The following is an 88,886-nucleotide window of genomic DNA, read 5'->3' as shown; positions in this document are numbered from 1 at the left end:
GTGCGCCTCAGCGCCGCCGGTGAGGGGCCTTTTACGGATACCCCCCGGGGCCTGCAAGCGGATTTTTCCGAAGAGACGGAAGTTTTTGCGAGTGTCCTGAATAACTGAGAAATAACAATAAGATATGTTTCTATTTTTCTGTGCATCCCAACCCAACGGCGCGGCTTCCGCAGGGTCCGCGAAACGCCCCGAAACCCACATCTTGCGACGCCCACAGAGTTATCAACAAGCGTGTCCACACTCAGCCCCGGAGTCGGCCCGAGTCGCCCCCCCGAGTCACTCCCGAGTCACCTCGCACCCGCGGGCACCGATCCTGCACATCCGACGCACAGACCATGCAGCAGCCAAGGCGCATCCCCCGGAAACCAAAAAAGCGGCCGCTTCCGCGGCCGCCTGTGTTCCGTACCTGTAAGGCGAGCGCCGAGCTCAGCGCGCGCTACCCCCCTGCCCTGCCGGCTGCGGCGTTTTCCGCCTCGATCGCGGCAGAGATATCCTCCGCGAGGTTCGACAGGTGCTGGTCCAGCGCCGCGTCGACCGCCCCGGGGTCGCGGGCGCGCAGCCCCTCCATGATCGCGCCGTGGTGCGAGACCACCCGCTCCCGGTTGCGGCGCATGGTGGCCGAGAGGAAGCGCGCACGCCACAGCCGGGCGAGATAGGCGTGGTGGGTCTCGGCCAGCGCCTCGTTGTGGGCTGCCTCGGCGATCAGCCGGTGAAAGGCCATGTCCATCTCGAAGAGATCGAGCGCATCCACATGGTCATAGGCATCGGCGATCTTCTCGTTGAGCTCGGCGAGGCGTGACAGGTCTTCCTCCGTGGCGCGTTCGCAGGCGATCTGCGCCGAGAGCTTCTCCAGCGCCAGCAGCACCACCACCTGGTCATGCACTTCCTTGACCGTGGGGCGGGCGACGATCGGGCTGCGTGAGGGGCGCAGCACCACGAGGCCTTCCTGCGCGAGGATGCGGATGGCCTCACGCATGGGCGTGCGGCTCACCCCCAGTTCGGCGGCATTGTCGCGTTCCTTGATCGCGGTGTCCGGCGGCAGCTTGCCGCGCAGGATATCGCGCCGGAGCTGGTCGGCGATCTGCTCGGCCAAGGAAGTCTCGGCGGTGCTCTCGGACATGGGTGGCCTCTCAGTGTCAGCCCGTACGGCGCGTCGTCAGCCCGTACGGATCTTGTCATGCGCCCCGCGTCGCGGAGCGGTCCGGTCTATAGACCAAGGCCACCCCTGAGGGGAAGGCGGCCGCCTATTTCTCATTTGGTATACCAAAAATTGTTGATTGTCGATCCCACGTTGGGGTAGCCTCGATTCCAGATGGTATACCATCCGGCGCTGTGAGGGAGTGCCGCAACCGGGGGAAAACCCCAAGCTTCTGGGAGGAAGACATGAAAATCAAAACCCTGCTGAAGGCTGCGACCGCGGCCACGGTCCTTGCCGGCCCGGCGCTGGCACAGGACGTGACCCTGCGCATCCAGACGCATTACAACCCCGAGCAGACCTCGGGCAAACTGGCGGCGGAATTCGTCGAGGACGTCGAGACCATGTCCGGCGGTGCCATCGACATCGAGATGTTCTATGCCTCCTCCGTGGTGGCCACGGTGGAAACCTTCGACGCGGCGGCCAACGGCATTCTCGACTGCGACATGACCGGCGGTGCCTACCAGACCGGCAAGAACGCCGGCTTCCAGTTCGTCGGCGACATCATGGGTGGCTATGACACCCCCTACCAGCAGCTGTCGTGGCTCTATTACGGCGGCGGTCTCGAGCAGGCGCAGGAGCTCTACAACGAGTTCGGGATGCAGCTGATCGGCTGGTGGGTCTACGGTCAGGAATCGCTGGTCTCCTCGACCCCGATCGCCGGCCCCGACGACCTGAAGGACTGGAAATTCCGTTCGCCCCCGGGCATGGAAACCGAGATTTTCGCGAACCTCGGCGCCTCGCCGATCGTGATGGACTTCACCGAGGTCTTCACCGCGATGGAAACCGGCATCATCGAAGGCACCGACTACTCGGGACTGGCCAACGACGAATCCATTGGCCTGTTCGATCTTGCCAAGCACGCCTCCTACCCCGGCTTCCACTCGATGCCGTCGGACCACCTTGCCTGCAACAAGACCGTCTGGGACGGCCTGTCGGAGCAGAACCAGCGCATCATCGAGACCGCGATGGAAAAGCTGGCGCTGCGCTCGTCGCTCTACTTCGAGAAGGCCAACAGTGAGGCGGCTGCCCGCCTGACCGAAGCCGGCGTCACCCTGCACGACTGGTCGGCCGAGGATCGCGCCACCTTCCGCAAGGCGGCTCAGTCCGCTTGGGACGTCTGGGCCGAGAAGTCGCCGGAAGCCAAGGCGCTCGTCGAGAGCCACAAGGCCTATCTCGGCCAGCTCGGCCTGCTGTCGTCGGAATAAGGCGCGCCCGCGCCTGACCTGAAAAGGCCATGCGGCGGGCCCAGCTACGGGCCCGCCGTTCCTGTCTCACGAACCCTGTTACTCCTCCGAAAGGGTTACCCAATGTCCCATGAAAGCCTCTGGCTCGGCGCGCTGCGCGGACCGGTCCGCCTGCTGGCGATGGTCAGCACCGGGCTGGCGCTGGCCGTCTTCGCCTGGCTCGTGCTCGGCCAGTTCACCTCGGCAGAACCGATCGGCATGTACGAAATGCTCCGCCCCGAGGGCCGGCCGCTGGTGTCGGTGATGCTCTGGTCGCTCTTCGCCGCCCTGATCTTCAGCTCGCTCTACCTGTCCGACCGGCGCGGCTCGATCGAGATCGCGCCCACCGGGCCGCTCGACATCCTGTCGCTGGTGCTCTCGCGCCTGTCGATGATCGGCATCATCGCGGTGGTGCTGGTGATGTTCTACGAGGTCGTGGCTCGCTACGTCTTCGAAAAGCCCACGCTCTGGGCCAACGAGCTGTCGCTCTGGATCGCGTCCTTCCTGTTCCTGCTCGCCGGTCTCTACGCCATGCAGCAGCGCAGCCACATCCGTATCTACATCATCTACGACATGTTCCCGCGCTGGCTGCAGAAGCTGGCCGACGTGATCTCGGTCTCGCTGATCTGGGTCTTCTTCCTGTGCCTGTTCTGGGGTGGCTACAACGAGGCCATGCAAAAGCTCGGCCGCATGGAGACCTTCGGCACCGCCTGGGATCCGCCCCTGCCGGCAACGCTCAAGATCGGGCTCATCATCATCATCGGCCTCGTGGCCCTGCAGGCGCTGTCCAACCTCATCGCCGACTGGAACAAGGCCCCCGAACACCATTCGCCTGCGGACGAGATCGACGAAGTCGAGATCGAGAATATCCGCCGCACGCTGGAGGACTGACTTACATGGTGGATATCGGCACACTCAGCCTGATCCTGTTGCTGGGCATGTTTGCCCTGCTGGCGATCGGGATGCCGCTGGGCTTCGCCTCCGCCTTCCTGGCGGTCGCGACGCTCGTGATGAAATTCGGCCCCGACCTGCTGTTCGGGCGCTTCGGCATGGGGCCCTTCGCGGTGCTCGGCCAAGCAGTCTACCGCCAGATGGTGAACTACGTTCTCATATCGGTGCCACTGTTCATATTCATGGCCTCGCTACTCGAACGCTCGGGCATCGCGCGGGACATGTACAGCTCGCTCAACGTGTGGCTGTCGCGCACCCGCGGCGGTATCGCCTTCGTGACCTCGATCATGGCCGTCATCATGGCCGCCATGTCGGGGATCATCGGTGGCGAGGTCGTACTTCTGGGCCTCATCGCCCTGCCGCAGATGCTGCGGCTCGGCTACAACCAGAACCTCGCCATCGGCACGATCTGCGCGTCTGGCTCGCTCGGCACGATGATCCCGCCGTCGATCGTGCTGATCTTCTACGGGCTGGTCACCGAGACCTCGATCAAGGCGCTTTTCACCGCATCCTTCCTGCCGGGCTTCATGCTGGCCTCGTTCTTCATGATCTACATCTTCATCCGCACCCGGATGAATCCTGAAGAGGCCCCCCTGCCCCCGGCAGACCCCGACGCCCCGGCGGGCGGCGAGAAGGCCCTCATGTTCCTCGGCTTCCTGTCGCGCTTCGGCATGTGGATCGTGGCCGCGCTCACCCTGCGCGCGCTGTTCTTCACCGTGACCGGCGCCAACACGGTGACCGAGGGCGTGGACCCGATCCCGCTCGGCATGGTGTCGGACATCCCGTGGCTGGTCGGCGCGCTGGTGGTCTTCGCCATCGTGGTCTTCTTCATCGTCGGCCGCGAGCGCACCGCCATCGGCTGGCAGATGGGCAAGGGGCTGATTGCCCCCACCGTGGTGATCGGCGTCGTTCTCGGCTCGATCTACGGCGGCATCACCGGCATCACCGAGGCCGCGGGCATGGGCGTGGTGGCGGTCTTCGTCATCGGCCTCATTCGCCGCGAGATGAACTTCGAGGTGGTGTGGGATGCGGTCATGCGCACGCTCAAGTCGACCGGCACGATCATCTGGGTGACCATCGGCGCGGCAGCCCTCGCGGCGGCCTATACGCTGGCGGGCGGCCCGACCTATGTGGCCAACATGATCGTCGGCTCGGACCTGCCCACCATGGGCATCATCCTGGTGATGATGTTCATCTTCCTCATCATGGGGATGTTCATGGACTGGGTCGGCATCGTGCTGCTGATCATGCCGGTGTTCCTGCCCATCGTGATGCGCCTGCCCGCCGAAGAGATCGGCTGGCTCGGCCATGTCGACAGCAGCTATGTCGGCATCTGGTTCGGCGTGGTCTTCTGCATGAACATGCAGGTCAGCTTCCTGTCGCCGCCCTTCGGCCCCGCGGCCTTCTACCTGAAGTCCGTCGCCCCGGCGCATATCTCGCTGACCGACATCTTCCGCGGTTTCCTGCCCTTCATCGGTCTGCAGCTGCTGGCGCTGCTGGTGCTGCTGGCTTGGCCGCCGATCGTCACGCTGTTCCTGTAGCGTGATCCCGAGGGGGCGGCCCGCGCCGCCCCCTCGCCTTGACCCTCCCACGCGGAGGGCAGAGAGTTTCCCCACCGATCCCCGCCCGAGCGACGCTGGCCCTCTGCGCGCCGCGCCTCTGCCGGAGACCTCACCAGCCGCTCCATGGAGCTACAACCAATATGAAAACCGTCCGCCTCTCCGAACATGACAACGTCGTCACCGCAGTCGTCCCGCTGGAAGTGGGCGACGAGGGCGCAACCACGCTGATCCCGCGCGGCCACAAGATGGCGATCGGCGACATCCCCAAGGGCGCGGCCGTGCGCAAATACGCCCAGATCATCGGCTATGCCGCCGAGGACATCCCGGCAGGCGCGCATATCCACACCCACAACCTCGAGTTCCGCAACGTCGAGGCCGACTACGAGTTCGGCACCAACCTGCGCCCCGTGCCGCCTGCCGAGACGCAGGACAGCTTCATGGGCTACCGCCGCGCCACCGGCCGCGTCGGCACCCGCAACTACCTCGCGATCCTCACCTCGGTGAACTGCTCGGCCACCGCCGCGCGGATGATTGCCCAGCATTTCACCCCCGAGAAGCTCGCCGCCTATCCCAACGTCGACGGCGTTGTCGCCTTCGTGCATGGCACCGGCTGCGCCATGGGTGGCGACGGCACCGGCTTTGAATTCCTGCAGCGGGTGCTCTGGGGCTATGCGCGCAACCCCAATGTCGGCGGCGTGCTGATGGCGGGCCTTGGATGCGAGGTCATGCAGATCGACTGGCTCGTGCAAGCCTACGGGCTCGAGCCCGGTCCGCTGTTCCAGAAGATGAACATCCAGGACGAGGGCGGGCTGCGCAAGACCGTCGAGCATGGCATCGCGCAGGTGGAGAAGATGCTGCCCGAGGTCAACAAGGCCACCCGCACCCCCTGCCCCGTCTCCGAACTGATGGTCGCCCTGCAATGCGGCGGCTCGGACGCCTGGTCCGGCATCACCGCCAACCCGGCCGTCGGCTACGCCTGCGACCTTCTGGTCGCGCAGGGCGGCACCGGCGTGCTTGCCGAGACCCCCGAGATCTACGGCGCCGAGCACCTACTGACCGCCCGCGCCGCCACCCCCGAGGTGGGCCACAAGCTGATCGACCTGATCCACTGGTGGGAGGACTACACCGCGCGCAACCACGGCTCGATGGACAACAACCCCTCGCCCGGCAACAAGAAGGGCGGCCTGACGACAATCCTCGAGAAGTCCCTCGGCGCAGCGGCCAAGGGCGGCACCACGCCGCTGAACGGCGTCTACAAATATGCCGAGCAGGTCACCGCGAAGGGCTTCACCTTCATGGACAGCCCCGGCTACGACCCGGCGTCGGTCACCGGCCAGATCGCCTCGGGCTGCAACCTCGTGTGCTTCACCACCGGGCGCGGCTCGGCCTTCGGCGCAAAGCCCTCGCCCTCGATGAAGGTCGCCTCGAACAACGAGCTCTTCCAGCGCCAGACCGAGGACATGGACGTCAACGCCGGGCGCATCCTCACCGAGGGCGCGACGATCGAGGAAGTGGGCCGCGAAATCTACGAGATGTGGCTCCGAATGGCCTCTGGCGAGCAGAGCAAATCCGAGGCGCTGGGGCTGGGCGACTACGAGTTTGTCCCCTGGCAGGTCGGCGCGGTGATGTGATCCCTCGGCGCGCCCGCCCAGGCCCGGAAGAGCACGGCGTGAGCCATTGCTCTCCCCGGCGCGCGCCCCTCAGCCACGCATGGGGGCGCCCGCCGGGCGTGCGATCCCGCAGGCCCGGCTGTGCACACAAATCGGCGGCCGCTGCCTTGCGCTTCGGCACGCCCGCGCACAGGGTGCCGCGAATGACCTCCCCCACTGCACGCATCTGAAAGGCCCCGCTCATGTCCCTCTTTCCGGCGCGGACGCGCTGAGCCATGGCGATTGCCCCCCGCGAAGACCGGACGGGTTTCGGCCTGATGCTGATGGCGCTGGCCGTCATCGGGTTCACCTGCATCGACACATCGGCGAAATGGTTGCTGCAGCACGGCATCCCGGCGCTGCAGGTGGTCTGGTGCCGCTATGCCGGGCACCTGGTGCTGGTGCTGATGACCTTCCTGCCGCGCGAGGGGACCGCGCTGCTGCGCACCGCGCACCCCTGGAAGCAGACCTTCCGCGCCGCCGGTCTCTTCGGCAGCACGATGCTCAACTTCCTTGCACTTGCCTACCTGCCGATCACCGTGACCACGACGATCATGTTCGCCGGGCCGATCGTGGTCACCCTGCTGGCGATCCCCCTGCTGGGCGAAAAGGTCGGCCCGCATCGGATCGGCGCCGTCTGCGTGGGTTTCCTGGGGGTGCTGGTGGTGATGCAGCCCTGGGGGGCGGACTTCCACCCCGCCATGCTGCTGTCGATGGGCGCGCTGTGCTGCGCGGCGGTCTATTTCATCCTCACCCGGCAGCTCGCCGGCGTCGAAAGCAACGCCACCTCGCAGGTCTGGGGCGGCGCGCTGCCGACGCTGCTGCTGGCGCCCGTCGTGCTGCCGGACTGGCAGGCGCCCGAGAGCGCCGGCACCGGCGCGATGCTGGCGGTGATCGGCGTCTTCGGGGCGGTGGCGCACCTGCTGGCCACCGCGGCGCACCGCTATGCGGGTGCCTCGGTGCTGGCGCCCATGGTCTACCTGCAGCTGATGAGTGCGGCAGCGGCGGGGTTGCTGGTCTTCGGCACCTGGCCGACGGTCTGGACGCTGGTCGGCGCGATGATCATCATCGGCGCGGGGCTTTATATCTGGCACCGCGAACGCCAGCGCGGCGTGCCGCATTCGAAAATCCCGCCGCGGCTCTGAGCGCGGCGCAACGGGAGGCGCGGCTCCCGACTATCTGGCGCTCCTCAGGACAATTCTGCCTGAAGAAATGCCCGCCGATGCGGCTCAGACTCCGTAGTAGCCGCGGTACCACTCGACGAAGCGGCGCACGCCTTCGCCAACCGGCGTGTACTGCGACTCGCCCGCGAGCCGCGCCAGAAGCGTGGTTCCCGCCCAGGTCGCCGGCACGTCGCCGGGCTGCATCGGCAAGAGGTTGCGCTTGGCCGGAAGGCCGGTGGCCGCCTCGATCGCCTCGATGAACTCGCCGAGCTTCACCGGGCTGCCGTTGCCGATGTTCACCACCCGCCAGGGCGCGACCGGCGAGAGGCTGTCCTCCGGTCCGGCGGGCGCGCCGCGCTGCGGGGCAACCGGGGCGAGCCGGTGCAGTGCCGCGACCAGGTCGTCGACGAAGGTGAAGTCGCGCATCATGTCGCCGTGGTTGTAGACGTCGATCGGCGCGCGTTCGAGGATGGCCTTGGTGAACTTGAAAAGCGCCATGTCCGGCCGGCCCCAGGGGCCGTAGACGGTGAAGAAGCGGAACATGGTGGTCGGCAGATCGTAAAGATGCGCATAGCTGTGCGCCATGCTCTCCGTCGCCTTCTTCGTCGCCGCGTAGAAGGACATCTGGTGGTCGGTCTTCATCGTCTCGAGATAGGGCATCTCCGTGTTCGACCCGTAGGCCGAGGAGGTCGAGGCGATCAGCATGTGCCTCGGCGGATAGGCCCGCGCCGCCTCGAGCAGCTCGAAGGTGCCGGTGATGTTGCTGTCGAGATACTCGCGCGGCTTCTCGATCGAATGGCGCACCCCGGCCTGCGCCGCGAGGTGGTAGACGTAGTCGAAACGGTGATTTTCGAAGAGGCCCAGCAGCAGCCCGCCGGTTTCGACCCGCCCCTCCACAAAACTGAAACCCTCGCCCTCGAGCAACGCCACCCGCGCCCGTTTCAGCGCCGTGTCGTAGTAATCCGTCACGGCGTCGAGGCCGACGACCTCGTGGCCCTCGGCAAGCAGGCGTTTGCAAAGATGGAAACCGATGAAACCGGCTGCGCCGGTCACGAGCGTCTTGGGCATCAGGGGCCGCCTCATTCTGTCGTCGCGCCCCCGATAGGCCAGACCCCGCCGATTGTAAATCGCCGGGGTCCGCCGCGGCGCTCAGCCGCGGCCGATATAGGGCATTCCGGGCGCCATGACGGTGACGAACTGCACATTCGCCTCAAGCGGAAGCGTCGCCATGTGAAGGACCGTGCTGGCCACATGCGCCGCGTCCATCACCGGCTCCACGGCGATCGATCCGTCGGCCTGCGGCACGCCCTGGGTCATCGCCTGCGCCATGTCGGTCAACGCGTTGCCGATGTCGATCTGGCCGCAGGCGATGTTGAAGGCGCGCCCGTCCAGCGACAGCGACCGGGTGAGCCCCGTCACCGCGTGCTTGGAGGTCGTGTAGGGCGCCGAACCCCAGCGCGGCACATGCGCCGAGACCGAACCGTTGTTGATGATCCGGCCACCCTGCGGGTCCTGGCGGCGCATCCGGCCAAAGGCGGCACGGGCGCAGAGGAACATGCCCGTTATGTTGATCGAGCTGAGCTTGATCCACTCCTCGGCCGGGATCTCGTCGATCATCGCGCCCTTGAGGCCGACACCGGCGTTGTTGAAGAGCGCGTCGATCCGGCCCCACTCGGCCATCGCCTTGTCGAAACCGGCCTCGACAGCCTCGGGATCGGCGACGTCGAAGGGCAGGACCAGCGCATTGGGGTTGCCCCCCGCGGTCTCTTCCAGCGGCGCCTCGCGGCGGCCGACAAGCCCGACCTTCCAGCCCGCGTCTAGAAAGGCCTTCGCGGTCAGCCGGCCGATGCCGCTGCCCGCACCGGTGATGATGATGCTCTGCATGAAACTCCTCCCGGGAGATTTGCCAAGGAAACGGCGCGGGCGTGTGTCACGCCCGCGCCGGAACTCTGTGTCGTCAGTGGTTGTCGCGGGGCAGGCTGCGGGCGACCTTCTGGTAGGCCGTCGCCAGCTCGAGGCAGCCGCCGTCGGAAAGCTGGCCCACGTTCTTGCGGTAGATCTCCTGCCAGGGCGTCTGGTTGACGATCTCCGGCGGGGTCCAGTCGGCCTTGCGCTTCTCCCACTCGGCGTCCTCGACCAGCGCGTTCATCGTGCTGGCGTTGAGATCAAGACGGACCATGTCGCCGGTCTGCAGGTAGGCGAGCCCGCCGCCAACCACCGCCTCGGGCGAGGCGTTGAGGATCGAGGGGCTCTCCGAGGTGCCCGACTGGCGCCCGTCGCCGACCGTCGGCATGTGGTTGATGCCCTGCCGGATCAGCGCATCCGGCGGCTGCATGTTCACCACCTCGGCCGAGCCGGGATAGCCGACGCAGCCAACGTTGCGGATGAAGAGGATGCAATGCTCGTCGATCTTCAGATCGGGATCGTTGATCCGGTCGTGGTAATCCTCCGGCCCCTCGAAGACGATGGCGCGGGCCTCGAGGATGCCCTCCTTGCCCGGCTCCGACAGGAAGCGCTTCTGGAAGTCGGCGGAGATCACCGAAGTCTTCATCAGCGCCGAATCGAAGAGGTTGCCCGAGAGCACCTTGAAGCCGGCATTGGCCCGCATCGGCGCGTCGTAGGTCTTGATCACGTCGGTGTCCTGGCTGCCCAGTCCGGTGACGTTCTCACCCATGGTTTTGCCGGTGGCGGTCATCGCGCCCTCGTGGATGCGCCCTGCCTTGCGCAGCTCTTCCATCACCGCGGGCACGCCGCCGGCACGGAAGAAGCTCTCGCCGAGATATTCACCGGCCGGCTGCATGTTGACCAGCAGCGGCACGTCGAAGCCGATGGTCTCCCAGTCCTTGACGTTCAGATCGACCCCGGCGTGACGGGCGACGGCCTGCAGGTGCGGCGGGGCGTTGGTCGAGCCGCCGATGGCGCCGTTGACGACGATCGCGTTCTCGAAGGCCTCGCGGGTCAGGATGTCGGAGGGTTTGAGATCCTCGTAGACCATTTCCACGATGCGCTTGCCGGTCTGGTAGGCCATCGCCATGCGCTCGCGGAACGGCGCGGGAATGGCCGAGTTGCCGGTGAGCGACATGCCGAGCGCCTCGGCCATGGCGTTCATCGTCGAGGCGGTGCCCATGGTGTTGCAATGCCCCAGCGAAGGCGCCGAGGAGCAGACCCGCGACATGAACTCTTCGTAGTCGATCTTGCCCTCGGACAGCAGCCGGCGCGATTCCCAGACGATAGTGCCGGAGCCGGCGCGCTTGCCCTTCCACCAGCCGTCGAGCATCGGGCCGCCGTTAAGGGCAATCGCCGGGATGTCGACCGTCGCCGCGCCCATCAGCATGGCGGGGGTGGTCTTGTCGCAGCCGGTGGTCAGCACCACGCCGTCGATCGGGTAGCCGTGCAGCACCTCGACGAGGCCGAGATACGACAGGTTCCGGTCGAGCGCCGCGGTGGGCCGCTTGCCGGTCTCCTGGATCGGGTGGACAGGGAATTCCATTGGAATACCGCCCGCCTCGCGGATGCCCGCCTTGATCCGGTCCATCAGGAAGACGTGGATCTTGTTGCAGGGCGCGATGTCCGAGCCGCTGTTGGCGATGCCGATGACCGGCTTCTCGCCCTGCAGTTCTTCGCGGGTGTATTCCTGGTTCTGATAGCGCTCGACATAGAGCGCGGTCATGCCGGGATTGTTGGGGTTGTCGAACCACTCCTGCGAGCGGAATCGTTTGTTGGCGCGTGTGTCGGACACGGGTAGCTTCCTCTCCTTGACGCGCCTCCCCGCGCGCCTTGCCTAGGCGCGCCGCGTGACGCGCTCGTTCTTGCAGCAGCTTCCCAATTTGGTATACCAAATGCAAGAGCAATCATGGGAGGAGCGGTTGCCAATGCGTGCCGAGCCGCCGAGCAACGGAACATTACCCTTTATTCGCAGCACATTAAGGCGCGCAAAGACGTGCCGAACGAGCCGCACCGCATGACCCGCGCCGCCTTTTGGCAGGGCTATCGCGACTGCGCGCCCTTCGTCACCGTGGTCGTTCCCTTTTCGCTGCTCTTCGGAGTCGTCGCCCGCGACGCCGGGCTCGACATCCTGCAGGTCATGACCATGTCGGTACTGGTGATCGCCGGCGCCTCGCAGTTCACCGCTCTGGCGCTGCTGCAAGAGCATGCGCCGGTCTTCGTCGCGCTCACCGCCGCCTTGGCCGTCAACCTGCGCATGGCGCTCTACTCGGCGGCGCTGGTGCCGCACGTGGGCCACGCGCCGCTCGGGGTGCGGGCGTTGATGGCCTATCTGATGGTCGACCAGGCCTATGCCGTGGCGGTGAAAACCTACGAGGAAAAGCCTGGCATGAGCCGCGAGGAGCGGGTCGCCTACTACTTCGGCGTGATGGCCCTGATTTGCCCCTTCTGGTACGGTTGCACGCTGCTCGGCGCAGTGATCGGCACAGCGATTCCGGCTTCGCTGCACCTCGATTTCGCCGCTCCCGTCTGCTTCATCGCCATCACAGCGCCGCTGCTGCGGACGCTGCCGCACATGCTGGCCGCCGCGGTCTCGGTGGTCTGCGCGATTCTCTTTGCGGGCTTTCCGGCCGGGCTCGGGCTGATCGCGGCGGCGCTGGTGGCGATGCTGGTTGGCGCGCAAACAGAGCTGGCGCTGCGCCGCAGGGCCGCGCGGCGCGCCTCGGGAGGACGGGCATGATCGACGATGCAACCTTCTGGACGCTGACCATCCTGCTTGGCATCGGCACGTTCCTGATCCGCTTTTCCTTCCTCGGCTTCTTCGGACGCCGGCAGTTGCCGGACTGGTTCGTGCTGCACCTCAAGTACGTCGGCGTCGGGGTGCTGCCCGCCATGGTGACACCCCTGGTGCTCTGGCCTCAAGCCTCGGGCGGCGAGACCGAGCCGGCGCGGATCATCGCCGCGCTGGTCACCTTCCTCGTGGCGCTGCGCCTGTCGGTGACCGGCGCGCTGGTGGCCGGGATGGGCACGCTCTACCTGATGCAGGCGCTGCTTTGATCTGAACCCCGTGCGAAGACCTGCGGCGCAAAAGAGAGAGGGCCGGTCCCCTCCTCCGAGACCGACCCTCTGCGAAACACCACCGGCTGCGAGGGCGGCGGGCTTCGCGCTTTGCCGGGCGGAGACGATACGCGCCCCGGCAATATATCCTGACCTGCACCTGCTCAGGAATGACGCGCCGCGGTGATCCTGCCCGATTCACGAGCAGCCAGACCGGCACGCTCACGAAACTGCGATTCTCCGATACGGCTTCGCGTCTTCATGGTATCGATACCACCGGGTATGAGAGGCCGTCAACAGGGGCAGGCAGGCAGATCATGGCAGACGGCAGGAAATGGGTGAACATGGGCGACGTGGCCGCCCGCGCCGGAGTCGGCAAGATCACCGTGAGCCGCGCCCTGCGCACCCCTTCCAAGGTCAGCCCCGCCACGCTGCGCAAGGTGCAGGCGGCGGTCGACGAGCTTGGCTACGTGCTCGACGAGACGGCGGGCGCGCTCAGCTCGCAGCGCTCGCGGGTGGTGGGGGCGCTGGTCTCGACGCTGGAAGAGGCCGTGTTTGCCGCAACCGTGCGCGGCCTCACCGAGGGGCTGGCGAAGGGCGGGCTGCAGCTGATGCTCTCCACCACGCAATACGACCCCGAGGCCGAGGCGGCGCTGCTGCCGACGATGATGGGCCGACGCCCCGAGGCGCTGGTGCTCACCTCGGACGATCACACCGAGCCAGCGCATCGGATGCTGTCCCGGTCCGGCCTGCCGGTGCTCGAGCTCTGGGAATTGCCGAAGCAGCCGGTGCATGCGGCGGTGGGCTTTTCCAATCGCGCCGCCGGGGCCGCGCTGACCCGCCACATGGTCGAGACCGGGCGGCACCGCGTCGCCTTCCTCGGGCTGGACCGGCAGCACGACCGACGCGCCCGGCTGCGCATGGAGGGCTACCGCGACTGCGCCGGGCACCTGGCCGGAGAGCGCGTGGTCGCGGTGAAGGCCCGGCCCGGGGCTGTGGGCCCGGACTACGGCGCCGAGGGCCTGGCCGAGGTCCTGCGCCGCTGGCCCGACACCGAGGCGGTGGTCTGTGTCAGCGACATGGTGGCCATGGGCGCGCTCTGCGAGGCGCGGCGGCGCGGGCTCGACGTGCCCGGGCGGCTGGCGATCTCGGGCTTCGGTGATTTCGACATGGCGCAGGACTCGGCGCTGGCGCTGACCACGATCCACATCGACGGCGCCGCCATTGGCCGCCGTGCCGCCGAGCTGATCCTCGCCGGGGACATTCCCCGTGGCCTGCGCGAGGACATGGGGTTCAGCCTGGTCCGCCGCGCCACGACCTGACGCGGCAGACCGGTGGCGGGCTCTAGGCCTCGCCCTTCTTCACCTCCTCGGCCAGATCGATCCCGCCCATCTCGGCGATGCGGTCCGACAGGCTCGGCACGTAGTCCGCGCCATGCCCCGTCGCCTCGGCGGTGGCGAAATAGTGCCGCGTCGCGCTCGAGATCAGCGCAGGGGCGCCCACCTTGGCGGCCATGGCGCCCGCATAGCGCACGTCCTTGCCGCCGTTGAAGATGCTGAACTTATGCGCCTCCATGTCCCGGTCCACCGCATAGCGCATGAAGGTGTCGAAGAAGCCGTTGCCGAGCCGGCTCGAGCCGATCACCTGCCGCACGGTCTGCGGCGAGATGCCGGACTTGGCTGCCAGCACCGTCGCCTCGGCATAAAGCGCGGCATAGCTCATCGAGATGAGGTTCATCACCAGCTTCATCTTGTGGCCCGCCCCGACCCCGCCGACGCGGTTGATGTTGCCCGCCCAGCACTGGATCACCGGCTCCACCTTGGCGAAGCTCTCGTCATCGGCGCCGACCATGGCATCGAGCTGGCCCTCCTCGGCCTCCTTCGGCGTGCGCCCGAGCGGCGCGTCGACCATCGCCCCGCCCTTTTCGGCCAGCTCGGCGGCCAGCGCCTCGGTCGAGGCGGGATCGGCGGTAGAGCAGTCGACCACGATCAACCCCGGCCGCGCGCCGGCAAGGATGCCGTCCTCGCCGCGCATCACCGCCTCGACCTGCGGCGAGTTCGACAAACACAGGTGGATGATGTCGCAAGCCTCGGCCATGGCCTTGGGCGAGGCCGCCTCCTGCGCCCCCTGCCCCACCAGGTCCTCGACCGGCGCGCGGTCGCGGTTGCCCTTCACCCAGAGCGGGTAGCCGCCCTTGAGGATGTTCTTGGCCATGCCATGGCCCATGAGGCCCACGCCAATGAAGCCCACTACGGGTTTGTCACTCATGTTCTCTCCTCCCTAGGATGTCTTACAACGAGGCGGTGATGCCGCCGTCGACGAAGAGCGTGTGGCCGTTCACGAAGCTGGACGCCGGCGCGCAGAGGAAGACGCAGGCGCCGACCAGCTCGTCGACCTCGCCCCAGCGGCCTGCCGGGGTGCGCTTTTCCAGCCAGGAACTGAACTCGGGATCGGCAACCAGCGCGGCGTTGAGTGGCGTCTTGAAATAGCCCGGCGCGATGGCGTTGCAGTTGAGCCCGTGTTTCGCCCAGTCCGTCGCCATGCCCTTGGTCAGGTTGGTGATCGCCCCCTTCGAGGCGGTGTAGGGCGCGATGCCCGGTCGCGCCAGCGCGCTCTGTACCGAGGCGATGTTGACGATCCGCCCTTGCCCGCGCCCGATCATGTGCCGCGCGCAGGCCTGCCCGACGTAGAAGGCCGAGTAGACATTGGTGCGCATCAGCCGGTCAAAGGCCTCGGGCTCGAATTCCTCCAGCGGGCCTCGGTGCTGCATCCCGGCGTTGTTGATCAGGATGTCGATGGGGCCGTGCTCGGCCTCGTAGCCGTCGATGGCGGCGCGAACGCTGTCATGGTCGGTGACGTCGAAGCCGAGCGCATCGGCCTCCAGCCCCTCGGATCGCAGCGTCGCGACGGCCTCTTCCAGCCGCTGCGGATTGCGCCCGTTCAGTAGCACCTTGGCGCCGGCCTGCGCGAGACCGCGCGCCAGCGCGTGGCCGATACCCATGGTCGAGCCGGTCACCAGCGCGGTGCGGCCCGTCAGATCAAACAGGGACATGATGGCTCCTCTTCCCATGCGCCCACCGCGCGGCCTGGTCCTGCGGAGAACCGCAACAACCATTGACAAAACGGGGCGGGACCGTATTCAGGAAAATGGTATACCAAATGACCCCGGATGCAAGCGGGCGCGGTGCGAAACCGCAAACCCGGCGAGAGGCACGGCGAGGAGGACGAGACGAGGTGAGCAGACCCGGCGCAGCCCTGTTGGACCGAAAGCGCGGCCCATGCTGAGCTTTGCCGCCGCCGTGTTCCTGCTGTTCATCACCCCCGGACCGGGAGTGCTGTCGATCGCCGGGGTCGGCTCGGCCTACGGCTGGCGGGATGGTCTGCGCTACGGCACGGGGCTCTTCATCGGCACCAACCTCGTGATGACCCTCGTGCTCACCGGCTTCGCGGCGATCATCCTGTCGGCCCCCGCCGTGCGGGTGGTGCTGATGGCGTTGTCGGTGTGCTACCTGCTCTATCTTGCCGCACGCATCGCGCTCGCGGGCAGCCGCATCGCCTTCATCGAGGCCAAGTCCGCGCCGGGCATCCGCGCCGGTCTGCTACTGCAGGCGATCAACCCCAAGGCCTATGCGGTCAACACCGCCATGTTCACCGGGTTTTCCTTTGCGCCCGAGAGCCTCGGCTTCGAGACCGCCGCCAAGATCCTCATCATGAACGCGATCTGGATCCCGGTGCACCTCGGCTGGCTCAAGGCAGGGGTGACCCTGCACCGGCTCAACCTCAGCTACCGCACCCAGCGGTGGATCAATTACGGCATGGCGCTCGCCATGCTGGGCGTCGTCGCGCTGGCCCTCGTGTCGGCCTTCGGCGCGACCTGACACAGACACACAGACTTTTCGGGAGGACCTGACCCATGACGAAATACACCGGATGCTGGCCCGTGGTGCCGACGCCGTTCCACGAGGACGGCACGCTCGATCTCGAGGGCATGAAGCGCGTTCTCGACTGCACCATCGACATGGGTGTCGACGGCATCTGCATCCTCGCCAACTTCTCGGAACAGTTCCTGATCTCGGACGAGGAGCGCGCCATCCTCACCAAGCTCTGCCTCGAGCATGTGGCGGGCCGGGTGCCGGTGATCGTGACGATCTCGCACTACGCGACGCCGATCGTCGTGGAGCGGGCACAATACGCCAAGGACCTTGGCGCCGACATCGTGATGATGATGCCGCCCTACCACGGCGCGCTGCTGAAGGGCACCGCCGAGCAGACCTTCGAGCAGTTCCGTCAGGTGGGCGAGGTCGGCATTCCGATCATGCTGCAGGATGCGCCGCTCTCGGGTGTCGACCTGCCTGTGCCGCTGCTGGTCAAGATGGCCAACGAGATCGAGATGCTGAAGCTCTTCAAGATCGAGTGCCCGCAGGCCGCCGCCAAGCTGCGCAGCCTGATCGCCGAGGGCGGCGCGGCCATCGAGGCGCCTTTCGACGGTGAAGAGGCAATCACCCTGCTCGCGGACCTCGACGCCGGCGCCACGGGCTGCATGACCTCGGCGATGATCCCCGACCAGATCCGACCGGTCGTGGTGGATTTCCTTGCCGGCAATCGGCAGGCGGCCTTCGACGGCTACGCCCGCATCCTGCCGGCGGTGAACCACGAGAACCGGCAATGCGGCTTCCGCTCGGCCAAACACGCGATGCAGGTGGGCGGCGTGATCAAGTCCGCCTTCTGCCGGCACCCGATTGCCCCCTTGCATCCGGACACCGCTTCGATGTTGATCGAGCTGATCAAGCCGCTCGATCCGCTCGTGCTGAACTGGGGTAAGTAACCCCCCTCCCCGGCTCCCTCACGCCAAACGGCACAATGGGAGCCGGGCGAGCACCGGCCCGTGGGATGGCGCCGTGACGATAGAGGTCAGCACTTTATCCCGGCCGAGTCCGGGCGATCTCAGTCCGTTGCACGAGGATGACAGAGCGCCAGCCCGCCCGGACAGGGTCGTGCATCGGGCTCAGACCGACGGCGCCATGATGAACGACCGCTTGCCCGGCGGCTTTCGGCCTTGCTCCGAGCGCACCCGCGCCCGGCACCCAAACTTGGAGACCCAGGAAATGACCCTCTTCGCGCCCCTCGAACAGCTCCTCGGCGAGCGCCTGTCGACCAGCGACGCTATCCGCGAGCAGAACGCGCGCAACGAGGCGCATTTCCCCCTCGCCATGCCCGATGCCGTGGCCTTCCCCGAGACCACCGAGGAAGTCGCCGCCATCGTCCGCTTCTGCGCCGAAACCGGCACGCCGATCACCCCCTTCGGCACCGGCACCTCGCTCGAGGGCCAGCACCTTGCGGTGAAGGGCGGCATCAGCCTCGACTTCTCGCGCATGAAGAAGGTGCTGGAGATCAATGCCGAGGATCTGAACGTGGTGGTCCAGCCCGGCGTCACCCGCACCGAGCTGAACGAGGAGCTGCGCGCCACCGGTCTCTTCTTCCCGATCGATCCCGGCGCCGACGCCTCGCTCGGCGGCATGGCGGCGACCCGTGCGTCGGGCACCACGGCGGTGCGCTACGGCACGCTGCGCGAGAACGTGCTGGCGCTCGAGGCGGTGATGTCCGACGGCAGCATCATCCGCACCGGCACCAAGGCCCGCAAGAGCTCGGCCGGCTATGACCTGACGCACCTGCTGGTGGGCAGCGAGGGCACGCTCGGCATCATCACCGAGCTGACGCTCAAGCTGCACGGGTTGCCCGAGGGCATCGCCTCGGCCACCTGCCGCTTTCCCTCGGTCGAGGAGGCGGTGAACTGCGTGATCCTGACCATTCAGTCCGGCCTGCCGATGGCGCGGATCGAGCTGGTGGACGAGATGATGGTGCGCGGCTTCAACATCCACGCCGGATCGGACCTTCCGGAGCAGCCACATCTCTTCGTCGAGTTCCACGGCAGCCCCTCGGGCGTCGCCGAGCAGGCGCAGAGCTTCCGCGAGATCGCCGAGGATTTCGGCATGGAGGCCTGGGCCGAGGCCAATACCACCGAGGCCCGCAACGCGCTGTGGAAAATGCGTCACGGCGCGCATTTCGCCTCTGCCGCGCTGCGCCCCGGCGCTCAGTACGGCACGCTCGCGACCGATGTCTGCGTGCCGATCTCGCAACTGGCCGAGGCGGTGCTGCAGGCGCAGGCCGATGCCCGCGCGGCAGGTCTGGTCAGCACGATCGTCGGCCATGTCGGCGACGGCAACTTCCACTGTGCCGCGCGCTTCGACCCCAAGGACCCCGCCGAGGTCGAGGCCGTCCACGCCTTTGCCGGCAAGCTCAACGACACCGCGCTTCGGCTCGGCGGCACGGTGACCGGCGAGCACGGCATCGGCATCGGCAAGCAGAAATACATGAAGGCCGAGCACGGCCCGGCGCTGGACTGGATGCGGCGGATCAAGACCGCCTTCGATCCGCAGGGCATCCTGAACCCGGGCAAGCTGCTGCCGCCCGCGGACTGATCGTCCGCGCCCGAGCACCCATGAGAAAAGACTGAAGACGGAGGAGACCCCCATGCTGCCACAGAGCAACCCCACCCCCGATGCCCTTCTGGTTGGCCGCGTCTGGCGCCCCGGCGTCGGCCCCGCGCTGGTCGCCCTGCGCGGCGAGGTGCTGGTGGACATCACCAGCAAGACCGTTCCCACCATGCGCGACCTGCTGGAGAGCGAGAACCCCGCCGCCACCCTGCGCGCCGCCACCGGCGAAGAGATCGGCACGCTGGCCGACCTCGTGACGGGCTCGACCGAGGGCGCGGGCGATGAAGTGCTGCACCTGCTCGCCCCCTGCGATCTGCAGGCGGTGAAAGCCTCGGGCGTGACCTTCGCGCAGTCGATGGTCGAGCGGGTGATCGAGGAACAGGCCGCGGGCGATCCCGACGCCGCGGAGGCGATCCGCGCCAAGGTCAAATCCATCATCGGCGACTCGCTCTCGGGCATTGAGCCCGGCTCGGAGAAGGCGATGGAGGTGAAGCGCGTGCTGCAGCAGGAAGGCATGTGGTCGCAATACCTCGAGGTCGGCATCGGTCCGGACGCCGAGGTCTTCACCAAGTCGCAGCCCATGGCGGCGGTCGGCTGGGGCGCGACGGTGGGCCTGCATCCGATCAGCAAGTGGAACAACCCCGAGCCCGAGATCGTGCTGGCGATCAACTCGCGCGGCGACATCCTCGGCGCGACGCTGGGCAATGATGTCAACCTGCGCGACGTCGAAGGCCGCTCGGCGCTGCTGCTCGGCAAGGCCAAGGACAACAACGCCTCCTGCGCCATCGGCCCGTTCATCCGCCTCTTCGACGAGAGCTACACGCTCGACGACGTGCGCAAGGCGGAACTGACGATGACGGTCAAGGGCGAGGACGGATTCGTCCTCAATGGCGCGTCGTCGATGAGCCAGATCAGCCGCGATCCGGCCTCCATCGTGGCACAGACCATCGGGCGGCATCACCAGTACCCGGACGGCTTCCTGTTGTTCCTCGGCACGCTCTTTGCCCCCACCGAGGACCGCGACGCACCCGGTCAGGGGTTTACACATCACGTCGGAGACGTTGTAAGCATCTCCGAACCCGCGCTCGGCGCGCTGCAGAACACAGTCCGGCTCTCCACCGAGGCCCCGGAATGGACCTTCGGCACCGGGGCGCTGATGCGTAACCTTGCCCGGAGAAATCTTCTGTGACCGCTTTCCTCGCCCTCGGAGAATGCATGGTGGAACTGTCGCAGGCCGGAGACGGCCTCTACAAGCGCGGCTTTGCCGGCGACACGTTCAACACCGCATGGTATGCCCGCCGCCTGCTCCCGGAGGAGTGGACGGTGAGCTACGGCACCTGCGTGGGCGAGGATGCGGTGAGCAGCGAGATGCTCCAGTTCATCTCGGGCGAAGGCGTGGATGTCTCGACCATCCGGCGCATTCCCGACCGCACCGTCGGGCTCTACATGATCTCGCTCGAGAACGGCGAGCGCAGCTTTTCCTACTGGCGCGGTCAGTCGGCGGCAAAGCTGATGGCCGATGACCTCGGCTGGCTCGACGGCATCCTCAAGGGTCGCGACATGATCCACTTCTCGGGCATCACGCTGGCGATCCTGCCGCCGAAGCAGCGCGAGGCCTTCTGCGGCGCGCTGGCGCGCGCGCGCTCAAAGGGGGCGATCGTGTCGTTCGACACCAACCTGCGGCCGCGGCTGTGGGAAAGCCCTGAGGCGATGCGCGCCGGGCTGACCATGGGCGCGCGCACCGCCGACATCGTGCTGCCGAGCTTCGACGAGGAAGAAGAGCTCTTCGGCGACGCGAGCCCCTCCGAGACCATCGAGCGCTACCGCAAGGGCGGCGCGGACATGGTGGCGGTGAAACAGGGCGGCGCAGCGCTGCACCTGTGGCAGCGCGAGGCCGGGCGGCACGAGATCGCCGCCGAAACCGTGGCCGAGGTGGTCGACACCACCGCCGCGGGCGACAGCTTTGCCGCCGGCCTGCTGGCCGGGCTGGCACAGGGCATGGCACCGCAGGACGCCGCCGCCGAGGCCATGCGCCTTGCCGCCAAGGTGATCCAGGCCCGCGGTGCGCTGGTGCCCGCGATCTTCGGCTGAGCCCCGCCACGGGCGGGGACACCCGCCCTGCCGCGAAGCAAGGCGGAAGAGATGTCCCGGCGCGCGGGCTTCGGGTTGACCTCAACTGGGCTTGAGGAATTAGGCTCGTCCCAACTCACCTGAAGCTTCCCAAGGACACCGCGTGACCCCTTCCCCTCCCAGCCCCCTGCACCGTTTCATACTTGCCAGTGGCATGACCAATCTCGCCGATGGCGTCGCCGTGGTGGTCTGGGCCTGGCTGGCGACGCTGCTGACCCGCGATCCCTTGCTGGTCACGCTGATGCCGATCACCCTGCGGCTGCCGTGGTTCCTCTTCGCCCTTCCCGCCGGGGTGGTCACCGACCGGGTGGACCGGCGGCGGCTGATCCTTTGCATGGACGTGGTGCGCGCCTGCGCCTTTGCGCTGGCGGCGATCACGATCTGGCTTGCCCTGCCGCTCGCGCCGGCCCCGGACACGGGCACCGCCGACCCCGCGCTCTTCGCCGCCCTCCTCGGCTGCGCGCTGCTCGTGGGCACCGCAGAGGTGTTTCGCGACAGCGCCGCGCAGACCATGCTGCCGGCCATTGTGCCGCATGATAAGCTCGAACGCGCCAACGGCCGGCTCTGGAGCGTCGAGATGGTCGGCAATGCGCTGCTCGGCCCCGCGGTCGGGGCCTTCCTCATCGCCTCGGTGGTCTGGTTGCCCTTCGCGCTGAACGCCCTGTGCTTCCTGATTGCCGTGGGGCTGATGCACTCGCTCAAGGGTCGATTCACGCCCCGCCGGACCGGGACCCTCGACTGGAAGAAGGAGCTTGGTGACGGGCTCGCCTTCCTACGCGGCTCGGCGCTCCTGCGGCTGCTGGCGGTGATCACCGGCGTGTGGAACCTGCTGCACCAGATGGTGGTCATCGCGCTGGTTCTGCACGTGCAGGAGAACCTCGGTCTCGGAGCCTCGGGCTATGGTCTGGTGCTGGCGGCGGGGGCGCTTGGCGGCGTGTTGGGCGGGTTCTTCGCCGAGCGCATCGTGCGCAGGCTGGGCAGTGGCGCCTCGGCGCAGTGGATGACGCTCGCCTCGGCGCTGGCCTTCGCCGCGCTGCCGCTGGCGCCGAACGGCTGGGCGGTGGCGGCGGTGCTCGCGGCCTTCGAGTTCTGCGGGCTGGTGTGGAACACGGTCTCGGTCTCCTACCGCCAGCGACACCTGCCCGACGAGATCCTCGGGCGCGTCAATGCCACCTACCGGCTCTTCGCCTGGGGGATGATGCCGGTCGGCCTGTTGGCCTCCGGGCTTGTGGTCAGCGCCGCCGAAGCGGTGATGCCGCGCAGCCTGGCGCTGCAGATGCCGTTTTACGTGGCGGCTACGGGCGTGATCGTGCTGACCGCCTGGGCGTGGCGGCGCCTTGATGCGGGCTTTGCCGGGGTCGACACGACCGGCACCCGCGCGGCCTGAACGAAAAGGCCCCCGCGTCACGCAGGGGCCAAATCTCTTCAAAGAAAGTTTGCGCCTCAGTTGACCGGCGTCAGCAGTTCCTTGCCAGCGATAAAGGCCGCGATGTTGTCGCGCTGGAGTTGACCCATGGCGGTGCGCGTCTCGCGCGTGGCCGAGGCCTGATGCGGCTGCAGCACGGCGTTCTCGAGAGTCAGGAAGCGCGCGTCGGGGTTGGGCTCGTTGAGGAACACGTCGAGACCCGCGCCCTCGATGGTGCCCTTCTGCAGCGCCTCGATCAGGGCCTCCTCGTCCACGGTCGTGCCGCGCGAGATGTTGATCAGCACGCCGGTCGGTCCCAGCGCCTCGATCACCTCCTTCGACACGTACCCCTCGGTGGCCGGACCGCCGACGAGGGCGATCACCAGAAAGTCCACCTCGCGTGCCAGCGAGACGGGATCGGCGTGGTAGGTCCAGCCGGGCGTCTCCTTCTCGGAGCGCGAATGGTAGTGCATCTCCATCTTGAAGGCCGCGAGCCGGTCCGCGATCTCGCGTCCGATCCGCCCCATGCCGAGGATGCCCGCCTTCTGTCCGCTCATCTTGCGCTGCAGCGGATGCGCGCCGTCCTTGCCCCAGGCCCCCGAGCGCACCCGTGCCTCGGCGCCGCGCATGTCGCGGCAGAAATCGAGCAGCATGGCCACGGCGAGGTCCGCCACGTCGTCGTTCAGCACGTCGGGCGTGTTGGTCACCTTGATGCCGCGCGCCGAAGCGTCGGGAACATTGATCGCGTCATAGCCGACGCCGAAATTGGCGATGAGGCCGAGGTTCGGGAAGGCGTCCATCTGCGCGCCCGCAAACGGGCTGTGTCCGTAGAACGCGATTGCCTTCACGCCCTTGCGCGTGTCCTCGTCCAGCGCCTGCGCGGCGTCGAGGCTCTCCACATGGGTCCAGCCCAGTTCGGCCAGCGGCGCGCGGCTCATCTGGTCGGGTTTGCCGACTGCCAGTACATCCGTCATCTCTTCGATCCCTTTCAACTCAAGCCAGCGCCGCGCGCAGGGGGGCGAGCCAGCCGAGGCCCGCCTTGGTATCCCCGCCGCGCGGCTTGTATTCCGCGCCCACCGGCGCCTCCCACCCGGCCTCGGCGAAAGAGGCCAACAGGCGTTCGAAGCAAATCTCGCCGCCATCGGGCTCGCCGCGGTCCGGCACGGCGGCAATCTGCACGTGGCCGATCATCGGAAGGTGCGCGGCGAAGCGTTTCGTCAGGTCGCCCTGCATGATCTGCGTGTGGTAGCAGTCGAACATGATGCGCAGGTTGTCTCGCCCGAGCGCCTCGATGATCTCGGCGGCATGCTCGACACGGCTGAGGTGATATCCCGCCACGTCGCGATGGTTGATCGGCTCGATCAGCACCCCCATGCCCGCCGCGCCGGCGAGATCGCAGGCGAGGCTCAGAGTCTCGCGGAAGGCCGCCTCGGCCTCGGCCCCGCCATCGGTGCGCCCCGCCATCACATGGACGTTCCTTGCCCCGATCGCCGCACCATAGGCCACCGCCTGCCGCACTGCCGCCGCGGCGTCCTCGCGGCGGTCAGGCAGGGCGGCGAGGCCGAAATCACCCGCCGCCGGGTCGCCCGGAATGGTGTTGAGCCCGAGCATGTCGAAGCCCGTCTCGTCGAGCGCGGCCTTCACCTGCTCGGGCGGCACGTCATAGGGGAAATGGCACTCCACCGCGTCGAAGCCGTCGCGACCCGCCGCGCGGATGCGCTCGGGCAGCGGCAGCTCGGTGTAGAGAAAGCCGATATTGGCGGAAAACTTCATGTCTCAGTCCCAGTCCACGTCAAACTTGTCGACCACCTTCTGCACCTGCCCCGAGGTGAGCATGCGCGGTTGGTGGCCCTTCAGCAGCAAGGCGAGCTTGGCGGTCTCCTCGAGCTCTTCCATCGCGTAGACGGCGGCCTCGAGGTCCTTGCCCGCCACCACGGGGCCGTGATTCGCCAGCACCACCGCCGAGCGCTTGCCCGCGAGCCCACGCACCGCGTCGCCCATGGCCGGATCGCCGGGCACGAAGAAGGGCAGCAGACGTACCTTGCCGAGCCGCATGACCGCATAGGCGGTGAGCGGCGGCAGCAGGTTCTGCGGGTCAATATCGGGCATCATCGACCAAGCGACGGCGTGGGTCGAATGCAGATGCACCACCGCCCCGGTCTTGCCGCGCGTCTCGTAGAAGGCGCTGTGCAGCGGCATTTCCTTGGTCGGTTGGTCGCCGCCGATCAGCTGGCCCCTGTCGTCGAAACGCGAGAGCCGTGCCGGGTCGAGACTGCCGAAACTCGAGCCGGTGGGCGAGACCAGCAGACCGCCGTCCTCGGTGCGCGCCGAGATATTGCCCGAGGCGCCACCGGTCAGTCCGCGCGCGAACATCGAGGCGGCCATCTCGCAGATCTGCTCGCGCAGCTTGCTCTCGGTCATGCCCCCTGCTCCATCACTCGGGCGGCCTTGGCAAAAAAGTCCTCGGCGCCGAAGTTGCCGGATTTCAGCGCCAGCACCATGTCGCCGGCGCGCATGACCGGCACGCCGGGGTCGATCTCGGGGCCGATTTCCAGCGCCTCGGGGGCCAGCGCCTCGACCACCGCGCCCGAGGTCTCGCCCCCGGCGCTGATGATCCGCTTGACGCCCCTTGCGGCCAGCACGGCGGCGGTCCGGGCGAACAGCCCCTCGAGCGCGGTGGCGACCTTTTCGCGACCATGCTTTTCCTGCGCGGCGGCGACCGTGGCAGGCTCAGCCGAGGAGTAGATCAGCGGCAGCCCGTCCTGCGCCAGCGCCCAGTCGGCGAGAGTGTCAGCCTCGAGCCCGCCAAGCGCCTCCTCGGCGGTGATCTCGCGCTTCGGCCCGCCGTGGGCAGCCACCTGCGCCCGCGTGGCGTTGGAGCAGGAGCCCGACAACGCGACCACCTGACCGCCCTGCCCGGACCACGCGCCGGCCTTGCCGGACAGCGCGAAGTTGCCCGGCAGGCCGAGCGCGATGCCCGAGCCGCCGGTGAGCAGCTTGGTCCCCTCGAGCGCCTTGCCCCAGGTCAGGAGATCCTCGTCGCGGATAGCATCGGCGATGACGAAGCCGCGGCCTGCCTCCGTCTCGGACGTCAATTTCGCGCGGATCGCCTCGGCCCCCTGCCACACCGTACTGGCGGGCACATGGCCGACGCCCCGCGACACTTGCGCGGCGAGCACGCGGCGCAGGTCCGGGTCTTTCATCGGTGTGAGCGGGTGGTTTTCCATGCCGCTCTCCGACAGCAGGCGGTCCTGCACGAAGAGATGGCCCTGGTAGATCGTCCGCCCCGTCGCCGGGAAGGCGGGACAGAAGATCACGCTCTGGGTGCCCAGGGCATCGGCCAGCGCCTCGGCCACCGGACCGATGTTGCCCTCGGCCGTCGAGTCGAAGGTCGAGCAATACTTGAACAGGAACTGCTCGCAGCCCTGCGCCTTCAGCCACTCTAGCGCCTGCAGAGACAGTTTCACCGCCTCGGCGGCCGGAATGGAGCGCGACTTGAGTGCCACCACCCCGGCCTCGACATCCGGCGCGGCGTCGGTTTTCGGCACGCCGACGTATTGGACGGTGCGCATGCCCTGCTTGACCAGCGTGTTGCCAAGATCGCTCGAGCCGGTGAAATCGTCGCCGATACAGCCCAGCAGCATCACGCGTCTCCCGGCAGGGTGAGCCCTGCGGCGCGGGCGTAGACCTTGATCACTGCGGCATCGTCGATCAGCCCGTCGCCCGCCTCGGCAGCGGATTTGAACTGCGACAGAGCGGCCTCGGTCATCGGCACGGGAAGCTGCGCCTCGCCCGCGATGCCGCCGACGATGCCGAGATCCTTGGGCCAGATATTGACCGCCGAGCGCGGCGTGTAATCGCCCTCGACCACATGCGGGCCGCGATTCTCGAACATCCAGCTGGTGCCGGCGGAGGCCGAGATCACCTCGACGATGCGCGCCGGGTCGAGCCCCTGGCTGATGCCGAGCGCCATCGCCTCGCCCATGGCGGCGATATGCACGCCCGCGAGAAGCTGGTTCACCGCCTTCATCGCGCTGCCCGCGCCGGCCGCGTCGCCGAGCCGGTGCACGGTGGCGGCCATGGCGTCGAGCGCGGGCGCGGCGGCCTCAAAGGCCTCCGGCGTGCCCGAGGCCATGACCGAGAGCTGCCCCTGCGCCGCCTTGATCGCCCCGCCGGAGATCGGCGCGTCGAGGTAGTGCAAGCCTTTCGCCGAGGCCATTTCGGCCAATTCGCGCGCCTGGCTTGGCGCGATGGTGGCGCAGGAAATGATCGCCGCGCCCTCGGCCAGATGTTCCGCCGCGCCGCCCGGACCGAAGAGCACCTCGCGCGTTTGCGCCGCATTGAGCACCACGCAGACCAGCACCGAGCTCGCGCCCAGCGCCTCGGCGAGACTGCCCGGCGCGCCGCCCTCGGCCTCGAAGGCCGCCGTGCGTTCGGTTGAAATATCCAGCCCGTGCACAACGTGCCCGGCACGCAGCAGCGACTGCGCCATACCCATGCCCATCGAGCCGAGCCCGATCACCGTGATCTCTGCCAAAGCGCTCCCCCCGCAAAATGGTATACCAAATGAGGATGACGTCTGCGCGTGGGAGAGTCAATCGGTGTGGCCGCTCCCCGGCAACGGCGGGCGTCAGCCGCGCACCCTCGGGTTGGGGTTTCGGCAGGAGCGATGTTCCTCCGCGCGGCGGGCTCCGCCACACGCGCGACCTTCACTCTCGCAAACCTTTGCGTGACAGCAACGCCGGATATTAGCGCGTCTCCCTTACGGCTCGCGCGGGATATCTTGACAGCTGGAATATGGACCACGTAGCATTTTTTTATTTTTGTGTACCGGAGTGGCACATGCAGATTGAGACCATTGAATTGTCTCAAATTAATTTTCGAACATTGGACGTGCAAAAGGTCGTCAGGGCGCAATACGGTACACAGGATCATTCCCGCTGGGTCTTTTCGACCCGTCGCGGGGCCTCCGCGACCGGCAATCGGCTCTTCTACAAGGTGTGGAACCGCAATCACGTTCGCCGGGACAATCTGCTCGGCGCGCTTCAAAGCGGCTTTTACGACACCTCGACCGTGCCAGCGCTGCGGGCCCTGATCGTTTCGGACGGGCTCTGTCGGGGCTATGTCATGGACGAATGCGTCAAGCCCACGAAAAGGAACAATGATTTCTTCGACCTCGTGGCGCGGCGCACCGTCGAGACACAGTATTTCGCGGTTCAGTTCGGGCAGGCTCATACGCTGGAGTGGCAAGGGCAATCCTCGATGATCGACCTCGAGGGTGTCTACCCGGTGGCCGACCTTCATCTCGTCCGCAGGCATGTCAGCGCCTTTGCCAGCGCCGACTACGCGGCGCTGGTCGAGTCTCTCTACCATGAACGTTCGACGGGCATTTATTCAGCCTGGAGCGAACTGCCCTTGGAAAGACACCACTCCTGGTTGCGTCAACCTTTTAGCAAAGCGCTTCAAACCGCGCGCAAATACCAAGGCAAAGCCCTTTCGAGAGTTTTTCCGCGTCAGGGCCTGATAGAACCCTGATGCCGGATTCCAGTATTTATTGCCCGCAATTTCGCGCGGCACACCGGGTGGTGGAAAATTCCGGGGCCTAACGTCGCACGGGGCGGCAGACATGCAAAAGCCGCGCACGGCAACCGGCGCGGCTTTCAGGTGGCGCAGTGCGGCGCTCAGGCGCGGTGGGCCCCGTCGGCGAGGGACTTCACAAAGGCCAGCACCTCCGAGACGGGCTTGCCCTCGGCCATGGCCCCGACGATGGCCGAGCCGACGACGCAGCCGTCGGCGACGGAGGCGATGCTCTCGGCGGCTTCCGGTGTGCGGATGCCGAAGCCGACGATGATCGGCAGGTCGGTGCCGGCCTTGATCCGCGCGACCTCGGGGCCGACGTCGGTCGCCTGCGCCGCGGCGGCGCCGGTGATGCCGGTGATCGAGACGTAGTAGACGAAGCCCGAGGTGTTCTGCAGCACCTTGGGCAGGCGCTTGTCGTCGGTGGTGGGCGTCGCAAGGCGGATGAAATTGAGTCCTGCCTTTTGCGCCGGGATGCAGAGCTCCTCGTCCTCTTCGGGTGGCAGGTCGACGATGATCAGACCGTCGATGCCAGCCTCGCGCGCCTCGACAAGGAAGCGGTCGACGCCGTGGCTGTAGATCGGGTTGTAATACCCCATCAGCACGATCGGGGTGGTTTCGTCGCCAGTGCGGAAGTCGCGCACGAGCTGCAGCGTGCGGTTCAGCGTCATGCCCGCCTCGAGCGCGCGCTGGCCGGCGAGCTGGATGGTCTCGCCATCGGCCATGGGATCGGTGAAGGGCAAGCCCAGCTCGATCACGTCGACGCCGGCACCCGGCAGACCGCGCACAAGCTCGAGCGAGCTGTCGTAATCCGGGTCCCCGGCCATCACGTAGGCAACGAAGCCCTTCTTCCCCTCGGCCTTCAGCGCGGCGAACTTGGCGTCGATACGGGTCATGGCGGTCCTTCCCTTCAGAGGCGGGTCACTGGCGAAAGGCGCGGCGACCTCCGGAATGTCGCGAAACCTGTGCCGGATACGTCCGGGAAAATCAATGGGGTGAAAATCGACCGCCCCCCTCTGGACCTTCGCGGATTTGCTCGGGATGGTGTGGCCAGAGAAAGAGGGAGGACGACATGCGCATTCTGTTCACCGGCGGGAGCGGCAAGGCGGGGCGGCACGTGGTACGGCATCTTGCCGAAGAGGGTCACAGCATCCTCAACGCGGACCTCGCACCGCTGGGCCATCCGGGCGTGCACGACCTGATCACCGAGTTGACCGACCCCGGGCAGGTCTTCGGCGCGATGACCTCGCTTGCGGGCTTCGACGAGCTCGACACCACCGGCCCGCTCAAGTTCGATGCCGTGGTGCATTTCGGCGCCCTCGCCCGCATCCTCATCAAGCCCGATTGCGAGACCTACCGGGTCAACACGCTCTCGACCTACAACGTGCTGGAGGCGGCGGCGACGCTCGGCATTCCCAAGGTGGTCTTCGCCAGCTCGGAAACGGCCTATGGCGTCTGCTTCGCGCGGGGCGACCGCAAGCCCGAGTATCTGCCCATCGACGAGGAGCACCCGGTGATCCCCGAAGACGCCTACGCATTGTCGAAGGTCGCGGGCGAGGTCACCGCGCGCGGCATCCAGCGCCGCAGCGGGCAGGACATCTACGGGCTGCGCATCTCAAACGTCTGCGAGATCGAGGACTACCACCGCAATTTTCCAGCCTATGCCGACGACCCCGCCCCGCGGCTGCGCAACATCTTCGGGTACATCGACGTGCGCGACCTGGCCCAGATGGTCAGCCGCTGCCTCGAGGTGGATGGGCTCGGCTTCCAGATCTTCAACGTAGCCAACGACGATCTGGCGGTGCCGCAGGACAACGAAGAGATCCGCGCGCGGTTCTATGACGGGGTGCCGGTGAAGAGCCCGATGCAGCCGCGCCAGGCCTTCTACAGCAATGCCAAGGCCAAGCGCATGCTCGGGTTTTCGCCAAAGCACGACTGGCGCAGCGAGCTTGCAGGCTGATCGCCCCGCCGGGTTTGACAGGGCGCATGGCAGGGCGCAGGCTGACACCGTCCCCCGAGCGAAGGGATCCGCCATGACCGAGATGCCGAAAGCCTCTGGACCCGAAGAGCCTGACGTGCCCGGCGCCGACCCGCAACCGGCGCCGGCCCTGCCGTCCGGGTCCATGCCACGGCAGGCGCCGCTGCACGCGGCCCATCGGCACGGACCCACGCAGGACGAGATCCGCCGCGCCTTCGAGACCGGCGAATACCCCTACGCCAAGAAAATGGCCCGGCGCGGCTACGAGGTGCAAAAGGCGCGATTGCAAGCCGAGTTGCTGAAGGTGCAGCTCTGGGCCTTGCAGACTGGGCAGAAGTTCGTGCTGCTCTTCGAGGGCCGCGACGCCGCCGGCAAGGGCGGCACGATCAAGCGCTTCACCGAGCATCTCAACCCCCGCCACGCGCGCGTCGTTGCGCTGAACAAGCCCAGCGAGCAGGAGCGCGGGCAATGGTATTTCCAGCGCTATGTCGAGCACCTGCCCACCGCAGGCGAAATCGTGCTCTACGACCGCTCGTGGTACAACCGGGCCGGGGTCGAGCGGGTCATGGGGTTCTGCGAGCCCAACGAGTACCTCGAGTTCATGCGCCAGACCCCGGAACTGGAACGGATGCTCGTGCGCTCGGGGATCCGGCTCTACAAGTACTGGTTCTCGGTCACCCGCGACGAGCAGAAGGCCCGTTTCCAGAGCCGCGAGACCGACCCGCTAAAGCAATGGAAGCTCTCGCCCATCGACAAGGCGAGCCTCGACAAGTGGGACGATTACACCGAGGCGAAGGAGGCGATGTTCTTCTACACAGACACCGCCGACGCGCCCTGGACCGTGGTGAAATCCGACGACAAGAAACGCGCCCGGCTCGACTGCATGCGGCACTTCCTGTCGACGCTGGACTATCCCGGCAAGGACCACCGCATCGCCACGCCGCCCGATCCGCTCATCGTCGGCGGCGCGGGGCACGTCATTCACCGCTCCGACCATATCCTCGGCGCCACGCCGGGGCCGGGCAACGGCGCCTGAGCGGCACGCTCAGAGACGTGTGCCGAGCCAGTCCTGCAACGGCTGCAGCCGGGTATAGCACTGAAGCAGCGTCGCCACCGGGTCGGGCGCCAGATCCTCATATATATCGTCGATCCAAAGCACGCAGCCCGGGCGGCGCATCAGCTTGGCCCGCGGCCCCGGCGGCACCTCGGAGGTCGGGCTGGGCGCCGGATCGATCCGCGCGCCGCTGCGCGCGATGATCCGCTCCAGCTCGTCGCCCTCCGGCCCCATCAGCGCTGCCTGCCAAGCCAGCATCCTACGGCCGTCGAAAGCGAGGATACCCGCGCCCGCGGTGGCGTAATCCTTCGACAGCGCGAAATACCAGGCCCGCCCGTCCGGCAGGGACCAGAGCGCGTGCAGATGCGTGTGAAAGGGCTGCTTGTCGTCGCTGTAGCGCACGTCGCGCTGCGGGCGGAAGAGTTTCGGTCTAGGCAGGTCTCCGCTCAGGATTTCGAGCTCGGGGGTGATCTGCGCGATCATAAGCTCCGCCGGGCGCTTGACCTCGCTGTCGTAGCGCTGCTTGTTGGCGCTGAACCACGCGCGATCGTTGTTTGCTTCGAGTTCGGTCAGAAAACGCCGGGCCTGGGGCGCGAACGCCGTCAGATCAATCAAACTAGCCATAAAAAAACTTCCTAATGGAATCATGTCTCAAATATGGCCAGCCTAACATGACCACGGGAAATGGCATGCCCTTAGGTAAACTAAGACTTCATCGCTCCGCCGGGCCGCGACGAGTCGCGATGCTCTGCATTGCCATGGCCGGGATCAGCATCGGTGCACAGGCACTCGCGCACCCGCATGTTTTCGCCGACGTCGGGCTGGCGCTGGACGTCGGTGCGGACCGGCGGGTCACCTCGGTGGAGGTCACGTGGCGCTACGACGATTTCTTCTCGCTGTTGATCCTCGAGGACATGGGGCTCGACCCCGACGGCGACGGTGCGCTGACCGCGGCCGAGCTGACCGCGCTGGAACGCTTCGATCTCGACAATTGGTACGAGGGTTTCGAGGGTGACCTCTATATGTATTCCGGCGGCGCGAAGCTGGAGCTCGGCGCGCCCGAGTTCGTCTCCGTGGCGATCGACGACGGGCGGATCACCTCGGTGCACCGCCGCAGCGTAACCCCCGCCCCCGCCGAGGGGCTGGTGATCGAGCCCTATGATCCGACCTACTATATCGCCTTCGAGGCCAGCCTGCCGATCACCCTCCCCGCCCCCTGCCGCGCGGAGGTGCGCAAGCCCGATCTCGACGCGGCCGCGAAGAAGATGCAGGCCGAGCTGGCGCAGATCCCCGAAGACCAGTTCCTCGAAATCGAACCCGGCCGGAATTTTGCCGATCGCATCGAGGTGACATGCGCCGGCTCCTGACCCTCGCAGCGCTCGCGGTGCTGGGTCTGGCCATCTGGCTCTGGGGCTTCGGCGGCGCAGAGCGGATCGCGCTCGTGGCCATCGAGGGCCAGCGCGAGGCGCAGAACGCCATGGCGCGGGGTCTGCGGGCGCTGCGCGCGGGCGAGCCGGGTGCGCTTCTTGCGCTGATGACGGTCTGTTTTGGCTACGGTTTCTTCCACGCGGCGGGGCCCGGCCATGGCAAGCTGCTGATTGGCGGCTACGGGCTCGGCCGGCGGGTGGCGCTCTGGCGGCTCTCGGTTCTGGCGGTGACATCGAGCCTTGCCCAGGCGGCCGCAGCAGTGCTGCTGGTCTACGCCGGGGTCGGCCTGCTGGGCTGGGGCCGCGAACGGATGACTGCGGCGGCCGAGGACTGGTTCGCCCCGGCCAGCTACGCCGCGATCGCAGCAATCGGCCTCTGGCTGCTGCTGCGTGGGGCGCGCAGGCTGCGGGCGGTGCCCCGGCCGCACGCTCATCACAACCACGACCACGACGACCTCTGCCCGAGCTGCGGCCATGCCCATGGCCCGAGCCTCGAGCAGGCGCAGAAGGTCCACTCGCTCCGAGACGCGCTGCTGCTGGTCGGGGCCATCGCCCTTCGCCCCTGCACCGGCGCGCTTTTCCTGTTGATCCTCACCTGGCGCATGGGCATCGCCGGCGCCGGCATCCTTGGCGCCTTTGCCATGGGGCTCGGCACCGCGAGCGTGACGCTCGTCGTCGCCCTCGCCTCTGTCACGCTGCGCGAAGGCGCGCTCACGCGCCACGCCATCGGCCCTGGCATGCCCCGCGCGCTGGCCCTGCTCGAGACCGCGGCGGGCGCTTTGGTCACACTTCTGGCGGGGCAACTGCTGCTCGGCTCACTCTGAGGTTGCGCGAAGCCCGACCGCCTTCTAAAGCCCAATTATGTCGCAAGTTCTCCCCTATTCCGCCCACATCCGCGCCGTTCTGATGATGGGCCTGCCGCTGATCGGCGGCCATTTGGCGCAGCTCACCATCGGCCTGACCGACATGGTGATGATGGGCCGCTACGGGGTGCCCGAACTTGCCGCGCTGAGCCTTTCGATGACGGTCTTCTCGGTGCTCTTCCTCTTCGGATCGGGCTTTGCCTTCGCCGTCATGCCGATGGTCGCGCAATATGCCGCGCGCGGCGACGAGCCGAACGTGCGCCGCACCACGCGCATGGCGCTCTGGCTGTCGATTGCCTTCTTCCTCTTGGCGCTGCCGCTGTTCTGGTACTCAAGGCCGCTTCTGCTGCTGCTCGGCCAGACCGAGCTGGTCGCCGCCAACGCCCAGACCTACCTGCGCATCGCCGGCGTCGGGCTGCTACCGGCCCTCGGCGTCATGGTCTTCAAGAGCTACCTCGCCGCGCTCGAGCACACCCGCGCGGTGCTCTGGATCACCGTGGCCGCCGCGGTGGTCAACGGGCTGGCCAACTACGCGCTGATCTTCGGCAACTGGGGCGCGCCGGAACTCGGGATCACCGGCGCCGCCATCGCCTCGCTCTTCGCCCATGGCGCCGCCTTCGCCGGAGTTGTCATCTACGCCCGGCTGCAACTGCCCGAGCACCAGATCTGGTTCCATTTCTGGCGCCCCGACATGGAGATGCTGCGCGAGGTGTTCCACCTCGGCTGGCCGATCGGGCTGACCACGCTGGCCGAGGTCGGCCTTTTCGCCGCCACCGCGGTGATGGTCGGCTGGCTCGGCACCGTGCCGCTGGCCGCGCATGGCATCGCCATGCAGCTCTCGGGCGCGATCTTCATGGTGCACCTGGGGCTGTCGAACGTCGCCACCGTGCGCGCCGGACAGGCCATGGGCCGGAGCGATCTGTCGTTCCTCACCCGCAGCACGGTCGCCGCACAGATCCTGTCTCTCGGGATCGTGGTAATCACCGTGATTCTCTTCCTCGGCATCCCCGAGACGCTGATCAACCTCTTCCTGTCGGCCGAAGACCCCCATCACAATGAGATCCTGCGCCTCGGCTCGCTGCTGCTGGCCATGGCCGCGATCTTCCAACTGGTCGACTCGGTCCAGGTGATCGTGCTGGGCGTGCTGCGCGGCATGAAGGACACCCGCGCACCGATGCTGATCGCCGCCGTCTCCTACTGGATTGTCGGCATGCCGGCAGCCTATGTGCTGGGCTTCCCGCTCGGTTTCGGCGCGGGCGGGGTCTGGATGGGGCTGAGCTTCGGCCTCGGGCTGGCTTCGGCGCTGCTCTACTGGCGCTTCTGGCACCGCCAGGTGCCGCATCTGTCGGGCCTCGCGCTTGCAAGGGGCGCGGACGGCGACTAGAAGCGGCGCGATCATACGCCAAGCCCGAGCCAAGGAGCACGACATGGGATTTCGCATGGGGATCGTGGGTCTGCCCAACGTGGGCAAATCGACGCTGTTCAACGCCCTGACCAAGACCGCCGCCGCACAGGCGGCCAACTTCCCCTTCTGCACGATCGAGCCCAACGTCGGCGACGTCGCCGTGCCCGATCCGCGGCTCGACACGCTCGCTGAAATTGCCGGCTCGAAGCAGATCATCCCCACCCGGATGACCTTCGTCGACATCGCCGGGCTGGTGAAGGGTGCGTCGAAAGGCGAGGGCCTCGGCAACCAGTTCCTCGCCAACATCCGCGAGACCGACGCCATCGCCCACGTGCTGCGCTGCTTCGAGGATGACGACGTCACCCATGTCGACGGCCGCGTCGATCCGGTCGCCGATGCCGAGACCATCGAGACCGAGCTGATCATCGCCGACATGGAGAGCCTGGAAAAGCGCCTGCAGAACATCGTGCGCAAGGTGCGCGGCGGCGACAAGGAGGCGGTCCAGCAGGAGCGCCTGATGAAGGACGCCATGGCGATGCTCGAGCAGGGCAAGCCAGCGCGCCTCGTCGAGGTCGATGCCGAGGACCTCAAGCAGTGGCGCATGCTGCAGCTGCTGACCTCCAAGCCGGTGCTCTACGTCTGCAACGTCGACGAAAGCGAGGCCGCCACCGGCAACGCGCTCTCGGCAAAGGTCGCCGAGATGGCCGCTGCGCAGGGCAACAGCCACGTGGTCATATCCGCCAAGATCGAGGAAGAGATCAGCCAGCTCGACGCTGAGGAAGCCGAGATGTTCCTGTCGGAACTGGGCCTCGAAGAGGCCGGGCTCGACCGGCTGATCCGCGCCGGCTACGAGCTGCTGCACCTCGAGACCTATTTCACCGTCGGCCCCAAGGAAGCCCGCGCCTGGACGATCAAGCACGGAACCGCGGCGCCGCAGGCCGCCGGCGTGATCCATGGCGACTTCGAGCGTGGCTTCATCCGCGCCGAGACCATCGCCTATGACGACTACGTCGCCGCCAAGGGCGAACAGGGCGCCAAGGAAGCGGGCAAGATGCGCGCCGAGGGCAAGAGCTACGTGGTCAAGGATGGCGACGTGCTGCACTTCCTGTTCAACACCTGACCGCTCCGGCATCTCCGGACATCCGGCGCGGCGCTCCCCGAGGGGCGCCGCGCTTTTTTTGCGGTCTGCGCCACCTCACGCCCCCTCTGCGCAAACGAAAAAAGGCGCGGCCCCCGTGGTCCGCGCCCTCTTTCCATGTCCAAACACGCCGGGTGCATTGGCCGCAGGCCAAGAGGGGCAGCGCCCCTCCTTACGCCATCAGGCCGCCGCGGCCGTCCCGGCTTGCAGCCCCGCCGCCTCGTCGCAGCCGAGCATGATGTTGAGGTTCTGCACCGCCGCGCCCGAGGCGCCCTTGCCGAGATTGTCGAGCACGCCAATCAGCGTCACCGCGCCGGTTGCCGGGTTGCCGTGCACCGACAGCTCCAGCGTATTGGTGCCGTTCAGCCGCTGCGGCATGACGCGCGGCGCGTGCACCGAGGCATCAACCACCGACACGAAGCGCTCGCCGGCATAGGCCGCCTTGAGCGCGGCTTCTGCCGCTTCCATCCCATCCGTACCCATCGCCGGCAGCTGCACCGCGACCGCCATGCCCTGTGCGTAGGCGCCGACTGAGGGCACGAAGAGCGGCACCGCGCTCAGCAGACCGTGCTTGACGATTTCCGGCAGGTGCTTGTGGCCCTGCGACGCACCATAGAGGAACGAGCCAGAGGTCTCGCCGCTCTCGTACTCGGCGATCATGCCCTTGCCGCCGCCGGTGTAGCCCGAAACGCCCGAGATCGCCGGGGCCGAGGCCGGGTCGATGAGGCCGGCGCCGACGAGCGGGCGAATGAGCGCGATGGCGCAGGTCGACCAGCAGCCGGGGTTCGAGACATACTGCGCCGCCGCAATGGCCTCGCGCTGGCCCTCGGCCATCTCGGCAAAGCCGAAGACCCAGCCCTCGGCGACGCGATGCGCGGTCGAGGCGTCGATGATCTTGGTGCCATGCGGCTCGGCCAGCGTCACGGTCTCGCGCGCCGCATCGTCGGGCAGGCAGAGAATGGCCACATCGGCCTCGGCCAGCGCCTCGGAGCGCGCGCCGGCGTCCTTGCGTCGAGCCGGGTCCACCTGAACGAGCGTGATGTCCGCGCGCTGCTCCAGCCGCTCGCGGATCTGCAGGCCGGTCGTGCCAGCCTCGCCGTCGATGAACACCTTGTGGGCCATGGCCTTCTCTCCTTGGGTAAACGTGGCGCCGCTATAGCAGAGGCACCGCATCAGATAAACTATCCCGCGCACGGGTCCGGGCAAAAGCCTTTGAAGGCTTTCGGAGCTTTCGTCGAAGAGACCCGCCCCTACCCCTTCTCGTGGAAGAAGTCGTAGATTCGCTCGGCCAGCGCCTCGCTGACGCCATCCACCGCCTTGAGGTCCGCCAGATTCGCCCGCGCCACTGCCTTGGCCGAGCCGAAGTGCTGCAGGAGTGCGCGCTTGCGGGAGGCGCCGACGCCGGGCACTTCGTCGAGCGGGTTGGCCATCTGCGCCTTGGCGCGCTTGGCGCGGTGGGTGCCGATGGCCCAGCGGTGCGCCTCGTCGCGCAGGCGCTGGATGAAGTAGAGCACCGGATCGTTCCGCTGCAGCGCGAAGGGCCGCGTGCCGATGCGGTGGAACTCTTCCTTGCCATGGTCGCGGTCGACACCCTTGGCGACACCCACCATGGGGATGTCCTCGACGCCGTATTCCTGCATGATCTCCCAAACCGCCGAGACCTGCCCTGCGCCGCCGTCGATCAGCAGCAAGTCGGGCCAGAGCCCCTTCGAGCGGTCCGGGTCCTCTTTCAGCAGCCGGGTGAAGCGGCGCGTCAGCACCTCCTTCATCATGCCGAAGTCGTCGCCCGGTACGAGGTCCTCGCCGCGGATGTTGTACTTGCGGTATTGGTTTTTCATGTAGCCGTCGGGCCCGGCAACGATCATCCCGCCGACGGCATTGGTGCCCATGATGTGCGAGTTGTCGTAAACCTCGATGCGCTGCGGTGGCCCGTCGAGCCCGAAGGCCTCGGCCACGCCGCGCAGCAGCTTGGCCTGCGTCGCGGTCTCGGCCATGCGCCGGGCGAGGCTCTCGCGGGCGTTACGCGCCGCGCCCTCGATCAGCTCGGCCTTCTCGCCGCGCTTCGGCACGGCGATCTCGACCTTGCGCCCCAGCTTGCCTGAGAGCGCCTCGGACATCAGGTCGGCGTTTTCGATCTCGTGGCTGAGCAGCAGCAGGCGCGGCGGCTCCTTGCTGTCGTAGAACTGGCCGAGGAAGGCCTCGAGCACCTCGGCCTCCTCCACGTCCTCGCCGACGCGCGGGTAGAAGTCGCGGTTGCCCCAGTTCTGACCCGAGCGGATGAAGAAGACCTGCACGCAGGCCTGCCCGTGCTCGAGATGCAGCGCCACGACATCGGCCTCCTCCACCCCCTGCGGGTTGATCCCCTGCACCGACTGCACCTGCGTCAGCGCGCGGATGCGGTCGCGCAGGGCCGCGGCGCGCTCGAACTCCATCGCCTCGGAGGCCGCCATCATCTGGTCCGCCAGCCGCGCCTGCATCTCGGTCGATTTGCCCGAGAGGAAGCGCTGCGCATCGGCGACGGATTCGGCGTAGTCGTCGCGGCTGATCTCGCCGGTGCAGGGCCCCGAGCAGCGACGGATCTGAAACAGCAGGCAGGGCCGCGTGCGGCTCTCGAACATCGAGTCGGTGCAGTTGCGCAGCAGGAACACCCGCTGCAGCTGGGTCAGCGTGCGGTTCACCGCCCCGGCGCTGGCGAAGGGACCGTAGTAGGCGCCCTTCTCGGTCTTCGCGCCGCGGTGCTTCTTGATCTGCGGGTAATCGTGCCCGGTGGTGACAAGGATGTTCGGGAAGCTCTTGTCGTCGCGCAGCAGCACGTTGAACTTCGGCTTGAGCTGCTTGATCAAGTTCTGTTCGAGCAGCAGCGCCTCGGTCTCGGTGCGCGTCGTCAGGAACATCATCGAAGCGGTGTCCGAGATCATCCGGGTGATCCGCCGCGAATGCTGCGCCGAGGGCCGCGAATAGCTCGACACCCGCGCCTTGAGATTGCGCGCCTTGCCGACATAGAGCACGCGGCTCTGGTCATCGAGCATGCGGTAGACACCGGGGCTCGAATCCAGCGTCCGCAGGTAGCCCTGGATCACCTCGTAGCCGCGCTTCGGGGCCGTTTTCTGGATGTCTGCTTCGTCGTCCATCACGTCGTTTCCGGTCTGTTCACGGCATGCCTTGATTCTGCGCCTCGCTGCAATGCCGGACCCCCGAGATCAAGGAGGAATGCATCCACCATTCCTGTGGATAACCCTGAGGGTCAAATCCCGGCTTCGCTGATTTTCCCTTGTATTTGGACGGTTTCGTTAAATTGCCCAATAATTAGGCGGAATTATAACCCACTGATATCGCGCAAAAGATTTCGATATCCACCTTCAAACCCTTGAAAGCTTGACGCTTTCCCAACGGTTTCGTGAAGCAAGTGTGACACGTGCACAACTTGCCGCAGCGACTCCATGGGAGGGTGCCGCAAGGACTCCCCAAGCTGGTCAAACCGCGACCTTATTCCCGGTCGCAGGTGTCCGGCGTTTCCCAGGCGAGATGCTGCCCGCCATCGGTGCAGAGGAACTGCCCGGTAACCCCCGGAGCGTCGAGGAAGTACCCCAGCGCACCGCAGATGTCCTCTGGGTTGGAGCCACGCTGCAGCACCGTCGCCGCGCGCTGCCGGGCGAATCCTTCGGCGCTCTGGTCAGCGCCCTGCAGGGTCGGCCCGGGCCCGATGGCGTTGATCCGCACCTTCGGCGCCAGCGCCCGCGCGCCGGTCTGGGTCAACGTCCAGAGCGCCGACTTGGCCAGCGTGTAGCTGAGGAACTCCGGCGTCAGCTTGCGCAGCCGCTGGTCGAGCATGTTGACGCAGAGCGCCCGCGCGCGCGGCTCGCCACGCTCGTCGGTCTCGGCCTCCGGTGCCTGGGCGGCAAACCCCTGCAGCAGCACGAAGGGCGCCCGCAGGTTGGATTCCATCGCCCGGTCCCAGCTGGCGCGGGTCGCGGTCTGCATGTCGTCGTGCTCGAAGATCGAGGCGTTGTTGATCAGCAGCCCGAGCGGCCCGCCAAGCGCCTCGGCGGCGCGCGCCACCAGCGTCTCGCTCTGCGCCTCATCAAGCAGGTCCGCCTGCAGGGTGACCGCGGTGCGGCCCATGGCGCGGAGCGCCTGCGCCACCTCGTCAGCCGCCTCGGCAGAGCCGCCGTAATGCACCGCCACGTCGAAGCCACGCTCACCGAGGTAAAGCGCCATTGCGCGGCCCAGCCGCTTGCCCGCGCCGGTGACCAGCGCACGTTTCTCGAGTCCCATGCGTTTCTCCCCCGAAACCGTTTAAATCAGAACCACCGTCACATAGCCGACGTAGAGCGCCGAGAGGATAACCCCCCAGACCCGGCCGATGTCCCGGCCAAGGAAGACGAAGGGCACCAGGATCAGCGAGGCCCCGAGCATCACCCACAGATCGAAGCTGAGGAATTGCGGGTCCACCGGCATCGGCTTGATCAGCGAGGCCACCCCGATGATCGCCAACAGGTTGAAGACGTTCGAGCCGATCACGTTTCCAAGCGCGACATCCGCCTGCTTGCGGATCGCCGCCATGACCGTGGTGGCAAGCTCGGGCAGCGACGTGCCGAGCGCCACCAATGTCAGGCCGATCACCGTGTCGGGCACGCCGAACATGGCGGCGATCTCGGTGGCGCTGTCGATCAGCAGGTTCGCCCCCACCGGCAGGCCAACAAGGCCCAGCACCAGGTAGAGCGCGATCTTCCAGCCCGGCATGTCCGGGTCCGCCCCTTCGGGTTCTTCGAGTTCGTCCGGCTCGCAGGACGCCTCCTTGCCATTCTTGCGATGGCAAAGCGCGTCGCGCACCGAATCCCAGAGGATCGCCGCCATCACCGCCAGCATGATCAGCCCGGCGATCCAGTCAAAGACCCCGCGGAAGGCGAGCGCGATGAAAAGACCCGTGGCACCGAGCATGATGGCATAGCTCTTGCGGGTGTCATGTGTCGAAGAATGGATCACCGTGATCAGCGCCGGGATGCCCAGCACCAGCAGCACGTTGGCGGTGTTCGAGCCCACGACGTTGCCCAGCGCGATCCCCGGCACCCCGTCCAGCGCGGCCTGGATCGAGATCAGCAGCTCGGGCGCCGAGGTGCCGAAGGCAACGATCGTGAGACTGACGATCAGCGCCGGGATGCCCATGCGCAAGGACAGGTTCACCGCCCCCTTGACCAGCGCATCCCCCGCGAGAAGCAGGATCACAAGGCCGAGGGCCGCGTAGAGAAATACCATTTCAGACCTTTCGTTCGCCGCAGGGGCACGGCCCCTTGCCGATCCGGTACCGGCCGCAGCGCGGACATTTCCTTCCCGCCTCGCGGCGGCTCAGCCGCCCGATCCCGGGCATGCGCAGCTTGCCGAAGATCCCCAGCACCGCGATGACCACCAGAAAGAGGGCGACGACCTTTGCCAGCATGTCAGAGCCCGAAACGCGCGTAGCCCGCGCGTTCCTCGATCAGCCCCAGCGTCTCTTCCGCGAGGCTCAGGCCGAGCCGCGGGATCAGCCGCTTTTTCATGCCGTAGCGGCGGAATTTCACCTTGTCGCCGTAGCGTGCCTTCATCCCGGGCACGAGATGCGCCACGCCATCGGCGAGCCCGACCTCGACCGCCGAGCGGCCGATCCAGATCTCCCCCGTGAAGAGTTCGGGATCGTTCTTCAGCTTGCCCCCGCGCCGCGCCTTGACCTGCGCGATGAAGGTTTCGTGCAGCTGTCCGAGAATGCGGTTCAGCCGTGCCACATCTTCCTCGGTCTCGGGGCGGAACGGGTCGAGCATGCTCTTGGATTTGCCGGCGGTGTGCACCCGCCGCTCGATGCCCTGCCGGTGGAGGAAGACCTGCGCGCCGAAGCTTGCCGAGATCACCCCGATCGAGCCGAGGATCGAGCTTTCGTCAGCGAAGATCTCATCCGCTGCCGAGGCGATCCAGTAGCCGCCCGAGGCCGCCACATCCTCGACGAAGGCGAAGACCGGGACCTTGGTCTCTTCCGACAGGCGGCGGATGCGCGCGCCGATCAGCGAGCTCTGCACCGGCGAGCCGCCGGGCGAGTTGATCTCGAGCGCCACCGCCTTGGGCTTGCCGCGGCGAAAGGCCCGTTCGAGCACCGGCGCCAGTGCCGCGTCGTTCAGCGCGCCGCGCCCCTGCGGGCCGATGGCGCCCTGCAGGCGGACGACCGAGACGAGGGGCTTTGATTTCACGAAGGGGATCGGGATTTGCATGCGCGTGATGTAGACACGCCCCACCGCAACGACAAGACGAAGGCAAAAAGAACTCTTACGTGATGCGGCACGGCCCGCCCGCACGCCACGCGGCACCCGAAAAAGTCTTGTCTTCTGGGCAGAAACATCCTGGGAAAGCTTGGCCCCCAAGGGCCGCGCGGCGCGGAGCCCGCGCTGCCCTAGCGGCACCAAGTCCCCCTTCAGGGCAACGAAAAAGGGCGGAAGCCGCGCCCCGCCCTTTCTTGATCGTGATGAACTTCGGCTCAGCCGACGGCGCGGGTCGAGGGCTTGAAGCTGATCCGCTCGGAGACGGTGAACCGCCCGCCGCCGGTCTTCTCGATCTTACCGTCGCGCAGCAGCTGGCCGAAGCTGCGCAGCCGGTCCTCGCGGCTCGAGTCCTGCCCCTCGACCTGCCGTACCTTGGTCATCAGCTGCGGGCGCGAGAACTGCGCGTGGCCCTCGACATAGGACAGGTAGGCCGCGGCCGCCTCGAGCAACTCCGGCAGATCGTGGGCGCCGACGCTGTCTGCATAATCGGCGAAATCGCCCCCGCTGGCATCTGCGGTGTCGATGTCCGCCAAGGTCACGCGGCGCGGACGCAATGGGGTGGCGGCTGCCTCGGCGGCGACATTCACCCGCTGCTCGGCCACCAGCTTGAGCGGCGCAGGGCGCGATTCGATGGCGGTCTCGACCGACGGCGCATCGGGGCGTTCGGCGCGGCTCGGGGCCGCAGGGCGACGCGGGCGCACCACGTCGGCGAGATCTTCGCGGTAGGGCTGGGCCTGCGCCTCGGCATCCTTCTTGCGGCCCAGCAGCCGGTCCGCGCGTGTCGCGGCCACGGCGGCACGCAGATGCGCGATGGCGCTGCGGCGACGGTTGCCCTCGGGCTCTTCCATCTGGGTGTTGGTCTCGTCGAGGATGCGCGAGGTGTCATTGTCCTCGACGCTCTGCTCGGTGAGCATGACCCGCGCCGGGCTCGAGAGTTTCACTGCCTTGCGCACGTCCTCATGGGCCATGCGCGCGAAGGCATCTTCGAGCGCGTCCTCTTGCTGGCCTGCGTCTTGCGCATCGGGGGCCTCGTCGAAGGCGGCGGCAAAGGCCGCGGCGTCCTCGGCGCCGTGGTCGTCCTCATCCTCGTCATCGTCTTCTGCGACGTCGGCACCGGCCGTATCCTTGACGTGGTCGTCAGGTTCGGCCGCCTCGAAGTCCCAGTCGGTGTCGTCGAGGGCCTCGTCGTCCCAGTTCTCGTCATCCCGGACTTCGTCTTGCCGCTCTTCGTCATCCCGGTCTTCGTCGCCCCAGGCGGAGTCCTCCGCGTCATTTTCGGCCGCCTCTGACTCGAGATCGGCGAGCACCTGCTTGGCCTCCAGCGGAATTTCGGCGCTCGGCGCAGCGGCGAGCGTCTCGAGGTCCTCGACCTCGTCCCATTCGCTCTCGAGCCCGGCGGCGAGCTCGGCCTTCACAGCCTCCAACTCGCGCGCCAGCTCCGCCTCGTCCTCGGCGCTGAGGCTGCTCGAGGGCTTGGGTTCGTCCATCTGCTCGAGCTGCCCCGAGGCGACAGCGGCGTCAAAGGCGGCGCGGGTCACCTTCACCACGCGCACGCGGCGCGGGCCGCGGCGCTGCTCGGCCGGCTGGGACTCGGAAGGGCGCTCGACCGGGGCCTCTGGCTTGGCGGCAAACTCGGGGGTCAGCGCCAGCGGTGCCGGCGCGGGCTCGGCGATAACGTCGTTTTCTCCGGGGCTCGTGGCCTCGTCGATCAGGTGGGCGGCGAGACCGTCCTCCGCGACCCCTGCGTCAGGCGCGGCAGAGGCAGACTCTTCGGACGCGAGACTGCCGAGCATGGCAGAGACGGCGGCCACCGTATCTGCGCCATCCTGCTGCGCCGAGTCGTCCTGATCGGCCTCGTCCTGTGCGGCGAGGGCAGAGGTGGCGGCCCCGCCCGAGACCACCGCGCGGATGCGGCGGAGCTTGGCGGCGACGCTGTCTGCGGCCTCGTCCTGCGCCGCCTCGTGCGGGGCGGCACGTGGCGCCGGTGCGGCGGAGACCTCGAAGGTGCTGTCCTCGTAGTCATACTCGTCGCCCGCGGCCTGCCCGGCCTCCGCGGCGAAGAAAGCGGCCTCGGCGGCAAGCGAATCCCTGCGCGAAAGGGCGACCTCTGCCTCGGGGTCGGCGATCTCGGATCCGGTGGCTTGCGTTTCTGCGGCTTCGGCTTGCGCCTCTGCGGCGGCGCGGGCCGCGGTTTCGGCCAGCGCCGCTTCCATGCCACGGTCCGCGTCCGGGCCGATCACCTCGGCGGCGGGCCGGGTTGGAGCGGGCCGGGAAACATCGGGCGCGGAGGCGGGTGCCGGGGACTGCGAAACCGGGGCGGCCACATCGGCGAGCGGGCCGCGCAGCACGAGCCTTCCGCCCTGTGCCTCGGCATCCAGCTGCGCCTGAAGGAGCTGAGCGGCAAGCTCGGGATCGAACTGCGGCGGTTCCGCCCCAAAGAAGCGGTCCTCGCGCACCACCCCCCGGAAGAATTGCGTCGTGTCCTTGACCACGCCAAGGGGATCCTCGAAGCCTTCCGCCGTGCAGGAGAACGTGCCGTAGGACACCGTCAGAATCTTGCTCGAACTCACCATGTTCCGCTCACTTTTCACTCGATCTGCAACAGATTGTTTACCACCGACTAGGAGACCAAAGCTGACCGAATCTGAGGTTTTCACAGTATCATTTCATGACCAAATTGTGGTCGTTTTCGAGGAAAGCCACTAAAAAGCCATGAACTTCGACCCGATCCGATCACACTCTCCCGTCCTGCTGGTCGGAGGAGGCGACTGCCCGGCCGACATGCTCCTGCCGTTACTGGCGCGGACGAAAACGCGGGTCGCCGCGGATGGCGGGGCCGCGGCGCTGCTGTCGGCAGACGTGACCCCCGACGCGGTGATCGGCGATCTCGACTCGCTGACCTCAGAGCACCGCGCCCGGATCCCCGCCGCGCGCATCCACCGCATCGCCGAGCAGGACAGCACCGATTTCGACAAGTGCCTGCGCAGTATCGAGGCACCTCTGATCTACGCGGCGGGGTTTCTCGGCGCGCGGCTCGACCACCAGCTGGCGGCGATGACGGTGCTGGCGCGGCGCCCCGACCGCCCCTGCCTGCTGGTCGGGCGCGAGGACGTCGTCGCTCTCTGCCCGCCCGAGCTAGCGCTCGATCTGCCGGTCGGCAGCCGCTTCTCGCTCTACCCGATGGCCGAGGTCGGCGGAACGAGCCAGGGCCTGCGCTGGCCGATCGACGGGCTGCGCTTCACCCCCGACCTGCTCACCGGCACGTCGAACGAGACCGATGCACCGCGCGTCACGCTGCACCTCGATGCGCCGAAGATGCTGGTCATTCTGCCGGTGACGGCGCTGGCTGCGCTGGAACGGGCGCTTCTCGAAGCGCCCTCGCGATGGCCCGCTCGCGCATGAGGATATAGAGCCCCGAGGCGACGGTGACGCAGATGCCCACCGTCGCGAGCCCGTTCGGCAGGTCCGCGAAGACCGCGAAGCCGATGATCGTGGCGACGGGAATCTCGAGGTACTGCATCGGCGCCAGCGTGGCCCCCGGCGCAAAGCGCAGCGACCACGTCATCAGCAGATGCGCGAGCGTCCCCAGAAGCCCGATCGCGACGATCAGCCCCCAGACCGGTGCGCTTGGCTGGCTCAGCGCGAGCCCGGGCACCGTGCCGCCCGGCACAAGCAGCAGCACCGGCGCCATGATCCCCACCGCGATCACGCCGGAGACGGCCTGCAGCGAGATGGCATCGACGTCGCGGGCGATCTGCCGGGTGACCAGCATGAAAAGCGCGAAATTCAGCGCGACACCGAGCGGCAGCAGCGCCGGCCAGCCGACTTCGGCAAAGGCGGGCTGAACCACGAGCAGCGTTCCGATGAAGCCCACCCCGCACGCGGCCATGCGACGCCAGCCGACCTCTTCGCCAAGCACGTAATGCCCCAGCAGCAGCGTGAAGAAGGGCATGACGAAAGCAATCGCAATGGCGTCAGCCAGTGGCAGGTAGCGCAGCGCGGCGAACATCATCGCGATGCCAAGCATGTGCATCACCGTGCGCAGCACCGTCAGCCCCAACACCCGGCCGCGCAGACGACAGACGCCCCGCGTCGCGATCATCAAAGGAATCAGCACCGCCGCCTGAATGGCGAAGCGCAGCAGCAGCAGCTGGCCGATCGAGACCTTGTCGCCAAGCAGCTTGGCCGTCGCGTCGCCCATCGGCGCCACGACACAAAAGCCAAGCATCAAGAGCACACCGAGAAGGGGACGATCACCAGCCATGACGCGCAGCGTATCCGCGCCCTCTCGACCCCACAAGGCATTCTCAGCTCCGCGTTCGAAGCGTCCCCCGGCCGGGCTCGCGCCGCCGCGAAGGCGATGACCGCGGGCATTTTCGCGGTTGCGACGACCCCGGTGCCATGCAGCAGGCGCGGCGCGGCTGCCCCAGCGCCGCGGCCCTTTGCCCCCATAGCCAAGAGCCGGGTTGCGTGTGCATCCTCCTTGGCCTACATAGCGCCCGTTCAACACAGCCGGAATGCCTGAGACGCCCCATGGAAAACGTGATCCTTATCGTGCACCTCCTCCTCGCGCTCGCGCTGATCGGCGTCGTGCTGCTCCAGCGCTCCGAAGGTGGCGGTCTCGGCATGGGCGGCGGCGGCGGGGCCATGAGCCAGCGCGCGGCTGCCACCGCGCTCGGCAAGATCACCTGGGGCCTGGCCATCGCCTTCATCATCACCTCGATCACCCTGACGGTGCTCGCAGCGAGCGATGCCAGCGGCGTGTCGGTCATGGACCGTCTCTCGGGCTCCGCTCCGGCAACCGACACGAACACCTCGGCACCGGCTCCGCTGGACACCGATGGCCTCCTGCCCCCTCCGTCGGGCGGAAATGACGCAGGCGCGGATGCGCCGATGGTTCCGAGCGCCGACTAAGAACTGCCCGACTAACAACAGCTTGAGGGCCGCCTGTCAGCCGCAACAGCATCTTGCGGTTGGCTAGACAGTGCGGCCCGAATCCTTTATACGTGGACTCCCGTGATGCTGCGGCTCGATGGGCCGTGGGTGTCCTCCTTTTTTGACGCAAATCACGGGGTCGCGCTGCCAATGGCACGTTTCATCTTCATCACCGGCGGTGTCGTTTCTTCTCTGGGCAAGGGTCTTGCCTCGGCGGCACTCGGCTCGCTGCTTCAGGCGCGGGGCTTCTCGGTTCGTCTGCGCAAGCTCGATCCGTATCTGAACGTCGATCCGGGGACCATGAGCCCCTTCGAGCACGGCGAGGTCTTCGTCACCGATGACGGCGCCGAGACCGATCTCGATCTCGGCCACTACGAACGCTTCACCGGCGTTCCGGCGCGCAAGACCGATTCCATCTCGTCGGGCCGCATCTACACCAACGTGCTCGAGAAGGAGCGCCGCGGCGACTATCTCGGCAAGACCATCCAGGTCATTCCGCACGTCACCAACGAGATCAAGGACTTCATCTCGATCGGCGAGGACGAGGTGGACTTCATGCTCTGCGAGATCGGCGGCACGGTCGGCGACATCGAGGGCCTGCCCTTCTTCGAGGCCATCCGCCAGTTCAGCCAGGACAAGCCGCGCGGCCAGTGCGTCTTCATGCACCTGACGCTGCTGCCCTACATCAAGGCCTCGGGCGAGCTGAAGACCAAGCCGACGCAGCACTCGGTGAAGGAGCTGCGCTCGATCGGTCTCGCCCCTGACATTCTCGTCTGCCGCTCCGAGGGTCCGATCCCGCAGAAGGAACGCGAGAAGCTCGCGCTCTTCTGCAACGTGCGCTCCGACAGCGTGATCGCGGCGCAGGATCTGCCGTCGATCTACGACGCGCCGCTGGCCTACCACCGCGAAGGCCTCGACCAGGCCGTGCTCGATGCTTTCGGCATCACCCCGGCCCCCCGCCCCAACCTCGAGAAGTGGGAAGACGTTTCCGAGCGCATCCACAACCCCGAGGGCGAGGTGAACGTCGCCATCGTCGGCAAGTACACACAGCTCGAGGACGCCTATAAGTCGATCGCCGAGGCGCTGACCCACGGCGGCATGGCGAACCGGGTCAAGGTCAACGTAAGCTGGGTCGACGCCGAGCTCTTCGAGCGCGAGGATGCCGCCCCCTATCTCGAAGGCTACGACGCCATCCTCGTGCCCGGCGGCTTCGGCGAGCGCGGCACCGAAGGCAAGATCAAGGCGGCCCAGTTCGCGCGCGAGCACAAGGTGCCCTACCTCGGCATTTGCCTCGGCATGCAGATGGCGGTCATCGAGGCGGCGCGCAATGTCGCGGGCGTGGCCAAGGCCGGCTCGGAGGAGTTCGACCACGAGGCCGGCGAGAAGCGCTTCGAGCCGGTGGTCTACCACCTCAAGGAGTGGGTTCAGGGCAACCAGAAGGTCAACCGCTCGGTGGCCGACGACAAGGGCGGCACCATGCGCCTCGGTGCCTATGACGCGGTGCTGACCGAAGGGTCCAAGGTCGCCGAGGTCTACGGCACCACCGCCATCGACGAGCGCCACCGCCACCGCTACGAGGTCGACATCAAGTACCGCGAGGCGCTGGAAAAGGGCGGTCTGTGCTTCTCGGGCATGTCGCCCGACGGTCGCCTGCCCGAGATCGTCGAATGGCCGGATCACCCGTGGTTCATCGGCGTGCAGTTCCACCCCGAGCTGAAGTCGAAGCCCTTCGATCCGCATCCCCTCTTCAAGGATTTCGTCCGCGCGGCGAAAGAGGTCTCGCGGCTGGTTTGAACCCGCGCTTCAGCTGACATGAGAAACGCCCCCGAGGACTCCCTCGGGGGCGTTTTCGTTTGCCGGGAGCGGTCGCCCGGCGCTCAGCGCTCCGCCGAGGCGTGCCACGCCGACATGCCCGGCAGGCTGCGCATGATCCTGCACTCCCGCGCGAAGACATGCTGGCGCAGCTTCAGGGCGGGCCGCTCGATTCCCACCCAGGACAGATGCGCGACCAGTATGGTGAGCGGCAGGGAAAGGGCGGCGATCCAGTACCATTCGCGCATCCCGGGCAGCAGATGCGCGATCAGCTGCTGGATGATGAAATGATAGAGAAAGATGCCGTAGCTCAGATCGGCGCTCTTCAGCACCCCGAGCCGCGGCGGGTCCATGACCCCAAGCCCCACCGTGACATAGGCCATGGCCACAAGGCCGATGTATTGCCCCAGCCCGCTCACGCTGAAGCCGATGACCCCCACCAATGCGGCGATCGTCACGAGGTAGCCGTGGATCTGCACCCGGTCGCGGTAGGCGTGCAGGCAGATGCCGAGCAGGAAGGCAATCACCAGCGCCCGGCCGGTCACCGGACCCACCCAGGGATCGAACTGCCAGCCGGTCCGCAGCCCCATCTTGAGGACCGAGAAGGCGATGAAGATCGTCAGACCCGCCAGCAGCACCCGCCGGTCCTTGCGCGCTCCGGCCAGCGCAAGCACGCCCAGCCCGATGTAGCAAATCAGCTCGTAGGGCACGGTCCAGAGCTGGCCATTGGCCATGCCCGGCTCGGGGTTGGTCTCGAAGACGCCCGGCAGGTAGAGCGAGGCATTGCTCACATGGCCGGTGACGTTCAACAGGTAGCGAAAGAACTGGTCGCTGGTGAAATACTCTGGCCAGCTCAGGTTGGTGACCAGCCCGCCGACCAGCACCGCCGAGATCGTCACCTCGACGGCCAGCGCCGGATAGATGCGGATGAAGCGCAGCCCCATGAAGCTCAGCAGCGTGCGACAGCGGTAGAGGCTGCCCGCCACCAGGAAACCTGACAGGGTGAAGAACATCGGCAGCACGGTCATCGCGAGGCCGTCGATCGGGAAATGCGCCCAGACGGCGTCCATGTAGACCCTCTGCCCGTAGGCGATCTGCACGCTGTGGATCAGCAGGACCAGCACGGAGAGGGTCAGGCGCATGTAATCAAATCCGCTTGGCCGGCCCCGTGCGGCCGCCATCAAATCATCAATGGTCACTATGTCACTCCTCTGCACAGAGCCGGGCTCGGACAAGGGGGCACCCCCCGCATTGGCTGGGCCTGCACGAACAAGATGGAATATCACTTCAAACAATAGGGACGATGGTCGCGCATGGATCGGCGTTCGGCAAGCCTCAACTTCCCGTCGCGCCAAACTCCGTGCACTCGCGCCAGAGAGGCGCCACGTACCGGGGCAATCGCGCAGGTGGCGAACGATCCTAGCCGCGCTCGACTTCGAGCCCGGCAGGCGTTATCTGCGGCGGCAGGTGCAGGCCGCGTGTGAGGCCCCTGCCCCGCCCCACCCGTTGATCTGCCCATCTGCCGAGACTGCGATGCTTTCCTACCAACACGCCTTCCACGCCGGAAACCTCGCCGACCTGCAGAAGCATGCGCTGTTGGCCGAGTTGCTCTCCTACATGACGAAAAAGGACAAGCCGCTCAGCTACATCGAGACCCACGCCGGGCGCGGTCTCTACGACCTGACCTCGGCGGAGGCGGTGAAGACCGGCGAGGCGGCGCAGGGGATCGAGGCGTATCAGGGCATCTTCCGCCAAGGGCACCCCTATCTGCAGGCGCTCGCCGAGGTGCGCCGCGAGCACGGCCCGAGCGCCTATCCCGGCTCGCCGATGATCGCAGCCAAACTCTTGCGATCGCAGGACAAGCTCCACCTCGCCGAGCTCCATCCGCAGGAGCACGCGGCGCTGACCCGGGCGCTGCGCGCACCCAATATCGCGATCCACCGGCAGGACGGTTTCGATCTTGCGCAGAGCCTCTGCCCGCCCGATCCGCGACGCGGCGTGATGCTCGTCGACCCGCCCTACGAACTCAAGCAGGACTATGTCGAGCTGCCCAAGCTGTTCCGGCAGATCGCGAAGAAGTGGAATGTCGGCGTGCTGGCGCTCTGGTACCCGATCCTCAGCTCCGCCGCGCATGTGGCGATGCTCGCCCAGCTCTCCGAAGATTTCCCCGGCGCGCTCTGCCACGAGATCCGCTTCCCGCCGGCGCGCGAGGGGCACCGGATGATCGGCTCTGGCATGTTCATCGTGAACCCGCCCTGGGGTCTTGCCGAGGCCGGTGCCGAACTTACCGATCGGCTGCGCGCTGCCGGCGCCCTCGGCTGACCGTTTTCTGCCATTGCCCAGCCCCGCAAGCTGACGCAGAGTAATGCCGTTGACACATGCCAACGGGAGACAGATGGCCCCCTCCTTCCTGCAGCGCCCACCCGCACGCCAGCCGAGACAGCCGTGGCGCGCGGGCTGAAATTCTGGATGGCGGCCCCCGAGGCCACGCCTCTGGAGCCCTGCGACGTGCCGCTGGCGCTCGGGGCGCTGCTGCTGCGCGCCGCCGCCGAGGCGCAGGGCGCGCCGCCATTGATCGGCGTGGCGCTGGTCGATGCGGTGCTGGCGCGGCGCCATGAGCTGACCCAGCGCGAGGCTGCCGAGATGCGGCTGACGTGCCAAGCTGTCGCCGCCGCCGCCCCCGATACCGCCTGTTTTGCCGCCATGCTCGCCCGCGCCGTGGGCTACCGCGATCGGCTGGCGCTGGCGCATTGCCTCTGCGACGTGATGGCTGGCAGCGATCCTGCCCCGAGCACCCGGCAGACCGCACTGTGGTTGGCCGAACACCTGCTCTTCGTCGCGCCCTGCGATCTTTCCGCGAGCCGGACGGGTTAGGGCATCCGGGGCGCCGTCCCCATCCGCTGCGCGCACTCCCCGGGACATTTTCGCCACGAAGAAAGCCCGTCGGCGCGCGTCTTTACACGATCGCGCGCGGGGCGTTGGCGCGGCGGCGCAAGGCGGCTATATCTTGCGCATGTTCGCTGATTTCCTCAAACGGCTGGTCGATCCCGGCCCCGACCGCCTGCCCGACGCCGATGCGCGGCTGGCGCTCTGCGCTTTGCTGGTGCGCGTCGCGCGCGCCGACGAGACCTACGACCAATCCGAGCAGGACCGGATCGACCGGATCGCCGCCACGCGATATGGGCTCTCGCCCTTCGAGGCCACGCGGCTGCGCCGCGACGCCGAAGCGCTGGAGGCCGAGGCCCCGGACACCGTGCGCTTCACCCGGGCCATAAAGGATGCCGTGGCCTATGAGGACCGCATCGCTGTGATCGAGGCGCTGTGGCAAGTGGCGCTCGCCGACGGCAGCCGCGACGATGAGGAAGACGCGGTGCTGCGGCTGGTCGCGAACCTTCTCGGCATCAACGACAGGGATTCGGCGTTGGCCCGGCAACGGGTGGAAGCCGCGGGCTGATGCCCACCGGCAGCGGCTGAAATCCGGGTATATGCCAATTTACGCCGCGCAAAGCACAAGACAGCCGCCGTTTTGCGCATGGACAATCAGGCCATTTTGCGCCCATTCTCGCCGCCAATATCAGCAACAGCCCAAGAAGGTTTGGCTTGACCGATCCAGCCCAAGCTCCAGTCATCGAGATCCGCGATCTGCACAAGGCCTACGGCGAGCTTGAAGTGCTCAAAGGGGTCAGCATCACCGCAAAGCGTGGTGACGTGGTCTCCCTGATCGGCTCGTCGGGCTCCGGCAAGTCGACGCTCCTGCGCTGCTGCAACCTGCTCGAGGACAGCCAGCAGGGCGAGATCATGTTCAAGGGAGAGCCGGTGCGCTGGCACGGCAGCGGGCATCACCGTCGTCCGGCCGACCCAAAGCAGGTGCTGCGCATTCGCACGAACTTGTCGATGGTGTTCCAGCAGTTCAACCTCTGGGCCCATATGACGATCCTGCAGAACGTCATGGAAGCGCCGCTCACCGTACTTGGCCGCCCGCGCGACGAGGTCGAGGCCGCCGCAAGGCGCTATCTCGACAAGGTCGGTATCGGCGACAAGGCCGACGCCTGGCCTGCGCAGCTTTCGGGCGGCCAGCAGCAGCGCGCGGCGATCGCGCGCGGGCTCTGCATGGAGCCCGAGGCGCTGCTTTTCGACGAGCCGACGTCGGCGCTCGATCCCGAGCTGGAACAGGAAGTTGTGAAGGTGATCAAGGATCTCGCCGCCGAAGGGCGGACCATGATCATCGTGACACATGACATGAAGATGGCCCATGACGTGAGCGATCACGTGGTGTTCCTGCACAAGGGGCTCATCGAGGAAGAGGGCGCCCCGGCCGAGCTGTTCGGCGCGCCGAAATCGGAACGGCTGCAGGGCTTCCTGCGGTCGACCAGCCACGTCTGACGGGCGGCAGAGACCACCCCGGACATGTATATAACCAGGGAGCAACTCCAATGAAATCCATCCTTCTCGGCACCGCCGCGCTGGCCATGACCGCCTCGATGGCGCTGGCCCAGGACGTCGTGCGCATGGGCACCGAGGGCGCCTACCCTCCGTACAACTTCATCAACGACAGCGGTGAAGTGGACGGTTTCGAGCGCGAACTGGGCGACGAGCTCTGCACCCGCGCCGAGGTGACCTGCGAGTGGGTGACCAACGACTGGGACTCGATCATCCCCAACCTCGTGTCGGGCAACTACGACACCATCATGGCCGGCATGTCGATCACCCCCGACCGTGAGGAAGTCATCGGCTTCACCCAGAACTACACCCAGCCCGATCCCTCGGCGTACCTGGTGCTGTCGGGCAACGACGGCATCGACCTCTCGGGCGCGGTGATCGCCGCACAGACCGGCACCATCCAGGCGGCCTTTGTCGCCGAGATGGGCGCGACGCTGGTCGAATATGCCACCCCCGACGAGACCGTCGCCGCCGTGCGCAACGGCGAGGCGGACGCGGTGCTCGCGGACAAGAGCTACCTCGTGCCGGTTGCCGACGAGAGCGACGACGTGATGCTGCTCGACAAGGACGAGCTGATCGGTGGCGGCGTCGGCATGGGCCTGCGCCAGAGCGACACCGAGCTGAAGGAAAAGTTCGACGCGGCGATCCAGTCGATGAAAGACGACGGCTCGCTCAACGCGCTGATCGAAAAGTGGGAAATCGGCGCCTCGTTCTGAGCGCCCCAGAGCGAGGGGGCCCCTGCGGCCCCCTCGACGGCTGATAAGACATGTTCTCCTGGTGTACCGACCCCAATGCGATCGACGGCCTGGCATGGCTGAGCTGCTACCTGACCACGGGCAAGCACCTGTCGATCTATGTCTCGGTAGGCACCGTGCTGCTGCTGCTGGCGGTCGCCGCACCCGTCGCGCTTGCTTTCGGCTTCGGCGGCGCCATGGCCGCGCGCTCGCATTTCCCGCCGCTGTCCTGGCTCGGGAAGGCCTATATCGCCATCGTGCGCGGCGTGCCGGATATCGCCTTCTTCCTGTTCTTCGTGATCGCCCTCGACCAGTTCTTCGAGTGGATACGGCACGAGGTGAAATGTCCCGACTGGGACCAGCCGATCCGCCAAGGCAATGATTTCGTGGTCTGCCCCGAGGCAAAGCTGCCGCTCTCGACCGCCGCCCAATGGGTGCACGAGACGTACGGCTTCTCGCTCGCGGTGCTGACCTTCTCGATCGTCTTCGGCGCCTTTGCCGCCAACGTGCTCTTCGGCGCCATGCGCGCCGTGCCCCATGCCCAGCTCGAGACCGCCGAGGCCTATGGCATGAGCCGCCGCCAGACCTTCTGGCGCATCCTTGTGCCGCAGATGTGGGTCTACGCCCTGCCCGGCCTGTCGAACCTCTGGATGGTGCTGATCAAGGCCACGCCGCTGCTGTTCCTGCTGGGGGTCGAGGATATCGTCTATTGGGCGCGCGAGCTGGGCGGGTCGAAAACCGCGAAATTCACCGATTACCCGCACCCCGACTGGCGCGTGTGGTACTTCCTGGCGCTGCTGGTGTTCTACCTCGCCTTCACCCGCGTGTCGGAAATCGTTCTGGGCCGGATCATGAAACGGCTCACCCATGGGCAGGCGACCATGGGCGGCGAAGCGCAGAGGAAGGCCGCATGAGCTGCTGGGAAACCATCGCCGACTACGGGCTGCGCTCTATTGGCATCGGCGAGCGGCTGCTGCCGCGCGACAATTTCACCCTGTGCCAGCAGGTCACGCTGATCGGCTCGGGCATGCTGTGGAACATCTACTTCGGCGTGGTCGCTTTGGTCACCGGCTTTTTCCTCGCAACGGCGCTGGCGCTCGGAAAGGCGTCCAGGGTCACGCCAGTGCGGAAGCTGGCGGAATGGGTGATCTTCGTCTTCCGCGGCTCGCCGCTGTTCATCCAGTTCTTCTTCGCCTATTTCCTGTTCCTCAGCCTCAAGAGCGTGTCGCCCGCCTTCGACCCGCTGACTTCGGCATGGCTCGGGGCGGCGCTGGTGCTGTTCCTGAACACCGCGGCCTATACCGGCGAGATCTTCTACGGGGCGCTGCTGTCGGTCCCGCGGGGCGATGTCGAGGCGGCGGATGCCTATGGTTTCTCGGGCTGGCCGCGCTTCAGGCGGATTGTCTGGCCGACCATGCTGCGGCTGGCCTGGCCCGCCTATACCAACGAGGCGATCTTCCTCTTCCATGCCACGACGCTGGTCTTCTTCTCGGGCTTCCCGGCGTGGCAGCAACGCGGCGACGCGCTCTATTACGCGAACTACTTCGCCGACAAGACCTTCAACCCCTTCGTGCCCTATCCGATCCTCGCGGGGTTCTTCATCCTGCTGACGCTCTGCGTGGTGGGGATCTTCGGGCTGATCAACAAGCGGCTGAACCGGCACCTGCCGAAGGAACGCCGCCAGAAGATGCGGATGCGCCCCCGGCTGCTGATGCGCTGAGCCGCCGACGCACGAGACGCGAGAGCCGGACGCCACCCCAGCGCCCGGCTTTTTCATGATCGCTTTCCCGGCCGCGTCACGCCCAGCCGTTCATCTTTCCAAAAATACTCGCTTTCTTCCCCCCAACCCCCGCTTGCCAGTCAGCATCCGACTCGCTACGCTGAATTTGATCAAATTCTTGGACAGAAAATGACAGACCCGAAAACCTGGCTCCGCAAGAACCCCCAGGTCCGCACCATCCGTGTGGCCGCATGCGACCTCAACGGACAGCCGCGCGGCAAGCGCGTTCCTTCCCGCTTCGCTCACAAGGTCGTCGAGGACGGCACTCGCTTCCCCTTCTCGGCGCTGAATCTCGACATCTGGGGCGAGGACATCGACGACAGCCCGCTGGTCTTTGAATCCGGCGACCGCGATGGCGTTCTGAAACCCACCGAGCGCGGCTTCGTGCCCATGCCCTGGCTCGAGGCGCCCACCGCCCTGCTGCCGATCTGGATGTTCCACGAGGGCGGCAAGCCCTACGAGGGCGACCCCCGCCACGCGCTGGCGCAGGTGGTCAACCGCTACAAGCGCCACGGGCTGACCCCGGTGGTCGCGCTCGAGATGGAATTCTTCCTGATCGACGACAGCGCCAAGAAGCTGCAGGTGCCGGTCTCGCCCCGCTCGGGCAAGCGCCGCAAGGCCGCCGAAGTGCTCTCGATCCGCGCGCTCGACACTTTCGACATCTTCTTCACCGATCTCTACGATGCCTGCGAGGACATGGACATCCCCGCCGACACCGCCATCTCCGAGGCAGGTCTGGGGCAGTTCGAGATCAACATGATGCATCAGGACGACGCGCTGCGCGCCGCCGATGACGCCTGGCTCTTCAAGATGCTGCTGAAGGGGCTGGCCCGCCGCCACGGCTTTGCCGCGTCGTTCATGGCCAAACCCTACGAGGACTACGCAGGTTCGGGGATGCATATGCATTTCTCGGTGCTCGACGAGGACGGCAACAACATCTTCGATGATGGCGGTCCGAAGGGCACCGACGTGCTGCGCCACGCCATCGGCGGATGTGTCGAAGCCATGCACGACAGCACCCTGATCTTCGCGCCGCACCTCAACTCCTACGAACGTCTGATCCCCGAGAACCACGCCCCCTGCGGCATCTCCTGGGCCTACGAGAACCGCACCGCAGCCATCCGTGTGCCCTCGGGCAGCCCGGCGGCGCGGCGGATCGAGCACCGCGTGGCGGGCGGCGACGTGAACCCCTACCTGCTGATGGCCACCATCCTCGGCGCGGCGCTCAATGGCATTGAGGACGAGATCGAGCCACCCGAGCCGATCACCGGCAACGCCTACGCGCAGGACCTTCCAATGATCCCGACGGACTGGGTCTCGGCCATGGACGCCTTCGAGACGAGCGAGATCATGCCCCGCATCCTGCCGCAGGAGCTGATCCGCAACCTGCTGCTGACCAAGCGGCAGGAGCAGCTCTACATGACCGAGCTCTCGCCGCTCGAACAGGTCGAAATCTACCTAGATACAGTCTGAGCACGGCCTTGCCGCCTCGTCGCGGCAAGTCTACCTTTGCGCCAGAAACCACATGTGTGATCCATGAAAATCGGCATACTGCAAACCGGCCTCGTCCCCGCGGAACTCGCGGGTGAGACCGGTGAATACCCCGCCTTCTTTGCCCGGCTCCTCGACGGCTACGGCTTCGACTTTCAAAGCTGGTCGGTGGTGAATGGCGAGTTCCCAGACGGCCCCGAGTCGGCGGACGGCTGGCTCATCACCGGCTCGCGCCACGGCGCCTACGAGGATCACGCCTGGATCCCGCCGCTCGAGCAGCTGATCCGCGACATCTACGCCGCCGAAAAGCCGCTGATCGGCGTGTGCTTCGGCCACCAGATCATCGCGCAGGCGCTTGGCGGCAAGGTCGAGAAGCACCCCGGCGGCTGGGTCGTCGGGCCGACAACCTATCGCTTCAAGGACGGGCAGGAAAAGGTGATCAATGCCTGGCACCAGGATCAGGTCACAGAGCTGCCGCAGGGGGCCGAGGTCGTGGCCAGCTCCGACTTCTGCGATTACGCCGCCCTGCTCTATCCGGGCCATGCCTACACGGTGCAGCCCCATCCCGAGTTCAGCGACGATTTCACCCGCGCCCTGATCGAGACCCGCGGCCCCGGCGTGGTTCCGCAGGAGCGGCTCGACGCCGCCGGCAAGGCGCTCGGCACCCCGCTCGACCAGCGGGCGGTGGCCGATCAATTCGCGCATTTCTTCAAGCAAAAGGCTCTCGCATGACCGAAGACTGGACAGGCCAGCTTCCGCAACCCGCCACCGCCTATCTCGAAGGGCGGCGGCTCGACGAGGTCGAATGCGTGATCGCCGACTTGCCCGGCATTGCCCGCGGCAAGGCGGTTCCGGCCTCGAAGTTCGCACGGCAGGACTATTTCCACCTGCCCGAGTCGATCTTCTACCAGACGATCACCGGCGACTGGGGCGAGGCGGCGGACGAGACCGTCGGCTTCATCGAGCGTGACATGATCCTGCGCCCGGACATGAGCACCGCCACCGCCGCGCCCTGGACCGCTGACTGGACACTTCAGGTGATCCATGACGCGTTCGACCGCAAGGGCGAGCCGGTCCCTGCCGCGCCGCGCAACGTGCTCAAGCGCGTTGTCGAGCTTTACCGCAAGCAGGGCTGGGAGCCCGTGGTGGCGCCCGAGATGGAATTCTTCCTGGTGGCGCGCAACGTTGATCCGGCCAAGGACATCAAGCCCATGATGGGCCGTTCGGGTCGACCCGCCGCTGCCCGCCAGGCCTATTCGATGACCGCGGTCGACGAGTTCGGCCCGGTGATCGACGACATCTACGACTTCGCAGAGGCGCAGGGCTTCGAGATCGACGGCATCACCCAGGAGGGCGGCGCCGGTCAGCTCGAGATCAACCTGCAGCACGGCGACCCGGTCAAGCTGGCCGACGAAATCTTCTATTTCAAGCGCCTGATCCGCGAGGCGGCGCTGCGCCACGACTGCTTCGCCACCTTCATGGCCAAGCCGATCGCCGACGAGCCCGGCTCGGCAATGCACATCCACCACTCGGTGATGGACATCGAGACCGGCCGCAACATCTTCTCCGGCCCCGCCGGAGGCGAGACCGACGCCTTCTTCCACTTCATCGGCGGGCTGCAGACCTACCTGCCCGCGGCCATCGCTGTGCTTGCGCCCTACGTCAACAGCTACCGCCGCTACGTGCGCGACAGCGCAGCGCCGATCAACCTCGAATGGGGCCGCGACAACCGGACCACCGGTATTCGCATCCCGATTTCCGGTCCCTCCGCGCGCCGCGTCGAGAACCGCCTCGCCGGGATGGACTGCAACCCCTACCTCGGCATCGCCGCCTCGCTGGCCTGCGGCTACCTCGGCCTGATGGAGGAACTGCGGCCCTCGAAACAATTCCGCGGCGACGCCTACGAAGGCGAGGGAGACATTCCGCGCGTGCTGGGCCAGGCGCTCGACATCTTCGACGAGGCGACCAAGCTGCACGAGGTGCTGGGACCGGAGTTCGCGCGCGTCTATTCGATCGTGAAGCGCACCGAGTACGAGGAGTTCCTTGCCGTGATCTCCCCCTGGGAGCGCGAGCACCTGCTGCTCAACGTCTGAGCGCGCGCCATCGCCCGAGGCGTCGGCGGGGGTGCCCCCACCCCCGGGATATTTTCGCCTAGAAGAAACCACGGGAGACGCCTTATGGACCTGCTGTTCTCCAACGACCGGCGCGGCGAGTATCCGCAGAGCTGGTACGCAGCCACCGCGGAGATGTTGCCGCCCTTCCCCAAGCTCGAGGGTGAGGCGCGGGCCGATGTCTGCGTCATTGGCGGCGGCTATACCGGGCTGTCGGCCGCGCTGCACCTTGCCGAGGCCGGGCTCGACGTGGCGCTGCTCGAGGCGCATCGTGTGGGCTTCGGCGCCTCGGGGCGCAATGGCGGGCAGCTCGGCTCGGGGCAGAGGCAGGATCAGCTGAGCCTTGAGAAGATGGTCGGCGAAGGCAACGCGCGGGTTCTCTGGGATCTGGGCGAAGAGGCCAAGGAGCTCTGCCGCTCGCTGATCGCCAAGCATCAGATCGACTGTTACCTGCGTGACGGCGTCGCCTGGTGCGGCTCGAGCAAGGGCGACGTGGAGCACCTGCACCACTATGCCGCGCACATGGGCGAGAAATACGGCTACCAGATCGAGGCGCTGGACCGCGAGGCCTTCCACGCGCTCTGCCCCTCGCCCGACTATCGCGGCGGGGTGCTCGATATGGGCGCGGCGCATCTGCACCCGCTGCGCTTTGCGCTGGGGCTGGCCAAGGCCGCCGCCGGAGCCGGGGCACGGATCTACGAGACCAGTCATGTCGAGAGCGTCGAGCAGGGACGCGAGGTGCTGATCCACACCAGCGGCGGCACTCTGCGTGCGGGTCAGGTGATCTTTGCCTGCAACGGCTATCTTGGCGGGCTCGAGCCGAAGGTCGCGGCGAAGGTCATGCCGATCAACAACTTTATTGTCGCCACCGAGCCGCTCGGAGAACGCGCCCGCGACGTGCTCACCCGCGACGTGGCAGTGGCGGATTCCAAATTCGTGGTGAACTACTTCCGGCTCAGCCACGACGGGCGGCTGCTGTTCGGCGGCGGCGAAAGTTACGGCTACCGCTTCCCCGCTGACATCAAGGCGCTGGTGCGCAAGCCGATGCTGGAGATCTTCCCGCAGCTCGAGGACGCGCGCCTCGACTACGCCTGGGGCGGCACGCTGGCGATCACAATGAAGCGCCTGCCGCTGCTGGCCCGGCTCGGGCCCAACGTGCTCACCGCCTCGGGCTATTCCGGCCACGGGGTGGGCACCGCGGTGCACGCAGGGCGACTGCTGGCCGAGGCGGTGCGCGGACAGTCGGCGGGGTTCGACGCCATGGCGTCCCTGCCGGTGCCCGGCTTCCCGGGGGGCGCGGCGCTGCGCACGCCGCTTCTGGCGCTGGCGATGAGCTGGTACGCGCTGCGCGACCGCATCGGGATCTGAGACTGCCGCCGGGCAAGTTTCCGCAAGGCCTCCCCCCGGGGAGGCCTTTTCACTTGGCTGTCACAGATCAGGTGTTTAAGTTTTTCAGAAGAAACAATTTGGGTTTAGTGATATGAGCAGCCTTCCGAACATGCATGATGCGGAGCCCATTCCCGAAGACGCCCGCGCCGAGATCGACCGCCTGCTGCTGTCGGGCGATTTGTTCCGCTACACCGCCCCCGAGAACGCGCCTGTCGCCCTGCTTGAACGCGAGTTCGCAGCGCTGCTGGGCAGCAAATACGCGCTGGCGGTGTCGAGTTGCTCGGCGGCGCTCTTCCTGTCGCTGAAGGCGCTGGACCTGCCACGCGGCGCCAAGGTTCTGATCCCCGGCTTCACATTCGCCGCCGTTCCCTCCTCGATCGTGCATGCGGACTGCGTGCCGGTGCTCTGCGAGGTCGGCGAGAACTACCGCATCGACATCGCCGATTTCGAGGCCAAGCTCGAGGGCGTCAGCGCGGTGATCATCAGCCACATGCGCGGCCACACCTCGGACATGGACGCGATCCTGGCGCTTTGCGACGCGCGCGGCCTGCCGGTGATCGAGGATGCGGCGCATTCGCTCGGCACCACTTGGGCGGGGCGCAACATCGGCACGCTGGGCCGGGTCGGCTGCTTCTCGTTCCAGAGCTACAAGCTGGTCAATGCCGGCGAGGGCGGCATCCTGATCACCGATGATGCCGAATTGGTGGCGCGGGCGGTAATCCTCTCGGGCGCCTACGAACACAATTGGCGCAAGCATATGGCGCCGGGGGACAATTCCCCCGAGTTGGAAGAGGCCTTTGACCGCTGGCAGAACCGCCTTCCACTTTACAACCTGCGCCTATCCAACCTCGCCGCCGCGGTGATCCGCCCGCAGCTTGAGCACGTCGCGCGCCGTGTCCGCGACGGGCGGCGCAACCATGACCACGTGGCGGCACTCCTCAACCGCTCGCCCTGGATCGAGGTGCCGGAGAAGCTGGCGCCTGAGGAGCGCGCGCCGGACTCGCTGCAGTTCAACCTCACCGGGATGAGCGCCGGGGAGATGCGTGCCTTCCTGTCTGCCGCCGAGGCGGGCGGCGTGAAGGTGCAGCTCTTCGGGCTCTCGACAGACAATGCCCGGGCCTTCTGGAACTGGCAGTTCCTCGAGGAGGTGCCCGAGCTGCCGCGCACCCGCGCCATGCTCGAGCGCGCCTGCGACACCCGCCTGCCCGCCCGGCTAAGCCTCGCCGACTGCGAGGCAGTGGCCGAGGTGCTGATAGGCGCCGCCGAGAGCGTGATGGGTCCGCTGCGCGCCTACGGCACCTGAGCTTCGTCGGCGGGCGGCTTGCGGCGAAGACGCCCAAGCAGCCGCCCGTCGGTCACCACCAGCCCGGCGGCGATGATCCCGAGGCCGAGGTAGACGCCGGGCGGAAGCTGCTCGCCAAGGACGACGCGCCCGATGACAATGGCGAAGGGGGGAATGAGCAGAGTGACCAACATCAGGTTCGCCGCGCCCGCCCGGGAGAGAATCGCGAAGTAAAGGATGAAGGCCAGCGCCGTGGCCAGCAGCGACAGGCCCAGCAGCGCAGCCCAGACGCGCGGCGCGTAATCAAGCGTCGGCAGCCCGTCCTGCCAGAGCACCAGCGGCAGCATGATCACCGCGGCGCCCGCCAGCATGCCGAAGGCGTTGGCCAGCGGTGGCTGCCCGGCGAGCCGCAATTTGCCCCAGACGCTGGCCAGCGAGTAGCTCAGCGCCGCCAACAGCACCGCCCCCTGCCCCAGGTTGCGCGGATCGAGCGTGGTGAGCCGGTCCGGGCCGATCACCACCGCCACCCCGGCCAAGCCCAGGCCCGCCCCGGCCACCTTGCGCCAGCTCAGCCGCTCGTCGCGCAGCAAAAGCCCTGCCACCACCGCGCCCAGCACACCGGTCGAGGCGTTGAGGATCGCCGCCAGCCCGCTCTCGATATGGGTCTGGCCCCAAAAGATCAGCGTGAAGGGCAAGGCGTTGTTGAGTGCACCCATGACCAGGTAGGCTCCCCAGAGTCGCGGCGCGCGCGGCAGCTTGACCCCACGCAGGCGCAGCACCAGCCAGAGCGCGACGGCCGCGATCACCACCCGGTGCAGCGTCACCTGCATCGGGCTGAGTTCGGTCAGCGCGATTTCCGCAAAGAGGAAGGTGCTGCCCCAGAGCGCGGCCAGCGTGAGCAGCAACAGGCCCGAGCGGCGGTCGATGCGGAGAGAAGATGCGGTGTCCATCCCCTTCCTTTGCCGCAAGCCGCCTGCAGAGGAAATCCGAATCCTGCGCATTGCCGCGGCGGCGCTGAAAGTCGTGCTCTCGGGCGCCCCCCGAAACACCTCGGGCCCCGAAGGGCCCGCCGCGTCACTTGTCCATTTTCGAGAGCTTCTGCTGCAACTCGGCGAGCTGTTTCTTTATGGCGGCGAGGTCTTCCTCGCTTTCGCCTTGCGGCTCTTCCTTCTCGGGGCCGGACCAGCTCTTGCCCATGTTCCCGGCCATCGCCTTGAGGAAGGCCTCCTGCTGCGCCTGCATCGCCTCGAGCCCCGGGATTTTCGGCATCATCGGGTTCATGTGGCTCATGCTGTCCGCCCATTTGCTTTGGCTGTCGCGGAACATCTCGAAGCTGGCGGCAAGAAACTGCGGCACGACCGAGGTCGCCTGCGTGGTGTAGCTGCGCACGAGGTCGGTCAGCACGTTGATCGGCAGAACGCTCTCGCCGCGGCTCTCGTGCTCGGCGACGATCTGCAGCAGGTATTGCCGTGTAAGATCATCCCCCGACTTCAGATCGATGATCTGCACGTCGCGGCCGTCCCGAATGAAGCCCGAGATATCCTCGAGCGTCACGTAGTCGCTGGTCTCGGTATTGTAGAGCCGCCTGCTCGCGTAACGTTTGATGAGCAGCGGTTTTTCCTTGTCAGCCACGATGGACCCTCCCTCCACGCAGAGTTGAGAAGAAGCCTATGCGAGCGCAGAAAAAAAGAAAAGCATCAGTTTCACTGACACTTGCCGAGCGCGGCCAGCGATTTCGCTGCGCCGCGGCCCGGAAAATGCTGCGCAGCATCACCCCTGCGGCGCCGCAGCGAAGATGCGGTCGACAAAGGCCTGGGTGCCACGGCAGAACTCCAGCGGCAGCGGATAGTCCGCCGCGCCCATCGCTGCCCGGTTGAAGGCCTCGACCTGCAACACGTAATGATTCTCGGCCGGCCAGCGCCAGGTCCGGGTTTCCAGCCCCGGGCCGTGCAGCTCGAGCCGCGCCTCGCCGAAGACCTGCACGTTGAATGGCACAGGCAGGCGCATCACCGCCTTGGTCCCATGCAGCACGATCTCCTGCCAGGGCGCGGCACGGGTCGAGACGCGGCCGGTGTAGAGGAACCCCGGGAAGCGCGCCATCACGTGGGCACTGGCGTCGACCTCGTTCTGCCAGTCGATATCGGCGGCCAGGATCTCGCCAGGCTCCTGCCCCGTGATCAGCCGCACCGAGCCGAGGGCGTAGACGCCCACATCGCGCAACGCGCCGCCACCGACATCTGCCTGGTTGCGGATATTGCCGAGGTCGTCGTTGTAGAAACTATGGGTGCTGTCGACCCGCACCAGGTCGCCGATCTCGCCCGCCTGCAGAAGCTCGCGCGCCTTGGCGAACTGGGGGTGGTGCGCCACCATCCACGCCTCGGCCACCAACTTTCCCGTCGCCTGCCGCACGGCGATCAGCTCGTCTATCTCCTCGGCCCTCATCGCGATGGGTTTTTCACAAAGGACGTGCTTGCCGGCGTCGGCGGCCTTGCGGCTCCACTCTACATGCAGGCTGTTCGGCAGCGGGATGTAGACCGCATCGATCTCCGGATCGGCCAGAAGCGCCGCGTAGCCCTCATGCACCTTCAGCCCTGGCGCGAATTCGGCAAAGGGCACGGCCTTTTCCGGCTTGGAGGTGGCGATGGCGCTCAGCGCGCCGCCCCGCGCGGCGTGGATCGCGGGACCCATGTAGTTCTTCGCGAAATTGGCGGCGCCAAGGATGCCCCATCTGACGTGGTCGGCCATGATCTCTTCCCTTTTTGTGTCGCGCCTGATGTTAGCGCCCGCAGCGTCCCTCGCAAGCAAAACGCCCGCCGCAGGGCGACGGGCGTTCAAGGGGCCTTGCAAGACAGGATCAGGCGTCGGTGAGCATCCCCTGCTCCACCGCCAATTCACGCATGCGCTTCTGCAGCTTCTCGAAGGCGCGCACCTCGATCTGCCGAATCCGCTCGCGGCTGACGTCATAGATGCCCGACAGCTCCTCAAGCGTCACCGCCTGCTCGGCAAGACGGCGCTGGGTGAGAATGTCCTTCTCGCGTTCATTCAGCACGTCCATGGCTTGCGCCAGCAGGGCACGGCGCGCGTCCAGCTCGTCGCGCTCGGCATAATCGGCGGCCTGATCGGCGTCTTCATCTTCGAGCCAGTCCTGCCATTGCATTGACCCTTCGCCCTCGGAGCCGACAGTGGCGTTGAGCGAGGCATCTCCGCCCGACATGCGCCGGTTCATAGAGATCACCTCGTCCTCGGATACGCCGAGGTCGGTGGCGATCTTCTCGACGTGCTCGGGGCGCAGGTCACCCTCCTCCAGCGCACCGATGCGGTTTTTCGCTTTGCGCAGGTTGAAGAAGAGCTTCTTCTGCGCCGAGGTGGTGCCGAGCTTCACGAGGCTCCAGGACCGCAGGATGTATTCCTGGATCGAGGCACGGATCCACCACATGGCGTAGGTCGCAAGGCGGAAGCCCTTCTCGGGGTCGAAGCGTTTCACCGCCTGCATCAGGCCGACGTTGGCCTCCGAGATCACCTCGGCCTGCGGCAGGCCGTAGCCGCGGTAGCCCATGGCGATCTTCGCCGCGAGACGCAGGTGGCTGGTGACCATCTTGTGGGCCGACTCGGCGTCCTGCTCCTCGACCCAGCGCTTAGCCAGCATGTATTCCTCTTCCGGTTCCAGCAGAGGGAACTTCCGAATCTCCTGCAGGTAACGGCTGAGGCCGGCTTCCGGCGATGGCGCCGGCAGATTCGCATAGTTGCTCACGTGCCCCTTCCTCCAATGTTATGAGGGTTAACATGCCATATGGGCAGCCCCTCGGTGGAATTCAACCACCCCGCTGTGCACGGATGCACCATAGGGTGTTCAAGGTTTTCACGTGTTTAACGCATGGTCCCGGTGTGCGGATCCGGATTTTGGCGACCTCACGCAGATGCGAAGGATATGTCACTCGCCGCGCAGTGTCTGCAGCAGATGTGCCATGTCCGTGGGAAGCTCCGCCTCGAAGCGCAGCGCGTCGCCGGTCACCGGGTGCTCGAACCCCAAAAGCGCCGCGTGCAGCGCCTGCCGGTCGAAGCGATCGACCTCTGCCACCACCTGCGAGGGCAAAGCCTTAGCGGCGATCTTGCGGCGCCCGCCGTAGACCGGATCGCCGATCAACCCATGCCCGGCATGGGCCATGTGCACGCGGATCTGGTGGGTGCGCCCCGTCTCGAGCCGGCATTCCACCAGCGCCAGCGCCGGGGGCGTGCCGAAGGTCTCGAGCACCCGCGCCCGTGTCGTCGCATGCCGCCCCTGCCCGTCGAAATAGACCGCCTGCTTCTGCCGGTCGGTCTTGTGCCGCGCGAGGCCGGACTGGATGCGGATCACCTCTCCGGGCTCGACCGACACGCCTTTCACGCCGCGCAGCCGCGGATCGGCGGTCGAGGGCACCCCGTGCACCACCGCCAGATAGGCGCGCTCGGCGCTGTGCTTTTCGAATTGCGCGGCAAGGCCGTGATGCGCACGGTCGGATTTCGCCACCACCAGCAGACCCGAGGTATCCTTGTCGATCCGGTGCACGATGCCCGGCCGTTTCATCCCTCCGACACCCGAGAGCGCCTCGCCGAAGTGAAACAGCAGCGCATTGACCAGCGTCCCCGAGGGCGTGCCGGGCGCCGGGTGCACGACCATACCCGCGGGCTTGTTGACCACCACGAGGTCCTCGTCTTCCCAGACGATGTCGAGCGGGATGTCCTCGGGGCCGATGTGGCTCTCCTCGGCCTGTGGCACGGAGATCTCCAGCACGTCGCCCTCCTCGACCTTCGCCTTGGGGTCGGACAGCACCTCACCCGCACGGGTGACCGCGCCCTCGGCGATGAGTTTCGCGAGACGCGTGCGCGACAGCGCGGCTTCCTCTGGCACATCGCGTGCCAGCGCCTTATCAAGACGCGGCGGCGGGGCTTCCCCGATGACGACGCGCAGAGGCTGCTCCATGTCCAATACTCCTGAAGATCCCGAAATCCTGCCCGAACCGGCCAACCTGCGCTTCCTGCGGCGGCTGGTCACGGTGCTTACGGCGGTGATGATCGCAGGGCTTGTAGCCATTGTGTCGCTGATTGTCATCCGGTTCACGGCTGCCACCAAACCGCCCGCGCCTTTGCCAGCCGAGATCGCCCTGCCCTCCGGCGCGACGGCCTCGGCCTTCACTCAGGGCGGCGATTGGTATGCCGTGGTCACCACGGATGACCAGATCCTGATCTTCGACCGGGCGACACAAGAGCTGCGCCAGACCATCACGATCACCTCTGCCGACTGACCCCCCGAGGGTATTTCTTCTACGCAAGAATACCCCGGGCAGCCCGCGCCTCTGCACGGACTGGGCAGAGGCGCAAACCGGCGCGGCACAGGGAAACTGTGCGTCTCGGCCTGTCTCATACTGATGAGGGGGAGATGGTACCGCCTTCCCGGTTCGAACGGGAGACCTCTTGATCCACAATCAAGCGCTCTAACCTACTGAGCTAAGGCGGCACGCTCGGGGGAAATAACGCCAGCCATTTTCGATTGCAAGCCCCAATCCTGAGTTAAATCGCACGCTCCCAATGCTGCTCGACGAGCGGCACCCCGAAGCTGGTCACAGGTACCGAGGACACAAGAGAAAACCCGTTCTTGGCATAGAGCGCGCAGGCGGCGTGGTGGCTTTCATGGGTCCAGAGCGTCATCCGAGTGTACCCAACGTCACGCGCGAATCCCATGCAGGTCTCGAGCAGGCGCTGGCCGAGTCCCCTGCCCCGCGCCTCCGGCAGCAGCAGGAAGAGCCGCAGCTTGGCCAGCGACTCGCCCTCTCGCGCGCCCCCGTCGACGCAGAAAATGCTGCCGAGCCGGGCCTCCCCGTCCCAAGCGATCCACCCCCGCTCGCGCGCCGGGTCATGCGCCGCCTCGAAATCCCGCAGGATGCTCTCCACAAGCGGGCCGAAGCTGTCGTCGAACCCCTCGTCGCGCGCGTAGAGCTCGGCATGCTGGCGCACCAGCCAAGCCCGATCCTCGGCAGCGTAGGGCTTCAGCTTGATGGTCTCTCGCGGCGCGTGCAACGTGGACATCCCGCCCCTCTCGCTTGCAATATGCACATCGCGGGGCTAAGCCCGCGCCATTCCAGTTTCATGGGGACGGTCATGGGGATCAACACCGAACGCGACATCGAAGCCAACCTGCAGATCGGTCCGACCGACCAGGGCATGGTGCGTCTCTACATTTACGCCGGCGATCTCGAGATCCCGATGGATTTCGATCCCGAGGAAGCTGAGGAAATCGCCGAGGAGCTGCGCGCCGCCGCGGCCACCGCGCGCAAGGTCAAGCGCTGAGACGCCAGCCCGCCTGACATTTCCAGACCTTACCCCCAGGCGCCGAGCCGCGCCTCGGGGTCGCGCAGCGCCTGCAGCCGCCGCGCCGCATGGGTGGCAAAGCGCCGGATCAGCGCGTTGCGCCGCGCGCCGCTGAGCTTCGTCTCGGGCGCCATGCGAAGGATCTCCGCATCATAGGCGTCGGCGATGATGAGGCCCGTGCCCTCGGGCAGCAGGTCGGTCGGGAACAGCTCGTCCACGGCCCAGAAATAGCGGTCGCACCAGTCGAGATAGCCCTGCCATTTGCCGTCAGACATATAATCGGCGCGGCTGCTCTTGCATTCCACCACCCAGATCTCGCCCTTTGGCCCCAGCGCCATCACGTCGACCCGGCGGCCGCGCTCAGGCACGAATTCCTCGACCGGCGCGAAGCCGAGGCTGGCAAGGTGACGACAGACGCCACGGGCCAGCAGCTGGCCGGGCATCATTGGGGTTTCGCTCAGGATGCTCATGCCTCCAATATGAACAATAGGTGAACAAAGGCAACCCGAAGCCCGCTCACTCTTTTTTGCGCCCCCTTCACGCCTATCTCCTGTCAGATGGTTGCAGGAGGCCCCGCCCATGACAGACGCCGCAACAGACGCCCCGACGGCCGCGACAGATGACACCCGCTCCGCCCGGTCGAAGGCCCGTGGCATCCGCCACGCCCGCGAGCTCGAGTCTCACCTCGGCTGGCTCGACACCTTCTCGGGCACCGCGCTCGGCGTTCTTTCGGTGGCCTCGGGCATCTACACTTATCTCGGCGTCTCCTCGCTGCTGGAAGAGGGCGGTGCCTTCACCGTCTTTGCCGCGATCGCCTATTCGGTGGCGGTTTCCGTGGGCATCTTCGTCTTTTGGTCCTACCTGATGCGGCTGTTTCCGGCGATGCGCTCGACCCGCTCGCGCGTCGGGCTGCTGGCGGCCATGGGGCTTGGCTCGCTGGCAATCATCGCCATGTCGTCCTGGCTGAACGCGGCAGCGCTGGCGGGCTCGGCGGCGGTCGAGCAGCACCTCGCGAAGACAGTGCAGGACTACCAGGGCGCCCTCGAACGCACCCATGAGATCGCGCTTACCGGACAGTCTCTCGAGCGTGACGTGGCGCGGGTGCGGCAGAGTTTCGAAGACCTCTCGGAGCAGGAGGCACAGGGTTCGCTCTCGGGCCTCGCCGGGCGCGGCGCGGTCTTCCGCGTACTGCGCCAGAAGGCAGCGGAGCTCTCGGCGCTCGAGGCGCAGATCGCCGAGCAGACGCCGCTGGTGGACAGCGCCTTTGCCCAAGGCAACACGATCCTGTCGCGGATGCGCGCGCTGACCGTCGAGCCCGGCCCCGTCGAGCCGCGCTCGGTGGAATTCTCCGAGGCCGCGGTGGAATTGCAGGGGCTCATCGCCCAGCTCCGCCAGCTGTCGGTCGCGCCGCTGGTCGAGCGGGCGGCGCAGGATCTGGCAGCCTCGGTGGTGCTGCCCGAGCTCGACGGCCAGAGCGATGCCGACCGTGGCAGTCAGCAGGCGACCATCACCTCGGTGCTCGACGTGCTGGCGCAGCGGGCGACAACGCTGGAGCGCGCCGCACAAAACGTGCTGGCGTTGCAGCCCGCCGCAGAGGTCACCTATACGCCGGTCTCCGCCGCCGACGCGGTGATCATGTACGCCCGCAACTTCGTGCCCTCCTGGGCCGGGGCCATCGCCATCGACCTGCTTCCGGCGGTGCTGGTGCTGATCCTCGCCGTCACACATGGCGCGATTCGCCATGGCCGCGAAGGCGCCGAACTCGAGGACACGCTGACCCTCGCCGAGCTGCGCGCCGCGCTTCACGCCATGCGCGACGTCGAGACCACGCTGCACCCTGCACACCCGACCCCGGCACCCGCCAGCGCCGCCGCCGACGAGCCCCCCGAGGTCTCCCGTTTCGCCGGGCGCACGCCATGAGGCATCTGACGGTCGCCCGCGCCCTCACCGGCGCGCTGATTCTGCAGGTCGCCCTTGGCGGCTTCCTAGTCTGGGGCGATCTGACCAGCAGCAACTTCTCCCTGCCCCGCTTCGGTCCCAGCGCGCCGCGCCTGTCGCAGCCGGTGGAGCCCGGCGACCAGCGCCGCACCTTCGCGCCGAACCGCGACCTGCCGCCCCTCTCGCCGCTGCGCGATCCCGGCAAGCTGCCCAACCGGCTGACGCTGACCCAAGGCGATGGCACGACCTGGCGGCTCGAAGGCACCATCGCCGAGGGCGATGCCGAGCGGATCATCTCCGCGCTCGACGAGGCACCCTCGCTGGACACGCTGATCCTGCAGAGCCCCGGAGGCTCGGTGCCCGACGCGCTGGCCATCGGACGGCACGTGCGGCAGATGGGGCTCGAAACGCGCATGTTGGAGGGCGAATTCTGCTACTCCGCCTGCCCCTACCTTCTCGCCTCCGGCACAACCCGGGACATCGCCGAGGGCGCTTCGGTCGGGGTGCATCAGCACTATTTCGGTGAAAGCACAATCCTGCCCGCCTTTGTCGCGGTCGAGCAGATCCAGCGCGGCCAGGGCGAGGTGATGGAGTACCTCGAGGAAATGGGCATCGACCCCATGGTGCTGCGCCCCGCGCTCGCCACCCCCGCTGATCAGATCTACATCCTTCTGCCCGAGGAACTGACCCGCTACAACTTCGTGACAGAAGAAAGCTGACGGAGCGCGGCTTGCCCCTTGTCGCGGCGCCTCGGCACCACTATCTCCGGCTCAGGCGGGTTCTGACCTTTGCGTGCATGGTTGCATTCCGGTGGCCTTAAGCAATTCCGAGGGAGTTGGCTCTGTCCGGGCCCTGGTCCGGTTACCTGACGCCCACCTGTATATACAGGTCCTCGGGAATGAGATAACCCCACGGAAGGACCGGTTCCCGCCGCTTTTCCACAGATGGCTGACAGCACGGACGGCGCACCCCGCCGCACCCGGGCATGAAAAAAGCGCCCCGCGAGGAGGCGCTTCGAATCATTTCGGCCGTCTTGCGTTCAGAGAAGGCGGCGCGGCTTTTGCTCGACCGGGATGCGGATCGGCATCGGCTCGAGCGCCATGCGCTTGCCGCCCGAGGGCCGCAAGTGATCGCCCGACATGCGCATCACGGTCATCGCGAATTGCGCACCGGCAAACACCAGACCATTGAAAAGCCACAAGAGAACCACTGCCATCATGCCCGCGTCAGTATGGGTCACCAGGTGCTGCAGGTTGCCGACGTTCTGCCAGAGCAGCAACGCGACGAAGCCCGCCGACAGGCCGAAGCCGATCGCGCATTGGGTGATGTAGAGGCGGACGAGTTTCGGCATGTGACTCTCCTTCATCAGGTGGACCAAGCGTAGCGGACCCACGTCAAAGCACAAGACCCGCAGAATATTCCGCTCCGTCACAGTCAAATGTAGGGGGGCCAAAGCCAAACGCAAGCCGCGCTTCCGCGAGGGCAGCGGTGACCATCACAGAAGGGCCGGTCACGACGCGCGCGACCGGCCCTCTCTTCCAGGTCCGAATAGTCCGGGGAGGCGTGGTGCGGAGAGCCCCCTGCCCCTGCAGATCCTCAGAACGCCTCGGGCTTCGCCTCGCGCGCCATGTGGTCGAGCACCGCGTTGACGAATTGCACCTCGCGTCCGTCGGTGAAGAAGGCGCGGGCCACGTCGATGAACTCGGTGATCACCACTTTCGGCGGCGTGTCGAGCGCCACCATCTCAGCGCCAGCGGCGCGGAACAGCGCGCGCAGGATCGGGTCGATGCGGTCGATCGGCCATTTCGCCACCAGCGCGCGGTCGGTCATCTGGTCGATCTTGCCCTGCCAGTTGACCGCCTCGCCGACGATCTTCCCGAAGAGATCCACGTCCCCGTCCACCAGTTCCACGCCCTCTTCGACCTCCGCGCCGAAGCGGTAGTCGAGGAATTCACGCATCGTCTTCTCAGCCGTCGTGCCAGAAAGTTCCATCTGGTAGAGCGCCTGCACGGCGTAGAGCCGGGATGCGGATTTCATACGGCGTTTCTGATTGCCGGAAGGGGGGACCGGGGTAGTCATGCGCTATGCTTTCCTTTGGAAGCGCCCGCGATCTGGTATTCATCCTGGGCGGGCACGAATCCCACCCCCTTGCGGGCGCCGCCCCACCTACGGGCCAGCGCGACAAGATGCAAGGCTGCAGCCGCGGCGCCGCCGCCCTTGTTCTGGCCGGCCGATTCGGCGCGCACGCGCGCCTGCTCGTAGTTCTCGACCGTCAGGACGCCGTTGCCGATGCAGAGCCCCTGCAGGCCAAGCAGCGTCAGCCCGCGCGAGCTGTCGTTGCAGACGGTCTCGTAATGGGTGGTCTCGCCACGGATCACGCAGCCGAGCGCCACGTAGCCGTCGAAGTTCGACATGCGCTCGGCGATGCCGATCGCGGTCGGCACTTCCAGCGCGCCGGGGACCTCGACGATCTCGTGGAAGCCGCCCGCCGCCTCGATCTCGGCGATGGCACCGGCGATCAGCTCGTCGGCGATATCCTTGTAGTAAGGTGCCACGACGATAAGGATCTTCGCCGGCCTGTCGAACTCGGCGCGCGGCAGGGTGTAATGGGTTTCGTTCGAGGCCATCTTCACTCTCCGATCTTGCGGGTGCCCACGATCTCGAGCCCGTAGGCCTCGAGCCCGACGACGCGCGGGGTGGGCGAATTGGTCAGCAGCACCATCTTCGACAGGCCGAGCGACGAGAGAATCTGCGCCCCGAGCCCGTATTGACGCAGGGTGCGCGGAGAGACGTCGTCATGCAACTCAAGCTTCATCGACGTGTCGCGCAGCAACACGACCACGCCGCGCCCCTCATCGGCGACAGCCTTCATCGAGTCGCGGAACTCGTCCGAGCGCCCGCCATGTCCGGTGCCGATGATGTCGAGCATGGGATCGAGCGCATGCATCCGCACCAGCACCGGCTCGTCGCCGGAGATGTCGCCCTTGGTCAGCACGATGTGCTCGTCGCCGTGGGACTGGTCGGTGTAGATGCGCATGTTCCAGTCGCCGCCGAATTCCGAGCGGATCACCTCTTCGGAGCGCACGCGCACTAGGTTGTCGTGGCGGCGGCGGTAGGCGATGAGATCCGAGATCGTGCCGATCTTCAGCCCGTGGCGCTGCGCGAAGGCGACCAGCTCGGGCAGGCGCGACATGGTGCCGTCCTCGTTCATGATCTCGCAGATCACGCCGGCGGGGTTCAGCCCCGCCAGCCGCGAGACGTCCACGGCGGCCTCGGTGTGGCCGGCGCGGACCAGCACGCCGCCATCCTTGGCGCGCAGCGGGAAGACGTGCCCCGGGGTGGCGATGTCCGCCGCGCCCTTCGAGGCGTCGATGGCCACGGCGACGGTCTTCGCCCGGTCGGCAGCCGAGATGCCGGTGGTCACACCCTCGCGCGCCTCGATCGAGATGGTGAAGGCCGTCTCGTGGCGCGACGAGTTGTTGACCGACATCAGGTGCAGGCCCAGCTCGTCGATGCGCTTCGAGGTCATCGACAGGCAGATCAGGCCCCGGCCATGGGTGGCCATGAAGTTGATCGCGTCGGGGGTCGCCCATTGCGCCGGGATCACGAGGTCGCCCTCGTTCTCGCGGTCCTCGTGGTCGACGAGGATGAACATCCGCCCGTTGCGGGCATCCTCGATGATCTCCTCGACCGAGGAAATCGCGTCTTTCCAGTTTTCTTCAACCGGTCCCGGGTTTTCGTAGTCCGCCATGTCGCCTCGCATTTCGTCCCCCGCCAAATAAGACAGGAGGGCAAGAAAGACTAGGCCGGTTTTTGTGCGCCACCGTGCGGCATCCTGTGCATGCCTGGGCGCGCGGCTTCAGTCGAAGATGTCCTCGAGCAGATCAAAGATCCCCTTGGCCGCCCGTTGCGCCGGAGAGCGCCGTTTCTTGAGGTGCTTCTTCGCCATCTTGCGCGCGGCCTTCTCGGCCTTGCGCTGCGTTTTGGAGGGATGTGGCATCGGCCTCGCCTGCGCCGGGGCAGGACCGGTGGCGCAGCGCCCGGTCTCGGACTTGAGGTTCTTGAGCTGGCGCAGCGGCGCCCCGCAGGAGGCGCAGCTGAGTTCGTGGCGCTGCGTGCCGCTCAGAACGAGCGCGGCGCGGCTTCCGCAGTAGCAACAGGTGGCAATCGTCTGGACCATGCCCCCGATATGGGCGCGCCGCCGCCCCGCCGCAAGTTCGCGCCCCGGATCAGGGCCTTGCGGCGTAGAGCGCCACTGCTGCCGCGTTTGACACGTTGAGCGAGCCGAAGCCCCTCGCGAAGTCGATCTTCACCAGCTGGTCGACGGTTTCCTTGGTGCGCTGGCGCAGCCCCGGCCCCTCGGCGCCCAGCACCAGCGCCACGGCACGGTCGCGCCTGCCGTCCATCGCGGCGTCGATGCTGACCTCCGCCTCCCCGTCGAGGCCAAGAACGATGTAGCCCATCCCCTGCAGCGCCACGATGGTGTCTGCGAGGTTGCGCTCGCGCAGGTAGGGCTGGCGCTCGAGCGCACCAGACGCGGTCTTTGCCAGCGCGCCGGTCTCGGGCGCCGAGTGATGCAGCGTGCCGATCACCGCCTGCGCGCCGAAAACCTCGGCCGAGCGCAGGATTGCCCCAACGTTATGCGGATCGGTGACCCGGTCGAGAAGCACCAGACGGGGGGGCGTGTCGCCGTCTCCCAGCGCCACATCCTCGAGTCGGCCCCAGTTCAGCGGCTTCACTTCCAGTGCCGCCCCCTGGTGCACGGACTGCGGGTCAAGCGGCGCTCCGAACTTGCGAGGATCGTGGATCTCGGGCTCGATCCCGCCCGCTTCCAGCGCGTCTTCCAGCTTGGATTTTGCGTTTAGTGTCAAGATCAAGCGCAGCTTTTCGCGCTTGGGGTTCATCAGCGCATCACGCACCGCATGCAGGCCGAACAGCCAGACGGTCTCGGCCGCCTTGGCCTTCTTCCCCTGTTCCTTCTCGACCACCCATTTCGGTTTCTTGACCATGCCACGCGTCCTTTTTTCCTGAGCTTCGGTCTCTGCATCGCCCCGTGACGCGCTGCAAGATATTTTCCTGTTGACGACCCTTTTGAGTGCTTGTAGTCAGCGCCCCACGACGCCGGTCATACGGCGCCGGACGCCAGAGACTGGCGGAAAGTGGGCGACAGGCCGCAAGGTGTGGCAGGGGACTGTAACTCCCTCGCGGAGACGCACGCCTGGTTCGATTCCAGGGTCGCCCACCACTTTCCCTCTTCGGAAACATCTCCTTATATATCAATATATATCAAGCTTCCGGCAGCGCGGCACCCCCGCGTGCCCGAGTGTTGCGGCGCTTAGCCCTTCGGCCTAAGTGCCGTTTTGATATAACGATCTTGCCCCGAGGACCCTGTCCCGCCAATGTTGCGCTACCGTCTGCTTCTGTCCCTTTTCGCGGCCATCGTGCTTGGCCGGGCCGCGCTCAAGCGCGACTGGGACGGGATTCGCGCACGGCTCGGCCATGGCAAGGCGCAGCCTGGCGCGCATGTCTGGCTGCACGCTGCCTCGAACGGAGAGCTGGCCTCGGCGAAACCTGTGATCGAGGCGCTGCTCGCCGCCCGACCCGGGATGAAGCTGCTGGTCACCTGCAATTCCCAGTCGGGCGTGGCGCTGGCGCAAAGCTGGGGGCTCTGCGCGCGACTCGCACCGCTCGACCTCGCGCGGGCCTCGAAGCGCCTGCACCGGCGCTGGAACGTGACCAGCCATATCACCATGGAATCCGAACTCTGGCCGAACCGCCTGCTGAGCTGCCCCGGCCCGGTGCTGGTGCTCGGCGGGCGACTCACCGAGAGCACAGCCAAGGGCTGGCGCTTCTTCGGCGGACTGCAGGCACGGGTGTTGCACCGCGTCGCCTTCCTCTCGGCCCAGGATCCCGACTCGCGCGACCGTTTCGTCGCCGCCGGACTGCCTAAGGCGGCGCAGGGGCCGGTGGTTGATCTCAAGGCTCTCTACACCCCTCCCGATCAGCACGACGCTGCACTCGAGGCCGAATTTTCTCGCGCCCGCACCTGGCTCGCCGCCTCCACCCACGAGGGCGAGGACGAAACCGTGCTTGCAGCCCACGCCGAGGCGCGGAAACAGGATCCCGGACTGCGGCTGATACTCGCCCCGCGCCACCCGCATCGGGCCGAGCAAATTACCCGGCTCGCCGCCGCACAGGGGCTCAGCTGCGCGCGCCGCAGCCTCGGCGAGCCGCCGAGTGGCGCCGAGGTCTACCTGGCCGACACCCTGGGAGAGATGGCGCTCTTCTACCGCCTTGCGGGCCGGGTCTTCATCGCCGGCACGCTGACCGACCGCGGCGGCCACACGCCCTACGAGCCCGCGGCCTTTGGCGATGCGCTGATCCACGGCCCCGACGTGCGCAACTTCCGCGTGCCCTTTCGTCTGCTCGACGACGCCGGAGCTGCCCTCCCCATCGAGGACGCAGCGGGCCTTGCCGCCGCGCTGCTCTCGCTGACCGAGGAGAAGGCACAGCAGCGCGCAGGGGCCGCGGCCCGCGCGCTGCTCGCTCCGGAGGCATCGGCGGACGAACTTGTTTCCGAGCTGACACAACATATGGACGCAGCTGCCAAATAGGCGCATCCTCCTCTAAAAACGAGCAGGACAACAGGATGGGCGCTTCACTGGACATCGTTTCTCGCGGACCGGGCATCAGAACCCTGCCCAAGCGAACCCATGTGCAATATGCGGCGCTCTGCTACCGCATCCGCGACGGCAAGGTGCAGATCCTCCTCATCACCAGCCGCGGCCGCAGACGCTGGACCCTGCCCAAGGGATGGCCGATGCAGGGCCGCAGCCCGGCCAAGGCCGCCGCCCGCGAGGCCTGGGAAGAAGCCGGGGTAAAGGGGCTCGTGGACGAGCTCTGCGTCGGCGGCTACAGCTACCAGAAGCGCAGCTCGAACCGGCCGCATATGGCATTGGTCTATCCACTCGAAGTGGTGGAGCTCGACAAGAAGTTTCCCGAGCGGCGCGAACGCAAGCAACGTTGGGTCAGCCCGAAGCGTGCCGCCGAGATGGTCGATCACCCGGAACTGGCCAAGCTGCTCCTTGGCTTCCGCCCCTTTTCCCGCAAGCACTGACATCGGCTTGAACCTGCGCGGATTTTGACTAGGTAAAAGGGATCATTTCGGAACAGCCGCATGATCCAATACTCACTCAAATGCGCGGATGACCATCGCTTCGACAGTTGGTTCCAATCCGCCAGCGCCTTCGACAAGCTGCATGCCGCGGGCATGGTGGCCTGCGCCGTCTGCGGCACGCCAAAGGTGGAAAAGGTGCTCATGGCTCCGCGCGTGAACAGCGGCGCCGCGCGCCCCGAAAGCGCGCCGACCCCCGCCAAGGAAAAGCCCAACCTCTCCGAGCCCTCCTCGCCCGCCGAGCAGGCGCTGCGCGCGCTGCGCGAGCACGTCGAAAAGACCTCGGACTACGTTGGCCGCGATTTTGCCCGCGAGGCGCGCGCCATGCACAGCGGCGATGCTCCGCACCGCCCGATCTGGGGCGAAACCCGAGGCGACGAGGCCAAGGCCTTGATCGAGGACGGCGTGCCCGTGGCGCCCCTGCCCTTCATGCCGACACGAAAATCCAACTGAAAGACATGCCATGACCTTGCTGATCACCGGCGCGAACCGCGGCATAGGCGCGGCGCTCGTAAAGACCCTCTCGGCGCGTGGGCACGAGGTGCTGGGCACGGCGCGACATACCCCCGGGCTGCTGCCGCTCGACGTGAGCGACCCGGCCTCGCCGAAGGCACTGGCCGAGCACCTCGGCGAGAGCACGCTCGACGCGCTGATCTGCAACGCCGGGGTCTATCTCGACAAGCCGGAACCGCTCGACACCGGCTACCCGCCCGAGATGTGGGCCGAAATGTTCGCGGTCAATGTCACCGGGGTCTTCCTGACGGTGCAAGCGATGCTGCCGCTGCTGGAACGGGCCGAGACGCCGAAGATCATGATCATCTCCTCGCAGATGGGCTCGAACGCGCTGGCCAAGGGCAACGCGCTGATCTACCGCGCCAGCAAGGCCGCGGCGCTGAATCTCGGCACCAACCTTGCCGCCGCGCTGAAGCCGCGAGGCATCGCCGTGGGCATCTATCACCCCGGCTGGGTGAGCACCGAGATGGGGGGCAGCGGCGCCGAGCTTACCCCCGAGCAATCCGCCGCCGGACTCGCCGATCGGCTCGACGCGCTGAGCCTTGGGACCACCGGCTGCTTCGAAACCTGGGACGGCCGCGCGCACGCCTACTGAGCGCCCGGCGCGCCGCCGGACCCCGGCGGCCGCGCTCCCGCAAAGCCGCAAACGAAGAACCGCGAAGCGCCGGCGGCCCCATCTTTTCGAATATGCCAGAATGCCCCGGACCCACGCAGCGATCGCTCGCGGCGGGCGCGCAATCCCCTTGCGCAGCCCCGCCCCCCCAAGTAAAGCACCGCTGATTCAAAGGACCATGCCGGGGAGGCGCCATGCCCGTTCTCGTGATGAAATTCGGCGGCACCTCCGTCGCCACGCTTGACCGGATCCGCCGGGCCGCCAAACGCGTCGGCGTCGAAGTGGCCAAGGGCTACGACGTGATCGTCATCGTCTCGGCCATGTCGGGCGAGACCAACAAGCTCGTCGGCTACGTCGAGGAGACCTCGCCGCTGTTCGACGCGCGCGAATATGACGCCGTCGTCTCTTCGGGCGAGAACGTGACCGCCGGCCTGATGGCGCTGACGCTGCAGGAAATGGATATCCCCGCGCGCAGCTGGCAGGGCTGGCAGGTGCCTCTGCTGACCACTTCGGCACATAGCGCCGCGCGGATCGAAGGCATCCCCCCCGAGAACATCAACCGCAAGTTCGCCGAGGGCATGAAGGTGGCCGTGGTTGCCGGTTTCCAGGGCATCAGCCCCGAGGGCCGCATCACCACGCTGGGCCGGGGCGGCTCGGACACCACCGCCGTCGCCTTCGCCGCAGCCTTCGAGGCCGAGCGCTGCGACATCTACACCGATGTCGACGGCGTCTATACCACCGACCCGCGAATCTGCGAGAAGGCCCGAAAGCTCGACCGCATCTCTTTCGAGGAAATGCTCGAGCTGGCCTCGCTGGGCGCCAAGGTGCTGCAGACCCGCTCGGTCGAACTCGCCATGCGTTACAAGGTGAAGCTGCGGGTCCTCTCCAGCTTCGAGGAACAGTCGGACGACGCCGGGACGCTCGTTTGCGACGAGGAGGATATCATGGAATCCAAAGTTGTGGCCGGTGTGGCCTTTTCGCGCGACGAGGCCAAGATGACCCTCGTCACCATCGCAGACCGTCCGGGCATCGCCGCCGCGATCTTCGGCACGCTGGCCGATGCCGGCGTGAACGTCGACATGATTGTGCAGAACGTCTCGGAAACCAACTACAAGGGTCATGAGGGCGGCGTTACCGACATGACCTTCTCCTGCCCGGTCAACCAGGTGAAGCGCGCGGAGAAGGCACTGGCCGATGCGCAGGAAGCCGGCACGCTGACCTTCGACAAGCTCGAATCGGAAACCGAGGTCGCCAAGGTCTCGGTCGTCGGCATCGGCATGCGTTCGGCGGCCGGTGTGGCGGCGAAGATGTTCAAGGTGCTCTCGGACGAGAACATCAACATCCAGGTCATCACCACGTCCGAGATCAAGATCTCCGTGCTGATCGAACGCAAGTACATGGAACTCGCGGTGCAGGCCCTTCACGACGCCTTCGAACTCGAAAGGGCCAACTGACCGGAGGCGCCTCGCGCACCCCGAAAATCATCGATGGCGGCGCCTCTCGGGGCGCCGCTTCTTTTATTGGCCAAGGCGACAGTTCTTTTCCGCGCCCATATGCGCGACAATCTTCCCGGAAATACCGCCCTGTCGCGGCGATCCCTTCTCAAAGGCGCGGAAAGGCGCGGCAAATGGTCGTTTCAACGCGCGGGAATTCGACCGTCCTATTTGATCCCGTTTCCTTTCTTCGGGCAAACCGCATATAGCTGATCCCAAGCGGAACGAATGAAGACGGGCAGCAAAATGCCGGATGGCACGGAAAGCGAAAGCCGCAAGCTTCTGGGGCGGCTGAGAGACACGATGGCCGAGGATGCCGCCGGGCAGGCGCGCCTCGACAAGATCATGCATCTGACCGCCGATTCCATGGGCTCCGAAGTCTGCTCGATTTACCTCTTCCGCGACGAGGACACGCTCGAGCTCTGCGCCACCGAGGGGCTCAAGAAAGAGGCCGTACACCAGACCCGGATGCGCATGGGCGAAGGCCTCGTGGGCCGCGTCGCGCGCAGCGGCAAGGTGGTCAACACCGCCGACGCCCCCTCGGCCAAGGGCTTTCGCTACATGCCCGAGACCGGCGAAGAGATTTACTCCAGCTTCCTCGGCGTCCCGATCCAGCGCCTTGGCGAGACGCTGGGCGTGCTGGTCGTGCAGACCAAGCAGAAACGCGAGTTCACCGCGGACGAGGTCTACGCGCTGGAAGTGGTCGCCATGGTGCTGGCCGAGATGACCGAGCTCGGCGCCTTCGTCGGCGACACCGCGGCGCTTTCGGCACGGCACACCCAGCCCACCATGCTGCGTGGCGGCACCGGTCAGGAAGGCACCGCCGAGGGCCACGTCTGGCTGCACGAGCCGCGAGTGATGGTGACCAACCTCGTCGCCGACGACCCCGAGCGAGAGCGCCAGCGGCTGGATGAGGCCATCGAACAGCTACGCGTCAGCGTTGACGAGATGCTCGCCGGCGCGGTCCAGGATGCCGAACAGCTCGAAGTGCTCGAGGCCTATCGCATGTTCGCCAACTCGAAGGGCTGGCGTCGGCGCATGGAGGAAGACATCTCGCGCGGGCTCTCCGCCGAGGCCGCCGTGGAAAAGGAACAATCCGCGGCCCGCGCCCGGATGAGCCAGGTCGCCGACAACTACCTGCGCGAGCGGCTGCACGATCTGGACGACCTGTCGAATCGCTTGCTGCGCATCCTCACCGGACAGGGCAAGGACACCGGCGCCTCGATGCCCGCCGATCCCATTCTCGTTGCCCGCAGCATCGGCCCCGCCGAGCTGCTGGACTATGGCCGCCAGCTGCGTGGCATCGTCCTCGAGGAAGGCTCGGTCGGCAGCCACGCCGCCGTCGTCGCCCGCGCGCTGGCGATCCCGCTGGTGATCAACGCGCCGCGCATCACCACCGAGGCGCTGAACGGCGACCACATCATGGTCGACGGCGATCAGGGCGTGGTGCACCTGCGCCCCGACGACACGGTCGTCACCGCCTTCCGCGACAAGATCGCCATGCAGGCCGAGGCGCAGGAACGCTATGCCTCGATCCGCCAGAAGCCCGCGGTCTCGCTCTGCGGCAAGCGGATCAGCCTCCACATGAACGCGGGCCTGCTCGCCGACCTGCCTTCGCTCGAGAACTCCGGCGCCGAGGGCGTGGGCCTCTTCCGCACCGAACTGCAGTTCCTGGTGCGAAACAAGATGCCCTCGCGGACCGAACTGGTCGCCGTCTACAAACGCGTGATCGAGGCCGCCGAGGCCGCCGGTGACAAGCCGGTAATCTTCCGCACGCTCGACATCGGCTCGGACAAGGTGCTGCCCTACATGAAGCCCACCGACGAGCCCAACCCGGCGCTCGGCTGGCGGGCGATCCGCGTCGGTCTCGACCGGCCCGGCGTCATGCGCATGCAGCTGCAGGCGCTCCTGCGCGCCTGCGAAGGTCGGCCGCTGACGCTGATGTTCCCCTTTGTTGCCCAATGGGAAGAGTTCCGCGCCGCCCGCGCCGAGGTCGACAAGGCCATCGCCACCGAGCGCAAGCTCGGCCACGTGGTGCCCGAGAAGATATCGGTCGGCACCATGCTCGAGACCCCGAGCCTCGCCTACGCCTCGAACAAGTTTTTCGAGGAGGTCGAGTTCGTCTCGATCGGCGGCAACGATCTCAAGCAGTTCTTCTTTGCCGCCGACCGCGAGAACGAGCGGGTGCGGCGGCGCTACGACACGCTGAACGTCAGCTTCCTGACGTTCCTCGAGCAGATCGTGCAGCGCTGCTCGGCCACCGGCACGCCGCTCAGCTTCTGCGGCGAGGATGCGGGCCGACCGATCGAGGCAATCTGCCTCGCCGCCATCGGGCTGCATCGTCTGTCGATGCGCCCGGCCTCGATCGGGCCGGTGAAGAGCCTGATCATGCGCACGGATCTCGACGCGCTTTACGACGTGATCTGCGACGCCCGCGAGCGCGGCGAGCAATCGGTGCGCGGCGCTGTCATGGAGTACATGCGCTGGCAGGGATGAGCCGGGGCGGAGCGCGCCCAGTTTCTCGCGCTCCATGCCCTCGTCCCGGTCGGACCACGAAGCTCGCCCGGCGCATCGGTCCCCCGCACCCCGGGCGATAGTGGTCGTGCGCGCATCTCCGGCCGTTCTGGCACGGGACGCCCCCCGCGCCTTCTGCGCGAGTGCTGCGGCGCGGATTACACCACGCCCCGAGCACCTGATAAGCCATTAACCTTGCGAAGTGGTTAAGCGCGCAGCGCCAGCTTTTCCTGCAGAGCGGCCACCAACTCGGCGCGCGGACGGCCGCTCTGCTCGGCAAGCCGCAGCAAGCCGAAGTGCACATGCGCCATCTGCTGGTAGTAGCTGGTATAGGCGTAGTTGGTCGCCGCCCCCGCCGCCGCGCCCAGCACCGGCACGGTCTGCGCCGCCAGCTTCTGACCCATCGCCGTCGCCAGCCGCGGCGCGACCTTGCCGATCAGCCCGTGCACCGTCGCCCCGGTGAGCGTGACCCGGGTGGCAAGGAATCCCAGATCCGCGCCATCATCCGCCTCGAGCGGTCCAGCCGAGGCAAAGACGCTGAGGCACTCGCGCTTGATCTCGGGCATCTCGGGGTCGAAGCCGTATTCCGCCGCGATCCCCTGGATCGCGCGCAGCAGCACCGTCACGGTCACCGGCAACTCGGCCAGAGCGGTCGGCAGTCCCCCGGCGCCGCCCGCCGCGCCCATGGCGGTCGCGAGCGCGGTGTTCAGCCAGCCCTTCTGGTCGGGTACGGCGCGGCGCGAGCCCGTGGCGGCCTTCAGCGCCAGCTCGAGCGCCTTGGCGGTGCTGGTCTCGAGCCGCTCCTTCACCCGGTCGGGCAGGCGTTCGAGCAGGTTCTCGGCCTGGCCGCCGATGATGTTGAGCACCTGCAGCCCGACCCCGCCCGCGGCCCGGTGGCGGCGGGCCAGCGCGGCGATCTCGGCGTCGATGCTGAGGGGAACGAGCTGCGTTCCGGAAACGGGTGCGGTCATGGGCGGGCCTCCTCGGGTCTCCCCTAGAAGATCGGCGCGCCGCGCGGGAAATCAAGCCTTGCGCATGACCTCGCCGGTGACGCCCTGCCAAGCGCCCGGAAGCAGCTCCAGCGCCAGAACCCGCTCGGGGTTGGTCGGCGGAGGCATCTGGACCCCCTCGATCTTGGAAAACCCGAAGCGGCGGTAGTAGGGCTCGTCGCCGACCAGCAGCACCCGGCCCCATTCCAAGGCCCGCGCCCGTTCCAGCGTGTCGCGGATCAGCGCCGCGCCCAGCCCTTCGCCCTGCGCCGTGGGATGCACCGCCACCGGCCCCAGCAACAGCAGTTGCGCCGCGCCGACGCGCACCGGCCAGTAACGGATCGCCCCGCCGATGCTGCCGCTGTCGTCCTTGGCCACCCGGCAAAGCTCGGAGACCGGGGCCACCCCGTCGCGCAAACGGTAAGAGGACAGCAACTCGCGACCCGGCGCGAAGCACAGGTCGTAGAGCGCCTCGACTTCCCAGCGATCATCCGGGCGTTCCTGATGCAAGCTGTACAGAGACCCGGTCTCCCCCGTGGCGTTTCGGACGAATCCGCCCTATCACGGGTCTGACAGTCGCGCAAACACCTGAGAGGACAGGCATGTTCTATCGCCCCGAAGACGGCCACGGGCTGCCGCACAACCCGTTCAACGCCATCGTCTCGCCCCGGCCCATCGGCTGGATCTCGACCCGCGGCACGCTCGGGGACAACCTCGCGCCGTACTCTTTCTTCAATGCCGTGGCCTATGTGCCGCCGCAGGTGATGTTCTCCTCGACCTCTGCCAAGGAGGACCGCGAGGGCACCAAGGACAGCGTCGCCCAGATCCGCGAGAGCGGGGTCTTCTGCGTGAATATCGTGGAATACGCGGCGCGCGACGTGATGAACCTCAGCTCCGGCCCCTGGCCCGCGGGTGAGGACGAATTTGCCCTCGCAGGGATCGACAAGGCCGAGTGCGAAACCATCGACTGCCCGCGCGTCGCCGGGGCGCCAGCCTCGCTGGAATGCAAGGTGACGCAGATCGTGAGGCTCGAGGGAGCCACAAACTTCGCCGTCTTCGGCGAGGTCACCGGCGTGCACATGCGCGACGACTGCCTCGTGGACGGGCGGTTCGACGTGACGACCTTCCAGCCGCTCACCCGCCTCGGCTACCGCGATTACTCGGTGATCCGCGAGGTCTTCGAACTCAAGCGCCCCGGAGAGTGAGCGCCGGCCGGCTCAGCCCCGGCGGCGGTAGCGGAACACGCCCGAGCCCTTGGCGATCAGCTCACCGGTCTCATCGGTGACGGTGCCCTCGGCGAAAAAGGTGCTCTTGCCTCCGCCGGTGCGCGCGCCCTCGACGATCAGCCGGCTGCCCTTCGGCCGCGACAGGTACTGGACGTTGAGCGAAAGGGTGAGCGCCATGAGCCTGTCCTGCGGATCGCCGGTCCAGCAGCCCGCGTAGCCCATGGCCGTGTCGAGCATCGAGGCATGCACCCCGCCGTGCGGGTTGTCGTGGCGGTTGAGATGCTCCGGCCCGAGCTGCACTTCGAAGCGCGCGAAATCCTGCCGCCAGCCGGTCATCTCGATGCCGAGGTGCGACAGGTAGCCCGAGGGCGCCTCGGTGATGGGCATCTCCGCGCTGTGCTTGTCCATGGGGCTCTCCTGCTCTGTCGCGCCGTTCTCGGCGCTGCGCGGCCCAGCGTCAAGCCATGCTCCGCGCGGGTCGATCAGGCGAGCCGGTCAGCCGGGCAGATCAGTCGCGCAGCTCGAGGAAGGTCACCCATTGCGCCACGAGCGCCGGCTGGTCGCGCCCCTGCCCCTCAATCTCGATCTCCACGTCCCAATGCACGGTGAGCCGATCGTCCCCCTCCTCGACACCGCCTACGGTGAAATGCCCGCGCACCCGCGAGCCCACCGGCACCGGGGTGACGAAGCGCACCCGGTCGAAGCCGTAATTGACGTTGGCGATCTGCCCGGGAAAGGGCGGCACGGCATCGGCGCACATGGCCGAGAGCAGCGAGAGCGTCAGGAACCCCTGCGCGACGGGCGCGCCGAAAAGGAAATCTGCGGAGCGCTCGGGGTCGGAATGGAAAAATTTCAGGTCCCCGGTCACCTCGCCGAAGCGGGCCACGGTCTCGGCGTCAAGCGTGAACCAGCGCGAGACCTTCGGTTCCATCTGCAGAATGGCCTCAGCCGGCATGGCGCGCTCCCCCGTTCAGTGCTTTCTCGCGCTGCATCCCGTCTCCCGATCTGTGCGAAATCCCGAGGCAGAGTGGCGGATCGCCCCCACCGATGGCAAGGGCAAATGCCGGGCGCCTGCGAGATGAGCAGCTCAGCCCGCCGCCTCCTCGCCCTGCATCTCAAGCTCGAGCGGCACCGGCGCGCCGCCGAGATCGTCCACCCGCAGCGGCCCCGAGGGCCGCGACAGCCGGTTGCGCACCACCCAGTAGAGCCGGTCCGAGGCGCGGGTGACCGCGACATAGGCGAGCCGCTTCCACAGCGGCTGGCCCGCCTCGACCCGCCCCATGCGCGCCGCCGCATAAAGATCGGGACCGAAGACCTGTACGTTCTCCCATTGCGAGCCCTGCGCCTTGTGGATGGTCACCGCGGCGCCATGCAGGAAGGTCGCCCCCATGCGCGCGGCGAAGGGGATGAAGGGCTCTTCCTCGTCGGGCTTCTCGATCTTCACGATCGACGCGGCCGAGACCTGCGGATCGGGCGCGCCAATGACGTGCAGCCGCGAGAAGCCGGGCTTCTTGCCCGGCCCGAGATAGACCACCTGCGCGCCCTTGATGAGCCCGCGCGCTTCCAGATCGAGCCGCTTCTTGCGGTGCTTGAGCGGCAGCTCGATGCCGTCGCAGATCAGCGGCTCGCCGGGCAGGAGCTCGGTCTCGGGCGCGCCATGCACGGCGCGGAAGGCGTTGATCAGCCGGATGCGCGTGGCGTTGCGCCAGACGAGCACCGGTGAGCGCGCCATCAGGTCGACCTCGACCCGCTGGCCCCAGACCACGCGGTCGTCCTTGGCGGCCATCTCCTCGACCAGCCGCTCGAAGCGGTAGAAATCCACCTCCGGATCGGCCAGCGCGTGGGCGAGATCGAGGATCGGGCTCGAGGCCTCCTGCCGGTGGATGCGGCTGAGTTCCATCTTGCGGTCCTCGGGCACCGCGTCGAAAACCATCTTGCCCGACTGGTTCACCGGCGCCAGCTGCGCCGGGTCGCCGAAGAGCAGCAGGTTGGGGAAGATCTCCTGGAGATCCTCGAACTGCCGGTCGTCGAGCATCGAGGCCTCGTCCACGAAGCCGATGTCGAGCGGCTCCTCGCGGCGCTTCCAGCCGGTGATGAAATCGCTGCCGCGCAGCCCCGCCGCCGCCAGCGCGGCCGGCACCGAGCTGTGGCTCTGGTAGGCGGAATACGCCCGGTCGAGCGCCTCGGGGGTCAGCGTGTCAATCTCGGGCCGTTCCTCGTTGCCCATCAGCCATTCGGCGATGCGCTCGTAGACCGGATCATAGACCGGGGTATAGAGAATGCGGTGAATGGTGGTCGCTGGCACGCCGCGCATACGCAGCACCGAGGCGGCCTTGTTGGTGGGCGCGAGGATCGCAAGCGTTCGCTTCTCGCGCTTCTTGCGGCTCTCGAAATCGCCCGAGACGACCTCGCAGCCCGCATCCTGCAGAGCCTTGCTCAGCTCGGCCAGAAGCAATGTCTTGCCCGAGCCGGCCTTGCCCATCAGCGCCATAACCTTCGAGAGCCCCTCGCGGGCGGGCTCGGTGGTGCCTTCATCCAGATCGACGCCGGCACCGCGCAGCATCTCGGCCACGCGGTCCCAGGCTTCGGCCTGATCCTCGGAAAAACTGATCGCGGGCGCCGTCATGCGCGCGACCCTACAAGAGCCGCGGGGCGCGCACCAGACGCGCGCCTGCTTTTCCATTGGAGCCTGCGGGAGTTTTGCGGGGCTTCGCCCGGCAGGCCGCGCCTGCGGCCCGCGCAGAACCGCCTCAGGGGGGCGCATGTGTCAACGAAAAGGAAGAAGGGGCCGCACGCGCGACCCCCTCCTTCTTACAAGTCCAAATATTCAAGGGGGAGGCACGCGCAGCGCGGCGGGGGGGTGGAGCCCTGTCCTCCATGTCCTGCCGCGCCTTGCCAGGCGACGACAGTGCCCCTCCCCTCACTCCAGCTCGATCAGCAGGTCCTTGGCGTCGATCTGGCCGCCCGGCAGCACGTGCACCGCCTTGACCGTGGCGTCGCGCTCGGCATGCAGGCCGGTCTCCATCTTCATGGCCTCTATGGTCAGCAGCAGGTCGCCTTCCTTGACCTTGGACCCCGCCTGCACCGCGATGGTGGCGACGACGCCCGGCATCGGCGCGCCGATGTGGTTCGGGTTGCCCGCCTCGGCCTTGGGCTTGGCGCCGCTCGCTGCCTTGGCTTTGCGGTTGGGCACGCGCACCGCGCGCGGCTGGCCGTTGAGCTCGAAGAACACCCGCACCTCGCCGTCGTCCTGCGTGTCGCCGACGGTGATGAGGCGGATCTCCAGTGTCTTGCCGGGGTCGATCTCGGCGGTGATCTCCTCGCCCGGCTGCATGCCATAGAAGTAGGTCAGCGTCGGCAGCACCCGGACGGGGCCATAATCCTCGTGCCGCGCCACGTAATCGGTGAAGACCTTGGGGTACATGAGGTAGCCGTTGAAGTCCTCGTCGTCGAACTCGACGTCCTCGAACTTCGCGTCCAGCTCAGCGCGCAGCTTGGCGAAATCGGCGGGCGGCAGGTGCTTGCCCGGGCGCTCGGTGTTGGGTGTCTCGCCCTTCAGCACCTTCTTGACGATGCCTTCCGGGAAGCCGCCCGGCGGCTGGCCG

General features: G+C 67.0%; 88 protein-coding genes and 2 tRNA genes (1 of these 90 cut by a window edge). 48 read left to right on the top strand and 42 right to left on the bottom strand.

Annotated features, from left to right (window positions below; genetic code table 11):
- Positions 1-436 precede the first annotated feature (436 nt).
- On the bottom strand, positions 437-1,120 hold the full coding sequence (locus G0D83_RS01065) for a GntR family transcriptional regulator (RefSeq protein WP_164188771.1): 684 nt from the start codon (positions 1,118-1,120) through the stop codon (positions 437-439).
- 263 nt (positions 1,121-1,383) lie between these two features.
- Between G0D83_RS01065 and G0D83_RS01060 the strand changes: the two genes are divergently transcribed.
- From G0D83_RS01060 to G0D83_RS01040, 5 genes are all read left to right on the top strand, one after another.
- A complete protein-coding gene (locus tag G0D83_RS01060; RefSeq protein WP_108964745.1) occupies positions 1,384-2,403 on the top strand; it encodes a TRAP transporter substrate-binding protein in 1,020 nt (339 codons plus the stop codon).
- A gap of 102 nt (positions 2,404-2,505) precedes the next feature.
- The gene (locus G0D83_RS01055; protein WP_108964744.1) at positions 2,506-3,312 is read left to right on the top strand and encodes a TRAP transporter small permease subunit; all 807 of its coding nucleotides are present in this window, start codon (positions 2,506-2,508) and stop codon (positions 3,310-3,312) included.
- A 5-nt stretch (positions 3,313-3,317) separates the two neighbouring features.
- A complete protein-coding gene (locus tag G0D83_RS01050) occupies positions 3,318-4,913 on the top strand; it encodes a TRAP transporter large permease subunit (RefSeq protein ID WP_193989053.1) in 1,596 nt (531 codons plus the stop codon).
- Between the two features lie 161 nt (positions 4,914-5,074).
- The gene (locus tag G0D83_RS01045) at positions 5,075-6,565 is read left to right on the top strand and encodes a UxaA family hydrolase (protein WP_164188769.1); all 1,491 of its coding nucleotides are present in this window, start codon (positions 5,075-5,077) and stop codon (positions 6,563-6,565) included.
- 254 nt (positions 6,566-6,819) lie between these two features.
- Positions 6,820-7,728, top strand: a complete 909-nt coding sequence (locus G0D83_RS01040; RefSeq protein ID WP_164188767.1) for a DMT family transporter — start codon at positions 6,820-6,822, stop codon at positions 7,726-7,728.
- Positions 7,729-7,812: 84 nt separating this feature from the next.
- On the opposite strand, the gene G0D83_RS01035 is transcribed toward G0D83_RS01040, so the two are convergent.
- The 3 genes from G0D83_RS01035 to G0D83_RS01025 form a co-directional block, all read right to left on the bottom strand.
- On the bottom strand, positions 7,813-8,814 hold the full coding sequence (locus G0D83_RS01035; protein ID WP_164188766.1) for an SDR family NAD(P)-dependent oxidoreductase: 1,002 nt from the start codon (positions 8,812-8,814) through the stop codon (positions 7,813-7,815).
- Positions 8,815-8,895: 81 nt separating this feature from the next.
- Positions 8,896-9,630 carry an SDR family oxidoreductase gene (locus G0D83_RS01030; RefSeq protein WP_108964740.1) on the bottom strand — a complete coding sequence of 245 codons (735 nt, stop codon included), beginning with the start codon at positions 9,628-9,630 and terminating at the stop codon, positions 8,896-8,898.
- A gap of 73 nt (positions 9,631-9,703) precedes the next feature.
- Entirely contained in the window at positions 9,704-11,485 is a 1,782-nt protein-coding gene (locus G0D83_RS01025; protein ID WP_108964739.1) for an IlvD/Edd family dehydratase, read from the bottom strand.
- Between the two features lie 222 nt (positions 11,486-11,707).
- Between G0D83_RS01025 and G0D83_RS01020 the strand changes: the two genes are divergently transcribed.
- The 3 genes from G0D83_RS01020 to G0D83_RS01010 all read left to right on the top strand — a co-directional run bounded on the left by G0D83_RS01020 (position 11,708) and on the right by G0D83_RS01010 (position 14,069).
- On the top strand, positions 11,708-12,430 hold the full coding sequence (locus tag G0D83_RS01020; protein WP_164188782.1) for an AzlC family ABC transporter permease: 723 nt from the start codon (positions 11,708-11,710) through the stop codon (positions 12,428-12,430).
- Entirely contained in the window at positions 12,427-12,747 is a 321-nt protein-coding gene (locus G0D83_RS01015; protein WP_108964737.1) for an AzlD domain-containing protein, read from the top strand. The genes G0D83_RS01020 and G0D83_RS01015 overlap by 4 nt, the downstream gene beginning before the upstream one ends.
- A gap of 317 nt (positions 12,748-13,064) precedes the next feature.
- Positions 13,065-14,069: a LacI family DNA-binding transcriptional regulator gene (locus G0D83_RS01010; protein ID WP_164188765.1), complete on the top strand. Its 1,005-nt coding sequence runs from the start codon at positions 13,065-13,067 to the stop codon at positions 14,067-14,069.
- A gap of 22 nt (positions 14,070-14,091) precedes the next feature.
- Here the strand turns inward: G0D83_RS01010 and G0D83_RS01005 are convergent, their stop codons facing one another.
- Both G0D83_RS01005 and G0D83_RS01000 read right to left on the bottom strand, forming a co-directional pair.
- Positions 14,092-15,015 carry an NAD(P)-dependent oxidoreductase gene (locus tag G0D83_RS01005; protein WP_164188764.1) on the bottom strand — a complete coding sequence of 308 codons (924 nt, stop codon included), beginning with the start codon at positions 15,013-15,015 and terminating at the stop codon, positions 14,092-14,094.
- A 22-nt stretch (positions 15,016-15,037) separates the two neighbouring features.
- The gene (locus G0D83_RS01000) at positions 15,038-15,799 is read right to left on the bottom strand and encodes an SDR family oxidoreductase (protein WP_164188763.1); all 762 of its coding nucleotides are present in this window, start codon (positions 15,797-15,799) and stop codon (positions 15,038-15,040) included.
- A 226-nt stretch (positions 15,800-16,025) separates the two neighbouring features.
- On the opposite strand from G0D83_RS01000, the gene G0D83_RS00995 reads away from it, so the two are divergent.
- The 6 genes from G0D83_RS00995 (at position 16,026) to G0D83_RS00970 (ending at position 22,758) form a co-directional block, all read left to right on the top strand.
- Entirely contained in the window at positions 16,026-16,625 is a 600-nt protein-coding gene (locus G0D83_RS00995; protein WP_164188762.1) for a LysE family translocator, read from the top strand.
- Positions 16,626-16,660: 35 nt separating this feature from the next.
- Entirely contained in the window at positions 16,661-17,572 is a 912-nt protein-coding gene (locus G0D83_RS00990) for a dihydrodipicolinate synthase family protein (RefSeq protein ID WP_108964732.1), read from the top strand.
- A 280-nt stretch (positions 17,573-17,852) separates the two neighbouring features.
- Positions 17,853-19,226 carry an FAD-binding oxidoreductase gene (locus G0D83_RS00985; RefSeq protein ID WP_164188761.1) on the top strand — a complete coding sequence of 458 codons (1,374 nt, stop codon included), beginning with the start codon at positions 17,853-17,855 and terminating at the stop codon, positions 19,224-19,226.
- A 52-nt stretch (positions 19,227-19,278) separates the two neighbouring features.
- Complete coding sequence (locus G0D83_RS00980) at positions 19,279-20,430, top strand: fumarylacetoacetate hydrolase family protein (RefSeq protein WP_164188760.1); 1,152 nt, start codon at positions 19,279-19,281, stop codon at positions 20,428-20,430.
- Complete coding sequence (locus tag G0D83_RS00975) at positions 20,427-21,332, top strand: sugar kinase (protein ID WP_164188759.1); 906 nt, start codon at positions 20,427-20,429, stop codon at positions 21,330-21,332. Before G0D83_RS00980 ends, G0D83_RS00975 begins: the two co-directional genes overlap by 4 nt.
- A gap of 142 nt (positions 21,333-21,474) precedes the next feature.
- Complete coding sequence (locus G0D83_RS00970; protein WP_370457118.1) at positions 21,475-22,758, top strand: MFS transporter; 1,284 nt, start codon at positions 21,475-21,477, stop codon at positions 22,756-22,758.
- 56 nt (positions 22,759-22,814) lie between these two features.
- Here G0D83_RS00970 and G0D83_RS00965 read toward each other — a convergent pair whose 3' ends face one another.
- Genes G0D83_RS00965 through ltnD form a run of 5 tightly spaced genes read right to left on the bottom strand, consistent with a single transcriptional unit; the run spans position 22,815 to position 27,313 of the window.
- Positions 22,815-23,750 (bottom strand): 2-hydroxyacid dehydrogenase, encoded by a 936-nt coding sequence (locus G0D83_RS00965; RefSeq protein ID WP_164188758.1) that lies wholly within the window; start codon positions 23,748-23,750, stop codon positions 22,815-22,817.
- A 19-nt stretch (positions 23,751-23,769) separates the two neighbouring features.
- Complete coding sequence (locus tag G0D83_RS00960; protein WP_164188757.1) at positions 23,770-24,549, bottom strand: hydroxypyruvate isomerase family protein; 780 nt, start codon at positions 24,547-24,549, stop codon at positions 23,770-23,772.
- Positions 24,550-24,552: 3 nt separating this feature from the next.
- Positions 24,553-25,197: a 3-oxo-tetronate 4-phosphate decarboxylase gene (gene otnC / locus G0D83_RS00955; RefSeq protein ID WP_164188756.1), complete on the bottom strand. Its 645-nt coding sequence runs from the start codon at positions 25,195-25,197 to the stop codon at positions 24,553-24,555.
- Positions 25,194-26,420: a 3-oxo-tetronate kinase gene (gene otnK, locus G0D83_RS00950; RefSeq protein ID WP_164188755.1), complete on the bottom strand. Its 1,227-nt coding sequence runs from the start codon at positions 26,418-26,420 to the stop codon at positions 25,194-25,196. The genes otnC and otnK overlap by 4 nt, the downstream gene beginning before the upstream one ends.
- Positions 26,420-27,313, bottom strand: coding sequence for an L-threonate dehydrogenase (gene ltnD, locus G0D83_RS00945; RefSeq protein ID WP_108964723.1), 894 nt, complete (start codon positions 27,311-27,313; stop codon positions 26,420-26,422). Before ltnD ends, otnK begins: the two co-directional genes overlap by 1 nt.
- 305 nt (positions 27,314-27,618) lie before the next feature.
- Between ltnD and G0D83_RS00940 the strand changes: the two genes are divergently transcribed.
- Positions 27,619-28,311 (top strand): hypothetical protein, encoded by a 693-nt coding sequence (locus tag G0D83_RS00940; RefSeq protein ID WP_164188754.1) that lies wholly within the window; start codon positions 27,619-27,621, stop codon positions 28,309-28,311.
- Between the two features lie 146 nt (positions 28,312-28,457).
- Here the strand turns inward: G0D83_RS00940 and trpA are convergent, their stop codons facing one another.
- Entirely contained in the window at positions 28,458-29,249 is a 792-nt protein-coding gene (trpA, locus tag G0D83_RS00935; RefSeq protein ID WP_164188753.1) for a tryptophan synthase subunit alpha, read from the bottom strand.
- A 176-nt stretch (positions 29,250-29,425) separates the two neighbouring features.
- On the opposite strand from trpA, the gene G0D83_RS00930 reads away from it, so the two are divergent.
- Together G0D83_RS00930 and ppk2 are read left to right on the top strand one after the other, a co-directional pair.
- Entirely contained in the window at positions 29,426-30,313 is an 888-nt protein-coding gene (locus G0D83_RS00930) for an NAD(P)-dependent oxidoreductase (protein ID WP_164188752.1), read from the top strand.
- A gap of 73 nt (positions 30,314-30,386) precedes the next feature.
- Positions 30,387-31,367 (top strand): polyphosphate kinase 2, encoded by a 981-nt coding sequence (ppk2, locus tag G0D83_RS00925; protein WP_164188751.1) that lies wholly within the window; start codon positions 30,387-30,389, stop codon positions 31,365-31,367.
- 9 nt (positions 31,368-31,376) lie between these two features.
- On the opposite strand, the gene G0D83_RS00920 is transcribed toward ppk2, so the two are convergent.
- Entirely contained in the window at positions 31,377-32,009 is a 633-nt protein-coding gene (locus G0D83_RS00920) for a DUF2461 family protein (RefSeq protein WP_164188749.1), read from the bottom strand.
- A 119-nt stretch (positions 32,010-32,128) separates the two neighbouring features.
- On the opposite strand from G0D83_RS00920, the gene G0D83_RS00915 reads away from it, so the two are divergent.
- Genes G0D83_RS00915 through ychF form a run of 4 tightly spaced genes read left to right on the top strand, consistent with a single transcriptional unit; the run spans position 32,129 to position 36,200 of the window.
- Positions 32,129-32,752 carry a DUF1007 family protein gene (locus tag G0D83_RS00915; RefSeq protein ID WP_164188747.1) on the top strand — a complete coding sequence of 208 codons (624 nt, stop codon included), beginning with the start codon at positions 32,129-32,131 and terminating at the stop codon, positions 32,750-32,752.
- Positions 32,737-33,636, top strand: coding sequence for a nickel/cobalt transporter (locus tag G0D83_RS00910; RefSeq protein WP_164188745.1), 900 nt, complete (start codon positions 32,737-32,739; stop codon positions 33,634-33,636). Before G0D83_RS00915 ends, G0D83_RS00910 begins: the two co-directional genes overlap by 16 nt.
- 37 nt (positions 33,637-33,673) lie before the next feature.
- Positions 33,674-35,059: an MATE family efflux transporter gene (locus tag G0D83_RS00905; RefSeq protein WP_164188743.1), complete on the top strand. Its 1,386-nt coding sequence runs from the start codon at positions 33,674-33,676 to the stop codon at positions 35,057-35,059.
- A gap of 43 nt (positions 35,060-35,102) precedes the next feature.
- A complete protein-coding gene (gene ychF, locus G0D83_RS00900) occupies positions 35,103-36,200 on the top strand; it encodes a redox-regulated ATPase YchF (RefSeq protein WP_108964714.1) in 1,098 nt (365 codons plus the stop codon).
- A gap of 198 nt (positions 36,201-36,398) precedes the next feature.
- On the opposite strand, the gene argC is transcribed toward ychF, so the two are convergent.
- From argC to G0D83_RS00865, 7 genes are all read right to left on the bottom strand, one after another.
- Positions 36,399-37,340 carry an N-acetyl-gamma-glutamyl-phosphate reductase gene (gene argC / locus G0D83_RS00895; protein WP_108964713.1) on the bottom strand — a complete coding sequence of 314 codons (942 nt, stop codon included), beginning with the start codon at positions 37,338-37,340 and terminating at the stop codon, positions 36,399-36,401.
- Positions 37,341-37,468: 128 nt separating this feature from the next.
- The gene (gene uvrC / locus G0D83_RS00890; RefSeq protein WP_164188741.1) at positions 37,469-39,349 is read right to left on the bottom strand and encodes an excinuclease ABC subunit UvrC; all 1,881 of its coding nucleotides are present in this window, start codon (positions 39,347-39,349) and stop codon (positions 37,469-37,471) included.
- Positions 39,350-39,704: 355 nt separating this feature from the next.
- Positions 39,705-40,493 (bottom strand): SDR family oxidoreductase, encoded by a 789-nt coding sequence (locus tag G0D83_RS00885; protein ID WP_164188739.1) that lies wholly within the window; start codon positions 40,491-40,493, stop codon positions 39,705-39,707.
- 21 nt (positions 40,494-40,514) lie between these two features.
- The gene (locus G0D83_RS00880) at positions 40,515-41,474 is read right to left on the bottom strand and encodes a calcium/sodium antiporter (RefSeq protein ID WP_164188737.1); all 960 of its coding nucleotides are present in this window, start codon (positions 41,472-41,474) and stop codon (positions 40,515-40,517) included.
- Between the two features lies 1 nt (position 41,475).
- Positions 41,476-41,655 (bottom strand): hypothetical protein, encoded by a 180-nt coding sequence (locus G0D83_RS00875; RefSeq protein WP_095881157.1) that lies wholly within the window; start codon positions 41,653-41,655, stop codon positions 41,476-41,478.
- 1 nt (position 41,656) lies between these two features.
- Positions 41,657-42,454, bottom strand: coding sequence for a S49 family peptidase (locus G0D83_RS00870; RefSeq protein WP_164188735.1), 798 nt, complete (start codon positions 42,452-42,454; stop codon positions 41,657-41,659).
- Positions 42,455-42,717: 263 nt separating this feature from the next.
- Positions 42,718-45,075, bottom strand: a complete 2,358-nt coding sequence (locus G0D83_RS00865) for a hypothetical protein (RefSeq protein WP_164188733.1) — start codon at positions 45,073-45,075, stop codon at positions 42,718-42,720.
- 139 nt (positions 45,076-45,214) lie between these two features.
- On the opposite strand from G0D83_RS00865, the gene G0D83_RS00860 reads away from it, so the two are divergent.
- Positions 45,215-45,904 (top strand): thiamine diphosphokinase, encoded by a 690-nt coding sequence (locus tag G0D83_RS00860; protein ID WP_164188731.1) that lies wholly within the window; start codon positions 45,215-45,217, stop codon positions 45,902-45,904.
- On the opposite strand, the gene G0D83_RS00855 is transcribed toward G0D83_RS00860, so the two are convergent.
- The gene (locus G0D83_RS00855; protein ID WP_164188729.1) at positions 45,825-46,766 is read right to left on the bottom strand and encodes a DMT family transporter; all 942 of its coding nucleotides are present in this window, start codon (positions 46,764-46,766) and stop codon (positions 45,825-45,827) included. The two genes, G0D83_RS00860 and G0D83_RS00855, sit on opposite strands and share 80 nt — an antisense overlap.
- 269 nt (positions 46,767-47,035) lie before the next feature.
- Here G0D83_RS00855 and secG point away from each other — a divergent pair, with 269 nt between their 5' ends.
- Complete coding sequence (gene secG / locus G0D83_RS00850; protein WP_108964705.1) at positions 47,036-47,416, top strand: preprotein translocase subunit SecG; 381 nt, start codon at positions 47,036-47,038, stop codon at positions 47,414-47,416.
- Between the two features lie 171 nt (positions 47,417-47,587).
- A complete protein-coding gene (locus G0D83_RS00845; protein WP_108967518.1) occupies positions 47,588-49,231 on the top strand; it encodes a CTP synthase in 1,644 nt (547 codons plus the stop codon).
- An 83-nt stretch (positions 49,232-49,314) separates the two neighbouring features.
- Here G0D83_RS00845 and G0D83_RS00840 read toward each other — a convergent pair whose 3' ends face one another.
- Positions 49,315-50,391: an acyltransferase gene (locus tag G0D83_RS00840; RefSeq protein WP_164188727.1), complete on the bottom strand. Its 1,077-nt coding sequence runs from the start codon at positions 50,389-50,391 to the stop codon at positions 49,315-49,317.
- 391 nt (positions 50,392-50,782) lie between these two features.
- Between G0D83_RS00840 and G0D83_RS00835 the strand changes: the two genes are divergently transcribed.
- The 12 genes from G0D83_RS00835 (at position 50,783) to G0D83_RS00780 (ending at position 62,497) form a co-directional block, all read left to right on the top strand.
- Positions 50,783-51,571, top strand: a complete 789-nt coding sequence (locus tag G0D83_RS00835; RefSeq protein ID WP_164188725.1) for a 23S rRNA (adenine(2030)-N(6))-methyltransferase RlmJ — start codon at positions 50,783-50,785, stop codon at positions 51,569-51,571.
- A gap of 123 nt (positions 51,572-51,694) precedes the next feature.
- The gene (locus G0D83_RS00830) at positions 51,695-52,123 is read left to right on the top strand and encodes a hypothetical protein (protein ID WP_164188723.1); all 429 of its coding nucleotides are present in this window, start codon (positions 51,695-51,697) and stop codon (positions 52,121-52,123) included.
- A gap of 139 nt (positions 52,124-52,262) precedes the next feature.
- Complete coding sequence (locus G0D83_RS00825; protein ID WP_108964701.1) at positions 52,263-52,703, top strand: TerB family tellurite resistance protein; 441 nt, start codon at positions 52,263-52,265, stop codon at positions 52,701-52,703.
- Between the two features lie 146 nt (positions 52,704-52,849).
- Complete coding sequence (locus tag G0D83_RS00820) at positions 52,850-53,632, top strand: ABC transporter ATP-binding protein (protein ID WP_164188722.1); 783 nt, start codon at positions 52,850-52,852, stop codon at positions 53,630-53,632.
- Positions 53,633-53,682: 50 nt separating this feature from the next.
- Positions 53,683-54,405, top strand: a complete 723-nt coding sequence (locus G0D83_RS00815) for a transporter substrate-binding domain-containing protein (protein WP_164188720.1) — start codon at positions 53,683-53,685, stop codon at positions 54,403-54,405.
- A 50-nt stretch (positions 54,406-54,455) separates the two neighbouring features.
- Positions 54,456-55,337: an ABC transporter permease gene (locus G0D83_RS00810; RefSeq protein ID WP_164188718.1), complete on the top strand. Its 882-nt coding sequence runs from the start codon at positions 54,456-54,458 to the stop codon at positions 55,335-55,337.
- Complete coding sequence (locus tag G0D83_RS00805; RefSeq protein WP_108964697.1) at positions 55,334-56,143, top strand: ABC transporter permease; 810 nt, start codon at positions 55,334-55,336, stop codon at positions 56,141-56,143. The genes G0D83_RS00810 and G0D83_RS00805 overlap by 4 nt, the downstream gene beginning before the upstream one ends.
- Before the next feature lie 189 nt (positions 56,144-56,332).
- On the top strand, positions 56,333-57,676 hold the full coding sequence (locus G0D83_RS00800) for a glutamine synthetase family protein (RefSeq protein WP_108964696.1): 1,344 nt from the start codon (positions 56,333-56,335) through the stop codon (positions 57,674-57,676).
- Positions 57,677-57,739: 63 nt separating this feature from the next.
- Complete coding sequence (locus tag G0D83_RS00795; protein WP_164188716.1) at positions 57,740-58,426, top strand: type 1 glutamine amidotransferase; 687 nt, start codon at positions 57,740-57,742, stop codon at positions 58,424-58,426.
- A complete protein-coding gene (locus G0D83_RS00790; RefSeq protein WP_108964694.1) occupies positions 58,423-59,787 on the top strand; it encodes a glutamine synthetase family protein in 1,365 nt (454 codons plus the stop codon). The genes G0D83_RS00795 and G0D83_RS00790 overlap by 4 nt, the downstream gene beginning before the upstream one ends.
- An 84-nt stretch (positions 59,788-59,871) precedes the next feature.
- Entirely contained in the window at positions 59,872-61,173 is a 1,302-nt protein-coding gene (locus G0D83_RS00785) for an FAD-binding oxidoreductase (protein ID WP_164188714.1), read from the top strand.
- 112 nt (positions 61,174-61,285) lie between these two features.
- Positions 61,286-62,497, top strand: a complete 1,212-nt coding sequence (locus tag G0D83_RS00780; RefSeq protein ID WP_164188712.1) for a DegT/DnrJ/EryC1/StrS aminotransferase family protein — start codon at positions 61,286-61,288, stop codon at positions 62,495-62,497.
- Here G0D83_RS00780 and G0D83_RS00775 read toward each other — a convergent pair.
- The 5 genes from G0D83_RS00775 to G0D83_RS00755 form a co-directional block, all read right to left on the bottom strand.
- Positions 62,485-63,426, bottom strand: a complete 942-nt coding sequence (locus G0D83_RS00775; RefSeq protein ID WP_164188710.1) for a DMT family transporter — start codon at positions 63,424-63,426, stop codon at positions 62,485-62,487. The genes G0D83_RS00780 and G0D83_RS00775 overlap by 13 nt on opposite strands.
- A gap of 124 nt (positions 63,427-63,550) precedes the next feature.
- Positions 63,551-64,108: a polyhydroxyalkanoate synthesis repressor PhaR gene (gene phaR, locus G0D83_RS00770; RefSeq protein ID WP_108964690.1), complete on the bottom strand. Its 558-nt coding sequence runs from the start codon at positions 64,106-64,108 to the stop codon at positions 63,551-63,553.
- A gap of 138 nt (positions 64,109-64,246) precedes the next feature.
- On the bottom strand, positions 64,247-65,221 hold the full coding sequence (locus G0D83_RS00765) for a Gfo/Idh/MocA family protein (RefSeq protein ID WP_164188708.1): 975 nt from the start codon (positions 65,219-65,221) through the stop codon (positions 64,247-64,249).
- 109 nt (positions 65,222-65,330) lie between these two features.
- A complete protein-coding gene (rpoH, locus tag G0D83_RS00760; protein ID WP_164188706.1) occupies positions 65,331-66,227 on the bottom strand; it encodes an RNA polymerase sigma factor RpoH in 897 nt (298 codons plus the stop codon).
- Between the two features lie 180 nt (positions 66,228-66,407).
- On the bottom strand, positions 66,408-67,436 hold the full coding sequence (locus G0D83_RS00755) for an RluA family pseudouridine synthase (RefSeq protein WP_164188704.1): 1,029 nt from the start codon (positions 67,434-67,436) through the stop codon (positions 66,408-66,410).
- Between G0D83_RS00755 and G0D83_RS00750 the strand changes: the two genes are divergently transcribed.
- Positions 67,435-67,758 carry a DUF6476 family protein gene (locus G0D83_RS00750; RefSeq protein WP_164188702.1) on the top strand — a complete coding sequence of 108 codons (324 nt, stop codon included), beginning with the start codon at positions 67,435-67,437 and terminating at the stop codon, positions 67,756-67,758. The two genes, G0D83_RS00755 and G0D83_RS00750, sit on opposite strands and share 2 nt — an antisense overlap.
- A 135-nt stretch (positions 67,759-67,893) precedes the next feature.
- On the opposite strand, the gene G0D83_RS00745 is transcribed toward G0D83_RS00750, so the two are convergent.
- Positions 67,894-67,970, bottom strand: a tRNA-His gene (locus tag G0D83_RS00745).
- Between the two features lie 53 nt (positions 67,971-68,023).
- On the bottom strand, positions 68,024-68,539 hold the full coding sequence (locus tag G0D83_RS00740) for a GNAT family N-acetyltransferase (protein WP_164188700.1): 516 nt from the start codon (positions 68,537-68,539) through the stop codon (positions 68,024-68,026).
- Between the two features lie 72 nt (positions 68,540-68,611).
- Here G0D83_RS00740 and G0D83_RS00735 point away from each other — a divergent pair, with 72 nt between their 5' ends.
- Complete coding sequence (locus G0D83_RS00735) at positions 68,612-68,800, top strand: DUF6324 family protein (RefSeq protein ID WP_092424081.1); 189 nt, start codon at positions 68,612-68,614, stop codon at positions 68,798-68,800.
- Between the two features lie 29 nt (positions 68,801-68,829).
- Here the strand turns inward: G0D83_RS00735 and G0D83_RS00730 are convergent, their stop codons facing one another.
- The gene (locus G0D83_RS00730; protein ID WP_164188698.1) at positions 68,830-69,291 is read right to left on the bottom strand and encodes an MmcB family DNA repair protein; all 462 of its coding nucleotides are present in this window, start codon (positions 69,289-69,291) and stop codon (positions 68,830-68,832) included.
- Positions 69,292-69,400: 109 nt separating this feature from the next.
- Here G0D83_RS00730 and G0D83_RS00725 point away from each other — a divergent pair, with 109 nt between their 5' ends.
- On the top strand, positions 69,401-70,741 hold the full coding sequence (locus G0D83_RS00725; RefSeq protein WP_164188696.1) for a hypothetical protein: 1,341 nt from the start codon (positions 69,401-69,403) through the stop codon (positions 70,739-70,741).
- A complete protein-coding gene (locus G0D83_RS00720) occupies positions 70,738-71,478 on the top strand; it encodes a hypothetical protein (protein WP_164188694.1) in 741 nt (246 codons plus the stop codon). Before G0D83_RS00725 ends, G0D83_RS00720 begins: the two co-directional genes overlap by 4 nt.
- A gap of 320 nt (positions 71,479-71,798) precedes the next feature.
- Here G0D83_RS00720 and G0D83_RS00715 read toward each other — a convergent pair whose 3' ends face one another.
- The 6 genes from G0D83_RS00715 to rlmB all read right to left on the bottom strand — a co-directional run bounded on the left by G0D83_RS00715 (position 71,799) and on the right by rlmB (position 75,768).
- Positions 71,799-72,110: a hypothetical protein gene (locus G0D83_RS00715; RefSeq protein ID WP_164188691.1), complete on the bottom strand. Its 312-nt coding sequence runs from the start codon at positions 72,108-72,110 to the stop codon at positions 71,799-71,801.
- Between the two features lie 245 nt (positions 72,111-72,355).
- Positions 72,356-72,838, bottom strand: a complete 483-nt coding sequence (gene nusB, locus G0D83_RS00710) for a transcription antitermination factor NusB (protein WP_164188689.1) — start codon at positions 72,836-72,838, stop codon at positions 72,356-72,358.
- Positions 72,835-73,386, bottom strand: coding sequence for a 6,7-dimethyl-8-ribityllumazine synthase (locus G0D83_RS00705; RefSeq protein ID WP_164188687.1), 552 nt, complete (start codon positions 73,384-73,386; stop codon positions 72,835-72,837). Before G0D83_RS00705 ends, nusB begins: the two co-directional genes overlap by 4 nt.
- Before the next feature lie 2 nt (positions 73,387-73,388).
- Positions 73,389-74,510, bottom strand: coding sequence for a 3,4-dihydroxy-2-butanone-4-phosphate synthase (gene ribB / locus G0D83_RS00700; RefSeq protein WP_108964679.1), 1,122 nt, complete (start codon positions 74,508-74,510; stop codon positions 73,389-73,391).
- 108 nt (positions 74,511-74,618) lie between these two features.
- Positions 74,619-74,939 carry a hypothetical protein gene (locus G0D83_RS00695; protein ID WP_164188685.1) on the bottom strand — a complete coding sequence of 107 codons (321 nt, stop codon included), beginning with the start codon at positions 74,937-74,939 and terminating at the stop codon, positions 74,619-74,621.
- A 49-nt stretch (positions 74,940-74,988) separates the two neighbouring features.
- Positions 74,989-75,768 (bottom strand): 23S rRNA (guanosine(2251)-2'-O)-methyltransferase RlmB, encoded by a 780-nt coding sequence (gene rlmB, locus G0D83_RS00690; protein WP_164188683.1) that lies wholly within the window; start codon positions 75,766-75,768, stop codon positions 74,989-74,991.
- A 152-nt stretch (positions 75,769-75,920) separates the two neighbouring features.
- Between rlmB and G0D83_RS00685 the strand changes: the two genes are divergently transcribed.
- The 7 genes from G0D83_RS00685 to ptsP all read left to right on the top strand — a co-directional run bounded on the left by G0D83_RS00685 (position 75,921) and on the right by ptsP (position 83,048).
- Positions 75,921-76,004: transfer RNA gene (locus G0D83_RS00685), tRNA-Tyr, on the top strand.
- 154 nt (positions 76,005-76,158) lie between these two features.
- Positions 76,159-77,373: a 3-deoxy-D-manno-octulosonic acid transferase gene (locus G0D83_RS00680; RefSeq protein WP_164188681.1), complete on the top strand. Its 1,215-nt coding sequence runs from the start codon at positions 76,159-76,161 to the stop codon at positions 77,371-77,373.
- A 35-nt stretch (positions 77,374-77,408) separates the two neighbouring features.
- The gene (locus G0D83_RS00675; RefSeq protein ID WP_164188678.1) at positions 77,409-77,876 is read left to right on the top strand and encodes an NUDIX hydrolase; all 468 of its coding nucleotides are present in this window, start codon (positions 77,409-77,411) and stop codon (positions 77,874-77,876) included.
- A gap of 60 nt (positions 77,877-77,936) precedes the next feature.
- Entirely contained in the window at positions 77,937-78,386 is a 450-nt protein-coding gene (locus tag G0D83_RS00670) for a DUF1178 family protein (RefSeq protein WP_108964674.1), read from the top strand.
- A gap of 10 nt (positions 78,387-78,396) precedes the next feature.
- The gene (locus tag G0D83_RS00665) at positions 78,397-79,041 is read left to right on the top strand and encodes an SDR family oxidoreductase (RefSeq protein WP_164188676.1); all 645 of its coding nucleotides are present in this window, start codon (positions 78,397-78,399) and stop codon (positions 79,039-79,041) included.
- A 212-nt stretch (positions 79,042-79,253) separates the two neighbouring features.
- Positions 79,254-80,513 carry an aspartate kinase gene (locus G0D83_RS00660; RefSeq protein WP_164188674.1) on the top strand — a complete coding sequence of 420 codons (1,260 nt, stop codon included), beginning with the start codon at positions 79,254-79,256 and terminating at the stop codon, positions 80,511-80,513.
- Between the two features lie 285 nt (positions 80,514-80,798).
- Positions 80,799-83,048, top strand: a complete 2,250-nt coding sequence (ptsP, locus tag G0D83_RS00655) for a phosphoenolpyruvate--protein phosphotransferase (protein WP_108967514.1) — start codon at positions 80,799-80,801, stop codon at positions 83,046-83,048.
- 224 nt (positions 83,049-83,272) lie between these two features.
- Here ptsP and G0D83_RS00650 read toward each other — a convergent pair whose 3' ends face one another.
- The gene (locus G0D83_RS00650; RefSeq protein ID WP_108964671.1) at positions 83,273-84,037 is read right to left on the bottom strand and encodes an EcsC family protein; all 765 of its coding nucleotides are present in this window, start codon (positions 84,035-84,037) and stop codon (positions 83,273-83,275) included.
- Positions 84,038-84,088: 51 nt separating this feature from the next.
- Positions 84,089-84,565 (bottom strand): GNAT family N-acetyltransferase, encoded by a 477-nt coding sequence (locus G0D83_RS00645; protein ID WP_370457115.1) that lies wholly within the window; start codon positions 84,563-84,565, stop codon positions 84,089-84,091.
- Between the two features lie 92 nt (positions 84,566-84,657).
- On the opposite strand from G0D83_RS00645, the gene G0D83_RS00640 reads away from it, so the two are divergent.
- Positions 84,658-85,260 carry a flavin reductase family protein gene (locus G0D83_RS00640; protein ID WP_164188672.1) on the top strand — a complete coding sequence of 201 codons (603 nt, stop codon included), beginning with the start codon at positions 84,658-84,660 and terminating at the stop codon, positions 85,258-85,260.
- A gap of 12 nt (positions 85,261-85,272) precedes the next feature.
- Here the strand turns inward: G0D83_RS00640 and G0D83_RS00635 are convergent, their stop codons facing one another.
- The 4 genes from G0D83_RS00635 to G0D83_RS00620 all read right to left on the bottom strand — a co-directional run.
- Positions 85,273-85,689: a PaaI family thioesterase gene (locus G0D83_RS00635; protein ID WP_235940128.1), complete on the bottom strand. Its 417-nt coding sequence runs from the start codon at positions 85,687-85,689 to the stop codon at positions 85,273-85,275.
- Positions 85,690-85,789: 100 nt separating this feature from the next.
- Positions 85,790-86,236 (bottom strand): MaoC family dehydratase, encoded by a 447-nt coding sequence (locus tag G0D83_RS00630; protein WP_108964668.1) that lies wholly within the window; start codon positions 86,234-86,236, stop codon positions 85,790-85,792.
- Between the two features lie 132 nt (positions 86,237-86,368).
- Positions 86,369-87,907: an ATP-dependent RecD-like DNA helicase gene (locus G0D83_RS00625; protein WP_108964667.1), complete on the bottom strand. Its 1,539-nt coding sequence runs from the start codon at positions 87,905-87,907 to the stop codon at positions 86,369-86,371.
- A gap of 294 nt (positions 87,908-88,201) precedes the next feature.
- On the bottom strand, positions 88,202-88,886 hold the 3' portion of the coding sequence (locus G0D83_RS00620; protein WP_164188669.1) for a pyruvate carboxylase. 2,759 nt of this gene lie beyond the right edge of the window; the window shows 685 of its 3,444 coding nt (coding positions 2,760-3,444); its start codon lies beyond the right edge, outside the window; its stop codon occupies positions 88,202-88,204.

It is taken from the genome of Salipiger sp. PrR003 (assembly GCF_010500785.1).
Classification (GTDB): Bacteria; Pseudomonadota; Alphaproteobacteria; order Rhodobacterales; family Rhodobacteraceae; genus Salipiger; species Salipiger pacificus_A.
Note: the sequence above shows the minus strand (reverse complement) of the source record. Positions and strands in the feature narration are given on the sequence as shown.

Excerpts from the sequence above, each read along its gene's own strand:
- G0D83_RS01065 (WP_164188771.1), bottom strand. The coding sequence starts at position 1,120 with ATGTCCGAGAGCACCGCCGAGACTTCCTTGGCCGAGCAGATCGCCGAC.
- G0D83_RS01060 (WP_108964745.1), top strand. The coding sequence starts at position 1,384 with ATGAAAATCAAAACCCTGCTGAAGGCTGCGACCGCGGCCACGGTCCTT.
- G0D83_RS01055 (WP_108964744.1), top strand. The coding sequence starts at position 2,506 with ATGTCCCATGAAAGCCTCTGGCTCGGCGCGCTGCGCGGACCGGTCCGC.
- G0D83_RS01050 (WP_193989053.1), top strand. The coding sequence starts at position 3,318 with ATGGTGGATATCGGCACACTCAGCCTGATCCTGTTGCTGGGCATGTTT.
- G0D83_RS01045 (WP_164188769.1), top strand. The coding sequence starts at position 5,075 with ATGAAAACCGTCCGCCTCTCCGAACATGACAACGTCGTCACCGCAGTC.
- G0D83_RS01040 (WP_164188767.1), top strand. The coding sequence starts at position 6,820 with ATGGCGATTGCCCCCCGCGAAGACCGGACGGGTTTCGGCCTGATGCTG.
- G0D83_RS01035 (WP_164188766.1), bottom strand. The coding sequence starts at position 8,814 with ATGCCCAAGACGCTCGTGACCGGCGCAGCCGGTTTCATCGGTTTCCAT.
- G0D83_RS01030 (WP_108964740.1), bottom strand. The coding sequence starts at position 9,630 with ATGCAGAGCATCATCATCACCGGTGCGGGCAGCGGCATCGGCCGGCTG.
- G0D83_RS01020 (WP_164188782.1), top strand. The coding sequence starts at position 11,708 with ATGACCCGCGCCGCCTTTTGGCAGGGCTATCGCGACTGCGCGCCCTTC.
- G0D83_RS01015 (WP_108964737.1), top strand. The coding sequence starts at position 12,427 with ATGATCGACGATGCAACCTTCTGGACGCTGACCATCCTGCTTGGCATC.
- G0D83_RS01010 (WP_164188765.1), top strand. The coding sequence starts at position 13,065 with ATGGCAGACGGCAGGAAATGGGTGAACATGGGCGACGTGGCCGCCCGC.
- G0D83_RS01005 (WP_164188764.1), bottom strand. The coding sequence starts at position 15,015 with ATGAGTGACAAACCCGTAGTGGGCTTCATTGGCGTGGGCCTCATGGGC.
- G0D83_RS01000 (WP_164188763.1), bottom strand. The coding sequence starts at position 15,799 with ATGTCCCTGTTTGATCTGACGGGCCGCACCGCGCTGGTGACCGGCTCG.
- G0D83_RS00995 (WP_164188762.1), top strand. The coding sequence starts at position 16,026 with ATGCTGAGCTTTGCCGCCGCCGTGTTCCTGCTGTTCATCACCCCCGGA.
- G0D83_RS00990 (WP_108964732.1), top strand. The coding sequence starts at position 16,661 with ATGACGAAATACACCGGATGCTGGCCCGTGGTGCCGACGCCGTTCCAC.
- G0D83_RS00985 (WP_164188761.1), top strand. The coding sequence starts at position 17,853 with ATGACCCTCTTCGCGCCCCTCGAACAGCTCCTCGGCGAGCGCCTGTCG.
- G0D83_RS00980 (WP_164188760.1), top strand. The coding sequence starts at position 19,279 with ATGCTGCCACAGAGCAACCCCACCCCCGATGCCCTTCTGGTTGGCCGC.
- G0D83_RS00965 (WP_164188758.1), bottom strand. The coding sequence starts at position 23,750 with ATGACGGATGTACTGGCAGTCGGCAAACCCGACCAGATGAGCCGCGCG.
- G0D83_RS00960 (WP_164188757.1), bottom strand. The coding sequence starts at position 24,549 with ATGAAGTTTTCCGCCAATATCGGCTTTCTCTACACCGAGCTGCCGCTG.
- otnC (WP_164188756.1), bottom strand. The coding sequence starts at position 25,197 with ATGACCGAGAGCAAGCTGCGCGAGCAGATCTGCGAGATGGCCGCCTCG.
- otnK (WP_164188755.1), bottom strand. The coding sequence starts at position 26,420 with ATGCTGCTGGGCTGTATCGGCGACGATTTCACCGGCTCGAGCGATCTT.
- G0D83_RS00940 (WP_164188754.1), top strand. The coding sequence starts at position 27,619 with ATGCAGATTGAGACCATTGAATTGTCTCAAATTAATTTTCGAACATTG.
- trpA (WP_164188753.1), bottom strand. The coding sequence starts at position 29,249 with ATGACCCGTATCGACGCCAAGTTCGCCGCGCTGAAGGCCGAGGGGAAG.
- G0D83_RS00930 (WP_164188752.1), top strand. The coding sequence starts at position 29,426 with ATGCGCATTCTGTTCACCGGCGGGAGCGGCAAGGCGGGGCGGCACGTG.
- ppk2 (WP_164188751.1), top strand. The coding sequence starts at position 30,387 with ATGACCGAGATGCCGAAAGCCTCTGGACCCGAAGAGCCTGACGTGCCC.
- G0D83_RS00920 (WP_164188749.1), bottom strand. The coding sequence starts at position 32,009 with ATGGCTAGTTTGATTGATCTGACGGCGTTCGCGCCCCAGGCCCGGCGT.
- G0D83_RS00915 (WP_164188747.1), top strand. The coding sequence starts at position 32,129 with ATGCTCTGCATTGCCATGGCCGGGATCAGCATCGGTGCACAGGCACTC.
- G0D83_RS00910 (WP_164188745.1), top strand. The coding sequence starts at position 32,737 with ATGCGCCGGCTCCTGACCCTCGCAGCGCTCGCGGTGCTGGGTCTGGCC.
- G0D83_RS00905 (WP_164188743.1), top strand. The coding sequence starts at position 33,674 with ATGTCGCAAGTTCTCCCCTATTCCGCCCACATCCGCGCCGTTCTGATG.
- ychF (WP_108964714.1), top strand. The coding sequence starts at position 35,103 with ATGGGATTTCGCATGGGGATCGTGGGTCTGCCCAACGTGGGCAAATCG.
- argC (WP_108964713.1), bottom strand. The coding sequence starts at position 37,340 with ATGGCCCACAAGGTGTTCATCGACGGCGAGGCTGGCACGACCGGCCTG.
- uvrC (WP_164188741.1), bottom strand. The coding sequence starts at position 39,349 with ATGGACGACGAAGCAGACATCCAGAAAACGGCCCCGAAGCGCGGCTAC.
- G0D83_RS00885 (WP_164188739.1), bottom strand. The coding sequence starts at position 40,493 with ATGGGACTCGAGAAACGTGCGCTGGTCACCGGCGCGGGCAAGCGGCTG.
- G0D83_RS00880 (WP_164188737.1), bottom strand. The coding sequence starts at position 41,474 with ATGGTATTTCTCTACGCGGCCCTCGGCCTTGTGATCCTGCTTCTCGCG.
- G0D83_RS00875 (WP_095881157.1), bottom strand. The coding sequence starts at position 41,655 with ATGCTGGCAAAGGTCGTCGCCCTCTTTCTGGTGGTCATCGCGGTGCTG.
- G0D83_RS00870 (WP_164188735.1), bottom strand. The coding sequence starts at position 42,454 with ATGCAAATCCCGATCCCCTTCGTGAAATCAAAGCCCCTCGTCTCGGTC.
- G0D83_RS00865 (WP_164188733.1), bottom strand. The coding sequence starts at position 45,075 with ATGGTGAGTTCGAGCAAGATTCTGACGGTGTCCTACGGCACGTTCTCC.
- G0D83_RS00860 (WP_164188731.1), top strand. The coding sequence starts at position 45,215 with ATGAACTTCGACCCGATCCGATCACACTCTCCCGTCCTGCTGGTCGGA.
- G0D83_RS00855 (WP_164188729.1), bottom strand. The coding sequence starts at position 46,766 with ATGGCTGGTGATCGTCCCCTTCTCGGTGTGCTCTTGATGCTTGGCTTT.
- secG (WP_108964705.1), top strand. The coding sequence starts at position 47,036 with ATGGAAAACGTGATCCTTATCGTGCACCTCCTCCTCGCGCTCGCGCTG.
- G0D83_RS00845 (WP_108967518.1), top strand. The coding sequence starts at position 47,588 with ATGGCACGTTTCATCTTCATCACCGGCGGTGTCGTTTCTTCTCTGGGC.
- G0D83_RS00840 (WP_164188727.1), bottom strand. The coding sequence starts at position 50,391 with ATGCGCCTGACCCTCTCCGTGCTGGTCCTGCTGATCCACAGCGTGCAG.
- G0D83_RS00835 (WP_164188725.1), top strand. The coding sequence starts at position 50,783 with ATGCTTTCCTACCAACACGCCTTCCACGCCGGAAACCTCGCCGACCTG.
- G0D83_RS00825 (WP_108964701.1), top strand. The coding sequence starts at position 52,263 with ATGTTCGCTGATTTCCTCAAACGGCTGGTCGATCCCGGCCCCGACCGC.
- G0D83_RS00815 (WP_164188720.1), top strand. The coding sequence starts at position 53,683 with ATGAAATCCATCCTTCTCGGCACCGCCGCGCTGGCCATGACCGCCTCG.
- G0D83_RS00810 (WP_164188718.1), top strand. The coding sequence starts at position 54,456 with ATGTTCTCCTGGTGTACCGACCCCAATGCGATCGACGGCCTGGCATGG.
- G0D83_RS00805 (WP_108964697.1), top strand. The coding sequence starts at position 55,334 with ATGAGCTGCTGGGAAACCATCGCCGACTACGGGCTGCGCTCTATTGGC.
- G0D83_RS00800 (WP_108964696.1), top strand. The coding sequence starts at position 56,333 with ATGACAGACCCGAAAACCTGGCTCCGCAAGAACCCCCAGGTCCGCACC.
- G0D83_RS00795 (WP_164188716.1), top strand. The coding sequence starts at position 57,740 with ATGAAAATCGGCATACTGCAAACCGGCCTCGTCCCCGCGGAACTCGCG.
- G0D83_RS00790 (WP_108964694.1), top strand. The coding sequence starts at position 58,423 with ATGACCGAAGACTGGACAGGCCAGCTTCCGCAACCCGCCACCGCCTAT.
- G0D83_RS00785 (WP_164188714.1), top strand. The coding sequence starts at position 59,872 with ATGGACCTGCTGTTCTCCAACGACCGGCGCGGCGAGTATCCGCAGAGC.
- G0D83_RS00780 (WP_164188712.1), top strand. The coding sequence starts at position 61,286 with ATGAGCAGCCTTCCGAACATGCATGATGCGGAGCCCATTCCCGAAGAC.
- G0D83_RS00775 (WP_164188710.1), bottom strand. The coding sequence starts at position 63,426 with ATGGACACCGCATCTTCTCTCCGCATCGACCGCCGCTCGGGCCTGTTG.
- G0D83_RS00765 (WP_164188708.1), bottom strand. The coding sequence starts at position 65,221 with ATGGCCGACCACGTCAGATGGGGCATCCTTGGCGCCGCCAATTTCGCG.
- G0D83_RS00750 (WP_164188702.1), top strand. The coding sequence starts at position 67,435 with ATGTCCAATACTCCTGAAGATCCCGAAATCCTGCCCGAACCGGCCAAC.
- G0D83_RS00755 (WP_164188704.1), bottom strand. The coding sequence starts at position 67,436 with ATGGAGCAGCCTCTGCGCGTCGTCATCGGGGAAGCCCCGCCGCCGCGT.
- G0D83_RS00740 (WP_164188700.1), bottom strand. The coding sequence starts at position 68,539 with ATGTCCACGTTGCACGCGCCGCGAGAGACCATCAAGCTGAAGCCCTAC.
- G0D83_RS00735 (WP_092424081.1), top strand. The coding sequence starts at position 68,612 with ATGGGGATCAACACCGAACGCGACATCGAAGCCAACCTGCAGATCGGT.
- G0D83_RS00730 (WP_164188698.1), bottom strand. The coding sequence starts at position 69,291 with ATGAGCATCCTGAGCGAAACCCCAATGATGCCCGGCCAGCTGCTGGCC.
- G0D83_RS00725 (WP_164188696.1), top strand. The coding sequence starts at position 69,401 with ATGACAGACGCCGCAACAGACGCCCCGACGGCCGCGACAGATGACACC.
- G0D83_RS00720 (WP_164188694.1), top strand. The coding sequence starts at position 70,738 with ATGAGGCATCTGACGGTCGCCCGCGCCCTCACCGGCGCGCTGATTCTG.
- G0D83_RS00715 (WP_164188691.1), bottom strand. The coding sequence starts at position 72,110 with ATGCCGAAACTCGTCCGCCTCTACATCACCCAATGCGCGATCGGCTTC.
- nusB (WP_164188689.1), bottom strand. The coding sequence starts at position 72,838 with ATGACTACCCCGGTCCCCCCTTCCGGCAATCAGAAACGCCGTATGAAA.
- G0D83_RS00705 (WP_164188687.1), bottom strand. The coding sequence starts at position 73,386 with ATGGCCTCGAACGAAACCCATTACACCCTGCCGCGCGCCGAGTTCGAC.
- ribB (WP_108964679.1), bottom strand. The coding sequence starts at position 74,510 with ATGGCGGACTACGAAAACCCGGGACCGGTTGAAGAAAACTGGAAAGAC.
- G0D83_RS00695 (WP_164188685.1), bottom strand. The coding sequence starts at position 74,939 with ATGGTCCAGACGATTGCCACCTGTTGCTACTGCGGAAGCCGCGCCGCG.
- rlmB (WP_164188683.1), bottom strand. The coding sequence starts at position 75,768 with ATGGTCAAGAAACCGAAATGGGTGGTCGAGAAGGAACAGGGGAAGAAG.
- G0D83_RS00680 (WP_164188681.1), top strand. The coding sequence starts at position 76,159 with ATGTTGCGCTACCGTCTGCTTCTGTCCCTTTTCGCGGCCATCGTGCTT.
- G0D83_RS00675 (WP_164188678.1), top strand. The coding sequence starts at position 77,409 with ATGGGCGCTTCACTGGACATCGTTTCTCGCGGACCGGGCATCAGAACC.
- G0D83_RS00670 (WP_108964674.1), top strand. The coding sequence starts at position 77,937 with ATGATCCAATACTCACTCAAATGCGCGGATGACCATCGCTTCGACAGT.
- G0D83_RS00665 (WP_164188676.1), top strand. The coding sequence starts at position 78,397 with ATGACCTTGCTGATCACCGGCGCGAACCGCGGCATAGGCGCGGCGCTC.
- G0D83_RS00660 (WP_164188674.1), top strand. The coding sequence starts at position 79,254 with ATGCCCGTTCTCGTGATGAAATTCGGCGGCACCTCCGTCGCCACGCTT.
- ptsP (WP_108967514.1), top strand. The coding sequence starts at position 80,799 with ATGCCGGATGGCACGGAAAGCGAAAGCCGCAAGCTTCTGGGGCGGCTG.
- G0D83_RS00650 (WP_108964671.1), bottom strand. The coding sequence starts at position 84,037 with ATGACCGCACCCGTTTCCGGAACGCAGCTCGTTCCCCTCAGCATCGAC.
- G0D83_RS00640 (WP_164188672.1), top strand. The coding sequence starts at position 84,658 with ATGTTCTATCGCCCCGAAGACGGCCACGGGCTGCCGCACAACCCGTTC.
- G0D83_RS00635 (WP_235940128.1), bottom strand. The coding sequence starts at position 85,689 with ATGGACAAGCACAGCGCGGAGATGCCCATCACCGAGGCGCCCTCGGGC.
- G0D83_RS00630 (WP_108964668.1), bottom strand. The coding sequence starts at position 86,236 with ATGCCGGCTGAGGCCATTCTGCAGATGGAACCGAAGGTCTCGCGCTGG.
- G0D83_RS00625 (WP_108964667.1), bottom strand. The coding sequence starts at position 87,907 with ATGACGGCGCCCGCGATCAGTTTTTCCGAGGATCAGGCCGAAGCCTGG.